Raw genomic sequence first — 114,606 nt, forward strand, 5'->3', positions numbered from 1 at the left:
GTCAGCCTTTGCGGGCCGGCCGCCTGTGCTGCCCCTGAGCCTGCTCAGCCTGGGCCTGGCCCTGCATTGCCCCCATGTGCTTGCCGAAGACAGCGTGCTACTGGCCCCGCTGCAGGTGTCCGATACCTACACCAACGACGGCTATCAGGCACGCCAGGCAGCAGTAGGCGGCTTCCAGCCCGCGCCCCTGCTCGACACCCCGGCCTCGATCAGCGTGTTCAGCCAGCAACTGCTGGAAGACCGCCAGGTACGCCAGCTCAGCGAAGTGCTGCAAAGCGACGCCTCGGTGGGTGAAAGCTACGCCCCCATCGGCTACTACGAAAACTTCAACGTGCGCGGCTTCGAGCTGAATGCCGCCAGCAGCTACCGCATCAATGGCCAGACCATCGCCGGCGAGCAGAACGTGGCCCTGGAGAACAAGCAGCAGGTGGAGCTGCTCAAGGGTTTGTCCGGGCTGCAGAGCGGTGTGTCGGAGCCGGGCGGCCTGGTCAACTACGTGACCAAGCGCGCCGAAGACGTGCGCAGCGTCACGGTGTCGACCAACGAACAAGGCGAACGCTACCTGGCCACCGACCTGGGCGGCTGGTTCGGCAGCGAGCGGCAGTTCGGCCTGCGGGCCAACCTGGCCCATGAAGACATCCGCTCCTACGTCGACCACGCCGACGGCAAGCGCGACTTCGCCTCGCTGGCCTTCGACTGGCAGATCAACCCGGATGCCACCCTGCAGCTGGATGCCGAATACCAGCACCGCGAACAGCGCTCGGTGCCGGGTTACCAGCTGCTCGGTGGCAGCGAAGTACCCCATGGCATCGACCCCGACGACCGCCTGGCCTACCAGCACTGGGCCAAGCCGGTGCAGAACGATTCGCTGAACCTGGGTGGGCGCTTCGAGTACCGTTTCAACGAAGCCTGGACCGGGACCTTGAGCGCCTCGCGCAGCAAGGTGGTGATCGATGACTACAGCTCGTTTGCCTGGGGCTCGAGCGAAGGCGCCTTCTTCGGCAGCAACGGCGACTACGACATCTACGACTTCCGCAGCCCCGACGACACCCGCCGTACCGACGAGGCGCAGGCGATGCTCAACGGGCGTTTCGATGCGCTGGGCGTGGGGCATGAGCTGACCGTGGGCACCAGTGCGCAGCGGCGCACGCTGGATCAGCGCCCCAGCTATATGGAATGGGTAGGTACAGGCAACATCTACACGGGTGCACCGGCCTTTGACCCATCCGACAAGCCCATCAGGTCTAGCGAACGTCGCCTGGACAGCCGCCAGTACGGGTTGTTCGTGAGCGACCGCATCAGCTTCAACGAGCACTGGCAGACCGTACTGGGTGCCCGTGAAGTACGCCTGGACGAGAAAACCTGGAATGAGGAAGGTGTTGCTGGTCGCCATACCCGGCAGTACGAGTTGCTGCCCAACGCCGCGCTCATCTACAAGCCGCAGCCGGATACCACGGTATATGCCAGTTATTCCAAAGGCCTGTCGGCAGGCGGCACCGCACCGTGGTTCGCCGAGAACAGATTCGAAATCCTGGCACCGACGACCTCGCACCAACTGGAACTGGGCCTCAAGCATGACTGGCAAGGCCTGAGCTTCAGCGCCGCACTGTTCCAGATACGCCAGGCATACCAGTACGCGCGCCCGGACGGCGCCGGCACTTTCACCTACGTGCAGCAAGGCCAGCAGAAGAACACCGGCCTGGAACTGGGCGCCAGCGGCTGGGTGACCTCGAACCTGCAGGTGCAGGCCAGCGCTGCGGCGATTCGGGCGCGGGTGCAGAACAGCGACACCGATGCCTATGAAGGCCACCAAGCGATCAACGTGCCCAGGTTCCGGGCGGCGCTGCAGGCGGAATACACCCTGCCGATACCGGGCTTGGCACTGCTGGGCGGGGCGCGCTACAGCGCCAGCAAGTATGCGAGCCAGGCGGGGAATGTGGAAGTTGGTGGGTATACGGTGTTCGATGTGGGTAGCCGCTACCGCACGCGCATTGGTGGGTATGACACGGTGCTGCGGCTGACTGTGGATAACGTATTCGACAAGCGTTATTGGCGTGATGTGGGGGATTACCTGGGGGATAACTACCTGTTCCAGGGAGCGCCGCGGACGGCTCGGCTGTCGGCTTCGGTCAGCTTCTAGATTTTTTGGGGCTGCTTTGCAGCCCTTTCGCGACACAAGGCCGCTCCTACAGGGGGCCGCGCACGCTTGTAGGAGCGGCCTTGTGTCGCGAAAGGGCCGCAAAGCGGCCCCCAAAGGCGCCAAAAACAAAAAGCCCCCGGCTTCTCAGCTCGGGGGCTCTTCGTAGAATGTGGCGGTGAAGAAGGGATTTGAACCCTTGATACGATTTCTCGTATACACACTTTCCAGGCGTGCTCCTTCGACCACTCGGACACTTCACCGTTTCTCTTCAAGCCTTGCAGCCTGTCGAGGTGCGCTAATTTAGTGAAAGACTTTCCCTTTGGCAAGCATTTTTTTCAATTTTTTCATGCATTTGCATTTGAGCCCCGGCGAACGCTGACCGACCAGTCAGCCTTACTGCTTTACCTCGCCCCTGTCGCTGGGTAACGTCGTCGCCACGCCAACAAAAGGACTCTGCCATGAGCGAGCTGATTACCTACCACGCCGAAGACGGCATCGTTACCCTGACCCTGAACAACGGCAAGGTCAACGCCATCTCGCCAGACGTCATCGCCGCCTTCAACGCCGCGCTAGACCGCGCCACGCAGGAGCGTGCGGTGGTGATCATCACCGGGCAGCCGGGCATCCTGTCTGGCGGCTACGACCTCAAGGTGATGACCAGCGGCCCCAAGGAAGCAGTCAGCCTGGTCACCGCCGGTTCCACCCTCGCCCGCCGCCTGCTTTCGCACCCGTTCCCGGTGGTAGTCGCCTGCCCGGGCAATGCCGTGGCCAAGGGTGCCTTCCTGCTGCTGTCGGGCGACTATCGCATTGGCGTCGAAGGGCCGTACAAGGTGTGCCTGAACGAAGTGCAGATCGGCATGACCATGCACCATGCCGGCATCGAACTGGCACGCGACCGCCTGCGCCGCTCGGCCTTCCACCGCTCGGTGATCAATGCCGAGGTGTTTGACCCGCAGGGCGCGGTGGACGCAGGCTTCCTCGACAAGGTCGTGCCGGCCGAGCAGTTGCAGGAAGCGGCACTGGCGGCGGCGCGAGAGCTGAAGAAGCTGAACATGCTGGCGCACAAGAACACCAAGCTGAAGGTGCGCAAAGGGCTGCTGGAGGCGCTGGACAAGGCGATCGAACTGGACCAGCAGCATATGGGTTAGCCGGGCCGGCCTCTTCGCGGGCGTGCCCGCTCCCACAGGGACAGCGCCAGAGCCGAGGGCAACGCTGTACCTGTGGGAGCGGGCAAGCCCGCGAAGAGGCCGCAACAGGCTTGCACCAGGGTTTGCCCCAACCAGTGCACATCCGTACACTGCCCGGCGACTGTCTGGTGTGAGTCGTACCATGCTTTATTCATTGCGCATGTTCCTGCTGGCGCTGCATTTCCTTGTGGTTGGTACCCTGGGCCTGGTCATTGGCCTGTGCCGTCCCTTCAACCCCGACAACAGCCGCCTTTTCGCCCGCCTCTACAGCCTGCCGGCCACCTGGCTGATGCGCATCAGGGTCAAGGCAGAAGTCGGTCCGCTGTGGGATCAGCCGCCAGGCTGCGTGATCGTCGCCAACCACCAGTCCAACTTCGACCTGTTCGTGCTAGGCCAGGTGGTACCGCAGCGCACCGTCGCCATCGGCAAGAAAAGCCTGGGCTGGATCCCGCTGTTCGGCCAGCTGTTCTGGCTGGGTGGCAACGTGCTGGTCGACCGCAAGAACGCCTACCAGGCACGCAAGGCCATGCAGAAGACCACCCGGGTGCTGCAGGACGATACCTCGATCTGGATTTTCCCCGAAGGCACGCGCAATCCCGGCGAGCATCTGCTGGCGTTCAAGAAAGGCGCGTTTCACATGGCCATCGAGGCCGGTGTGCCGATCGTGCCGGTATGCGTCAGCCGCTATGCCGGGCGCCTGAGCCTGAACAGCTGGCGCCAGCGCACGGTGATCGTGCGCTCGCTGCCACCGATCGCCACGGCGGGCATGACCCTGCAGGACATGCCGGCGCTGATCGAACAGTGCCGGGGGCAGATGCAGCAATGCATCGACCGCATGGAAGGGGAACTGGCCAAGCGCTAGGTTGCTCTTGAGCCCACTACAGCCCAAGCTGTAACCCGTGTCCAACCGGAATAAGCGAACAACCATGGGTCGAGTCGTGGCATCGGCGGTGTACAGCGCCGGCAGAAAGGTCACCAATATCAGCATCGATGAAGGCAGCGAGTGGGCGCGCAAGCCGGGGCACTTTGTATGGATCGGCCTGGAAGAGCCCAACGCAGAGGAGCTGGCCAACCTGCAGTGCCAGTTCAACCTGCACGAACTGGCTATCGAAGACGCCCTGGAAAAGCACAGCCGGCCCAAGCTGGAAACCTTTGGCGACGCCCTGTTCATCGTCACCTACTCGCCGGTGCGCCACGAAGGCAAGCTGGAGTTCATCGAAACCCACATCTTCGCCGGCAACGGCTACATCATCACCTGCCGCAACGGCCACTCGAAATCCTATGCCCTGGTGCGCCAGCGCTGCGAGGCGCGGCCGTTGCTGCTGGAGCACGGCGAAGACTTCGTGCTGTACGCCCTGCTCGACTTTGTCACCGAGAACTACCAGCCGGTCAGCGAGGCCATTCATGGCGAGATCGAAGAGCTGGAGCAGAGCGTTCTGGGCGGTTCGCTGCAAGAGGACGATATCCGCCGCTTGCACAGCCTGCGCCGCGACATCCTGCGCCTGCGCCGCTACGTGGCACCGATGGTGGAAGTGAGCGAGGAACTGCAGCGCCTGAGCTTCCCGTTCATCGACAAGAACATGCGCCCGTACTTCCGTGATGTGCAGATCCACGTGACGCGGCAGATGGAGGACCTGGCAGGCATCCGCGACATCGCCAGCCAGACCATCGAGATCGGCATGCTGCTGGAGTCGTCACGGCAGAGCATCGTGCAGCGCAAGTTTGCGGCCTGGGCGGCGATCCTGGCGTTCCCCACGGCAATTGCCGGGGTTTACGGGATGAACTTCCAGAACATGCCGGAGCTGGGGTGGCACTATGGGTACTTCGGGGTGCTGGGGGTGATCGGCCTGGGCTGTACCGCGTTGTATGCCAGCTTCAAGAAGTCTGGCTGGCTCTGAGATTGTCGGGGCCGCTTTGCGGCCCATCGCGACACAAGGCCGCTCCTACAGGGGGTCGCGCCTGTCAGGTTATTCGCGATCCCTGTAGGAGCGGCCTTGTGTCGCGATGGGCTGCACAGCAGCCCCCAGCCATCACGCTGCGGTATCTTTGCTCACCGGCTGCTGGATAAACCGCAACATCCACTCCCCCACCAGGTCGCCCTGGTGCTCGGTGGCCAGGCTGGCCACGGCCTTGTGATACACCTCATCACCCAGATACTGCTGGCGCGCATCGAGCAGTGCGCGGGAGTAGTCGTGCACGAACTCGGGGTGCCCCTGGAAGCACAGCACCTGGTCACGAATGTGGTACGCAGCGTTCGGGCAGAAATCGCTGGAGGCGATCACCGTGGCGCCTTCCGGCAGCTCGGTCACCTGGTCCTGGTGGCTGATCAGCAAGGTCAGCTCCGACACCTCCGGGTCCATCCACGGCGCATGGGCCGCCAGCGAATAGCGGTGGATACCCACGCCCCAGCCCTGCTCGGCACGCTCGGCCTTGCCACCCAGGGTCAACGCCAGCAACTGGTGGCCGAAACACACACCCAGCAGCTTCTCGCCACGCTCGTACAACTTCAGCAGGTAGACCTTGAGGGTCTGGATCCACGGGTCGGTACCAAACGAGTCGGCCTTGCTGCCCGTCACCAGGTAGGCATCGAACACTTCGTTGTCGGCGGGGTAATCGCCATTCATCACGTTGTACACACGAAACTCGGCGGCGATCGGCTGACGCGAGAAGAGCTGCTCGAACATCCTGCCGTAGCCCTGGTACTGCGCGGTCAACTCCGGTCGCAGGACATCGGTTTCAAGGATGCAGATGCGTAACGACATAGGGGTAGTCCTGAACGACATGGGTGGGAATCTGCTGTAGAGACTGACGCGAAAGGCACGTACAAGCAAGTAGGCCGCACTGACGAACGGTCACATTTCGTCGGTGCACTGCTGGCACTTGCGCCACCGTCTAGCCAGAGCATGCCAGCCGGCTGGCACTTGGCCTCATAGCCAGACGAAATCAACGAACTACAGTATTAGAACAAAGGGTTCTCAAACATGGATGACGCACACCCTACTGTTGGTTGTATATCCACTTTCAAGAGGCAGGCAGTTCAGGCGTAACGCAACGCCACTGCGATCGACCCGAAGCGCGACAGGGAAGCCAACGGGTATTCAGGAATAACAACAAGAAGGCGGTCCGCCATGTTCAGACAATCGAAAATTCGCCAAGCTGGGCTCATTCTCTTCGCCACGACTTTGCTGCTGATCCTGCCGAACCTCACACGTTTGTTCGGCTGACTGCCGCTGTGGCGCCAACAGGCAACGCACAGGTAACCTGCTGGCCTTGATGGTCGGAGATTATCCATGCGCCACTGCCTTGCACTGTTAGTGTTGCTTCTGAGCCTGCCGCTGTCGGCGGCGCAACTGCACCTTGAACTGGGCGCCACGACGCGCCAGTGGAGCAGTGCCGAACTGCTCGACCACCCGCAGGCCCGGGACATCAGCATCGACCAGGACGTTTCCTACAAGCAGCCCATGCATTATCGGGCGGTGCCGCTGGCCGCGCTGCTGGATGGCGTGAGCGCCAGCGACCACCTGCAGGCGGTGGCGCTGGACGGTTTTGCCGCCGAAATGCCGGCGGCGCCACTGTTGCAGCAAGGGCCGGCACAGGCCTGGCTGGCGGTGGAGGAGCCGGGCCGGCCGTGGCCACCACTGGGCCAGGGCAAGCCGAGTGCGGGGCCGTTCTACCTGGTGTGGACTGCACCGCAGGCAAGCGGCATCCGCCCGGAGCAGTGGCCGTTCCAGATTTCCACGATTCGCAAGCTGGCTTCTGTCGAGGCGCGTTTTCCGGCGCTGCTGCCCGATCCGAAGCTGTCGGCCGACAGCCCTGTGCGCCGGGGCTTTGCCTTGTTCCAGCAGAACTGCCTGGCGTGTCATAGGCTGAATGGCGCGGGGGATGCGCAGGTGGGGCCGGACCTGAATGTGCCGCATAACCCGACCGAGTATTTTCGGCCTGAATATCTACGCCAGCTGATTCGTGACCCGCAGAGCCTGCGGCAGTGGCCGCAGGCGAAGATGCCGGGGTTTGCAGAAAGTGTCTTGAGTGAACCGGAGCTGGATGAATTGCTGGCCTATTTGAGGCATATGGCTGGGCGCAGGCCTTGAGAACCTGGGGGCGCTTTGCGCCCCTTTCGCGACACAAGGCCGCTCCTACAAGGGTACGCGCACGCCTGTAGGAGCGGCCTTGTGTCGCGATGGGCCGCAAGGCGGCCCCAAATTCCCAAAGTCTCAGGCTATGGGCCGTTCCTGCTTGACCCCCCACCCTTCCACCTCACCGCCATAAGGTGTCACCAGCTGCTCGAAGGCCTCTTCGAAGTCGCCAATCCCGCCATGGGTGGCATACATGACCTTGCTCAGCTCCAGATGCCAGGCACCGTCGCCCAGCTCCTTGACCTGGGCATTCAGCGATTCACCGCGAAACTGCCCGGCCGCGCGGCGGGCACCTGCTTCGTCGGGGAATATGGCGTAGAACTCGATGGGGTGGATCTGGGTGAAGTCGAAACCGCCTGCCTTCATCTGGCGCAGGACGTTGCTGCTGATATCGTCGTTCTGGCTGCTCATGAAACGTCCTCCTGAATAATGCGATGGATAGACTTTCCGTGCACTACGCACCTGCCGGCAGCGGCCGGGCAGTTCGAGCTGATGCAAGACGCGAAGGGATGCGATGCCGACCCGCAGAATAGGCCGGCACCTTCTTGCAGCGTAGTGCCTGCCAGGGCACCACGCAAACGTGTGGTTCAGGGCGTTTCGTGGATGCTGGTGATGGTCACGCCACTCTGTTCCTTGAGCCAGCGTGCGGTAGGTGAAACAGTGCGGTCCTGGAAGTCGTTGAGGTCCAGCTCGTCCATCACCGGGAACAGGTGCGAACGGATGGCCCGCGCGGCGTCCTCCTCGCTGGGGCACTGGTCGCCGTGCAGCGTCAGGGTGGTGAGCACGCCCTTCTGGTCGGCAAAGATGACTTCCCACTCTTTCATTGAACGAACCCTCTAAGTCAACGAACACCGGGTGTGTGATGCCTGAAACAAGTGACCTTGAGGTGGGGAGAATGTTCAGTCAGATGACTTGGTAGCGGTGCGGCTTTTTGTGGGAGCGGCCTTGTGTCGCGAAAGGGCCGCAAAGCGGCCCCGGCGATTTATGCATGGATACTGGATCTGGGGCTGCTGCGCAGCCCTTTCGCGACACAAGGCCGCTCCCACACGGCCCAGGTCCGCCTGGCGATCCAGCTATTACTTCGGCGTGCCGTGCACTACACCGGCAGTGTTATCCAGCAAGCTCTTGGTCGCGGTCTGGATATACGCTTCCAGCTTCTTCAGCATTTCCGGCTGGTCCGGGCTTTCGATCAGCTCGGCCTTGAACTCGCTGCCCAACTGGTAGCGGTACATGCGCGGGGTCATGTCCTTGGACTCGATCAGGATGCGGTCGCCCTGCACCAGGCCGACGATCTGCTCGCTGCCCGATGGCTTGATCATGCCCACGCCCTGGTCGCCCTCAGGCAGGTTGAGCAGGTCGCGGCCCCAGCACTGGTGACGGGCCTGGCCACCCAGGCGGCCCATGATGGTCGGCACGATATCGACCTGGGTACCCACGGTGTGGTTGACCGCACCGAACTTCTCCTGGATGCCCGGGGCAATCAGCAGCAGCGGCACGTTGAAGCGGCCCAGGTCCAGCTCGGTGACCTGCTGGTGGTTGCCAAAGCCATGGTCGCCAACGATGACGAACAGGGTTTCCTTGAAGTACGGCTCCTTGCGCGCCTTCTCGAAGAACTGCCCCAGCGCCCAGTCCGAATAGCGCATGGCGGTCAGGTGCTCGTCCAGGCGGCCCTGGCCGGTTACCGGCTCTACCGGCAGGTCCTTGGGCAGCGCGTACGGGGTGTGGTTGGACAAGGTCTGCAGCAGCGCGTAGATCGGCTTCTTGCCATCGTGCTTGGCCAGCTCTTCGGCGCCGCGGTCGAACATGTCCTGGTCGGACACGCCCCAGGTCGGGTCGGAGAACACCGGGTTGACGAAGTCGTTACGGCCAATGAAGGTGGTCATGCCCTGGTTGCCGAAGAACCCGGACTGGTTGTCCCAGGCAAAGTCGCCGTTGTAGACGTACACGTCGTCGTAATCGCGGGCGCTGAGCAGGGCTGGCAGGCCGGACAGCTTGTGGCCGCCTTCCGGGGTCTGCATCAGGTATTCGAAGCCTGGCAGGTTGGGGAAGCAGGCCATGGTGGCGAACATGCCCTGGTGGGTATGGGTGCCGTTGGAGAAGAAGCGGTCGAACAGCAGGCCCTCTTTGGCCAGCTTGTCGAAGTACGGGGTGATGTTGTTGGGGCTGCCCAGCGCGCCCACCGAGTGGCCGGCGAAGCTTTCCATCAGGATCACCACCACGTTCTTGATCGGCAGGGTGCGCTCGGCCGGCGGCACGAAGTCGCGGCGGATTGCAGCCTCGTCGGCATCGACCAGGGTGTCATTGGCGGTCAGCAGCTGCTCGCGCACGCTCTGCGTGGCCACGTCCTGCTCCAGCACCGGCTTCCAGATGTTGGCGCGGTCTTCGCCGAAGCGGCTCTTGGCAGCATCGATCAGGGTCAGGGTGCCGTTCAGGCCCAGCTGGTTGACGAAGTTGGAATCGGTGGTGAAGGCATCACCCCAGCGCATCGGCGGGCCCTGGCGCAGGGTGCCACGGGCAGCGACCACGGCCACCAGCAGGATCACCATGAACACCGCCAGGCGGTTGTACCAAGGCGCCGCGCGGCGCTGCAGGGTGACCTCGCCTGCGCCATTGCCCCGGGTCATGCGGTCGATGCCCTTGAACAGCAGGCTCAGCAGCCAGGTGCCGAACAGCCAGGCCAGCAGGTAGCGCACCACCGGGAAGCCGTACCAGAGCATGCTCAGCACGGTTTTCGGGTCTTCCTTGATGTACTGGAACACGAGGCCGTTGAGGCGCTGGTGGAACTCGCGATAGAAGTCCATCTCCATCAGGCCGAGGAACATCACCACGCTCGAGGTGATGGTCAGCCAGAAACGGAACAGGCCACGCCGGGCCATGGCCCAGGGGCTGAGGATGGCCAGCAGCAGCGGAATGCTGATGTACACCACCACCCGCAGGTCGAAGCGCAAGCCGTTGAGGAAGCCTTCGGCGACGGTCGCATTGGGGGTATCGCCGATCATGTCGCTGTTGTAGACCAGCAGCGCCAGGCGCACGAGGCTGAGCATCAGCATGATCACCAGGCCGCTGAGCAGCGTGTAGGCCAGGTGGGATTTCAGGGTGGGCGAGAACGACGCTCGCGCGCCCCGTTGCTTCAAGGCGTCCGGGTTAGCCATGAATGGGAAGGTCCTAGGATTGCGGGTTTGCGGATATGGTGCAGGTGTATACCAACGCAGCATTGTGCGGGTGCGGATTCTGTTTAAACCAATGTGAAAATTTTGTCACGGGGGTGTTGCGGGTTTTGTCTGTTCCGGCCCTATCGCCGGCACAGCCATTCAGATCCGCACATTCCCCCGCGGCCCGGCAATCGCCCAGATCACCAGCCCCACTACCGGCAGCAAGGCGATCAGCAGGATCCACAACACCTTGATGCCCACTTCGCTGCCACTCTTGATCACATTGAGGATGGCCCAGATATCCAGCGCCAGAATGATCAGCCCGACTAGGCTGTTGAACGTCGACCCCATGCCTAAACTCCTGTCCAGAGGCTTTGCCACAGCATAGCCAGCTATCACGTCGATAGAAGGGAATCCTTGGCCGTTTGCGCGGGTCACTGCTTAAACTGCTGTATCCATTGATTTCGAGGTTGCCATGCCCCCCGCTCATACCCACCCCGTTGCCCTGCCCTCGCCCGTCAGCGCCTGGCGCCAACAGATGCACGACAACCCATGGATAGGTGCCGGCCTGGCCCTGAGCCTGCTGGTGGTACTGGTACTGCTGGGGGCAAGCCTGTGGAACGCAGTGAACGGCGACCACGCCGAAAACCTGCATCTGGCCGCACTGGGCGGGTTGTCCGGCTTTGGCGCCACGGCGCTGGGCGCGGTGCTGGCGGTGGTGCTGCGCGATGTCAGGGCGCGCACCCAGGATGTGATGCTAGGTTTTGCTGCCGGCATGATGCTGGCGGCCAGTTCGTTTTCGCTGATTCTGCCGGGCCTGGATGCCGCCCGCGAAATTACCGGCAACGGCCCGGCCGCGGCCTTTACCGTGGTGCTGGGCATGGGCCTGGGCGTGCTGCTGATGCTGGGCCTGGACCGCTTCACCCCGCATGAACACGAAAGCACCGGCCCGTGCGGCCCGGAGGCCGAGCGCATCAGCCGGGTTTGGTTGTTCGTGCTGGCGATTACCCTGCACAACCTGCCTGAGGGCATGGCCATTGGCGTGAGCTTTGCCAATGGCGACATGAACATCGGCCTGCCACTGACAAGCGCCATCGCCATCCAGGACATCCCCGAGGGGCTGGCCGTGGCGCTGGCCTTGCGCGCTACCGGGTTGTCGAACCTGAAGGCTGCGCTGGTGGCGATCGGGTCGGGGCTGATGGAGCCGCTGGGAGCGGTGATCGGCCTGGGGATTTCAACCGGCTTTGCCCTGGCCTACCCGGTGAGCATGGGGCTGGCGGCGGGGGCGATGATCTTTGTGGTTAGCCACGAGGTGATTCCCGAAACCCACCGCAATGGGCACCAGACAGCGGCGACCCTGGGGTTGATGGGTGGGTTTGCGGTGATGATGTTCCTGGATACCGCGCTGGGCTGACTATTCAGGTTGCCTGAACCGGCCTCTTCGCGGGCTTGCCCGCTCCCACAGGACTCCACTGCCCTCGGGCCCAGTGATTATCCTGTGGGAGCGGGCATGCCCGCGAAGAAGCAAACGCGGAAATCAGACGTGCACGGCGACCTTCAGGGCCTCCAGGGCCGGCTCGACCTTGATCCCCACCTCTGCCCCCAGCTCCAGCACCCGCGCCAGGTCTTTCTGCCCCACCATCACCATCTGCAGCTCGTCATCCAGCAACTGGCTAAAGTTGAGCAGCACATAACCACCCGCCTCTTTGTTCAGCGCGCCCATCTGCACCTGGATGCGGTTGAGTGCGGTCAGCGGCTCGGTGCGGGCCAGTTGCTTGGGCTTGAGGGTGAACGGCACGCTCTGGTCGAACGAATCGCTGATCTGCTGGAACAGGTCCTGGTAGCTGTCGGCCTGGAACACCACGGTGTCCGGCAGGCTGCCCAGCACCACCCATTCGCCCAGCGGGATGGGGAAGCTGTCGTCGTAGTTGATGTCGGGGTTGGCGGCCAGGAAGGCGGCGGGGTCGGCGTAGGCCTGGGCGGCCTCGTCGGCGATGCGCTCGATGTCTTCCTCGCGCATGCAGCCAGCGCCAATGAGGCTGATGAATTCGAGCAACTGAGTTTTCATGAAAGGGGGCCTGCGACGGGTGAAAAGTCGCCAAGGATAGCCGCAAATGCCCCCTTGCGGTTAGCCGGCCAGCACTTGCAGGCGCGCTGCGGCGTCCACGGCCCCCATGGTTTGCGCTGCCATCAGCGCGGTGGTACCACGGGCATCCTGACGGGCCGGGTCGGCCCCCTGGGCCAGCAGATAGTCGAGGATTTCGCTGCGGTTGAACATGGCCGCCAGCATCAGCGCGGTGCGGCCATCCTGCGCGGCGGCGTCCACCGGTACGCCGTGCTCCAGCAACAGGCGGATCATGGCCAGGTCGCCCTTGAATGCGGCACCGGCGATGGGTAGCTGGCCGTTATCGTTGGCAATCAGCGGGTCGGCGCCATGCGCCAGCAGCACGCGCACTGCGTCGTGGTGGCCGTGGTAGCTGGCCAGCATCAGCAGGGTGTCGCCCTTGTGGTTGCGCAGGTTGGCCGGCAGGCCGCTGGCAAGCAGGCGCCCGAGCATCTCGGCATCGCCTTGGCGAGCACGTTCGAACACCTGCTCGGCGAAGGCGGCGGTTTCGTCGTCGGTCATGGTGGCAGGCGTGGGTTGGCTGGACATTTGGAACCTCCTGGCAGAAATCGTTGCCCAAGTCTTTGTCAGGCAAGGCTGCCGGGTCAAAGGTTCAGATTCTATCGGGCCGATAGCTGGCGACGGGTCGTGCAATATGCACTGTGCAAAATGCACGACCGTGCAGCTTGCACGACAGCGCCTCGGAAAAAAATGCGTAAACAACTGAATTTAAAGGGATTTTTCAGAAAAAAATTCCTGGCACGGTCACTGCAACAATCAACTCACGTCTGCCACGCAACAGCCAGGAGTTGATATGGACCTCATCCAGGAAAAGTTTGTTTCGGTATTTTCGGCCTACCAGGTGAATACCCAGGCCCGACCCGACGGCGGTGTGCTGCTGACCCTGCGCGCTGCTGATGGCAAGGTCACCCGCCGGGTACTGACCTATACACAATTGCACAGTGCCGAACAGCTTTCGTGGGCGATCAGTGCGATTCGCCGGGATCTGGCCGAACAGGCCAGTGAACTGCCGGTGATTTCGATGCTGCAGAGCCAGCAGCGGTTTGCCTTGCCGACTTATCGCTGAGTTTTGTGTTGGATTATCTGGCCTCTTCGCGGGCTCGCCCGCTCCCACAGGCATAGCGCGGCCCTCAGGCTCGGCGATATACCTGTGGGAGCGGGCGAGCCCGCGAAGAGGCCGGCAAAGCCATCACAACTCATCAATGCCCAGAAACGCCCGCGCAGTCACATCCCCGGTAAACCTCGGCTGCATCCCCTGCTCGCTGCCATACAAACGCAACGCCAGGCAAAACGGCGCATCGCCCAGCTCGACCCAGCGCCGGGTCCCCGCTGGCACCACCAGCTGGTCACCCTTCTCGCACAGCACCGAATACACCCAATCCCCCAAACGCAGGCCAACCTGCGCCCGCCCGCTGATCACGGCAAACACCTCGTCGGCGTCATGCACATGCTCATCGCGCACATCCACCTGCGCCGGGGCCTCGCCGTCACGGTTGAGCACCACGAAGGCATTGCTGCCATGCGCTGTCATCAACTGGTCCAGGTGCTCGCGGCAGGCCTCCAGCACCTCGTCCTGGGCCGTACCCGGGCGCACCCGCAGGCCATGCTCGGCCTGGGTAAAGCGCACGCCCTGCTCGGCCAGGGTGGCTGCGATGTCGTCGTGGTGGGTCAGCACCTTGTTCGGCAGTTCCGGGCTGGAGGGGTGGAAAACGCTGAGAATGCTCATCAGGGGCGGGTCCTGGTCGGTTGCGAACAAAGGGCAATGATAACGGCTGCAGCCAAGGCTGCGGCACTGGCCATACCAAAGGTGAAGGTGGGCCCCAGCAGTTTCCAGCTGTAACCCGAATACAACGCCCCCAGCGCACCGCCAGTGCCCGACAGCGCCGCATACAGCGCCTGGCCCTGGCCCTGCTGGCGTGCGCCGAAGCTTGCCTGGACGAAAGCGATGCTGGCGGCATGGAAGCAGCCGAAGGTGGCAGCATGCAGCACCTGGGCGAACACCAGCACCGCCGGCTCACCGGCCAGGTTGCCCAGCAACAGCCAGCGCAGCGCCGCCAGCACGAAGCTGGCCAGCAGCACCTGTTGCACCGAAAAGCGCGCGAAGATGCGGCTCATGGCCATGAACACCAGTACTTCGGCCACCACCCCCAGTGCCCACAGCAAGCCAATGGCACCCCGGGCATAGCCCAGGTGTTCCAGGTGCAAGGTGAGGAAGGTGTAGTACGGCCCGTGGCTGAGTTGCATCAGTGCCACGCAGGCGTAGAACGCGATCACCCCGGGCGCGCGCAGCTGCTGCAGGAAGCCGCCCGCGCCGCTGCGCTCGCCCTGCTCCACCGGCTGGGCATTGGGTACCCACAGGCTGGCGGCGACGATGCCGGCCATGATCGTGACCAGCGCCACCGGGTAGATATCCAGGCTCAGCCACTCGAACAGCCGGCCCAGGCCGACCACGGTGAGGATGAAGCCGATCGAGCCCCACAGGCGCACCTGGCTGTAGCGCGCGGTTTGCCCGTGCAGGTGGGCCAGGGTGATGACCTCGAACTGCGGCAGCACCGCATGCCAGAAGAACGCGTGCAGGGCCATGACCAGCGCCAGCCAGGCGTAGCTTTTGCCAAGGAAGATCAGGGCGAAGGTGGCCAGGGTCGACAATGCGCCCAGGCGCACGATCAGCAGGCGCTGGCCGGTGCGGTCACCCAGCCAGCCCCACAGGTTGGGGGCGATGCAGCGCATGAGCATGGGGATGGCCACCAGCTCGCCGATGCGTGCTGGAGAGAAGCCCAGGTGGTCGAAGTACAGCGCCAGGAACGGGGCGGTGGAACCGAGCAGGGCGAAGTAGAACAGATAGAAGCTGGACAGGCGCCAGTAGGGGACTGGTTGCATGGGGTGGCCTATGGGGTTGCCGGTACTGGCCCTATCGCCGGCAAGCCAGCTCCCACAGGTACCCCACAATGTTCAGGCTTGTGGTAATCCTGTGGGAGCTGGCTTGCCGGCGATAGGGCCAGTGCAAGCGAATCAGAGCTGGCCCAGCACCGGGGTATTCACCTTCACATCGGCATTCTGCGCGCGGTGGCGCAGCAGGTGGTCCATCAGCGCGATGGCCATCATCGCCTCGGCGATCGGCGTGGCGCGGATGCCCACGCACGGGTCGTGGCGGCCTTTGGTGATGACGTCCACCGGGTTGCCGTCGATGTCGATGGAGCGGCCCGGGGTGGTGATGCTGGAGGTCGGCTTCAGCGCCAGGTGGGCAACGATCGGCTGGCCCGAGGAAATACCGCCGAGGATGCCGCCAGCATTGTTGCTGAGGAAGCCTTCCGGGGTCAGTTCGTCACGGTGCTCGGTGCCGCGCTGGGCCACGCTGGCGAAGCCGGCGCCGATTTCCACGCCCTTGACCGCGTTGATGCTCATCAGCGCGTGGGCCAGTTCGGCGTCGAGGCGATCGAAGATGGGCTCGCCCAGGCCCGGCATGACGCCTTCGGCGACCACGGTGATCTTGGCACCCACCGAGTCCTGGTCACGGCGCAGCTGGTCCATGTAGGCCTCCAGCTCCGGCACTTTGCTCGGGTCAGGGCTGAAGAAAGCATTCTGCTCCACCGACTCCCAGGTCTTGAACGGGATTTCGATCGGGCCCAGCTGGCTCATGTAGCCGCGCACGGTAATGCCCTGGGTGGCCAGGTATTTCTTGGCGATGGCACCGGCGGCCACGCGCATGGCGGTTTCGCGGGCCGAGCTGCGGCCACCGCCGCGGTAGTCGCGGATGCCGTACTTGTGGTGGTAGGTGTAGTCGGCGTGGGCCGGGCGGAACAGGTCCTTGATCGCCGAGTAGTCCTTGGACTTCTGGTCGGTGTTGCGGATCAGCAGGCCGATCGAGCAGCCGGTGGTGCGGCCTTCGAACACGCCGGAGAGGATCTCCACCTCATCGGCTTCCTGGCGCTGGGTGGTGTGCCGGCTGGTGCCGGGCTTGCGCCGGTCAAGGTCGTGCTGCAGGTCGGCGAGGGAAATTTCCAGGCCCGGTGGGCATCCATCGACAATGGCGACCAACGCCGGGCCATGGCTCTCGCCAGCGGTGGTGACAGTGAACAGCTTGCCGTAGGTATTGCCGGACATGGACGCTCCGCGAGATCTGCCTGAAGTGAACGAAAGCGGCAGTATACAGATGGATTGATCGCCTGTGCTGGCCTCTTCGCGGGTAAACCCGCTCCCACAGGGTAGTCACAAGATGCGAAAATCGTGCTGTACCTGTGGGAGCGGGTTTACCCGCGAAGAGGCCAGTACAGGCAACCTCCCCTTCGAACCTTCCCGCAAACACTGGGTCAAACCCTCATCTCCCCATGTAGTACCGCATGATGTCGCGCCTCGTCGCCCTCTTCTTCCTGCTGTGCACCGGTCTGGCCCAGGCCGCCGCCCCCACCGTGCTGCAACGCCCGATCGACCTCGACACCGGCCAGGGCGTGCTGCACGGCAGCCTGCTGCTGCCGCAACAGCCCACCCCGCCACCGGTGGTGCTGATCATCGCCGGCTCCGGCCCAACCGACCGAGACGGCAACAATCCGGCGTCAGGCCGGGTCGACAATCTCAAGCGCCTGGCCCTGCTGCTGGCCAACGAGCACATCGCCAGCGTGCGCTACGACAAGCGCGGGGTGGCCGCCAGCCAGCCGGCCACGCCCGACGAGCGTGACCTGAGCGTGGAGCGCTACGTGGCCGACGTGGTCGCCTGGAGCCACAAGCTCAAGGCAGACCCGCGCTTTGGCCCGTTGATCCTGATCGGGCACAGCGAAGGCGCGCTGATCGCCAGCCTGGCCGCCGAGCAGGCCGGCGCCAGCGCGGTGATTACCCTGGCCGGCAGCGGCCGGCCGCTGGCCGAGGTGCTGCGCGAACAGCTGGCCCAGCGCCTGCCGCCAGCACAACTGGCCGGTGGCAGCGCCCTGCTCGACCGCCTGCAGGCCGGTCAGACCAGCCTGGAGGTGCCGGCGCCGCTGCGCCAGGTGTTCCGCCCCAGCGTGCAGCCCTACCTGATTTCGCTGTTCCAGCAGAACCCGGCGGCGGCCTTTGCCCGCCTGCCCATGCCCGCGCTGATCGTGCAGGGGCGCAACGACGTGCAGGTGGGCGTGGTCGACGCCGAACGGCTGAAGGCTGCCAAGCCGGATGCCCAACTGGTGCTGATCGATGGCATGAACCACATGCTGCGCATCAGCCCCAAGGCGATGAGCCAGCAGCGCGACAGCTACCTCAACCCTGAACTGCCGCTGGCAAGGGAGCTTGGCGAGCAGATTGTGACGTTTATCCAGCATTTGCCTTCGGCGTAAGGGAAATAGGCTCAGGTCCTGGGCGCTTCTGCCGATAGGGTGGATAACGGCGAAAATTGGGGCCGCTGCGCGGCCCTTCGCGACACAAGGCCGCTCCTACAGCGTTACGCGTCGTCTCTGCGATGCGCGATCCTCTGTAGGAGCGGCCTTGCGTCGCGAAAGGGGCACGCAGTGCCCCCTCTTGCAGCCGGCACGCACTTGAGGACAAACCCTGATGACAACCGCCCCCGCCGCCGTAGAGCCGGCCGAAGAGCCCGAGGAAAGCACCGCCCTGCCCTGGGCCGAGCTGGCCGCCGAACATTTCCAGCTGTTGCGCCTGGCCGCCCTGCCCACCGACCGCAACACCGGCGCACGGCCGCTGCGCTTTGTGCAGTTCGGCTATGCCGAACGCCACGACAAGGCCCACAGCCTGTTGCGCATGGAAATCCAGCTGCCCGGGCAGAAGGTGCACAAGGAACAGAACCGCCTGGACATTCGCGTCGACCACACCGCGCGCCTGGTGCGCATCGGAAATGAACATGGCTTGCAACTGGAGCCGCTGAACCGTGGCATCGGCCGCTTCTTGCTGGCCCAGGCCGCGCAGTGGCTGCAGCGCAAGTGGTCGCACTACCAGATCGAGGGCATGGCGCTGCCGAGCAAGGATGCGCTGAACGAAGACTCGCGCCTGCGTCGTGACCACTGCCTGCGCGGCATGGGTATCGAGGTGGAGTACGAGGACAGCCAGCATCTGAAGGGCCGTACCGTGGAAATGACGGTGGGCCAGCTCAAGGGCGCGTGGAACAGCGAGCGCTTGCAGCGAGTGGGGATACTGGATGCTGCCGGCCTGCTGCAGCAGGCTGACCAGCAGTTGCAGGAGAAGGAAGGGCAACTGCGTGAGCGGGATGAACGGGTTGCCAAGTACCAGCGTGAGGACAGCGGGTTGCGCTTTACCATCACCTGCCTGGTGGCGTTTGCGGTGTTCCAGGCGGGGTTGCTGATCTGGATTGCCACGCGCTGACACAGCGTTGCCTAGCCGTTAGGAATTGGGGCCGCTTTGCGGCCCATCGCGACACAAGGCCGCTCCTACAGGAAATCGCGTAGCACAGGGATGACGCGTATCCCTGTAGGAGCGGCCTTGTGTCGCGATGGGCTGCAACGCAGCCCCAATGAATCAGACCCGGGCCTTGAACAGTTCCTGATGCTGGCGGCACTGCTCGGCAGTCAGCATGAACACCCCATGCCCGCCGCGCTCGAACTCCAGCCAGGCAAAGTCCACCTCGGGGTACAGCGCCTCGACATGCACCTGGCTGTTGCCCACCTCGACAATCAGCAAGCCCTTGTCGGTCAGGTGGTCCGCCGCTTCGGCCAGCATGCGCCGCACCAGGTCCAGGCCATCGTTGCCGCAGGCCAGGCCCAACTCGGGCTCGTGGTGATACTCGGCCGGCATGTCGTCGAAGTCCTCTGCATCGACATACGGCGGGTTGGACAGGATCAGGTCGAAACGCTGCCCCGGCAAACCGCCAAAACCGTCGCCCTGCACGGTATACACGCGCCCGTCCAGGCCGTGGCGTTCGATGTTCTGGTTGGCCACTTCGAGCGCCTCGAACGACAGGTCGGCCAGCACTACCTCGGCCTCGGGGAACACGTCGGCGGCAACGATGCCGATGCAGCCAGAACCGGTGCACAGGTCGAGAATGCGCGCCGGCTCGCTCGCCAGCCAAGGCTCGAAGCGTTTCTCGATCAGCTCGCCAATCGGCGAACGCGGCACCAGCACGCGCTCGTCGACGATGAACGACATGCCGCAGAACCAGGCCTCGCCCAGCAGGTAGGCGGCCGGCACGCGTTCTTCGATACGGCGCTTCAGCAGGTGCTGCAGGCGTACCCGCTCGTCGTCCTCGAGCATGCAGTCCAGGTAGCTGTCGGCCACCTCCCACGGCAGGTGAACCGCTCCCAGTACCAACAGGCGGGCCTCGTCCCAGGCGTTGTCGGCACCGTGGCCGAAGAACAGGTCGTGCTCGTGGAAGCGGCTGACCGCCCAGCGGATGTAGTCGCGCAGCGTGCGCAGGCGGGATGTGATCACGGGGTACTCCTAATTCAGACCGGACAAAAGTCTAACAGCCCCATCCGCACATTTGTTCCTTTGCCTTACCCAATGGCTAGCCACAAGCCAGTAACCATGCCGCTTGCGTTGTCAACCATTCCCATTGGCGCCAAGGCAGGGGAGAATAGGTATACAAAAGCCCTATCCAAGGAGCCCTTGATGTCCGTTCCAACCACGATGTTTCGCCTCACTGGCCGCGACTACCCGCCGGCCAAGCTGAGCCACGCCAGCCTGATCATCATCGATGCGCAAAAGGAGTACCTCAGCGGGCCCCTGGCGCTGTCGGGCATGGACGAGGCCGTGGCCAACATCGCCAGGTTGCTCGACGCCGCGCGCAAGAGCGGCCGTCCGATCATCCACGTTCGCCACCTGGGCACTGTCGGTGGCCGCTTCGACCCACAAGGGCCGGCCGGCCAGTTCATTCCGGGGCTGGAGCCGCTGGAAGGCGAAATCGTCATCGAAAAACGCATGCCCAATGCATTCAAGAACACCCAACTGCATGAGACCCTGCAGGCGCTGGGCCACCTGGACCTGATCGTCTGCGGCTTCATGAGCCACTCCAGCGTCAGCACCACGGTACGCCGCGCCAAGGACTATGGTTACCGCTGCACCCTGGTGGAAGACGCTTCGGCGACCCGCGACCTGGCATTCAAGGATGGGGTGATCCCGGCCGCGCAGATCCACCAGTGCGAAATGGCCGTGATGGCCGACAACTTCGCTTGCGTGGCCCCCACCGCCAGCCTGATCTGATCGGCTGGTATAACCGCCCGGCAGCCGGGTGGAACCCGATGGGCGGCTCCAGGTCGAATTCCGGATATCCACAGAGGAGAGCGGAATGAAGCTCAAAGGCAGTTTCGACGCCAAGCGCCTGCGCCCGCGCGAACCGCGTAACTGGGGCGCCCGCCTGGCGGCCGGCCTGTCGGCCATGCTGGCGACCCTTGGCGTGCTGCTGGCGATGGCCGGGGTCGCCGGCCTGCTGGGCAACTACCCTGCCCTGGCGGAGCTCAATGCCAACAAACCGCTGGCCGGCATCCTCACCGTGGCCGGCCTGCTGCTGCTGTGGCTGGGCGTGCGCTTCTGGCGGCGCAGCCGCATTCGCCTGCGCCGCGGGCGGGAACTGAACCTGTCGCCGCACCTGATGAAAAAACACGATTGAGGCGCTGCTGACGCGCTCCTTGTGGGAGCGGCCTTGTGTCGCGAAAGGGCCGCAAAGCGGCCCTGGCAATTTGTGCAGTGAAGCTGAATCCTGGGGGCGCTGCGCGCCCCTTTCGCGACACAAGGCCGCTCCCACCTCGATCACATCAGCCTCAAGCCATGCGCAATCCCTGTAGGAGCGGGTTTACCCGCGAAAGGGCCGGCACAGGCTGCACAAGGCCCCACAGTCGCGTAAACTACGCCGCCCACGTGGAGGCATCATGCAAGACGACGATTTTTCCCTGTTCAAGGCCGAAGTGCGCGGTGTCAAACCGATCACGCACGACCGCGCCGAAGTCGGCAAGCCCAAGGCCGACCGCCAGAAGCTGGCCGGCCTGCGCCAGGCGGCGACCGTGCGCAGCGATAAAGCACTGGTGATCGACGGCATGTCCGACCAGTTCGTCATCGACGTTGGCGCCGAAGACGAGCTGCTGTGGCGCCGCGATGGCGTGCAGGAAGGCCAGCTGCGCAAGCTGAAGCTGGGGCAGATCCCGTTCGAGGGCAGCCTCGACCTGCATGGCATGACCGTGGAAAAGGCCCGCGAAAACCTGTGGGACTTCATCGCCGAAGCCACCAAACTGGAAGTGCGCTGCGTGCGGGTTACCCACGGCAAGGCCGCGCGCCTGGACGGCAAGCGCCCGATGATCAAGAGCCACGTCAACACCTGGCTGCGCCAGCACCCGCAGGTGCTCGGTTTTGCCTCGTGCAACGCCCGCCACGGCGGCACCGGCGCGGTGTATGTGATGCTCAAGCGAACCATGCTCGAAGGCCGCGACGAGTAACGCCGCGCTTGCAGCGCCGCCCTCACCGCCGTACCCTTCGTTTTTGCGATTTTTTCCCACAGGTAGATCCATGTCCCTGGAACAGAACTACACCGAGATCCTCAGCCAGATTGGCGAGGACGTCTCCCGTGAGGGCCTGCTCGACACGCCCAAGCGGGCTGCAAAGGCGATGAAGTACCTTTGCCGCGGTTATGAGCAAACACTGGAAGAAGTCACCAACAACGCGCTGTTCAGCTCTGACAACAGCGAAATGGTGCTAGTCCGGGACATCGAGCTGTATTCGATGTGCGAACACCACATGCTGCCGTTCATCGGCAAGGCGCACGTGGCCTACCTGCCCAAGGGCAAGGTACTGGGCCTGTCGAAGGTGGCGCGCATCGTCGACATGTACGCTCGCCGCCTGCAGATCCAGGAAAACCTCAGCCGCCAGGTTGCCGAGGCCGTGCAGCAGGTAACCGGTGCCGCCGGCGTTGCCGTGGTCATCGAAGCCAAGCACATGTGCATGATGATGCGCGGTGTCGAGAAGCAGAACTCGACCATGATCACCTCGGTGATGCTGGGTGAATTCCGCGAAAACGCCGCCACCCGCAGCGAGTTCCTCAGCCTGATCAAGTGATTGGCTGCTGACCCCGAGCCGACCCTGCCGGGTCGGCTTTTTCATTTCAGGAGTTGCCCATGATCGTCAAAGCCCTGCGGGTTGGCCTCGGCCAGCTCATCGTGTTCGGTGACTGGATCAGCCGCCCGGCCAAGCGCAAGCGCGACGCCGCCGCCCAGGCCCGCGTCGAGCAAGCGGCCCAGGGCCTGGCGCTGTACCAGTTCCACGCCTGCCCGTTCTGCGTCAAGACCCGCCGTACCCTGCACCGTTTGAACGTGCCGGTGGCGCTGCGCGATGCCAAGAACGACCCGGTGCACCGCCAGGCCCTGCAGGAAGGTGGCGGCCGGGTGAAAGTGCCGTGCCTGCGTATTGAAGAGGCGGGCAAGGTGACCTGGATGTATGAGTCCAAGGCGATCATTGCCTACCTGGATGAGCGGTTCGCTTCGGCCTGACCGTTTGTAGACTTCCTGTACCAGCGCTTTCGCGGGCACGCCCGCGAAGAGGCCGGCACAGGCTAGAAACTAGCCCACCATCGGCACATGCCGTGGATGGCTGCTGACCCGCTCCAGCCAGGCCCTCACTGCCGGGTAGTCGGCCAGGTCGAACCCGCCCTGCTGCGCCACATGGGTGTAGGCATACAACGCCACATCGGCAATCGAATACTGCTCGCCGACCAGGTACGGCGTCATCTGCAGCTGCCGCTCCATCACCCTCAGGGCCTTGTAACCGCCCTTGTGCAGCTTGCGGTACTCCTCCAGGCGCTCGTCTGGCAACCCCAGGTAGAACTGGATGAAACGCGCCACGGCAATGTACGGCTCATGGCTGTACTGCTCGAAGAACTGCCACTGCAACACCTGGGTGCGCAGGCGTGGCTCGGTGGGCAGAAACTCGCTGCCATCGGCCAGGAAGTTGAGAATGGCATTGGACTCCCACAGGTAGCTGCCGTCTTCCAGCCCCAGCACCGGCACCTTGCCGTTGGGGTTCATCGCCAGGAACTCGGGCGTTTCGGTCTCGCCCTTGAGGATGTCAACCGGGTGCCATTCATATGGCCGGCCCAGCAGGCTCAACATCAGCTTGACCTTGTAACAGTTGCCCGACTGGTAGTCGCCATAGACCTTGTACATCGCCCCTCCACTTCCAAGCAGTTCTGCATTTGCGCCCAATAGTTGGCGACTGTACGGCTAAAAGCAATGGCCGCTGTATGGCAAGGATCAACCTTGCTCGCTGTAGTCTGAAAAAACTGCTTACACCTTTACAAGGATTTTGTTCATGACCGATGCCACTTCCGCACGCCTGCGGCCCCTGGCAGACAGCTCCCCGTCGGCGGTGGTCGCCGGCTTCATCGCCATGCTCACCGGCTATACCAGCTCGCTGGTGCTGATGTTCCAGGCCGGCCAGGCTGCCGGGCTGACCAGCGCGCAGATTTCGTCATGGATCTGGGCGTTGTCGATCGGCATGGCGGTGTGCAGCATCGGCCTGTCGCTGCGTTACCGCACGCCGATCACCGTGGCCTGGTCCACCCCCGGCGCCGCCCTGCTGATCACCAGCCTGGGCGGAGTCAGCTATGGCGAGGCGATCGGCGCCTACATCACCTGCGCCGTGCTGGTGCTGATCTGTGGCCTGACCGGCAGCTTCGAGCGCCTGGTCAAGCGCATCCCGGCCTCGCTGGCCTCGGCGCTGCTGGCGGGCATCCTGTTCAAGATCGGCAGCGAAATCTTCGTTGCCGCCCAGCACCGCACCTTGCTGGTACTGGGCATGTTCTTCAGCTACCTGCTGGTCAAGCGCCTGTCGCCGCGTTACTGCGTACTGGCCGCGTTGCTGGTGGGCACGGTGCTGTCCGGCGCCCTGGGCCTGCTGGACTTCAGCGGCTTCCGCCTGGAAGCGGCCACACCGGTGTGGACCACGCCAAGCTTCTCGCTGGCGGCGACCATCAGCATTGGCATCCCGCTGTTCGTGGTGGCGATGACCTCGCAGAACATGCCGGGTGTGGCCGTGCTGCGCGCGGACGGCTACCAGGTGCCGGCCTCGCCGCTGATCTCTGCCACCGGCTTTGCCTCGCTGCTGCTGGCACCGTTCGGCTCGCACGGGGTCAACCTGGCGGCGATCAGCGCGGCGATCTGCACCGGGCCACATGCCCATGAAGACCCGGCCAAGCGCTATACCGCGGCGGTGTGGTGCGGGATTTTCTATGGCATTGCCGGGGTGTTCGGCGCGACCTTGGCGGCGTTGTTTGCGGCGCTGCCGAAAGAGCTGGTGCTGTCGATTGCGGCGCTGGCGCTGTTTGGCTCGATCATGAACGGGCTGACCGTGGCCATGAGCGAAGCGCGGGAGCGGGAGGCGGCGGTGATCACCTTCATGGTGACCGCTTCGGGGCTGACCTTGTTCTCGATCGGCTCGGCGTTCTGGGGGATTGTGGTGGGGGTGCTGGCCTTGATGATCCTCAACCCGCGCAGGGCCTGAAGGTATTTGTTGCCTGTACCGGCCTCTTCGCGGGTAAACCCGCTCCCACAGGGATCACACAATATTCAGCATTGTGGTATTCCTGTGGGAGCGGGTTTACCCGCGAAGAGGCCGGTACAGGCAACACAAGCCCCGGACCCAGATCACAACCTGAAATGCCCCACCATCCCCTTCAGGTCGGTCCCCAACTGCGCCAGCTCGATACTCGAACGGGCATTGTCCTGCATTGCCAACGCCGCCTGATCGGCACTACCACGGATCTGCGTGACGCTGCGGCTGATCTCTTCCGCCACCGAGCTCTGCTGCTCGGCCGCCGCGGCAATCTGCTGGTTCATCTGCTGGATCAATGACACCGCCGCCGCAATGCTGCCCAGCGCGCTTTCGGTCTGCAGTGCATCAGCCACCGCCAAACGCACCAGCTCGGTACTGCCGCGAATCTGCGCCACCGACTGCTGGGCATTGCCGCGCAGGCTGGCGACCAGAGTCTCGATCTGCTCGGTAGACTGCCGGGTACGCCGCGCCAGCGCACGCACCTCATCAGCGACCACGGCAAAACCACGGCCCTGCTCACCCGCCCGAGCGGCTTCGATAGCAGCATTCAGCGCCAGCAGGTTGGTCTGCTCGGCCACGCTCTTGATCACTTCCAGCACGTCGCCAATGGTGTGGATCTCGGCACTGAGGCTGTCGATGCCGGCGCTGGCCGTCTCCGCCGCCGCCGCCAGCTGCTCGATGCGCTGCATGCTCTGGCGCACCACCTGCTGCCCGGAATCAACCTTCTCGTCCGCAGCCTGGGCCGCCTGCGCCGCCTCTTCGGCATTACGCGCCACATCGTGCACCGTGGCGGTCATCTGTTGCATGGCGGTGGCTACCTGCTCGGTCTCTTCCTTCTGGCTGCCCACCTCGCGGTTGGTCTGCTCGGTCACCGCCGATAGCGCCTGCGCATTGCCGGCCAGTTGCTCGATGCCCTGCTGCAAACCGCTGACAATGCCCGACAGGCCCGCCGCCATCTGCTGCATGGCCTGCATCAGCTGCCCTACTTCGTCACGCCGTGGTGCCTGGGCGTCAAAGCTCAGCTCGCCGGCAGCGATGCGCTGGGCGCGGGCAATCACATGCTTGAGCGGGCCGACCACGGCGCGGGTGATCAGCCAGGCGGCCAGCACACCTACCAGCAACGCCAATGCCGTAGCCAGGCCGATGGCCACGGCATTGCGTTGCAGTTCGCCCTGCAGGGCCTGCTCCTGCCCCAGGTAAGCCTGGTCGACCCGGCTGGTGACTTGTTCGGCACTGGCCTGCAACTGCGCCTTCAAGCCCTGCTCGCGGGCCAGCTGGTCAGTGTATTCGTTGAGTTTTTCCGAGAAGCTGCCGATGTGCCCCGCCACTTCGCCCAGCACACTCTGGTAGCCAGCATCGCTGACGGCGCCCTGCAACTGGCTGACCAGGCTGGCGGCCTCGACAGTCTGGGCGATGCGTTCCTGGCTGACGCCCTCTTCGCCCTTGCGGCTTTTTTCCAGGCGTACCCGCGCTTCGTCCATGGCCTGCAGCATCAGCCGCGACACCTGTGCCACCTGCCCGGCCTGCTCGAGGAACGCGCCGCCCTGCTGGCCCTGGGACTGCTTGAGGGTATACACGCCGTCGTCAGCCAGGCCGGCCTGCAGCACATCGAGGTTGTTGGCCACGCTGGACACCGACCAGCTGGCCATGTCCAGCGCCAGCTCCTTGGCCTGCACCGCTTCGACAAAGGCCTCGAATGCCTGGCCGTAGGCGGCCAGGTCGGTTTCCGCCGCCGCCAGCGCCGGCAGGCCACGGGCGCGTTCGGCCAGGCCCTGCAGGCCACTGCGCAAGGCCTCGGCCTGCTGCAGGTCGGAGCGTAGGGCAAAGGCCTGCTCGTGCTGGCGCAAGCGCAGCAGGTCGGTATTGAACTGGGCCAGTTGGCGCAAGCTGTCGAAGCGCTGGCCAACACTGTGCAGCGCGGCAATGCCAATGGCCGCCACCGCCAGGGTCAGCACCAGCACCAAGGCAAAGCCCAGGCCGAGTTTGCGGGCCATGCCCAGGTTGGCCAGCACACCGTGCTTGCTCGCGCCCATGCCGATTCCCCTTCTGCGTGCGAGGTTATCCCGAAGGCCAAGGGTGGCAACGTTGCCAGCCGATGAACAAGGGCCTGGCGTCAGAATAGTGTCAAATAGCTATGAGCGTGTCGCTATCAGCTTGGCAGAGGTCGCCCTGCGTGCTGAAGGAAGGCCTGGGCGCGAGAGTCCTGCCCGTAGGCGACATTGATGCGCAGCCAGGTGCTGGCCGTGCCCTGGTAATCGAAGGCGCTGCCGGGGGTGAGCAGCACATCGTGTTCCAGCGCCAGGCGCTCCAGGCTGGCGAAATCCCGACCCGGCACGCAGGCCCAGACGAACATGCCGCCGTAGGGCTCGCAGAACACCTGCCAGCCCGCCTGCTCCAGCTGGCCGAGCAGCCTGGCCATGTGTTGCCCCAGGCGCACACGCAGCCGCTGCACGCTCTTGCGGTAGCTGCCGTTGGCCAGCATCTGCCCCACCACCTGCTCGGCAAAGCGCGAGGTGCCGATGCCGCTGACCATCTTCAACTCGGCCAGGCGCGCCAGCAATGCCGGGTCGGCGACCAGGTAGCCGACCCGCAGCGAGCTGCTGAGAGTTTTCGAGAAGCTGGCCATGTAGATTACCCGCTGTTCGCTGTCGAGGGTGGCCAGGCGGGTGGCCGGGCCTTCCTGGAAGTCGGCGTAGATATCGTCCTCGATGATGCGCAAGTCGTGCTCGCGGGCCAGCTCCAGCAGGCGGTAGGCCACCTTGGGCGTCAGGCTGGTGCCGGTGGGGTTTTGGTACAGGCTGTTGATGAACAGGCAGCGCGGCTTATGCGCCGCCAGCAGAGCTTCGAGGGTGGCCAGGTCCGGGCCTTCGGCGGTGCGCGGCACCGGCAGCATGTGCACCTGGTGCTGGCGCAGCAGGTTGTACAGGTTGTAGTAGCCGGGGTTTTCCACCAGCACCGTGTCGCCCGGGCGCAGCAGGGTGCGCACCAGCAGGTCGAGGCCGTGGCTGGCGCCGTGGGTAGTGAGGATACGTTCGGGGCCGGCGGCGATGCCCAGCTGCGCCAGGCGCTTGTGCAACTGCTGGCGAAGGCTGGCCAGGCCCAAAGGTGGGCAATAGTCGAACAGGTCCTGTGGGTTGCCGCGGCTGACCTGGCGCACTGCCTGGGCCAGTTCGGTGGCGGCGCGCCAACTGCTGGGCAACCAGCCGCAGCCCAGCTTGAGCAACTCGTCATGGCCCTCGCGAAACTGCCGCCAGCTGCCGTCGCCGGCCTCGCCCCAGGGTTGGGCGTCTTCCACGGCCAGGCCGGGTTTGCGCTCGGCGACGAAAAAGCCAGTGCCGTGGCGGGCCTCCAGCCAGCCGCTGGCGACCAGGCGGTCGTAGGCTTCGATCACACACGACGCACTGACCGCCTGGCTGCGGGCCAAGGCCCGGATCGACGGCAGGCGCGCGCCGGGGCGCAGGCGTTGCTGGTCGATCCAGGTTTGCAGGTGGTCGGTGAGTTGCTGCACCAACGGGGTGGTGCTGGTGCGGTCGAGGGGCAAGTGCATGGGGCAAGTGTTCGCTGGTTTTGAGCGAACAGTTAAGCATAAAAGGGTTGGCGGTGTGTCTGGTGATGGGGATGGGCTGGCATCAGAGTGGGCAGGCCCGGCCCTTTCGCGGGTGAACCCGCTCCCACAGAGATCGCACCCAACCCGAGAGCGGTGCAGTACCTGTGGGAGCGGGTTCACCCGCGAAAGGGCCAGTACAGCCACTACAGAACCAGGATCCCTACCCATGCCCTCCGCCCCGGCCCGCCTGGCCTTCGCCCTCTGCCTGATCACCCTGGCCGTCAACCTGCAGGCCCCGCTATACATCACCTACGCCGACCTCTCCGGGCAAGGCGCCGCCGCCACCGCAGTGGCCTTCTCCGGCTATGTGCTGGGCGTGCTACCCGTGCTGCTGGCCCTGGGCGGGCTGGCCGACCGGGTTGGGCGCCGGCCATTGGTGCTCGCCGCACTGGCCCTGTCGATGGTCGCCACCATGCTGATGCTGCTGGCCCCCAGCCTGCAAACCCTGGGCCTGGCGCGGCTGTTCCTCGGCCTGGGTACCGGCCTGGCCTCGGCCACAGCCACCGCCTACATGGGTGAACTGATGGGCGGCGCGGACAACACCCGCGCCGCCAATTGGGTTACCGCCAGCACCTCGCTGGGCTTTGGCCTGGGCGCGGCGCTGACCAGCCTGTTCCTGCTGCGCGGCCCCAGCCTGACCCCAGGCAGCTTCCACCTGCAACTGCTGCTGGCGGCGCTGGCCATGCTGCTGGTGTGGCGCCTGCCGGACCCACGCCCGGCAGCACGCAACCCCATGCTGCGCCTGCCCTGCTACCCCCGTGGCAGCGTGGCCTATGGCCTGGCCATTTTGCTGGCATGGGCCTGCGTGGGGCTGGTGATCGCCCTGCTGCCGGGCATCCTGCGCCAGCATGGGCTTAGCGCCTGGTCGGGGTTCTCGACCTTTTGCGTGATCAGCTGCGGGTTGTTGTTCCAGCCCATGGCACGGCGCCTCAGCAGCCGTACGGCCACGTTGCTGGGGCTGGTGATATTGCCGTGCAGCTATGCCGTGCTGGCCTGGGGCGCGGACAGCGGCCAGCTGGGCGCGGTATTGCTGGGTGCGGTGGCGGCCAGTAGTGCGTGCTACGGGTTTATCTACCTGGGCGGGCTGGCGGCGGTGAACCAACTGGCCGGCAGCGAGAAGACACGGGCCAGTGCCGGGTTCTTCCTGCTGGCGTACCTGGGGTTCAGCCTGCCGGTGATTTTTACCGGGCTGCTGAGTGACCGGCTGGGGTCACAGTTGGCGTTGCTGGTGTTTGGTGGTGTGCTGGTGGTGGGATGTGTGGTGGTTGGGCTGGCATTAATGTGGTCTGCCAGGGCCTTTTCGCGGGCTTGCCCGCTCCCACAGGGACATCACAGGACCTGAGGGCAACGGGGTATCTGTGGGAGCGGGTTTACCCGCGAAGAAGGCCACACGGTTTCGGCTCAGATCGCCGTAGCCCCACCATCCACCGCCAGGCAATGCCCAGTAGTGAACGCTGCGCCATCACTGCACAGGTACAGCACGGCACTGGCAATTTCCTCGACCTTGCCAATGCGCCCCACCGGATGCATGGCAGCGGCAAACTCGGCCTTGCGTGGGTCGGCCTCATAGGCACGGCGGAACATGTCGGTGTCGATCACCGCCGGGCACACCGCATTCACCCGGATGCCCTTCTTGGCGTACTCGATGGCCGCCGACTTGGTCAGGCCGATCACCGCGTGCTTGGAGGCGCTGTAGATGCTCATCTTCGGCGCCGCGCCCAAGCCCGCCACCGAAGCGGTATTGACGATGGCCCCACCGCCCTGGGCCAACAGCAACGGCAGCTGGTACTTCATGCACAGCCACACACCCTTCACGTTGACGCCCATGATGGCATCGAACTCCGCCTCGCTGCCCTCGGCCAGGCGGCCCTGCTCTATCTCGATACCTGCGTTGTTGTAGGCATAGTCCAGCCGGCCGTAGGCAGCGATCAGGCGCTCGTGCAGTTGGCGCACCTCGGCGTCACGGGTAACGTCGCAGGCAATGAACAGCGCCTCCCCGCCCGCAGCGTGGATCAGGGCCACAGTGGCCTCGCCACCGGCCGAATCGAGGTCGGCCACCACCACCTTCAGGCCCTCCCGGGCGAAAGCCAGGGCGGTTGCCCGGCCGATACCGGCGGCGGCGCCAGTGACCAGGGCTACCTGGCCGGAAAAGGTCATGCTCATCGCGTGCTCCAAAGCGTGCTTGGTGGGGTTCAGAGCATAGTCAGCCACCAGCCGCCCGGGCAGCATCATCACCCCACCGGTTGGGCTACCATGCTTGTCAGTGATGTTAAGGACCTGCCTACATCAACAGGGTAGATTTGACGCCTCCCCCTTCCATTGCCCACAAGGACCCGCCATGACCAACACCAACCGCCGCTTCCTGCTCGCCAAACGCCCGGTCGGCGCCGTGCGCCGTGACGACTTCAGCTTCGAGACCGTGCCCGCCGAACAGCCCGCCGAAGGCCAGGTGCTGGTGCGCAACCTGTACCTGTCACTGGACCCGGCCATGCGCGGCTGGATGAACGAAGGCAAGTCCTACATCCCGCCCGTGGCCCTGGGCCAGGTGATGCGCGCGCTGGGCGTTGGCGAAGTAGTTGCCTCCAACCACCCTGCCTACAAGCCGGGCGACCATGTAAGCGGCGCCCTTGGCGTGCAGGACTACTTCACTGGCGAACCCCAGGGCCTGCACAAGATCGACCCCAGCCTGGCGCCCCTGCCCCGCTATCTGTCGGCGCTGGGCATGACCGGCATGACCGCCTATTTCGCCCTGCTGGACGTCGGCCAGCCCAAGGCCGGTGACACCGTGGTCATTTCCGGCGCGGCCGGCGCGGTGGGCAGCATTGTCGGGCAAATTGCCAAGATCAAAGGCTGCCGCGTGGTCGGCATTGCCGGCGGCGCCGAGAAGTGCCAGTACCTGAAGGACGAACTGGGCTTTGACGGGGTGATCGACTACAAGGCCGAAGACGTGCTGGCCGGCCTGAAGCGCGAATGCCCCAAAGGCGTGGACGTGTACTTCGACAACGTCGGCGGCGATATCCTCGACGCCGTGCTGACCCGCATCAACTTCAAGGCACGTATCGTGATTTGCGGCGCGATCAGCCAGTACAACAACAAGGAAGCGGTAAAAGGCCCGGCCAACTACCTGTCGCTGCTGGTAAACCGAGCGCGCATGGAAGGCTTCGTGGTGATGGATTACGCCAAGGATTACGGCAAGGCCGCGCTGGAGATTGCCGGGTGGCTGGCCACCGGGCAGGTGAAGAGCAAGGAAGATGTGGTGGAAGGGCTGGAGACCTTCCCCGAGACCTTGCTGAAGCTGTTCAGTGGGGAGAATTTTGGCAAGTTGGTGCTCAAGGTTTGAGATTGAGGTAGCCAACACTGGCCTCATCGCCGGCAAGCCAGCTCCCACAGGTACAGCGCCACCCTTGAGCCCGACGCTGTACCTGTGGGAGCTGGCTTGCCGGCGATTGGGCCGCACAGCGGCCCCCGCGATAACTGCCGCACCTCGCTCGCAGCGCGTCAGACTTTCCTGAACCTTGCCCCCACCGCTTCAGCTTGAAGCAGCAAGCGAACTATCCTACGCAGCGGTCGGAAGCAGCTGAATTGTCGGGGAAATCCCTCAGGGATAACTTCACCGGGTCGCCATGTTGGTGACCGGGTGTGAGAACCTGTTATGCACTGCTGCTCCACTGTTCAATGGCAGCCATTCGCGGGCAGGCTTCGGCTTGGCCGGCGTCAGTGCACCGGTTTCTCACCCCGCGCAATGGCTGCCACCCTTGTCCGTGAGAAAGATCCGGGTGGTTGCTCCTCGTCACGCACTGGATTTTCACCATGAAAAAGTACACCCCCTCCCCCATCCTTACCGCAGGCCTGGAAACCTTCCTCGAAGCCGGCAACCCCACCCTGGACCTGCTCCGCGTACAGCCCGGCGTGCCGATCGATGATGCCTACGAGCACGTGTCAGTCCTACTGGGCTACATCAAGCACCTTGTACGCGAAGGCGACATGGAAGATGACCACAAACTGCTGGGCTCCGCCGATTACCTGCTGGCCATGGCCAAGGCCCTGATGAACGACATCGAACTGGCCAAGAACAAGCTGCACTGACAGGCTTTGAGGGAACAACCCAAAATCCAAAAGCTGACTCACCCGCTCCCACAGGTCCAGCTCTGCCTGTGAGGCTGCGCTCTTCTGTGGGAGCCGTCTTGCCGGCGATCACCGCCAAAGGCGGTGCCATGTACCAAACAAAAAAGGCCAGCACTCTCATGCTGGCCTTTCTCTACAACGCGGGCTACTTACCCACGAATCTCCGCCACCACCGCAGCCAACGCCTGCGCCGGATCGGCAGCCTGGCTGATCGGCCGGCCGATCACCAGGTAATCCGAACCCGCATCCAGTGCCTGGCGCGGGGTGAGGATACGGCGCTGGTCATCCTGCGCACTGCCCGCCGGGCGAATGCCTGGGGTCACCAATTGCAGCGACGGGTGCGCCGCCTTCAGCGCCGGGGCTTCCAGCGCCGAGCACACCAAACCGTCCATGCCAGCCTTCTCGGCCAGCGCCGCCAGGCGCAGCACCTGCTCTTGCGGGTCGACATCCAGGCCGATGCCGGCCAGGTCTTCACGCTCCATGCTGGTCAGCACGGTCACACCAATCAGCAACGGCTGCGGGCCGCTGCGCTTGGCCAGCTCTTCACGGCAGGCCGCCATCATGCGCAGGCCACCGGAGCAATGCACGTTCACCATCCATACCCCCATCTCGGCGGCAGCCTTCACCGCCATCGCAGTGGTGTTGGGGATGTCGTGGAACTTGAGGTCCAGGAACACTTCGAAGCCCTTGTCGCACAGGGTTTCGACAATGCCCGAAGCGCTGCTGGTGAACAGCTCCTTGCCAACCTTCACCCGGCACAGCGCAGGGTCAAGCTGGTCAGCCAGCTTCAGGGCGGCCTCACGGGTAGGGAAATCCAGGGCGACGATCAGGGGCGTCTGGCAGGCGGACATGGGCAGGGTCTCTTGGCAAGTCGAAAACGGCGCGCATTGTAAACGAAGTGGCACAGGCTTTGGGGCCCGCGGGTCACGGAATTGGCCCGACAGTGGCTGGCTCCTATAATTGAACCAACGGAACGGGCAATTGCTCAACATTTGTACAAGCGCTGCCCATCACCAGCAGAGGAGAACGAAAATGCCCTGGTATGCCTGGCTGATACTCATCATAGCGCTCGGCTCGATCGTCGGCGGGCTGATGCTGCTGCGCGACACGGCAAAGAAACTGCCACTGACCGAAGAACAGCTGCGCAAGGTGCATGAGCGCAATGCCGAAGCGGATGCCAAGGATGCGCAGGACCGCTAGCGCACCCCGGTCGCTGGCGCTGCCACGATCTGACCGGCTGTTACGTTTGATGTAGGAGCGGCCTTGCGTCGCGAAAGGGCCGCAAAGCGGCCCCCGGGGTTCAGCGGCACTGCAGGAATAGCTGGGGCTGCTTTGCAGCCCTCTCGCGACGCAAGGCCGCTCCTACAGGGGGCGCGTCAACCAGCCAATTAGATCGCCTACTTCATGAAAGTCAGGGCCAGGACACAAACCCCAGCCCCTCCCCCCTATTCCACCATCACCTTGTCCCGGTTGCGCTCCAGCAACGCATTACCAATCCCTTTGATCTCCAGCAGCTCATCCACCGAGGCAAACGGCCCATTGGCCTCCCGGTACGCCACGATGGCCTCAGCCTTGGCCCTCCCTATCCCGTTCAGCTCCTTCTGCAAAGTAAGCGCGTCAGCGGTGTTCAGGTCCAGCCGCTGCGGCTGCTGGGCCTGCTGCTGGCTTACCACCGGCACCGGCTCGGGCACCGCCGTGGCGCTGGCCGGGGCAGCGCTAAGGGAAAAGGACAGGCTGGCGAACAGCGGCAGCAGCAGGTACGACAGAACGTTGTTACGCATGGTGAACACTCCTGGGTTGGTCATTTTCCAGCAGCCGTTTTCCTTCGGCTGCGCAATCAACCCTAGCGGCTCTGCCATTTTGCAAAAAGGCTCTTGACCTGGTTAATCGTTACCGAATCCGACATTAAAAAAAGCAACTTCGCCCACCCAAAAGCAATGGCGTTACGCCATATTTCAGGATAAGTTCATGAAACAAAGGCGATAGCAAATCGCCGCTAGGTAAATTCCCGTTTAACCTAGGTTTCATTCAGACCAAAAGCTGTTGTTTTTCCCACAAGCCTTGCCGGACAAGGCCCCATCCCATTCGTCGTATGCCTCGGTTGTATTGACTTTATTGGCATGATGCCTGAATAACATCAAACAATCGTTTTTCTTGATGTAACTTTCAAAAATAGGATCCAATCATCCGATAGATAGGGGCAAATTCGGACGATCAGGGGAAAAAAACGTGCCATACGGGATGTCATCTTGATGACGAAATGATAAATTTGCGGTCATTGGACAACCGCTATGCTTGAAGGATCCGAGCCACATGAATTTTTCTTCACCACCTTCAAAGCCCCCCGTTCGCGCTTGCGTGTGTGGAGCCCCCTAGGCCACTCCCCCCGGCCGATTTGCGTAATACCTGTGATCTGCACCCCGTAACACCAGATCCAATCGCCTTTACATCAATACACAGAAGACCGTCGCCGTGTCCCTCAAGACCCTCACCGTATTTGGCACCCGCCCAGAGGCCATCAAAATGGCCCCCCTGGCCCTCAACCTTGCCCAGGACGACCGTTTTGAGTCGCGTGTCTGCGTAACTGGCCAGCACCGCCAGATGCTCGACCAGGTATTGGAGCTGTTCGAGATCACGCCCGACTACGACTTGAACATCATGAAACCCGGCCAGGATCTGACCGATGTGACCACTGCCATCCTGCAGGGTCTGAAGCCTGTGCTGGCCGAGTTCAAGCCTGACGTGGTACTGGTGCACGGCGACACCGCAACTACCCTGGCCACCAGCCTGGCCGCGTATTACCAGCAGATTCCGATTGCCCACGTGGAAGCCGGCCTGCGCACAGGCAACCTGTATTCGCCATGGCCGGAAGAAGGCAACCGCCGCCTGACGGGCGCGCTGGCCGCCCTGCACTTCGCGCCCACCTCCACCTCGCAGGACAACCTGCTGCGTGAAGGTACGGACGCCGCGACCATCTACACCACAGGCAACACCGTGATCGACGCGCTGCTGGAAGTGGTCCGCAAGCTGGAAAGCCCCGAGCTGAAAAGCCAGTTCGAAAACCAGTTCAGCTTCCTGAACCCTGAGCGCCGCATGGTGCTGGTCACCGGCCACCGCCGCGAAAACTTTGGTGGCGGCTTCGAGCGCATCTGCCAGGCCCTGGTGCAAACCGCGCGTCAATTCCCTGATGTGGACATCGTCTACCCGGTACACCTCAACCCGAACGTGCGCGAACCGGTCAACCGCCTGCTGGCCGACGTCAACAACATTCACCTGATCGAGCCGCTGGACTACCTGCCGTTCGTCTACCTGATGACCCGTTCCTACCTGATCCTGACCGACTCCGGCGGTATCCAGGAAGAAGCCCCAGCCTTGGGCAAGCCGGTACTGGTCATGCGTGACACCACCGAGCGCCCGGAAGCCGTGGCTGCCGGTACCGTCAAGCTGGTGGGTACCGACGTGGAATCGATCACCGAAAACCTGGCGAAACTGCTGACCGACGATGCGACCTATCGCGAGATGAGCTTCGCCCACAACCCCTACGGCGATGGAAAAGCGTGCGCGCGAATCCTCGACGCACTTTCCAACTTCTCCCGTTCCAAGGAAGTAGCATGAGCTTCAACAAGATTTCCGTCGTAGGCCTGGGCTATATCGGCCTGCCAACCGCCGCCGTTTTCGCCGCCCGCAAGAAGCACGTGATCGGTATCGATGTAAACCAGCACGCAGTCGACACCATCAACCGTGGTGAAATCCACATCGTCGAGCCTGAGCTGGACATGGTGGTACACGCTGCCGTGACCGAGGGTTTCCTGCGCGCCTCCACCGTTCCGGAAGCTGCCGACGCCTTCCTGATCGCCGTGCCAACCCCGTTCATGGATGACCACCAGCCGGACCTGAGCTACATCGAGTCCGCCAGCAAGGCCATCGCACCCGTGCTGAAAAAGGGTGACCTGGTCATCCTGGAATCCACCTCCCCTGTCGGCGCCACCGAGCAGATGGCCTTCTGGCTGGCCCAGGCCCGCCCGGACCTGAGCTTCCCGCAAACCCACGGTGAAGACTCCGATATCCGCGTTGCCCACTGCCCTGAGCGCGTGCTGCCAGGCCACGTGTTGCGCGAGCTGGTGGAAAACGACCGCATCATCGGCGGCATGACCAGGAAGTGCTCTGAAGCTGCCGTACGCCTGTACCGCACCTTCGTTGAAGGCGAGTGCATCGTCACCAACGCCCGCACCGCAGAAATGTGCAAGCTGACCGAAAACAGCTTCCGCGACGTGAACATTGCCTTCGCCAACGAACTGTCGATCATCTGCGACAAGCTGGACATCGACGTGTGGGAGCTGATTCGCCTGGCCAACCACCACCCGCGCGTCAACATCCTGCAGCCAGGCCCAGGCGTGGGCGGCCACTGCATTGCCGTCGACCCATGGTTCATCGTCAGCCAGACCCCAGAGCAGGCGCGCCTGATCCGCACTGCCCGCGTGGTCAACGACAGCAAGCCTGAGTGGGTGATCGACAAGGTCAAGATGGCCCTGGCCAACTTCCTGATCAAGAACCCGGGCAAGTCGGCCCAGCAAGTGAAAATTGCCTGCTACGGCCTGGCCTTCAAGGCCGACATCGACGACCTGCGCGAAAGCCCTGCCCTGAGCATTGCCGAGCGTCTGGGCAACGAGCTGGAAGCCACCCTGCAACTGGTCGAGCCGAACATCGAAGCCCTGCCGCAGCGCCTGGCGCGCCACGAGCATGTGGACTTCGACTTTGCCCAGGACAGCGCCGACATCCACGTACTGCTGGTGAAGCACCGCGAATTCCGCGGCACCTTCAACGTGCGCGACGCGGCATTCGTGATCGACGCCGCCGGCGTTACCCAGGCTTGATGGAGCAAACCGCATGAACAACCCCACGCTTGAGAAACCTACCGTGACCACAGAGCTGCCTTCACCTTTGGCCGATATTCATGACCGTGTGATGGAAGCCTATTACGGCAAGCTGGGGGAGCAGTTCATGCGGGAAACGCAGTCCCGCATCCATTGGATCTGCGCCCAGGTCAAAGGGCGCCGGATCCTGGATGTCGGCTGCTCGCAGGGCATCGTGCCCCTGCTGCTGGCACGTGAAGGCTGCCAGGTCACCGGTGTGGATACCAGCCCGCAGGCCATCGCAGAGGCCAAGGGTTACCTGTCTGCCGAACCGGCCCACATCCAGCAGAACGTCACGTATATCAATTCAGACTTCCTCGCGCTGGACACGCTCGAGGTTGAACCGGAAACCATTGTCATCAGCGAAGTGCTCGAACACCTGGTGCGACCGGAACTGTTCGTCGAAAAGGCCCACGACCTGCTCAAGCAGGGTGGCCGCCTGGTGATTACCGTGCCGTTCGGGGTCAATGACTTCATTGACCACAAGCACACGTTCTACCTGATGGAACCGTTCCGGTTGCTGGCCGAGCACTTGCAGATTGTCGAAGTCAAGGTGCTCGGCAAGTGGCTGGGCATCGTTGCGGTGAAGAGCGAAACGCATAAGCCAGGTGTAATCGACTCGCTGACTGTTGATCGCGTTCGTGAACTGGAAAAGGCGTTCGAAGCCATCGAGCGCACTTTGCGGGGAAATCTCGGCGCAATTAGCAAGCGTCTGGATGAAGCGAACAAAAAGTATCGCAGTGCTACGGAACAGATTGGCCAGCTCAAGCCGGAGGCGCAAAAAGCTGACGCCCTTGCCAAACAGTTGCAAAACCGCGAGGCAGAGATTGCCACGTTGCAAAAAACCAACCAGGAATGCCTCGATACCAAGACTCAGATTGCCCATGAGCTTGAAGAGGTAAAGCAGCGGCTGGTGGAGGCCAACAAAAAGTATCGTTTAGCCACCGAACAGTATGGCCTACTGGAACAGAAATTCGTGGCGGTTGAGGAGGCTCGCGCAAAAAGCCTCGCAGACGCCGAACAGCAATACGAGGAGCTCCAGAATCAACACGCCGAAACACAAAGGCAATTGACGGAGGCCTCTGAGGAACTGCGAGGCGCCGCAGAGAAGCAACTGGCGCAGGAAAAGCAGTTCAAGGCTGTAAACGATCAGTTGGCTCAGGCGAGGGAAGTCATTGATAGCCATATCGCCACCATCACCGATCTGCGCGCTCATCAAGCTGCATTGGAAGCTCAACTGCAGTTGATGAGCGACGCTCAAGCGCAGAGCCAGCGTGAGCAAAGCGCCCAGGCAAGCTCCATCAATACCTTGGTTGAACAACGTTCCCAGTTGGAAGACCAGTTGCAGTTAATGTGCGACGCTCAAGCACAAAGCCAGCGTGAGCATAGCGCCCAGGCAAGCTCCATCAATGCCTTGGTTGAACAACGTTCCCAGTTGGAAGACCAGTTGCATAAGCTGTCACTCGCCAAAACTGAATCTGAAGAAGCGCGAGCGGCTCTGACAGAGACCGTTGAGTCGCTTGGCCAGGCCAAAGACATGCTTGAAGAGCAATTGATGCTTGAAAGCACCAGCCGCCAGGCAGCCGAAGCCAGCCTCGCTGCCACCAACAAAGAGTGGCAGAGTCTCCGCCAACAACTTGAAACCGAGATCAACTCGTCCAAGGCAGGCCTTGGCGCGGCAAACATGAAGTACCGCGCCCTGACAGGCGAACAGATCCCGCAATTGAAGGCCAGCATCAGTCAGTTGCTTGAACGCAGCGCCGCTCAGCAACGTAAGATCGATGAACTCAACGAAGACCTCGGTCGCGCTAACGCCCAGCGCAACCTGGCAGAGCAGCGCCTGGTGAAAACCCGCGCAAGCATGACCTATCAGCTCGGCTACCAGATAAAGAACAGCGCCACCTCGCTGGGCGGCCTGGTAAAGCTGCCCGTACGCCTGCTGCGCCTGTACCGCAAAGCCAGCCAGCAACGCCAGCAAAACGAGCAGAAGCTGCTGGCCAACGAACCACGCAAGGCACTGCTGCCGCCAGCACCTGTCGTACAGGACGAGAACTACCTGAAGCTGCCAGCGGCCCTGCCGACCAGCGAACAGAGCCGCACTACTCTGCTACGCCAGGTCGATCAGCCTGTCAGCCGTCTGAAAGTGGCGTGCGTGATGGATGAGTTCACTTTCGGATCCTACCGCTTTGAATGCGACCTGATGCCGCTGACGCCAGCCAACTGGAAAGCAGAAATCGAAGGATTTGGTCCAGAACTGCTGTTCATCGAGTCCGCCTGGCGCGGCAAGGATGACCTGTGGGGCAGCAAAGTAGGCCACAACGGCCAGGAACTGCAGGACATTCTGGCCTGGTGCCGTCAGAACAAGGTACCGACCGTGTTCTGGAACAAGGAAGACCCAGTTCACTTCGAGACCTTCCTGACCACTGCCAAGCAGTTCGATCATGTATTTACCACCGATATCGACTGCATTCACCGCTACAAAGGTGCGCTCGGTCACGACCGCGTCTACCTGCTGCCGTTCGCCTGCCAGCCAGCGCTGCATAACCCGATCGAATTGTACGAGCGCAAAGATGCCTTCTGCTTCGCTGGCGCCTACTACGCGCGTTACCCGGAGCGTACCCGCGATCTGGGCAACTTCGTCTGCGAGTTGCCGAAGTTCCGTCCGCTGGAAATCTTCGATCGCAACTTCGGCAAGAACGACGTCAACTACCAGTTCCCTGCAGAATACCAGCCGTACATCGTCGGTACCCTGCCCTTCGAGAAAATCGACACGGCTTACAAGGGCTATCGCTACGCGATCAACCTGAATTCGATCAAGCAATCTCAATCGATGTTTGCCCGTCGCGTCTTCGAATTGCTCGGCTGCAATACCCTCACCGTGAGCAACTTCTCTCGCGGCGTACGCCTGCTGTTCGGCGACCTGGTTGTTACCACCGACAACGGCGAAGAAATGCTCCGCCGCCTGCAACTGCTGGCGGAAGACCCGCTGAACACTGACAAGCTGCGGCTGGCTGCCCTGCGCAAAGTAATGCAAGAGCATACCTACACTCAGCGCCTGGAATACGTGATGAGTAAGGTCACCGGTACCGCAAAGGCCCAGCGCCTGCCGGAGATTGTGGTCATCGGCGAAGCGCACGACCGCCAGCAGTTCGATTTGTTGCGTGCGAACCTGGATCGCCAGACTTATAGCCAAGTACGAATGATCGTCATCAGCGATACCTACCAGAGCAGCATCGTCGGCGATGATCCACGCATCCAGGTGCTTAAGCCTGGCCAGCTGAAAAAAACCTTGCTGGGTGAACTGGTTGGTAATGCACCTTGGATCGCCGCTTTTGTGCCTGGCGATTACTACGGCCCGAACTACCTGCTGGATCTGGCGCTAGCAACCCGCTACAGCCGCGCCCAAGTTGTCGGTAAAGCGGCCCACTTTACCTGCACAGGCCAAAGTGCAGAACTGCTTTCGAATGAACAAGCCTACCGCCCAACCCAGACGCTGAGTGCCCGACGCGCGCTGGTTGCGACCGGGATCGTTGCCAACCAGCAACTGCGCAGCTGGCTGAAGAGTCTGCCGACGCTGCAGTACACCCATGCTCAAGGCTTGGCCATCGACCCGTTCAACTACTGTGAGAACGGAGCTGCACACCAGGAGAGCATCAGCGCCAAGGTTAATGACCTTGAGCTGAATCTCGGCATGACCATCGATCAACTGCAAGCGCGTGCACAATCCATTGCCCCGCTAGAAATCAACCATGATGCGCCGGAAATCACGGGGCGCGGTTTGGCTGAGATGTTTGGCATCATCCGCAACAAGTTCGTTGACCTGGTCGTTGATGGCGATACCTGGCGCGTGCACTCCAAGCTGGCCGACGGCAAGCATGAGTACATCTACGCCCAGCAGGAAGTCCGTGTGGATGAACTGGGCTGTGAAGATGGGCGCCTCAAGCTGTTTGTTGACTGCACGCCTGGCCTGAACCTGCAGTTGGTCGTGCTGTTCCTTGATGCCGACAAGCAGCGCATCAGCCACGTGATGCAACATGCCAACCGTAACCAAACTTCCGATATTCCACCGGAAGCGGCCTACATTCGCTTCGGTCTGCGTGCCTACTCTGCGGGTAGCACCGAACTGAAGGCACTGGTCCTGGGGCACCGCAACCTGCAGCCATCTGAAATGATGGGCCGCGGAGAGCACTTGCTATTGACCAACCACTATCCGGCCTACTCAGACCTGTACCGCAACAAGTTCGTGCACACCCGGGTCACGGCCTACCAAGAGCGTGGGGTCAACGTAGACGTATTCCGTCTGCGACCGAACGAAACGGTCAGCTACCACGAGTTCCAGAACGTCGATGTGGTTACCGGCTGCACTTCGACCTTGACAAAAATGCTCGAGAAGAATCGCTACAAGTCGATCCTCGTGCACTTCCTCGACGAGCAGATGTGGAACGCACTGCGTCCGTTCCTGAATAGCACGCGTATCACTGTCTGGGTACATGGTGCGGATATCCAGCCTTGGTGGCGTCGCGAGTACAACTTCACCACCGATGAGCAACTGCGTCTGGGTAAGCTCGCTAGCGAAAAACGCATGACGTTCTGGCGCGAACTGCTGCAACCGATGCACCCGAACCTGAAACTGGTATTTGTATCGCGCTACTTCGCGGAAGAAGTGATGGAAGACCTTGGCTTCCGCCTACCTGAAGGCCAGTTCGAAATCATTCACAACCCGATCAACACCGACCTGTTCGACCATCGCGAGAAGTTGGCCGAGCAGCGCAAGAAAGTGCTGTCCATCCGTCCATATACCTCGAAGACCTATGCCAACGACCTGACCGTGAAGGCGATCCAGAGCCTGGCGGGCAAATCCTGGTTCAACGACATGCAGTTCTGCCTGATCGGCGACGGCCCGCTGTTTGAAGAAACCTTGGCACCGCTGCGCAGTTACGGCAACGTCAAGATCCAACAGGGCTTCCTCAACCACTCGGAAATTGCCGATACACACAAGGACTACGGCATCTTCCTTTGCCCAAGCCGCATGGATACCCAAGGTGTATCCCGCGACGAAGCCATGTCATCAGGCCTCGTTCCGGTAACTACTGCCGTGGCTGCCGTTCCTGAGTTCGTCGACAACACATCCGGGTACGTAGTCGAACCGGAGAGCTATGAGCAACTGGCAAAGGCGATCGAGGATATGTACCTCAATGGCAACACGTTCATAGAGAAATCCAAGGCAGCAGCCAAACGTGTTCGCGGGCAGAGTTCCGCTGAAAAAATGGCAGAGCGGGAAATCGCCGTGATTCAGAACCTTTGAAGACGTGATCAGTCCCACTGGAAGCATTTTGTTTTCACAAATGCTAGGTATCTGCATCAGGCCCTCTGAAAGCATGAACGGCTTTGGCCCTAGCCTGTTCACTCGATTTGGACTGCAACACACACGACTTGACGACCTGGGTCAACCGCCCAGGCCTGTCACTGCTGGAAGTGACCACATCATGAAGCTGTATGTTTTAATTATTGCGATCCTGACAACAATATTGTCCGGCTGTGAACAACCACCAACAGGTGATGTTACGACAACAGATAAGTCCGCCAATGTCCTGCACCTGAGTGACTCTATCTATGTTCTACTCAGGGGCACGCTTCAGAAGTCCTACAAGAAGCCCAATAATTCCGGCTTCCTCAATGTGCATGAGTTCGTGTACTCCGGGGTTGACAAGGTAGCTGAAAATGATGTGTACGCCGTCCTGAAAGCCAACGGCTACAAGCGCAAAATCATCGTCAATGACGCCAACCAGTTCAAAGTCCAGTATTACAAAAGGTCCGTTCCTGTGATTGGCGCGGCTTTTACCACACGAAGCCAAGAAAACGGTTACCAAACGCTCGCCAGTATTTATTGGCAGGAAAAATAATGGACGCTCGCACGCTACTTGCGCGTACGGTTTCGGCTTGATATGAAACTCCAGCAACAGATCAAAGATACTATCGGTTGGTGCATTTCCTTGGGCGTAAAATTCGTCCGAGTCGTACCGATAATTACGGTCTTAGTGCAGATCAGCACACTGGCCAGCCAGATACTTCTTCTTCTGGCCTTTTTCCTGCCTCTCAAGGTCATCATCCTGCTGGGATCAGAAAAAACCCCTGCCTATTTTCCGTCCATATTGCATACGCTGGACAAGGATCATCTGATCTATGCGCTGTCAGCTGCTGCAGCACTTTGCTACATAGCCTACTTGATCTTAGAACTGGTTACAGCTCTGCTTTGTCGCAAAGGAACCCGAACGCTTCTAGCGCGAACCTCGAAACTGAATTTGTTTGAGAACCAGGACAAATTTGCTACCAACGCTTACTCACGCTTTAACCGCGCCATGGCCGGGGCAGGCTTTTTCAGCCTCAGCGCGCTGACGCTGCTTTATGTATATCCTAGTTTGTTGGTAGCTATATTCTCCTACTTATTCATCGCAGGTAGCATCTGCATTCTGACGTACAATCACGTTAAAAAAGTCCGAGAGCGCTTCCATCAGCACTACGGAGCGATTCTCAATGCCTTATCCGCGACCGGCTTTCTATTAAGCTTCTTTTTCCTCGTTACTGACTTCTTGTACTCCCAGCACACCAAGGTCTTCAATGCAGTTATTGCTGTGCTTATCATGCGACAAGGTCTGCAAAGACTGGCAAGCATGATTCTTGACATCATCGGACTACGCATTCAACACCGACAAGTGAATGCGTTGTTCTATCAGTCCCAACCACTCATTGAGGTTCGCGCACAGAGCAACGGCCTAGAATACATTCTGAATGTAGACAATAGAGAGAAGTGGGTAAAGTCACTTCTCGAAAAACTACACTTGGGCGCAGTCGAAAGCTACCAGATGCACTGGCATCAGATGGGGCTTGCCGATATTTATTCGTTTACACTACAGCTTGATGGACAGGACAATCCCAATACATTGCTGGTGAAGGTGTTTGGCAGTAATATTTCGTCCTCTGCATTGCAGGAGCGGACGCTACTTCTTACCCAATCCGGCCTACCCGGCCTGCCATTTATTGGCCACTATCGAGTCAGCGACATTGACTGCCATGTCTATGAATTCCAAGATGCTGAAAAACTAATCGGCGGCCGAAAAATTGGCGAGGGTGTCCTTGCGATTGCTCAGAGGCTCATATTACTCGAGCCTTCTGCAGACTTGATTGCGCAGTTTACGCGTACACGCTTGTACCTTGAGCAGCGCCTTGATGAAAGCACAATCAACTCGCTGCGTTTGGCATGCATCAGTGAGGATGACACGCGTAACGTCGACCGTATCATCGAAAACTTACCAACCATCACCAGCCATCTCGCCGCGCTTCCCCGACAGATCGTACCTTTGGACATGACCAACAGTACAATTCTATCTTCACCTTCATCTGGTTTTGTCATCAGCCATTGGAGCAACTGGCGAATAGAAGCGATTGGTTGTAGCTGGCCTGTTACCCAGAAAGAAGCACTTTTCGAGATATTGAACTCCACAGTTCAACGTCAGGTGCTCGCTTCCGCGGCCCCTCAAAAGGTCTGGCTGGCAGCCCTGATGTACATGCTTGAAAAAAATATCATCCGTAAAGAATATTCGGCAGCTCTTGCATTGACACCCGACATCGTCAACTGCATTGAAATTTTCGATTCACCCGCAGCTGTAGAGGGCGCGACGCAATGACAAAAGTATCCATGATTGTCTGGAACGAGTTCCTGAACGACGCGCGCGTGATGAAGGAGGCTCAGACGCTGCAACGCGCGGGATACAAGGTAAGGGTATTCGCACTGCACACCCCTGGCGTTACACAAGAGCACACGGTACTGCCAGACGGTATCGAAGTAGTGCGGGTAGCACGTTCCCCTCTATGGAAACTTCGCAATAAGAACGTACGGCTTGCCACCAAAGCCGCTGGTCAGGCATCAGCTCCCTCCCCTATCAAGCCCAGCCTGAAGCTGCTTTTACTCAGGGCCATCGCGCGCGGATGGACGCACTTTGCATTGCTCCTCAAGATGCTTGAGTACCGCGCCCCCATTGTTCATTCTCATGATGTGAATACTCTTCCCACTGCGTGGATGGCCGCAAAGCTGTCGCGTTCCAAGCTTGTATACGACGCACATGAAATCAGCACCAGTCGAGAAGGCTACAAAAGCCTGAGAAAGGTTGTGGGTTTCGTTGAGAAATGGTTGATGCCATCTGCCAACGGTACCATCACTACGACTGACGCACGCGCCAAATACTTCGCGAGGGCTTATGGGGTAGAACGGCCGTTGGTTTTGCAAAACCGTCCTAGACTTGTCGAGAGTCCTCGCTCCAATAAAATCAGAGATGAACTGGGGCTGGTTGAGTCGTGGCCAATCGTTGTTTATCAGGGCGGTTTGCAGCAAGGACGCGGCTTGGAAAAACTAGTCCGCTGTGCCCAGCATGTGCCTGATTGCTATTTTGTGTTAATTGGTGGAGGCCGATTGACTCAGCCCCTCATGGAACTAGCAGAGAAGTTGAATATACGGCATAAAGTCCACTTTATCCCGACTGTAGCCTTGGCTGAGCTTCCTGCCTATACGGCATCTGCAGACATTGGGTTACAGCCCATTGAGAACACCTGCCTCAACCATTACACGACCGACTCGAACAAACTCTTCGAGTATGTGATCGCTGGGTTGCCAGTGATCGCTACCGACTTCCCCGAAATACGCAAAATCGTCAGAAACAATGAAATCGGCATTCTGGTGCCTGCAAACGATGAGCAGGCACTGATCGACGCGATTGTGAAACTTCTGAATGATCGGGACCTTTGCGAACGTTTCTCGAACAACGCAAAGCGTACAGCACGGAATTTGAACTGGGAAACTCAGGAAAAGTGCCTGATCGATCTTTATGAGCGGGTACTACTTGCCCCTGCTCAGGCCAGGTGATCCGACCGTGAAAACTCGAATTCTCTTTTTGAGCTTTTACTATCCTCCGGATTTGTCGGCAGGGTCTTTCCGTGCAGAAGCATTGGTAAAAGCGCTCCTGGATAATGTTGGTGACCACGTAGAAATCGACGTCATCACCACACAACCTAATCGATACCACACCTTCAAAGCCAATGCCTCTAGCTATGAGCAATTACCTAGCCTGACTGTTCGGCGTCTTACTGTACCCACACATAAAAGCGGTTTCATAGACCAAGCATTTTCATTTGGCAGTTTTGCCATGCAAGTGTGCAAAGCAGTAAAACACAAGCGCTACGATCTGGTATTCGCGACATCGTCGCGGTTGATGACAGCCTCACTGGGCGCCTACATCTCCCGTAGAACAGGCACGAAACTGTACCTGGATATCAGGGATATTTTTGTTGACACCTTGCAAGGGGTGCTTCCGCCGACACTTGGGAAAATAGCCTCCTTTGTTTTTTCATCAGTAGAAGCTATCACTATCCGGCAAGCCGCCAAAGTGAATCTTATTTCACCTGGTTTTATCCCGTATTTTACCAAACGCTACCCAGAAAAAGCGTTTACGCTGTACACCAACGGAATCGATGAGCTTTTCCTGACACCTCCCCCTGCGGCAATTGCGACGCAAAGCGCCTCAGCACAACCACGCCGACTGAAAATTGTATATGCGGGGAATATTGGTGCCGGCCAAGGTTTGCACTTGATAGTGCCGCAACTGGCCAAACACCTAGAACACGAAGCAGACTTCCATATCATTGGCTCCGGCGGCGCAATTAGCCTACTCGAAAAGGCACTTGAGCGCGAAAAAGTCAGCAACGTCTATCTAGCTCCGCCGATGAAACGTGACTCTTTACTTCGACTTTATCGCGAAGCAGATGCTCTATTCCTGCATCTGAATTACATGAAAGCTTTCCGTCGCGTCCTGCCCTCAAAGCTATTCGAATATGCAGCTACGCAAAAGCCCATATTGGCGGGCCTGTCAGGCTACCCTGGTCGCTTTGCCAGTAGACACATTCAAAATACCGCTGTATTCAATCCATGCGATATCGAAGGCGCAATAAAGTCCTTCAGAAAACTTGAGTTTCGTCCGACTGCCAGAAGTGAATTCATACAAAAATATTCACGGACATCTATCAAAAAAGAGATGGCTTTCGATCTGCTCAGAACATCACCAAAGCATGCAGAGTTTGAGCAGACAGAATAGTAACCAACCGCTAAATTTGCCAGAATAAAAATTTACACTTACACACCAACAATCCTAGGCTTACAGTTTAATATGAAAAGAACCACCTGTATTGCAATCTTGTCCTGCCTGCTCGCTTTGGGCGGCTGCAATGAAGAAAAAGGCGTTGACATTCAGCTTCCTACGGGTGAAAAGTTGACCCTAGAAGGCAACATAAATAAGAACACTAGCAAACCTATTGAAAATGGCACGTTAAAAAGCTTTGAAGTTCAGTATACGCTCGCACAAGACGCCGCCAAAGCGAAAATAAACGAGCACTTCCGCGCGCTGGGCTATATTGCCTCCGAGCAGCAAAATCCTGCGTCGACAGCCCTGAAAACTCACTACATAAAAAAAGATGCTCCTACCATCGGCGTTGTAATCAACGACAAAACACCGGCCGTAGTCAGCATTTACTGGCAGGAAAAGCAGAAATAATCAGTATCTTTCTCAACGATCAGCTTTACGTTGGTTTTTTTAATACTCCCGCCATGAGCACCATCGTAGCGGGAGTATAACCTCCCAGATAACAGTTTTTTAAAAACACAGCCCCTTCAAATTCGGCCTATACCGCCAACACACAAAACCAAAACGCAGAATATTGGTGCACGGACCTGACTGCTAAAAATTGAAAGGACACAGGGCAAAAGAGCAATGAAGATTCATTACGAAGCATTGACAACCGATTGGTTTGACCGGGCAATGAGCACAGGCCCAAACAGAACCGATTGGCAACCGAAGCATCATCTAGATTTGTTCAGGCCGTGGCCAGAGAAGTATGTAACCGATTACCACCAGCCGTTTAACCCTTATGCCTTTGCAATTAATGCATGCGCACTAGATGCTTCATGCAAGAAACACGGCATATCAAAAGCCATGCTCGACCAGATAGACTATATTGACTTGGCGGCAAGTATATATACCGAAACAATAGACGACCACGACTACGTAAGAAACGACTTTGCGTTCCCAATGTACTGGGCGACAATGAAAAAGCCATTCTATGGCGCGTTCATGAATGCCTACACTGCATACGGATACATGCGTCTATACGAAGCAACCGAAAACGAGAAATACTTAGACAAGTCCGTCAGGCTTATCAGAACAATTATATCCAAAGATGCATCCATGAGGCTGTCCGAAAAGGACTCCAATGGTGACCTTTGGCTTTACGAGTATGTTTTCACCCCCCAAGAGAACGAAATCGAATACCTAAAGCAGTTGGGGACGGAAATACAAGAAAATGGCAATATGCGCTTTCGCGTCTACAATGGCCATATAGGTGCAATAATAGCTCTTCTGAAATTCCGAAAGCTTACTGGCATGAGTTTTGTCGATGAATCCATCGAGCAAGCAATACTGACAATGTCCAAAAACTTAAGTGGTCAAATTTTTGAGGCAAAATACTTTTCTTATTCAATTGAAGCCGCATTACTCCCCGATTATGGACAGGCAAGAGCCGTCCATCTTGCAAAACACATCGCCGAAGCAACCGACGATGTAAGCCTCAAAACAACCGCACAAACTTTTGAAGAGTTCTATTCGAAAACAATCAAGGAATGCGAAAAAGAAACCTATTTGGCAGGAAGAAAAGCGGCCCTCGATTTTTACACACCATTAAAAATGCAACTAACAACAAAAAAAGAGCCTCAACCTTCGCTTTAATCGATTGAAGAATTGAAATTGCTTTCATTATCTCATGGTGTTTTCTATTTTTGAGCAGGCTTTGGACCACAGAGCTCGCTCTCCCTTTAAAGGTAACAGGGTTCAAAGACCTTCTTGTCTTTGCTCGCATTTTCATCGATAGTCGTAATGCAATATCGCGAGATGCGACAACTTTAAGCCAAATTAGTTCAAAGAACCTTCACCAAAAATGTTGGATCCAATACTCGCTGATCCCTTCTTTCCACCCTAAAACCCGGTCGGGATGCTTCCTGATCGTGGAGCTCGCGTTGCATTCCTAATGCCGTCTATGGATAATGAAAGCTCAGTTACCGGTAAGCGACATCTTGGAGATCGCCAAGCTGCCTCCACATTATTGGGCGCGAAGCGAACTGTAACTAGGTGAGAGGCCTGACGGAACAGGACCCGCATCCATTTATGTGAAGCTAGAATAGAGAAGGCTGAAGAAGATAGTGATCAAGAACTTGATGATTTACGGTAGCTGTGTATCTAGAGATATATTCAACCTAGAAGACAGCCGAGTATTTAAGTTAACCGATTACTTCGCAAGGTCTTCCATGGCTTCGCTATGCAGTGCTGCATACGAAAATGAGGAGGCACTCAACCGTATACCGTCTGCATTCAGACGGCGCATGGTTGCGTACGATTTTTCCAAGCAAATCCTCACAAATACAGATGCGTTCCACAACGCCGATCTAATACTAATCGATCTAATCGATGAGAGATTCGACCTTGTCGCCCTACCATCCGGACAAATAATTACAAAATCTAGTGAGCTAGTTGAGAGCGGCCTGCTGACTGACGGCAGCGCCAATGGCTTTAGACTAATTAAGCCCGGCTCATCTGAGCGCCGAGCGCTATGGATTCAAGGAATGCACAAGTTCCTCGAAATCCTAGAACAGCATAAGAAACTCGACCGCGTCATCGTCAACAAGGTACATTGGGCCTCACACTTTGAGAACTCAAGCGAGACGACTTTCCCAGTTTCTTTAGATGCGATTGAAAAAGCCAATCGAGAGTTGGATTGGATGTATGGTGAACTGGAAAAAAAGTTACACAAAAATCAATTTCTGCACTTCCCACCTCAACTTTTCGCATCAGACGAACATCACCGCTGGGGAATATCCCCCTTTCACTATTGCGAGCGATACTACAAAGAAGCCCTCTCGCAACTGAATTCAATAACATCTGCAAACAACGCCATTAAATCTGTACCCGAAGAGCCTACCCAGAAGGATTCGCTGCTTATTTCTGAAGGAGCAACGATTACCGCTACTGCCAGGAAGTCGGAAGATGGGATTTTTGCGCACTGCTCATTGGTAATGAATGGAAGAATGTACGAGAGCGGGAGCTTCGCATTCTATTTGCTAGTAGATGGAAACAAACATGACGTTCGTTGGTACCAAGCGTCACAAAGTGCTCGTTTCTCTATTCCTGACACGCCAGGAGAGTTGAGCATTATGGCCTTCTATCAGGATTCTCTAGGCGAAAGAATTTCTTGTAAATGCACCGTAAGGTCTTTGGATCACTTAAGCGAGTAGTCGTTTCAGCCTTATGCATGGCTTGGCCATGCATAAGGCAATTACCATTGGCGACTACGAAGGCCAGAAGCCATGGAGATACACGTCCTGCTGAATTATTAAGCGCTCTGTCACTAGCTTGGAGCAATTAACGGAGGGTTTTTCCACTCAAGACATCTGCATATAATTCAATAAACCCTATCCCCCACCAACCTCTTCAAATACTGCCCATACCCATTCTTAGCCAACGGCTCCGCCAACTTCAGCAACTGTTCCGCCCCAATCCACCCCTGCCTGTACGCCACCTCTTCCGGACAAGCCACCTTCAACCCCTGCCGCCGCTCAATAGTCGCGATATACCCACTCGCCTCGAGCAACGAGTCATGCGTCCCGGTATCCAGCCAGGCATACCCGCGCCCCATGATCTCCACCGACAACCGGTTCTGCTCCAGGTATACCCGGTTCAAATCGGTAATCTCCAGCTCACCCCGCGCAGATGGCTTGATGCCTTTGGCAATCTCGACCACGTCCTTGTCGTAGAAGTACAACCCGGTCACGGCATAACTGGACTTCGGCTTGGTCGGCTTCTCCTCCAGGCTGATCGCCTTGCCCTTCTCATCGAACTCGACCACGCCGTAACGCTCGGGGTCGTGCACGTGGTAGGCGAACACGCTGGCGCCTTCGTCGCGATCCATGGCGTTGCGCAGCAGTTGCTGGAAGTCGTGGCCGTAATAGATGTTGTCGCCCAGCACCAGTGCCGACAGGTCGTTGCCAATGAAGTCTTCACCAATCAGAAAGGCCTGCGCCAGGCCGTCTGGCGAGGCCTGCACGGCGTAGCTGATGTTGATGCCCCACTGGTGGCCGTCGCCCAGCAGTTGCTCGAAACGCGGGGTGTCCTGCGGGGTGGAGATGATCAGGATGTCCTGGATACCCGCCAGCATCAGGGTGGTCAACGGGTAGTAGATCATCGGCTTGTCGTAAACCGGCAGCAGCTGCTTGGAAATAGCCAGGGTCGCGGGGTGCAGACGGGTACCCGACCCGCCCGCCAGAATGATGCCTTTACGCTTCATAGTGGTCATTTCTCGTGTATTTCCGTAAGCATGCGAGCCACACCCAGGCGCCAGTCTGGCAGGTTCAGGGCAAAGGCTTGCTGCAGTTTATGGGTGTCCAGACGCGAGTTGGCCGGCCGCTTGGCCGGGGTCGGGTAGGCGTCGGTGGTCAACGGGTTGACCTGTTCGGCGTGGGCTTTCAATGGCACACCCAAGGCCGCTGCCTGCTCCAGCACGTAACGGGCGTAGCCGTACCAGGTGGTTTCACCGGCCGCCGCCAGGTGATACAGGCCAGCCAGGGCCGGGTCGTGGCGGGTGGCGGTGATTGCGTGGGCGGTGATGTCGGCGATCAGTTCGGCGCCGGTCGGGGCGCCGTGCTGGTCGTAGATCACGCCCAGGCTGTCGCGTTCCGCAGCCAGGCGCAGCATGGTCTTGGCGAAGTTGTTGCCGCGTGCGGCATACACCCAGCAGGTTCGGAAGATCAGGTGCTGGCAACCGGCGGCCTGGATGGCCTGTTCGCCGGCCAGCTTGCTTTCGCCATAGGCATTCAGTGGGCCGACGCTGTCGTCTTCGCGCCAAGCTTGGGTACCCTGCCCTGGGAACACGTAATCGGTGGAGTAATGCACCAGCAATGCTCCGCAGTCGGCGGCGGCGCGGGCCAGCACGCCGACGGCTTCGGCGTTTACCTTGAAGGCTTGTTCACGGTCGCTTTCCGCCTTGTCCACGGCAGTGTAGGCGGCGGCGTTGACGATTACATCGGGGGCGTAGGCGCGCACTGTTTCGGCCAGGCCCGGCAGGTTGGCCAGGTCGCCGCAGTGTGCCTGGCTGCGGGAATTGAGCGCCAGCACCTGGCCCAGCGGGGCCAGGCTGCGTTGTAGCTCCCAACCTACCTGGCCGTCCTTGCCCAGTAGCAGAATCTTCATGCCGAGCGCCCTGCGTAATTTTTCTCGACCCAGTCGCGGTAGCTGCCGGACTGTACGTTCTGCACCCACTCCTGGTTGTCGAGGTACCAGGCCACGGTCTTGCGAATACCGGTTTCGAAGGTTTCGGCAGGCTTCCAGCCCAGTTCGCGCTCGAGCTTGCGGGCGTCGATGGCATAGCGGCGGTCATGGCCTGGGCGGTCGGTCACGTAAGTGATCTGCTCGGCGTAGGGCTTGCCGTCGGCGCGGGGGCGCAGTTCGTCCAGCAGGGCGCACACGCGGTTGACGATTTCCAGGTTGGGCTTTTCGTTCCAGCCGCCCACGTTGTACACCTCGCCGGTCTTGCCGGCTTCCAGCACGCGGCGGATGGCGCTGCAGTGGTCCTTGACGTACAGCCAGTCGCGAATCTGCTGGCCGTCGCCGTATACCGGCAGCGGTTTGCCGGCCAGGGCGTTGACGATCATCAGCGGGATGAGCTTTTCCGGGAAGTGGTAAGGGCCGTAGTTGTTCGAGCAGTTGGTGGTCAGCACCGGCAGGCCGTAGGTGTGGTGGTACGAGCGCACCAGGTGGTCGCTGGCAGCCTTGCTGGCCGAGTACGGGCTGTTGGGCTGGTACTGGTGGGTTTCGGTGAAGGCCGGTTCATCGGCGGCCAGCGAACCATACACTTCGTCGGTGGACACATGCAGGAAGCGGAAGGCCTGACGCGATTGCTCATCCAGGCCGCCCCAGTAGGCGCGTACGGCTTCCAGCAGGCGGAAGGTGCCGACGATGTTGGTTTCGATGAAGTCTTCCGGGCCGTGGATCGAGCGGTCGACGTGGGACTCGGCGGCAAAGTTGACGATGGCGCGTGGCTGGTGGGTTTTCAGCAGCTGTTCCACCAGCGCGGAATCACCAATGTCGCCATGCACGAAAATGTGCCGCGCGTCGTTCTGCAGGCTGCTCAAGGTCTGCAGGTTGCCTGCGTAGGTGAGTTTGTCGAGGTTGACCACGGGCTCGTCATTGCCGGCCAGCCAGTCCAGCACGAAGTTCGCGCCAATGAAGCCCGCACCACCAGTTACCAGAATAGTCATCGTTCAGTTCTTCCCAATTCCCGCGTTCAAACTTCACAGCGTTTGAAGTTCATGTAGGCGTTCCTGTATCGGCACCGCCGTTCATTTTGTAAGTGCAGCGTTCAGGGCTCCATGCGCCGGCGCTGGTACAGCCAATCCACAATGTCACCGCCAGGCACGTAGCCGCTTACGGTGTCACGCAGCAGCTGTCGCACGGTGGCAAAGTCATCTTCCGCAGTCGCCGCGCGCAGGGCGTCAAGGCGCTGCTTCAGCGCATCCCAAGGCAGGTAGTCCTCGTGTGCGCTCATGATCATGGGGTGGCGGGTGGCAATCACGTTGTCGCCGATCAGCAGCTCTTCGTACAACTTCTCGCCCGGGCGCAGGCCGGTGAAGTTGATGGCGATGTCGCCCAGCGGGTTGCGCTCGGAGCGGATGCTGAAGCCGGACAGGTGAATCATCTTTTCCGCCAGCTCCACGATCTTCACTGGTTCGCCCATGTCCAGCACGAACACATCGCCGCCCTGCCCCATGGAACCGGCCTGGATCACCAGCTGCGCGGCCTCGGGGATGGTCATGAAGTAGCGGGTGATTTTCGGGTGGGTCACGGTCAGCGGCCCACCGGCCTTGATCTGCTTGTGGAACAGCGGAATGACCGAGCCCGACGAGCCCAGCACGTTGCCGAAACGCACCATGGTGAAGCGGGTCTTGTTCACCTGTGAGACATTGCCGGTTTCGCCCATCAGTACCGGCGCCAGCTCACGGCTAAGGGCCTGCAGCACCATTTCGGCCAGGCGCTTGGTACTGCCCATCACGTTGGTGGGGCGCACGGCCTTGTCGGTGGAAATCAGCACGAAGTTGGCAACGCCGGCCTGCAGCGCCGCCTGGGCGGTGTACAGGGTGCCGAACACGTTGTTCGTCAGGCCTTCGGCAATGTTGTGCTCGACAATCGGCACATGCTTGTAGGCAGCGGCGTGGTACACGGTGTCCACCTGCCAGGCGCGCATCACGTCGAGCATCTTGGCCTGGTCGCGGACCGAGCCGAGGATGGGGATCAGCTGCACCGCCAGGCCTTCGCGAATGATGCGCTGCTCCAGTTCGCCGGCAATGGTGTACAGGTTGAATTCGCTGTGATCGAACAACAGCAGGGTGCGCGGTGTCTGCCCGAGGATCTGGCGGCACAGCTCGGAGCCGATAGAGCCGCCGGCACCGGTCACCATGACCGTCTGGTCGATGATGCAGTGCTGTAGCAGGTCGCCTTGCGCCGGTACCGCGTCGCGGCCCAGCAGGTCGGCAATGTCCACCTCCTGGATGTCGTCCACCTTGACCCGGCCGCTGGCCAGGTCCATGAAGCCGGGCACACTGCGCACGTGCAGCGGGTAGCCTTCCAGCAGGTTGAGGATTTCGCGACGACGGCTGCGGCTCACCGAGGGCAGCGCCAGCAGGATTTCTTCGGCGCCGGTATCGTCGATCATGCGTTGCAGTTGTTCCGGCTGGTACACCTGCAGGCCGGCGATCACTCGGTCAGTGATGCTGGCATCGTCGTCGATGAACGCTACCGGGCGCATGGCCTTGCCCATGCGCAGCGCCGCCACCAGCTGGTTACCGGCCGAGCCGGCGCCGTAGATGGCCACCCGTGGCAGGCCGTCGTCGCGGTTGGCAAAGGGCACGTGCTGCACGGCAGTGGCAAACCAGTCGCCGAGGAAGTACTGGCGCATGGCCAGACGCAGGCCTCCGACCATGATCAGGCTCAGCCACCAGTAGTTGAAGGTGATCGAGCGCGGCACCACGTTCTGGTGGTTGCTGGCCCAGTAGATGATGAAACCGAGGATCAGCGCCGACAGGGTCACCGCCTTGATGATCGCGATCAGTGCGTCATTGCCGAAATAGCGCATCACCGCCCGGTAAAGACCAAAGCGGATGAACAACGGGATCGAGATGATCGGCGCCGTGATGAACAGCCAGGTGTGATCACGGACAGGGTTGGCCAGGTCATCGATGCCCAGGCGCACGACAAACGCCAGCCACAGCGCGAACCAGACCAGAATTACATCGGTCGCTACCTGGATCAGCCGTTTGTGGCGTCGAGGTAGTCCAAGCAGTCTTGAGCGCAGCTTATCCATAGAACCTCTGAGAGTGTTGCAAAGTGACATGTCTAGCGTCTTCTTTCTATCACTCTAGCTAGTGTTCGAGTTCACCGGCGCGCCAGCGCACGGCCAGAAACGCCAATGGCAGGTAGGCGATGATCACGCCCAACACGCCGTCCAGGCCCAGCAACAGCACACACAAGGCCACCGGCAGCAGCCAGAACAGGTTGAGCCCGGCCACAGCCAGGGTCACCGGCAGGTGCTTGCCATAGTGGCGCGAGGCGAACTGGTAGGCGTGGCTGCGGTGCGCTTCGTACACCTTGTCGCCGCGCAGCAGGCGGCGGATCAGGGTGAAGGTAGCGTCGACCACGAACACGCCCAACAGGATCAGCCAGCACCAGAACAGCTGCGGCGCGGCCCAGGCCGCCTGCAGCGACAGGCCTGCCAGCACGATACCAAGGAAGCCACTGCCAGCGTCACCCATGAAGATCCTGGCCGGCGGGAAGTTCCAGAACAGGAAGCCCAGCGTGGCCGCGGCCAGCAACAGTGGCAACGCCATCAACTGTGGCACACCGGCCAGGGCCGAGAGCAGCACCATGCCCAGGCAGGCGGTCACCGCTTCGACGCTGGCGATGCCGTCGATACCGTCCATGAAGTTATACAGGTTGAGCATCCACACGCTGTAGAACGCGGCCAGGATGTAGCCGAACCACTGCAGGTCCAGGGTAAAGCCGAACACTTGCAGCGGCGCCAGGCCACCCAGCCAGTACAGCATCCAGGCGGCCGCGGCGAAGTGGCCAAGCAGGCGCCAGCGGGCAGCGATGTGGCCGTGGTCGTCCATGAAGCCGATTACCGCGATCAGTGCCCCTGCCCCGCCGATGGCAACCAGTGCCGGCAGCGGCACAGCGCCCGCCAGGCCCAGCAGCGGCAGGCAGCCAAGAAAGCTCAGCACAATGGCCACACCGCCACCCCGTGGGGTGGGCACGGTGTGCGAACTGCGCGCGTTGGGCACGTCGATGATCTGCTTGTTCAGGGCGTAGCGCCGCAGCACTGCGGTCAAAAGCAGGGATGCCCCTGCGACCAGGGGGATAAGCCACCATGCCATCATTTGTCTTGCTCTTTCAGAAAGTTGAGTGCCGTAGCCCGCAGTGCCTGGTCGACATCCAGCGGGGGCTGCCAGCCCAGCAGTTCACGGGTTTTGCCAATGTCTACCTGCAGCGAGCCGCACAGGCGCTGGGCCAGCCCGGCCTTGCCGGCCAAGGTGGCCGCGCCCTTCAACCAGGCGGCGGGCACGGGCAACAACCTGGCTGGCTTGCCCAGCGCCTTGCCCAACCGTTGCAGCAGTTCGGTGGTGGACAGGTCGTGGCCATCGCTAGCCAGAAAAGTCTGGTTGGCGGCGGCCGGGTGGTCGATGCAGGTCAGCAACAGGTCCACCAGGTTGTCCAGCGCCACCAGGCTGCGTTTGTTGTGGATGGCGCCAAATGGCAGCGGCACACCTTTGCTCAGCCAGTTCATCATGCTGCGGAAGTTGGCTTTCACGCCTGGACCATACACCAGCACCGGGCGCACGATCACCACTTCCAGCCCGGTTTCAGCCGCCAATTGGCGCAGGCCGTCTTCGGCTTCGCGCTTGGAGATGCCGTACGGGTCCGAAGGCGCGGGGGTTTCATCGGCGGTGAACGGCTGGCGGCCGTTGGTGGTTTCGCCGTTCACCTTCACCGAGCTTACAAAAATGAAGCGCCGCACACCGGCCTGGGCGGCGGCCCGGGCCAGGCTCAGGGTACCTTCCACGTTTACCCGGCGGAACTCGGCCAGCGGATCGGCGGCGGTTTCCTGCATAACGTGCACGCGGGAGGCCAGGTGGATTACGGTGTCGACATGCTCGAAATGCCCGGACGCAACATCCACCGCCGCCAGTTCGCTGAATGGCCGGTAGTCGACGCCCGCCAGCCGCTGGCCGGGCGCTTGCCGTACCAGCGCGCGCGGCGCCCAGCGTGTGTCTGCAGCAAGCCGTTGCAGCAACACCTTGCCGACAAAACCGCTACCGCCGGTGGCCAGGATACCTGGCCGTTGCCCGTTGCCTTGCTCGGCCATCAGCCTCTCCCCGCCCGGCCCAGCAGGCGGGTGAACACGCTACGGTACTGGTCTGCCACCACCGACCATCGGTAACGGCGGTTGGCAATTTCATGCAGGCGCGCCGAAAGCTGCGCACGGGCGCCTTCATCGGCAAACAGGGCTTGGGCGTGGTTGCGCAGCGAGGTGCTGTCGGCAAAGTACAGCGCCTGGTCTTCGGTGGTGGCGCGGTTGAACGACACATCGAAGGCCACCACCGGCAGGCCCAGCCACATGGCTTCGACAAGCGACGGGTTGGTGCCGCCGGCGCTGTGGCCATGCAGGTACACCGTGGCATTGCTGCGCAGCGGGCTCAGTTGCTCCACGTCGTAGATCGGGTCCAGCAGGTGAATGTTGCTTACCCCTTCGTATTGCTTGCGCAGTTGCACGCCGTATTCGCTGTGGTTCCAGTTGCCGATGATCGCCAGCGGCATGCCAGAGCCGGCGAAGGCTTCGAGAATGACATGGATGTTGTTCTCCGGCTCGATGCGGCACACCGTAAAGGCATAGGGCGCACCCAGGAAGGGGTAAGCCTGGCGGGCTTGCTCGCTTGGCTCGCCGGCCCGGGCCTGGTCGCCACCGTAGGCAATCAGTTCGCTGGGTTTGTTGTATTCGGCGGTCACGTATTCCTGCAACACCTTGTTGTCGGTGATGACCGCGTGGGCAAAACGCACGGCCACCGCTTCGGACAACTTCAGGAACCAGCGGGCGAAGTTGGACCACTTGGCGCGCTTCCATTCATAGCCGTCGATGTTCACCACGATCGGCTTGCGGGTCAGCAGGCGCATGAAAGGCAGGGCAATGCAGCCGGAAACACCCAGAATCAGCATCAGGTCATGCTTGCGGTAGGCGTGCAGCATGCTCAGCACATCGTACGGAATGCTTTGCACGCCATTGGCCTTGAGGTTCAGGTAGACCAGGCGGGCACGCTCGAAAAACTTCGGGCGCTGGGGGTAATGGGGCGCACTGCAATATACGGTGAGTTCGCAGTCACCCGGCAGGTTGCGCACCAATTGCTCGGTCAGTGTTTCCCAACCACCGTATTGAGCGGGTAAACCGACCGTACCAATCACTGCAATCTTATAGGTCATCAAACACCATCACGATTTTTTTCTGGAAGTTGGCAGTGGAAAACTCACTCGCTTTCCTGCGTGCGCACTCGGACAGTGCCTGGCACACCTGTGGGTCCTGCGACAGGCGCGCAACGGTGCGCACCAGTTGTTCATGGTTTTTCGAATCGATCTGGTAGCCCTCAACCCCGTCACTGACCAGTTCGACCGGGCCGCCTACCGGGGGCACTATGGTCGGGATGCCGAAAGCCATCGCCTCGAGAATGGTCAGGCCAAAGGTTTCAACCCAGCCGTCCACATGGGACAGGTTCAGCACCAGGCTGGCATTGCGGTAGAACTTCGCCACCTCGGCACTGGCCGGGCTGAGCATGAGGTTTTGCGGCAGAACCTTGCCGGCAAAGTAGGCGTCCACTTCCTGCGGGCTGGCATTGAGCACCAGGGTGAACTTCAGCACAGGGTTCGCGGCCAGTGCGGTGGCCAGGGCGACAAATTCGTCCACCCCTTTGTAGCCCTTCAACGACGCCAGCATCAGCACGTTGAAGCTGCCGTCGTGCAAGTGCTGGTACGGCGTGGCCATTGCCTGCTGCTGGAAGCCCTCGGCCAGCCCGTTGTACACGGTCACCGCTGGCACGCCGGCCACGCCCTCTTGTACCTGCAGGTACTTCGACACGTAGACCACCTTGCTGGCACAGCCGGCAATCACCCGGCGCAGGAACGCCTTGAGCAGCGCAGGCCGGATGGAGGTTTCGTGCACGTGGTAGACCACCTTGGCACCGCGCAAACGGGCGGCCAGGGCGGCACCAAAGGGCAGCATGGTGTTAACCAGCACGATCGACCCCGGCCGCACCTGGCGCAACAGGCTGAAGAACAGCGCCACCTGCGAGCCGGCATACGCCAGCAAGGTCAGCCAGCGGTTGTCGAAGCGCTTGTAGGCAAACCTGCAGGTGCGTACCTGCAGCTCGTCGAGCACACCGTGGCCGCTGCTGCCCACATGCAGGGTGCAGTCGGCGCCGTGTCGCTGTAGCGCGGTGATGGTCTGGTTCAACACCCGGGGGCTGCCGCTGTAGTCATTCAGCAGATGGACAAAGTGCAACGTTTTCATGCCACCCCTTCTTCCGCTACGCGCGCCTTGATGAACTTGGCCGGCACACCGCCATAAATCGAATTCTTGCGGTACACGCCCGCGGCCACCACCGCCCCTGCGGCGAACACGCAGCCGTCTTCGATCACCGCGCCATCGAGTACGGTCACCTTGGCGCCGATCCAGCAGTTGCGGCCCACCTTGATGCCCTGGCGGGTCACGCCCTGCAGGCGGATGGGTTGCAGCGGGTCTTCGAAGTTGTGGTTTTCCGAATGGAAGCTGACGAAGTTGCCGATGATGGTGTCGCTGCCGATCTCGATGCCGCCGGCGCAGCCCAGGAAGCAGCCGGCACCCAGGCCGACGTTGTCGCCAATCACCAGGCCCTTGCCGATGTTGGCCAGGCTGCCGGTGCACTCGATGATGATGTGCTTGTTCAGCGACACGGCGGTGCCGAAGCGGATGCCGTCATTGGACAAGGCATCGACGAAGCAGCCCTGGTCAATGACCAGCCCCGGGCCGTACTCGATCTTGCCCACTTCCTTCAGGGTTACCCCCGAGCCGATGAACGCCAGGCGCCGCCGGCGCAGGCGGATCACGCCGCGGCAGGCCATCAGCAGCTTGGTCACGAACAGCCCCAGCAGATAGCCCGACGAGATGCGCCGGTCGACAACCAATGGGCGCTTTTTAACCAGCAGCACCAGCTTTTCGAGCAAGGCATGCATCATTTCACGGCCCTCACCTGGGTAAACAAGGCCTTGACGAAGGCCGGACGGCGGTAGGCCACCGCTTTGCGAATGGCCGCATAGACCAGGTACAGGTCAAGCAGGCCTCGCTCCAGCAGGCCGTGGGAATGGAAGCTGATACGCAGCCCGTGGATCATTTCCTCGAAGCGGAACAAGGCACGCTCGGGGGTATCGGCACTGTGCTCGGACAGGTCGTGGGCAATCTCCACATCCAGCACGCAGGCCTTGGGGAAATAACCCTCGTAGCGGATGAAAAAGTCGGTATCGGTGGCATAGAAGCGCAACCGCTCGTCATAGAAAGGCGTCATGCGCTGGAAGCACTCGCGAGTGAAGATCAGGCCACTGTTGATGCCCAGCAGGTTTTTCGAGTCCACCAGCCCCGCGGCCACGTTGGGGGTAAGGCGGCCCATGAACAACCAGCGCTTGCCGGGGCTGACCAGTTGCCCATGGCTGACCAGCCGGGGCATGAACACGCCCACCTGCTCGCCGCCTGGCGCACGGCGTACCTGGCCGATCTGCGCCAGGCAGCTGGACAGGCGGATGTTCGAGTAGTTGGTGTCGTCGTCCGAGATCATGAACAGGTCGACCCCGGCGGCAAACGCCTGTTCGGCCACCTGGTTGTAGACCACCGACAACCGCTGGTTGTCCGCCTCGTACCAGCGTACGCCCGGGCACGGCTGTGCCACGCCGGGGGAGTTGTTCCAGACGTACAGCTGCAGGTCGATACCCTCGTCACGCAGTAACGCCTGCTGCGCGAGCAACGACTGCAGGGCAATCGAGTCCTGGCTAGCTTTCCGATACAGAACGATCAGGACTGCCAGGCTCAACTTTTGTTCTTCTGTTTTCACCAATGATCACCATCACCACGATCGCGAAAATGTAGAGGACAACACTGTTCGTATAGGACTGGAAAAAGAACGAGCTCAGGAAGAACGGATAGCTGGCAATCACGAAGTTGCCCAGGCCGTTTTTCCAGGAGCTGCCGTGAGGCCTGTCCCGGACGATGATCGTCACCAGCTTGTGATACCAGAGGATCAACCCGGCCATGATCAGCAGGCCGACCAGACCGCAGGTGGCCAGCAGGTTGAGCCAGAACGAATCGAACCAGTGCGGCTGGCCCGGGCCTACCGCGCCAAAGCCATAGCCCATGGGGTGCGCGCCAAGCACCTCAAACATGTGCAGCCACTGCCGCTCACGGTCCAGTGCCGACAAGTCCTCGGTGTAGCCCATCGACAGGTAGGCGAAAATCGCCACGGTCAGGCCCACGAACTGCAGGTAGCCCAGCAGGGAGATCAGCCAGGCCGTACGCAGTACCCGGGCCGCCACCAGCATCGAGCAGATGCACACCAGGCCGATCATGGCCGTACGCACCGAACCGATCACAATCAGCCCGCACAGCAGCAGGAAGGCAACACTCAGCAGCAGGCGCCGGGTCAAAGACCAGTTGCGCCCGCTGAGCAACACGGCCAGGGTCATGGCGGCGGTATTGAGGATTACCGCAGAAAACTCCAGCGTGCCGGTAAAGAAACCGGAAACCCGCGGCAGCCCGTCACGCATCGAGTTGTAGGGTTGCAGCTCATAGCCTTTGGCGGTAAGCAGCGGCCAGTACCAGAACTGCTCGGCCGAGACGATGGTCAGGTACTGGTAAAACGCATACGCGCCGGTAAGTACGCTCATCGCCAGCACCGACCAGTACACATGGCGCAGCTTCTTCTCGGTCGACACCGCGTGGGCCCAGATGGCCACCGCCATGCCGACGAACACCGGCACGGCCAGTGCGCGGAACATGCGCACCGACGACGCTCTAAGGTCGCCGAACAGCAGATACAGGAAGACGAAGAACAGCACGACCAGCAACCACCGCCCGACTTCGAGGTTGACCATGCCACGTGCCGTGACACTGGCCAGCACCCGCAGCAGCAGCCACATGATCATCAGCAGGCTGATCATTTCTCGCCAACCGGCAAACACACTGCCCAGCTCCAGCGTCAACACGACGAAGTCGCTGAAGAACAGCAGGCAGAACAGCACGCCGATAAATATCCTGATCACACTCACCCTCGCGCTCTGGTCAGCCTGGCCAGCCGGAACAGCACGACCTTGATCAAGAGTTTGATTCTCGGCACCCAGGCGTAGGCAAACAGGGTTCGCAACGCCAGGTTCGTGTCTATGCGGCACAGGGCGTCGAAGGCATCCGCAGGGATCATGCTAGTGACCTTACCTGTCGGTTTCATGAAATCGAGGTTGCCCGTCCACGGCAACATGGCTGCCAGTTCGTTCTCGCTGAATTCGCCCCGCTCGATGCACGCCAGGTAACGCGCTTTCACCGACTCCAGCGAGTTGACCCGCTGCACCGCTTCCACCACCGAGGCACTGGGCCGGGGTTGTTCGATGCTGGCCAGCAGCTGGTCGATGCTGGCCACCTTCAGGCCGTCTGCCGGGGAATAGCCCTGAATCGGCGCCACCAGCCCCACGCAACGCCGGCCCTTGAGCAATTGCTCGGCGAACGCCGTGCCACCGGGTATAGGGTAGCTGTCCAGGTAGAAGTCGGCTTTTTCCGCAAAGGCCAGGTAGTCCTTGTACGGCAGGTGGCGGCGGATGAAGAAGCGCTTTGGGTAGCGCAGCTTCACTGTCCACCACCAGGTGTTGGTCAGGGGGTTGGCACCGATGATCCAGCACTCGGCATTGGGGAAACGCTGAAGAATCGCCGTGATCGACGGACGCATGTCCAGGCCGCCGTGGGGCTTGTACTTGGCCGCCGAGGCAGCGCTGAACACCTTGATCCGCTCATGGGTTGGCACGGCACCCGGCACTTTGGCGCCGCTGGTCTCGATCGGTATCGCCAGGAAGCTCTTCTGGCAGGAGAGGTGCTTTTTCTTGTCCAGGTGGTGCCCGTAGGCGCTGATCTCGAAATACACGTCGGCCACCGACGCGCCAAAGCTGAACACGTGGTCGGCATGGTTGACGAAATACACTGTCAGCGCGGCGCCACGTTGTTGCTTCAGCAGGCCGCAGGCGACGGTGGTGATGATGTCGTCCGGGTGAATGTGCAACACCACCTTGTCGTACTGGGCCAGGATGTCGACGATGGACTGCAGGCGGGCACACGGGTCATCGCCGCGCGCCACCTCGATATGGGCGAAATAGCCTGCCAGGCGTTCGAGCACCTGGGGCTTGGCGCTGCGCGCGACCAGCAGGTCCACAGGCCCCTCGTGCATGTGCGCCAGGCGCTCCATCAGCCGGGTGTGCCCGCCTTGCATATAGGGTTCGCTGACCACATGCAGGCAGCCGCGCGATACGCTGCTGACAGCCGGCAGCGTGACCTGGCTGGCGCATCGGGCCACCAGGTGGCGCTCCAGCGCGGTGGCATCATAAATACCCAGGTCCACCGCCCAGAGCAGTGCCCCATAGACCTGCGCCTGCACCAATGCCTGGGCAGGTTCAGCGCCAAGGATGCGCCCATGTAACTGTTCGATGACGTCCTTCATCTCTACTCAGCTCCGCGTCGTATCGCCAACAATAATGTGCAAACGACGGAATACCGAGAAATACATCACGACTCCGTACAACAGGTAGTTTGCCGCGTATGCAAGGGTAACTTTTTCATACCCCCACAACTGGGTGAAATAGACCGTCAGAGCATAAAGCGAAAGCGTCGAGAGGACTTCGGTAATCAGATACAACCGGGTGAGTGCCTTGCCGAGCATCAGGTAGGCCATCAACCAACTGATGACCTTCAAGCTGTCCCCTACCATCTGCCATGCGAACAGCTCACGCATGGGCAGGAATGACGCCGAGAAAAGGACATGGATGATGAAGTCCCTGAGCAGGTAGATAACCAGGCCGGCAGCAATGGTCAGGGGCAGGATGAGCTTGTATCCCTGAATGATTTCCCGACGAAGTTCACCTGCATCTGAAAGCTCCGAGAGCCTCGGCAGGTAATAGACCGCAAGCGTCGTGGTGATCAACATGAGATAGGCCGTGCTCAACCGCCACATGGCCTCCCAGTAACCAGCGTGATCCCAGCCGAACTCCGCCCCCAGGTAATCCCGGATGAACACATGGCAAACGGGCAGAGAACATGCTGTCACAACGGCCATGAGGGCAAACTTTGCCAGCCGGGACAAGGACTGCTTGTCCAGCGCCCCGATGAAATCTGAGAGGCGGAACCATGATGTGCGCATGCAGATGACCAAGGTGGCCACGAAGCTCAACGACTGGTACACAGCCAGCGAAACCAGCGCACCGTACAACCCCAGCCTGATGGTCAGGGCACAGGTCACCACCAGCGATATCAGGCTGCCAGAAATATTGGCAAGCACGTAGCGCTGAACGTCTTTCTTGCCGTTCAGAATGCCCAGCAGCAAAGAGTTGAAAGCAAAAAATACCAAGGTAGCGGCAAACCACACCAGCACTGGGGCGAGTTTTTCGTCGTTGAAAAACCAACCTGCCAATGGTGCCCGCATGGCCACGATCAGCACTGCCAATACACACGAAACCAGCAGTGACAGCGTCCCGGCAGTTCGCCAGATCCTGTGTTGTTCGTCCGGCCGATCAGCAAACTCCGCCGTGTACTTGGTTACCCCTGTGCTGACAGCGCCGCTGGCCAGTGTCGTGAACATGGTAACGGCATTCTGCAATTGCCCGATCGCCGCGTAACCCGCTGGCCCTACATAAAGGGCCAGCACCTTGTTGAGCCCCAGCAATGTCGCCATCTTTACAAAAACAGCAATAGCATTCAGCAGACTGGTCTTGATCAACGTCATGTATTATTGCCCGGACACAGTAAAACTGTTGCAGGCATCGATGACCGTCTGAATATCCGCGTCGCTCATGGTGGGGTCGACAGGCAGGCTGAGCACTTCATCATGAATTTTTTCAGTCAGCGGCAGGCTCAAACCGTTGTACTGACTGTAAGCCTGCTGCCTGTGAGGCGGGATTGGGTAGTGAACCAGCGTCTGTATCCCTTGCTCGCGAAGATGTTGCTGCAAATCGTTTCTGTGCGGCGTGCGTACTACATACAGATGCCAGACATGCTCCTCGACAACACTATTTTGCGGCTGGACGATTTGAGCATTTTGAATGCCCGCGCGGTAGCACTTGGTGATGTGCCGGCGCCGGCTGATTTCTTCACCCAGATACTTGAGCTTCACGTCCAGCATAGCCGCCTGGATCTCGTCCAAACGACTGTTCACTCCGACGTACAAGTTCTTGTACTTCTCATGGGAGCCGTAGTTTCTGAGGGCGCGCAGCACTTCCGCCAACTCGGCATCCGAGGTGGTTATCGCCCCGGCATCACCGAGCGCACCCAGATTCTTGCCCGGATAGAAGCTGAAGCCCGAGGCATTCCCCCAGCTCCCCGCCCGCTTGCCATCGATTGAGGCACCGTGAGCCTGGGCCGAGTCTTCGAGTACCAGCAAACCGTATTCGGCGGCAATCTCGGTGATCGCCTTCATGTCTGCAATTTGCCCATACAGGTGTACCGGCAGGATGACGCGCGTCTTGTCGGTAATAGCCTGGCGTATGAGGGAGGTATCAATATTGAAGGTTGCGGGGTCAGGTTCGACGAGCACAGGCTCAAGCCCACTGGCGGTGATTGCCAGGATGCTCGCAATGTAGGTATTGGCCGGGACGATGACTTCATCACCCTGCTTCACCCGCCCCAGCTGTTTCCAGGCAGTCAAGGTCAACGTCAGCGCATCGAGGCCGTTTGCCACGCCAATGCAATGAGCGGTACCGCAATAAGCGGCAAAGTTGCTTTCAAAGCGGGCCAGAGCGCTACCGCCGATGTACCAGCCGGAATCGATGACATCGGCACACGCTTGCAACAATTCTTCGCGGTACTGTTTATTGACGGCCTTGAGATTCAGGAAATCAACCATGCTCTAGCTCCCTTGTTATTTTTGCCGGATTACCCACTACCACGCAGTAATCAGGTACATCCTTTGTCACGACGGCACCGGCACCTACCATGGCATGTCGACCAATCGTGACGCCCGGGAGCAATGTTGCGTTGGCACCGATGCTGCAGCCTTCCTTCAGCACCGTGACTTCGTATGCCTCGGGGTAACACTTGGAGCGCGGTACTCTGTCGTTGGTGAATGTAGCATTGGGGCCAATGAAGACATTGTCCTCGATCACGAGCCCCTCCCACAGAAACACACCACTTTTCACGGTGACGTTGTCCCCGACTACAACCCCTCCTTCGATCAGGGTGTGGGCGCATATGTTGCAGTTGCTGCCAATTCGCGCACCTTTGAGGATGACCGCGTATTGCCAGACTCTGGTTTTTTCACCGATGGCATCGGTTTGTACATCGGCCAAGGCATGAATGCTAGGCATGGGCGATCAGCCTCTTGAAGTCATCGTAACTGCGAATGTAATCACGCTCGTCGTAGGTTTCACTGGCGATGACCATGAGTACGCAGTCTTCACTGAAATCATGCATTTCACGCCAGACCATATTCTTGATCAGCAAGGCTTTCTGTGGCGCGTCAAGCATATGGTCGACTCGGCCGGTACCGTCATCCAGGGTCATGCGGCAACTGCCGGCCAGGCAGATTATCAGTTGCTGGAGATCCCGGTGGGCATGGAAGCCGCGGCTGACGCCGGCCTTGGTACCGAAGATGTAGTAGACGCGACGGATGGCAAACGGGATATTCAACGCCTTTTCAATACTGATCAGGCTCCCGCGATCATCACCAATGATCGGTAGTACCAAGTCTTCCGCCTGCCCTTTCAGGATCAGCGGTGGCAAGTCAGCCTCGGCAAGGGTTGGCGCAATCGCATCCTTGTCACTGATCAGCAGCCCCTCCAGCTGTGGCCATTCGATGGCAAGGTCCGGGTCATTCCAGGCAATGCTGCGTTCATGCTCTTTGGAATAGACATTGGTCGTGCGGTACTGAAACACCGTATCTTCTTCCAGCGCGATAAAACCATGGGCGAAGCCTTCAGGCACCCACATCATCTTGCGGTTGGCCGCCGACAGCTCCATGCCTACCCACTGCCCGAAGGTAGGGGAGCCTTTTCGAATATCCACTGCCACGTCGAACACTGCGCCCTTGACCACGCTTACCAACTTGCCTTGGGCAAATGGATAAAGCTGATAGTGCAAGCCGCGCATGACGCCCTTTTTGGATAAAGAGCAATTTTCCTGAACAAAAGAAGGCGGAAGGGTAATACCTTGCGCACTGAGCAAGGCATGAAACTTAGGCTCGCTATAAGACTCATAGAACCAGCCCCTGTCGTCCTCGAAAACGGTAGGTTCAAAAACGACTACGTCCGAGATATTTGTTTCTATGAGCTTCACGCAACCAGCCTCTTGTTGAAATTTATTACTATCAGTTCGACTCTTCCCGCAGCATACAGGCTCGGGGGGGGCGGGGTAGCTCAAACGCGCCCCAGACGACGCTCTCTTTCAGTAGATACCAGGTGGGTAAATGCGGCCAGGAGCACACCGAGTACCAGCCCTGCGAACACACCCCCTACGACAATAAGCAATTTGCGCAGCCGGACCGGGGTATCAGGCACCTCGATGGCACCATCCTGCTGAAACACCTCGATCACGGCCGGGTTCAGCTGCAGGTTGCGGTAGAAGTCGAGTTTCTCCTGGATCTCCCGCAAACCGGCGACGAATGGGTCATCGGACTCCCGCGTGCGAAGGTTTGCAAGCTCTGCCTCAAGGGCCTGGCTACCGCGCATGTAGGTCAGTGCGCCCTGCATGCCGCCAGACACCTCAGTATCCATGCCACTGGCAATGATGGGGGGCTTGCTCAGGTTCACTGCCTTGGCAACTTTCAGCGCCTCTTCAAGGCGGGCGATTTGATCTTCCCGCTGCTTGTGCGCCGCATCTCGTGCGCTGCGGATCTGTTGCTCCAGGTTCTTGACCAGCACCTTCACTTCAGTATCGGCATCTTCAACCAGCGTCTTTTTAGCAAGGTCGCTGGCCATTTCCGAAAAACGCGTTACCCACTTCACACTCATCTTGGGGTCGTCGCTTAACGCCCTGATCAAAAAGCGCTCGGCACTATCTCCCGCCACAGCCCCCACAGTCAATACCTTGCCAAACTGGTCATAAAGTGCATCTTGAGAGCCTTGGCGGGCGACCTCTGGCAAATTAGGCAAATAGACCGCGCGAAAAAACTGGCGCCGCAGTGACTCGGATTGCAGGGAACGCAGGTAAATCTGATAAACATCTTTGGGTGTAAACGCTTTGAGGCCGCTGGCTTCAGTGCGGCCATAGTTCAACTGGGCAATATCATTCTTGGTAGGTGGCAATATAAAAGACTTGGCCTCATACATCGGCGTCTTTAGCCAAACATAAACAAGAGTAGCTGCAGTAACTAAAACAACGCACGAAAGGATGAGCAGCTTACGACTCCACAAGACATGCCAGAGTTCGAGAACATCAACTTCGTCATTTTCGACTCCGGGACTACGTTCATTTCGCATTTGTTCTCGTTTTCCTTAGATCCGGCCATTTGCATGATTCCTATGTCAGCCAGGCTTAGCCTTGGCTGCAGCTGACCTGACGAAAGACCAGCTGAAGCTAAGCGTAGCGGCATTTTGCTCATCCACCGCAGACCGCTCGAAACGACCTACAGCTTTAGCACTTATCCGATCTAAGAGAAAGATACCGTCAACAAAGTTCCACCGCCGCCCCACGAGCCGACGGCCTGCGGCTCGCTACTGGGCAACCATGACGTCGACCTCCCTACCGCCGCGCTTGCTTAATGCTTCGGCCAAAGCTGATTTCGCCCGAGCTTCTCCATGTACCAGCACAACCTTCCTTGCGGCTTTCGCACCATCCAGCGCGAAGCTAACCAACCCCTGCTGATCCGCATGACCAGAGTAGCCCGGCAAGGTTACGACTTTTGCGCGCACCTCATACATCCGCCCATCCAGATCAATCTGCACAAACCCTTCCGCCCCTTCACTCGCCTGTATCACCGCGCCCGGCGTGCCCTTGGCCTGATAACCGATAAACATCACCTCGTGCCGCGGATCCCCGAGCATGGCCTTGAGGTAATTGACGATGCGCCCACCCGAACACATGCCATTGCCAGCAATCACGATCGCCGGCCGCCCGGTGCTCTTCAGGTAATTGACCACCTGCTGGTGGCGGGCATGGGTGTCCACGCTGATCAACTGGCTGAAGCCAAGCGGGTCGCGCCCTTCTGCCAGGCGCGCCCTGGCTTCGGCATCCCAGTAGTCGTGCAACTCCCGGTACACACCGGTAATGCGCTGGGCCAATGGTGAGTCAAGGATGATGGGCAGCTGTGACCAGTCGAGCGGGTCGCCCTCGGAGGCCGGGCCGGCCTTGTTCAGCAAGGCCTTGCGATGAAGAATGCCTTCGAGCTCGTACAGCAGCTCCTGGGTGCGGCCGAGACTGAAGGCCGGAATGAGCAGCGTGCCCTGGTCGGCAAGGGCGCGGTCGATGGCCGCTTCCAGCCGCTGCTGCCGGTCGCCTGCAGGCGGGTGCAGGCGGTCGCCGTAGGTGCTTTCCAGTACCAGCACATCGGCCCGTTCCGGGGGCAGCACAGGGCGCAGCAAAGGGTTGCCACCGGCGCCAAGGTCACCGGAGAACACATATCGGGTATTGGCTTGTTCACGCTGCACATCGCATTCGACATAGGCCGAACCCAGCAGATGACCAGCGCGCTGCAGGCGAATGCGGCAACCGAGGCCGGGGCGCTCGACCAGGGTGTGCCACTGCTCGAAAGGCACCGGCACGATCAGGTCGCGGATGAACTCCAGGTACCTCGCCACTTGGGCGGGCTCACTGCTGATACTCAGTTTGTAGGCATCTTCCAGCACCAGAGGCAGCAGCCGGGCGGACGGCTCGCTGCACAGGATCGGGCCACGGTAGCCGGCAGCCAGCAATGCCGGAATGCGACCTACATGGTCGAGATGCACATGGGTGATGACCAGGGCCTGAATACCCTGCACGTCGAAGCCCAACGGTGCCGATGCTGCGCCTGGCGCGGCCTCGGCGCCCTGCTCCAGGCCGCAGTCGATCAGCAGGCTGGTGGACGGGGCGAGGTGCAGTTGATGGCATGAGCCGGTGACGCCACGGGCACCACCGTGATGGGAAAGGACAGGATATTCCATGCTGCGCACACTCGCCTGGGCCGAAAATGAAGTGCGTTATTACTCCATGACGGCCGGTACAGGCATAGGTGAGACTTTCCCAAACAGTTGTAGGAAATATCCTTAGTTACCGTTCAGTGCTGCCTGGCGGGCAGAAGCCCTGATCTTGCGCTTGCTGCGCTGCACGCCGTAGGCACCCAGCAGCGGCCCGACTGCCAGGCCAATGACCAGGGCGGCCAGGACCAGCACGGCGACTGGCACGGCCGGGGCTGCCCAACCGAACAGGACCAACGAGACGGTTTGCTGGTTCTCCAGCACGAAGAACAGCACCACAGCCGCCAACAGCAGCACGAACACCGCCGCCAGGGCGCGCTTGAGGTTACGCATCAGATTGCTCCTTGTGGAATCAGGTGTGGGCCTCATGTTCTTCTTCATTGACCCGATCGCGCAACTCCTTGCCAGGCTTGAAGTGCGGCACGAACTTGCCTTCGAGGCTGACCGACTGGCCGGTCTTCGGGTTACGGCCTACGCGAGGGGCGCGATAGTGCAGCGAGAAGCTGCCAAAACCGCGGATCTCGATGCGATCGCCAGTGGCAAGGCATTGTGACATCTGCTCAAGCATGGTCTTGATGGCCAGCTCCACGTCCTTGGACGAGAGCAGCCCCTGATGGGTGACAATACGTTCGATCAGCTCCGACTTCGTCATATTTTTCCCTTCGTTATCAAGCAGCTAGATCATTGCTTAACCAGTTTGTAGCACGCTGGGAGGGATTTGAACAGGGTGGTTCTTGACTTAATAAAAAAATTCAAGATTGAAGTTTTACAGGGATGGTCTAGCTGGCGGCGCCTGGCAGGCCCGTCCTCATCGCCGGCAAGCCAGCTCCCACAGGGGATCGCGCCAGCTTCCGGAAAGGTGGGGCACACCGATATACCACTGAGGCAGCACATGCCTTGAAGGCCACACCACCCTCTGTGGGAGCGGGTTCACCCGCGAACACCGGCGTAGCCGGTGCCATCCATCGCGTCGCCTGCTTCGCGGGCATGTCCGCTACCACAGGGGATCGCGCCAGTTTCTGGAGAGTTGGGCACACCGTAATACCACTGAGGCAGCACATGCCTTGAAGGCTACACCACCTTCTGTAAGAGCGGGCGATGCCATGGATGGCACCGGCTACGCCGGTGTTCGCGGGTGAACCCGCTTCCACAGAGGGATCGCGCCAGTTTCCGGAGAGGTGGACACACCATTATCCCACTGAGGGGGGGGGCGGACACGCCAGCTGCTGGAACCCGGACGCCTATGCCAATTGCTGCCGGGAACCCGCTCGGGAAAAGCGTTTGCGCATCGCCAAGGCAGGCTTCTCTACCAGCTCCCACGAAACATAGCCCGCAAACCACGACGCCGGCACCGCAGCCAACATCAACCAGTAGGGACCGGCCCATGGCATGGCCCCCGCCAACACTTGCTGGATCGGAAATGCATACAGGTAGATACCGTACGAGTAATCCTGCACCAACGAAGGCAGCTTCACCTGCGGGCAGTAAGCAAAGTACAACGTGCCGTAAAGCGTCAGGATGGCGCAGGTAAACACCTCGAAGCGCCCACCCTTGCTCAGCAAGAACAATCCGGCGCAGGCAAGCAGCAGCCACCACCCATGCGGGATCACCGCCCGGCACGAATAGAACGCCGAACCCGCCAGGAAACACACCACCAACTTGAATGGGTACTCCCCATAAGCCGGATGCAGGGTATGCAGCCCCAGCGCAATCACCAGCGCCGCCAGCGTCAGCCCTGCCATCGGCCATCGACAAACCCTGGCCACCAGCACCAATACCCCCAGCACCAGGTACATGCGCATTTCCAGCGGAATGGTCCACAAACTGCCATTGACCGAAACCCCATGAAACCTCGGAGTAAAACTCACGCCGGGCAGCACGAACTGGGCATCCTTGAATATCAACAGCGGGCTGTAGACGTACTTGTAAACCTGGCCTTTCGAGAAATACTCGGCAAGCGGCAACGAGGTAACCACTGGCCCCAGCACAAAGGCCATGAGCAGCAGACACACCAGCAAACCAGGCAAGATCCTCAGTGCGCGCGCCAGGTAGAAATCCCGTGCACCATTGCGCTCACCACTGGCAGCGATCAAGAACCCGCTGACCATGAAGAACACTTCAACGCCCAGGCTGTGAACCGGCACCGGCATACCCAGCAGCAACGCCGGGTCGGCACAACTCAGGCACTCCAGGTAGGACAACGCAAAGGAATGCCCAACTACCACAGCGGTTGCCGCCAGCAACCTGATGACCAGGAAATTGTTATCACGCCCGCGACCTTTCATGACGTCGCCAAACATCAACATCATCCACCTCCGATATGGACCATTTCCGACATAAAAAAAGGGCGACCCGAGGGTCGCCCTTTTTTACCGATCAAACAGAACTCAGTTCTGCTTGGCCATTGCTTCGCGCAGCAGCGCAGCCATGGTGGTGTCGGCAGCCGCTTCCGGAGCGTTTTTCAGGCTCTGGATGGCTTCGCGCTCTTCAGCATCGTCCTTCGACTTGATGGACAGGCTGATAACGCGGGACTTGCGGTCAACGCTGATGATCTTGGCTTCGATCTCTTCGCCTTCCTTCAGGACGTTACGCGCGTCTTCAACGCGGTCACGGCTGATTTCGGAAGCTTTCAGAGTAGCTTCGATGTCGTCGGCCAGAGTGACGATGGCGCCTTTGGCGTCAACTTCTTTCACGATGCCCTTGACGATAGCGCCCTTGTCATTGACAGCAACGAAGTTGGAGAATGGATCGTCTTCCAGCTGCTTGATGCCCAGGGAGATGCGCTCGCGCTCTGGGTCGACCGACAGGATGACGGTTTCCAGCTCGTCGCCCTTCTTGAAACGACGCACGGCTTCTTCGCCGGTTTCGTTCCAGGAGATGTCGGACAGGTGAACCAGACCGTCGATGCCGCCGTCCAGGCCGATGAAGATACCGAAGTCGGTGATCGACTTGATGGTACCGGTGATCTTGTCACCCTTGTTGAACTGGCCGGAGAAGTCTTCCCATGGGTTGGACTTGCACTGCTTGATGCCCAGGGAGATACGACGACGCTCTTCGTCGATGTCCAGAACCATGACTTCCACTTCGTCGCCAACCTGAACGACTTTCGACGGGTGGATGTTCTTGTTGGTCCAGTCCATTTCGGAAACGTGTACCAGACCTTCAACGCCTTCTTCCAGCTCAGCGAAGCAGCCGTAGTCGGTCAGGTTGGTAACGCGAGCCTGTACGCGAGTACCTTCTGGGTAACGGGCAGTGATAGCTACCCACGGATCTTCGCCCATCTGCTTCAGACCCAGCGAAACGCGGTTGCGCTCACGGTCGAACTTCAGAACGCGTACGTCGACTTCGTCGCCAACGTTAACGATTTCCGATGGGTGCTTGATGCGCTTCCAAGCCATGTCGGTGATGTGCAGCAGGCCGTCGATACCGCCCAGGTCCACGAAGGCGCCGTAGTCGGTGAGGTTCTTGACGATACCCTTGACCTGTTGGCCTTCCTGCAGGGTTTCCAGCAGGGCTTCGCGCTCGGCGCTGTTCTCGGCTTCCAGCACGCTGCGACGGGAAACGACAACGTTGTTGCGCTTCTGGTCCAGCTTGATGACCTTGAATTCCAGCTCTTTGCCTTCCAGGTGGGTGGTGTCGCGCACAGGGCGGACATCAACCAGGGAGCCCGGCAGGAACGCACGGATGCCGTTAACGTCGACAGTGAAGCCGCCCTTAACCTTACCGTTGATAACGCCCTTGACCACTTCTTCGGCGGCGAAAGCTGCTTCCAGAACAATCCAGCACTCGGCGCGCTTGGCTTTTTCACGGGACAGTTTGGTTTCGCCAAAGCCGTCTTCGACCGCGTCCAGCGCAACGTGAACTTCGTCACCGACCTTGATGGTCAGCTCGCCAGCTTCGTTGTAGAACTGCTCGAGCGGGATGACGCCCTCGGACTTCAGGCCAGCGTGTACGGTAACCCAGTCGCCGTCGATGTCGACAACGATACCGGTGATGATGGCACCCGGCTGAAGATTGAGGGTTTTCAGGCTTTCTTCAAAGAGTTCTGCAAAGCTTTCGCTCATTTTAATTCCTGTAGATTCGGGCGAAACAGACGCCCATAGCCACATTCCAGACAATGTGGGTTTGTTTTAAGTAAAGGAAAGCCGGCAGGACGTTGACTGGTGCCCCTGCCTGCTTTCCTGGCTATCAGAGAAGGTCGCGCAGTGCGATCTCGCTCCTGATACGTTGCAACACCTGCTCGATGGACAACTCGGTAGAGTCCAACTGAATGGCATCGACCGCTGGCTTCAGCGGGGCCACTGCACGTTGGGTGTCGCGCTCATCACGCGCACGAATCTCATCCAGCAGACTCGACAGACTAACATCTTCACCCTTGCCCTTCAACTGCAGGTAGCGGCGACGCGCCCGCTCCTCCGCGCTGGCGGTGAGGAAGACTTTCAACGGCGCGTCCGGGAACACCACGGTGCCCATGTCGCGACCGTCGGCGATCAGGCCCGGCGCCTCGCGGAATTCGCGCTGGCGCACCAGCAGCGCATCACGCACGGCCGGCAGCGAAGCAACCATCGAGGCACCGGCGCCGACGGTTTCGGTGCGGATGACGTTGCTGACGTCCTCGCCCTCGAGGATGATCTGTTGCAGCTTACCGGGCTCGGCGGCGATGAACTGCACATCCAGATGGGCGGCAAGCTTGGTCAGCAACTCTTCGTTGGTCAGGTCGACGCCGTGGTTGCTGGCGTTGAACGCCAGCAGACGGTACAGCGCGCCAGAGTCCAGCAACTTCCAGCCCAGCTCGCGGGCCAGCAGCCCGGCGACCGTACCCTTGCCCGAACCGCTTGGCCCGTCGATGGTGATGACTGGCGCCAGGGCACTCACGACTTGCCCTCTTCCGCCACGCGGATGCCCACTTCGGCGCACAGCGCCAGGAAGTTGGGGAACGAGGTGGCGACGTTGGCGCAATCGTGGATGCGGATCGGTGCGCTGGCGCGCAGCGAGGCAACGCTGAAGGCCATGGCGATACGGTGGTCACCGTGGCCATGCACTTCGCCGCCACCCAACTGGCCGCCGTCGATGATGATGCCGTCCGGGGTCGGCTCGCACTTGATGCCCAGGGTGATCAGGCCGTCGGCCATGACCTGGATACGGTCGGATTCCTTCACACGCAGCTCTTCGGCACCACGCAGCACGGTACGCCCTTCGGCACAGGCAGCGGCGACGAACAACACCGGGAACTCGTCGATGGCCAGTGGCACCAGCTCTTCAGGGATGTCGATACCCTTCAGCTTGGCACCACGCACACGCAGGTCGGCCACCGGCTCGCCGCCGACTTCACGCTGGTTTTCCAGGGTGATGTCGCCGCCCATCAGGCGCAGGATGTCGATCACGCCGGTACGGGTCGGGTTGATGCCAACGTGCTCCAGCACCAGTTCGGAGCCTTCGGCGATGGACGCCGCCACCAGGAAGAACGCCGCCGAGGAAATGTCGGCCGGCACTTCGATACGGGTGGCAGTGAGCTTGCCGCCGGACTGCAGCGAGGCCACCGGGCCGTTGCTGTCGACGCTGTAGCCGAAGCCGCGCAGCATGCGCTCGGTGTGGTCACGGGTTGGCGCAGGCTCGGTGACGGTGGTCTTGCCTTCGGCGTACAGGCCGGCCAGCAGCAGGCAGGATTTGACCTGGGCACTGGCCATCGGCAGCGTGTAGGTCAGCGCCTTGAGCTTGTGGCCACCGCGGATGGTCAGCGGCGGGCGGCCCTCAGGGCCGGTCTCGACCACGGCACCCATTTCGCGCAGCGGGTTGGCCACACGGTTCATAGGGCGCTTGGACAGCGAAGCGTCGCCGGTCATGGTCACGTCGAACGGCTGGCCGGCCAGCAGGCCCGAAAGCAGGCGCATCGAGGTACCCGAGTTGCCCACATACAGCGGCCCGGGTGGTGGCTTGAGGCCGTGCAGGCCGACACCGTGAATGGTCACGCGACCGTGGTTCGGGCCTTCGATGACCACACCCATGTCACGGAATGCCTGCAGGGTCGCCAGCGCGTCCTCACCCTCGAGGAAGCCTTCGACCTCGGTGGTGCCTTCGGCCAGCGAGCCGAGCATGATCGAGCGGTGGGAAATCGACTTGTCGCCCGGTACGCGGATTCGCCCTGACAGGCGGCCACCCGGTTGGGCCAGGAAAATCAGATCGTTGGCGTTCATAGCGTCCACATAGGCCCGGCGGGCCAGGATTTTACTGAAATGCTCGCGGGCAACGCGTGCGCGGGTGAATACACCCAGCAGCTGGTGCCCGTCCCCTTCAGCGATCGCGTCGCGCAAGGCGTCGAGATCGCTGCGATATGTATCAAGCGTGCGCAGGACAGCGTCGCGGTTGGCGAGAAAGATGTCGTGCCACATGGTCGGGTCGCTGCCGGCGATTCTCGTGAAATCGCGGAAGCCTCCCGCAGCGTACCGGAAGATTTCGAGGTTTTCATTGCGCTTGGCCAGTGAATCGACCAGGCCGAAGGCCAGCAGATGCGGCAGGTGGCTGGTGGCGGCAAGCACTTCGTCGTGGCGTTCGACCGACATGTGCTCCACATCGGCGCCCAGCTCGCGCCACAGGCGGTCGACCAGGGCCAGGGCGGCCGGGTCGGTTTCGGCCAGCGGCGTGAGGATGACCTTGTGCCGACGGAACAGGGTGGCGTTGGAGGCCTCTACCCCGCTCTGCTCGGAGCCGGCGATGGGGTGGCCGGGGACGAAGCGCGGCAGGCGCCCCCCAAACACTTCCCGCGCGGCGCGCACTACGTTGCCCTTGGCGCTGCCGACGTCGGTGATGACAGCATCGCCAAGGTCGAGCTGGGCCAGGCGGGCCAGCAGTTTTTCCATGGCCAGGATCGGCACGGCCAGCTGGATGACATCGGCACCGACACAGGCTGCAGCGAGGTCTTCTTCGCAGCGGTCGACCACGCCCAGGGCCACGGCCTGCTTGCGCGAGGGCGCGTCCAGGTCGACACCGACCACTTCGCGGCACAGGCCGCTTTCACGCAGGCCCTTGGCGAACGAGCCACCGATCAGGCCGAGGCCGACCACGACCAGGCGGTTGATGATTGGTGCGGGTTTGGTTTTTGCTGCATTTACCACTGGTGCGAACCCTGTTCAGAAATCTAGACAGCCTGTGAGGGCCATTGGGGCTGCCTTGCAGCCCATCGCGACACAAGGCCGCTCCTACAGGGGCCAGTACAGTTTCGAGGCCTGCACAATACCTGTAGGAGCGGCCTTGTGTCGCGACGGGGCGCGAAGCGGCCCCAACCATCTCAAATCAAAGCACCGCCTTCGGATACGAACCCAGCACCTTCAGCGCCACAGCCTCCTGGCTGATCTGCTCGAGCACCGCCTTGATCAGCGGGTCGCGGTGGTGGCCGACGAAGTCGATGAAGAACACGTAGGTCCACTTGCCGCTGCGCGATGGGCGGGTCTCGATGCGAGTCAGGTCGATGCCGTTCTGGTGGAACGGTACCAGCAGCTCGTGCAAGGCACCCGGCTTGTTGCTCATCGAAACGATGATCGAGGTCTTGTCGTCGCCGGTCGGCGGCACTTCCTGGCTGCCGATCATCAGGAAGCGCGTGGAGTTGTCCGGGCGGTCTTCGATCTTTTCGGCCAGGCGGGTCAAACCGTACAGGTTGGCCGCCATGTCGCCGGCGATCGCCGCCGAGTTCCACTCGCCCTTGACCCGCTTGGCCGCCTCGGCATTGCTCGACACGGCCACGCGCTCCACGTTCGGGTAGTGCGCGTCCAGCCACTTGCGGCACTGGGCCAGCGACTGGGCGTGGGAGTAGATGCGGGTGATGCTGTCGGTCTTGGTGTTCTCGCCCACCAGCAGGTGGTGGTGGATGCGCAGCTCGACCTCGCCGCAAATCACCATGTCGTGCTCGAGGAAGCTGTCCAGGGTGTGGCTGACCGCGCCTTCGGTGGAGTTTTCCACCGGTACCACGCCGAAGTTGACGGCACCGGCCGCCACTTCGCGGAACACTTCGTCGATGGCCGCCATCGGCCGGCTGATCACCGCGTGGCCGAAGTGCTTCATGGCCGCGGCCTGGGTGAAGGTGCCTTCAGGGCCGAGGTAGGCGATTTTCAGCGGCTCTTCCAGGGCCAGGCACGACGACATGATTTCGCGGAACAGCCGCGCCATCTCTTCGTTGTCCAGCGGGCCCTTGTTGCGCTCCATCACGCGCTTGAGCACGGCTGCTTCACGCTCGGGGCGGTAGAACACCGGCTTTTCGCCTTCCGCCAACGAGGCGGTCTTGACCTTGGCCACTTCCTGGGCGCAACGGGCGCGCTCGCTGATCAGCTCGAGGATCTTCTCGTCGAGGCTGTCGATGCGAACGCGCAGCGCCTTCAGTTCGTGCTCGGACATCAGCCGTGCTCCTTCTCGAATTCGGTCATGTAGGCCACCAGGGCTTCGACTGCTTCAAGACCCAGGGCGTTGTAGATGGAGGCGCGCATGCCGCCTACCGAACGGTGGCCCTTGAGGTTGAGCAGGCCACGGGCATCGGCGCCGGCGAGGAAGGCCTTGTCCAGGCGCTCGTCAGCCAGGCGGAACGGCACGTTCATCCACGAACGGGCATTGTGGCTGATCGGGTTGGTGTAGAACTCGCTGCTGTCGATGAAACCGTACAGGCGGTCTTTCTTGGCACGGTTGCGCTGCTCCATGGCATCGACGCCACCCTGCTCTTTCAGCCATTCGAACACCAGGCCCGAGAGGTACCAGGAGTAGGTGGCCGGGGTGTTGTACATCGAGCCGTTGTCGGCCGAGACCTTGTAGTCGAGCATGGTCGGGCAGCTGCTGCGGGCGCGGCCCAGCAGGTCTTCGCGCACGATCACCACTACCAGGCCGCTCGGGCCGATGTTCTTCTGCGCGCCGGCGTAGATCAGGCCGTACTGCGACACGTCGATCGGGCGCGAGAGAATGTCGGACGACATGTCGACCACCAGCGGTACGTCACCGGTTTCCGGCACCCAGTCGAACTGCAGGCCACCGATGGTCTCGTTGGACGCATAGTGCACGTAGGCAGCGTTCTTGGTCAGCTTCCACTCGTTCTGGCCCGGGATGGCCAGGTAATCGTAGGGCTTGGCGCTGGCGGCGACGTTGACGTTGCCGAAGCGGCGCCCTTCCTCGATGGCCTTTTTCGACCAGATGCCGGTTTCGATGTAGTCGGCGGTGCCGTTTTCCGGCAGCAGGTTCAGCGGGATTTCGGCGAACTGCTGGCTGGCGCCGCCCTGCAGGAACAGCACCTTGTAGTTGGAGGGGACGGACAGCAGGTCACGCAGGTCCTGCTCGGCCTTTTCGGCGATGGCCACGTAATCGTCGCTGCGATGGCTCATTTCCATCACCGACAAGCCCTTGCCACGCCAATCCAGCATCTCGGCCTGGGCGCGCTGCAGAACAGCGTCAGGAAGCGCGGCAGGGCCTGCGCAGAAGTTAAAGGCTCGTTTGCTCACATCCACTCTCGCTCTGCCAAATGGTACAAAATCGTTTCTTGCAGGCCACTCACTGCTCTTTGTAGGAGCGGCCTTGTGTCGCGATAGGGCCGCAAAGCGGCCCCCAGCTTTTTGCAGCGCCGCTGAAATCCTGGGGCTGCTGTGCAGCCCTTTCGCGACACAAGGCCGCTCCTACAAAAAGCTCGCCCCACCAAAGGGAGGTTCAGTATTGCCTGCTGTAATCAGTCAAACGGGGCGACCTTGGTCGCCCCGTTCGGGTTTTACGCTTGCTTACTCCTGCGGGGCCTCTTCGGCACCAGCAGCTTCTTCGTTGTCTGGCGCTTCAGCCTCGACGCCCTCTTCGTCCGTCTCGATCACATCATCGAGTTCGTCCTCGGAAGGCTCCTGGATGCGCTCCAGGCCCACCAGTGTCTCGTCGGTAGCCAGCTTGATCAAGGTCACGCCCTGGGTGTTACGACCCAGGCTGGACACTTCGCCAACGCGGGTACGCACCAGCGTGCCCTGGTCGGAGATCAGCATGATCTCTTCGCCTTCCTGCACCTGGATGGCGCCGATCAGCAGGCCGTTGCGCCCCTTGGTGCCCATGGCGATCACGCCCTGGCCACCACGGCCGCGACGCGGGAACTTGGACAGCGGTGTGCGCTTGCCGAAGCCACGCTCGGAGGCGGTGAGGATCTGCGCGCCGGATTCCGGGATCAGCATGGAGATGATCTGCTGGCCCTTGCCCAGCTTCATGCCGCGCACGCCACGGGCGTTACGACCCATCTCGCGCACCACGCTTTCAGCGAAGCGGATCACCTTGCCGGCGTCGGAGAACATCATGACTTCCTTGGCACCGTCGGTGATGGCCGCGGCGATCAGGGTGTCACCTTCCTTCAGCTTCAGGGCGATCAGGCCGTTGGAGCGCGGACGGGCGAACTGCACCAGCGGGGTCTTCTTCACGGTACCCGAAGCGGTGGCCATGAAGATGTAGGCGCCGGTCGGCTCGGCCACCCACTCAGGGGTGTCGCCGTCTTCCTCGTCCACTTCCTCGGCCTCGACCACTTCGCCTTCGAGCACGGTGTCTTCCGCGTCCTCCAGATCTTCGTCGGCGTCAGCGTTCTGCTGCAGGGCCTCGAGGTCGATCTGCAGCATGGCGGTGATGCGCTCACCTTCCTCCAGCGGCAACAGGTTGACCAGCGGGCGGCCGCGGGCGGCGCGGGACGCTTCAGGGATGTCGTAGGTCTTCAGCCAGTACACCTTGCCCTTGCTGGAGAACAGCAGCAGGGTGGCATGGCTGTTGGCAACCAGCAGGTGCTCGACGTAGTCCTCGTCCTTCACCCCGGTAGCCGACTTGCCTTTGCCGCCACGGCGCTGGGCCTGGTAGGCGGACAGCGGCTGGGTCTTGGCGTAGCCGCCGTGGGAGATGGTCACCACGCGCTCTTCTTCCGGGATCATGTCGCCGTAGTTGAGGTCGTGGCGCGCATCGAGGATTTCGGTACGGCGGGCATCGCCATATTCGGCGCGGATGGCTTCCAGCTCTTCGCGGATCACTTCCATCAGGCGCTCGGCGCTGCTGAGGATGCGGATCAGCTCGCCGATCTGCTCGAGGATTTCCTGGTACTCGGCCAGCAGCTTCTCGTGCTCCAGGCCGGTCAGGCGGTGCAGGCGCAGGTCGAGAATGGCCTGGGCCTGTTCCGGCGACAGGTAGTACTTGCCTTCACGCAGGCCGTACTGCTCCGGCAGGTCCTCGGGGCGGCAGGAGTCGGCGCCGGCGCGCTCGACCATGACCTGCACGGCACTGGATTCCCAGGCAGTGGAGATCAGGGCTTCCTTGGCTTCGGACGGGGTCGGCGAGGCCTTGATCAGGGCGATGACCGGATCGATGTTGGACAGCGCGACCGCCTGGCCTTCGAGGATATGGCCGCGTTCGCGGGCCTTGCGCAGCTCGAACACGGTACGGCGGGTCACCACTTCACGGCGGTGACGCACGAACGCTTCGAGCAGGTCCTTGAGGTTGAGCAGGCGCGGACGGCCGTCGACCAGGGCCACCACGTTGATGCCGAATACGCTCTGCAGCTGGGTTTGCTGGTAGAGGTTGTTGAGCACCACCTCCGGCACCTCGCCGCGACGCAGCTCGATGACGATGCGCATGCCGTCCTTGTCGGATTCGTCGCGCAGCTCGGTGATGCCTTCGATCTTCTTCTCTTTGACCAGCTCGGCGATCTTCTCGATCAGGCGAGCCTTGTTCAGCTGGTACGGCAGCTCGGTAACCACGATCTGCTGGCGGCCACCGACCTTGTCGATGTCTTCGATCTCGGAGCGGGCACGCATGTAGATGCGACCACGACCGGTACGATAGGCCTCGATGATGCCCTGGCGGCCGTTGATCAGGCCGGCAGTCGGGAAGTCCGGGCCAGGGATGTGCTGCATCAGCTCATCGATGGTGACGTCGGGGTTGTCGATGAGTGCCAGGCAGCCATCGATGACCTCGCCGAGGTTGTGCGGCGGGATGTTGGTCGCCATGCCCACGGCGATACCGCTGGAGCCGTTGACCAGCAGGTTGGGAATACGGGTCGGCATGACTGCCGGGATCTGCTCGGTGCCGTCGTAGTTGGGCACCCAGTCGACGGTCTCCTTGTGCAGGTCGGCCAGCAGCTCGTGGGCCAGCTTGGCCATGCGCACTTCGGTGTATCGCATGGCTGCGGCGTTGTCGCCGTCCACCGAACCGAAGTTGCCCTGGCCGTCGACCAGCAGGTAGCGCAGCGAGAACGGCTGGGCCATACGCACGATGGTGTCGTAGACCGCAGTGTCGCCGTGCGGGTGGTACTTACCGATCACGTCACCGACCACACGGGCGGATTTCTTGTACGGCTTGTTCCAGTCGTTGCCCAGTTCGCTCATCGCATAGAGAACGCGACGATGCACGGGCTTCAAGCCGTCACGCGCATCGGGCAGCGCTCGCCCGACAATCACGCTCATCGCGTAGTCGAGGTAAGACTGTCTCAGTTCGTCTTCGATATTGACCGGGAGGATTTCTTTGGCCAGTTCGCCCATGAGAAGCCTGATTCCTTTTTCTGGTGAAACTTCGCAGCTCCATCAAGGGCCGAACGAAGCTCGCCGCCGCAGCGCATAAGGGTGCGACGACTTACGACAAATCAATGAGTTGTGCCATGGATCTGCGCAATGAAGGCCGCCGTGGTGGGCGGTCTTGGAAACTGCCGGATGTTATCACAAAGGCAGGGGCGGTGGGGAGATGTGGCAGGTGGCCTCACACGAGGTTGAATCTGGATTTTTTATAGCCTGTGCCGGCCTCTTCGCGGGTAAACCCGCTCCCACAGGTACACCACCGCCCTCAGGCCTTGTGCTATCCCTGTGGGAGCGGGTTTACCCGCGAAGAGGCCGGCATAGGCGCCACGAATATCAATGCAGGCGCTTGCGGCAGATCAATTGTGCCAGTTTGGCGGCATCCGGCCGCTCGACGATGCCGCGCTCGGTCACGATCACGTCGATCAAGTCGGCCGGGGTCACGTCGAACACCGGGTTGAACACCTCGACATCCGGCGCCACGCGGGTGCCGCCAATGTCCAGCAACTCGTCGGCAGCGCGCTCTTCCAGCGGGATGTCCTCGCCCGTGGCCAGGTTCAGGTCGATGCTGGTGCTCGGCGCCACCACCATGAAACGTACGCCGTGGTGCATGGCGCTGACCGCCAGCTGGTAGGTGCCGATCTTGCTGGCCACGTCGCCGTTGGCGGCGATGCAGTCCGCACCCACCACCACCCAGGTGATGCCCTTGCTCTTCATCAGGTGGGCCAGCGCCGAGTCGGCGCACAGGGTCACTGGAATGCCCTCGTTGGCCAGCTCCCAGGCAGTCAGGCGCGAACCATGCAGCCAGGGGCGGGTCTCGCCGGCATACACCCGCTCGACCATGCCCTCCAGGTAACCAGCGCGGATCACCCCCAGCGCGGTGCCGAAACCTCCACAGGCCAGGGCGCCGGCATTGCCGTAGGTGAGCAGGGCCTGGGCGTTGCCCTGGTGGCGGCGGATCAGCTCGATACCGTGCTGGGCCATGGTCAGGTTGGCTTCGCGGTCGCTTTCGTGGATGGCCACCGCTTCGGCCTCCAGCGCCGCCAGCACGCCTTCGTCCGGACGCAGGCGCTGCAGGCGCTCACGCATGCGGTTCAGCGCCCAGAACAGGTTGGCGGCGGTAGGGCGCGCTTCAGCCAGGACAAGGAAGTCTTCTTCCAGGTCCATTTCCCAGTCGCCACCCTCGGCCAGTCGCTCTTCCAGGGCCAGCACCAGGCCATAGGCTGCGGCAATGCCGATGGCCGAGGCGCCGCGCACGGCCATGTCGCGGATCGCCGCCGCCACCTGCGCGACATTGTCGCAGGCCAGCCAGCGCTCTTCCGACGGCAGCAGGCGCTGGTCGAGCAGGTGCAAGACGCCGCCCTGCCAGCGGATCCCGGTCACCTTCTCCGCCGCCAAAAGTCGCTCGCGCATCGCCTCTCCCCGTCGTTCGGATATCAAAAGCCGGCGATTATAGCGACCCTCGGGGCCGAGCGCTCGGGTATACTCCGGCGCAATTTTGCGAAGTTTCAGAGGACTGTTCTAATGAGCAACGTCGACCGCGCCGAAATCGCCAAGTTCGAAGCGCTGGCCCACCGCTGGTGGGACCGCGAAAGCGAGTTCAAGCCGCTGCACGAAATCAACCCGCTGCGCGTCAACTGGATCGACGAGCGCGCCAGCCTCGCCGGCAAGAAAGTGCTGGACGTGGGTTGCGGCGGCGGCATCCTCAGCGAGGCGATGGCCCTGCGCGGCGCCACGGTCACCGGCATCGACATGGGCGAAGCGCCACTGGCCGTGGCCCAGCTGCACCAGCTGGAGTCGGGCGTGCAGGTGGAATACCGGCAGATCACCGCCGAAGCCCTGGCCGAGGAGATGCCTGAACAGTTCGACGTGGTCACCTGCCTGGAAATGCTCGAGCACGTGCCCGACCCGTCTTCGGTCATCCGCGCCTGCTACCGCATGGTCAAGCCTGGCGGCCAGGTGTTCTTCTCCACCATCAACCGCAACCCCAAGGCCTACCTGCTGGCCATCGTCGGCGCCGAGTACATCCTGAAGATGCTGCCGCGCGGCACCCACGACTTCAAGAAGTTCATCCGCCCGTCCGAGCTGGGCGCCTGGAGCCGCGTTGCCGGCCTGCAGGTGAAGGACATCATCGGCCTGACCTACAACCCGCTGACCAAGCACTACAAGCTCAGTAGCGACGTCGACGTCAACTACATGATCCAGACCCTGCGCGAGGAATAAGCATGCGTTTGCAAGCAGTACTCTTCGACATGGACGGCACCTTGCTCGACACGGCGCCGGACTTCATCGCCATCTGCCAGGCCATGCTCGCCGAGCGCGGCCTGCCGGCCGTCGATGACAAGCTGATCCGCGACGTGATCTCGGGCGGCGCCCGGGCGATGGTCGCCGCGACCTTCGCCATGAGCCCGGATGCCGAAGGCTTCGAGGCCCTGCGCCTGGAGTTCCTCGAGCGCTACCAGCGCGACTGCGCGGTGCACAGCAAGCTGTTCGACGGCATGGCCGAGCTGCTGGCCGACATCGAGAAAGGCAACCTGCTGTGGGGCGTGGTCACCAACAAGCCGGTGCGCTTCGCCGAGCCGATCATGCAGCAACTGGGCCTGGCCGAGCGTTCGGCGCTGCTGATCTGCCCGGACCATGTCAAGAACAGCAAGCCCGACCCCGAGCCGCTGATCCTCGCCTGCAAGACCCTCGGCCTGGACCCGGCCAGCGTGCTGTTCGTCGGCGACGACCTGCGCGACATCGAGTCTGGCCGCGACGCCGGCACCCGCACGGCGGCGGTGCGCTACGGCTATATTCATCCAGAGGACAACCCCAACAACTGGGGCGCCGATGTGGTGGTGGACCACCCGCTGGAACTGCGCAAAGTGATCGACAGCGCGCTGTGCGGCTGCTGAACCCCGTCTAGACCGCAGCACAGCCCCTGTGGGAGCGGGTTCACCCGCGAATGCGCCAGCCCAGGCGACACCGGCGTCTGATAGTACGCATTCGCGGGTAAACCCGCTCCCACAGGGGACGGTGCCGCGCCAACGAACTCGAAGGACCTACCATGTTCGACTACACCGCCCGCCCCGACCTGCTGCAAGGCCGGGTCATCCTGGTTACCGGTGCCGGCCGCGGCATCGGCGCCGCTGCCGCCAAGGCCTACGCTGCGCTGGGCGCCACCGTGCTGCTGCTGGGCAAGACCGAGGCCAACCTGAACGAGGTCTACGACCAGATCGAAGCCGCCGGGCACCCGCAACCGGTGGTGATCCCGTTCAACCTGGAAACCGCCCTGCCCCACCAGTACGACGAACTGGCGGTGATGATCGAAGACCAGTTCGGTCGCCTCGACGGCCTGCTGAACAACGCTTCGATCATCGGCCCGCGCACGCCGCTGGAGCAGCTGTCGGGTGACAACTTCATGCGCGTGATGCACATCAACGTCGATGCAACCTTCATGCTCACCAGCACCCTGCTGCCGCTGCTGAAGCTGTCGGAAGACGCTTCGGTGGTGTTCACCAGCAGCAGCGTCGGGCGCAAGGGCCGGGCCTACTGGGGCGCCTATGGCGTGTCCAAGTTCGCCACCGAGGGCCTGATGCAAACCCTGGCCGATGAACTGGAAGGGGTGGCACCGGTGCGCTCCAACAGCATCAACCCGGGTGCCACGCGCACGGCGATGCGGGCACAGGCCTACCCCAGCGAGAACCCGCAGAACAACCCGCTGCCGGAAGAGATCATGCCGGTGTACCTGTACCTGATGGGGCCGGACAGCAAAGGGGTGAATGGGCAGGCGTTCAACGCCCAGTAAGGCTTTTGCCTGTACCGGCCCTTTCGCGGGTGAACCCGCTCCCACAGGGTTATTCACCGCCCATGAGGGCAGCGCAGTACTTGTGGGAGCGGGTTTACCCGCGAAGAGGCCGGGACAGGAGAGCGATCAGCCCGCTGCCAACACCGGGCGCATGCGCCCCTGCTGGCGCCCTTCCAGCTGCATGCACCGCTCCAGGAACAGGTACATGCAGTCATAACTCTTGCAAATCGCCTTGCGCAGTTCATTGCGCAGCCCCTGGGTCGGGTTCTCGCCGGCCAGGGTGCAGATGATCTCCAGCGCCTCCCACGGGTGCGCGTCGTCATACTGGGCATGCATCTTCAGCCACTTCATCGCCCGCTTGCGCTGATCCTCCGGGAAGCCCAGCGCATAGGTGTCGGTGGAGCACACCACCGCCGACCATTCACCGGTCGCACCTTCGATGGCGTAGTTGGTCGCCGCCATGGAAATGGCCAGGTTCTCGGTGGCGCACACGCGCCAGCACCAGTCATTCAGGCCGTTCAGCTCTGGCGGCACATCCTGGGCCTGCAGCTCGTGCAGGTGCACGCCATGCGCCTGGCACCAGTTCACCCAGTAGTCGGCGTGGTTGAGCTCGACACGGATGTTGCGCATCAGCCAGCGCCGCGCCATGTCTTCGCCCTGGTGACGGCCATAGCGGGTCTTGGTCAGGTTGTGAGCCATGTAGAGCGAAAACTGCTCCACCACCGGCCAGCCACCGATCAGGTACTGGCGAATGGTCGATTGCTTCAACTGGCCATCGCGCAGGCGCGCGTAGAACTCATGCTCGACTACCCGGCGCTTGCTCTCGCGGCAGTCTTCAATCAGTTGCTGGGCCCATTGGGGGTAGCTGGCGGGATCCATCAAAGGCCCGATACGAACGAATGCGTCAATCACTTTCAGCTCCTTGATCCTTGTGATTTCTAGCTAGCGAAACGTGCCAGGTGCCCGCTGCAACAGAGGCCGGGCGGCGATCCGTTGGCGCTGCAGACTGTCACAGGTGAACACCTGGGGGCGTTCGATGAGGTAGCCCTGGGCGTAATCCACGCCAATTTCCTGCAAGGCCTGCTCGATCAAGGGTGTTTCGACGAATTCGGCAATGGTGCGCTTGCCCATTACGTGACCGATGTGGTTGATGACCTCGACCATGGCCCGGTTGACCGGGTCGTCGAGCATGTCCTTGACGAAACTCCCGTCGATCTTCAGGTAATCCACGGGCAAATGCTTGAGATAGGCGAACGACGACATGCCAGCGCAGAAATCATCGAGCGAGAAGCGACAACCCAGCCCTTTCAACTCGTTGATGAAGCGGATGGCGCTGCCAAGGTTGGCTATGGCGCTGGTTTCGGTGATTTCGAAACAGATCATCCGCGGCGGAATGGCGTATTCGACGAACAGGCGTTGCAGGTATTCGAGGAACTTGTCATCGCCAATGCTCGACCCCGACAGGTTGATCGCACAGATCGACAGCGGCCCCTCGCGCCCTTCGTCCAGGCACTGGCGGATGACCAGGAACACATTGCGCACCACCCAGCGGTCCAGCGCGGTCATCAGGCCGTAGCGCTCGGCCGCCGGGATGAAGCTGCTGGGCAGGATGGTACGGCCGCTTTCGTCGTGCAGGCGTAGCAGGATCTCGATATGGCCGGGGCCTTCGAAGGTTTTCAGCGGGGCGATTTCCTGGGCGTACAGGCAGAAGCGGTTTTCTTCCAGGGCCACGTGCAAGCGCTGGATCCAGGCCATTTCGCCAAAGCGCATGGACAGCTCGCTGTCGTCGGCATGGTACACCTGCACACGGTTGCGGCCCTTTTCCTTGGCCATGTAGCAGGCCATGTCGGCGGCACGCAGCGAGGTTTCGAGGGTGCCGGGGGACTGGGCCATGTGCACCAGGCCGACACTGACGGTGGTGACGAACGGCCGCCCTTTCCACACGAAATGCAGGCTCTGCACCAGCTGGCGCAGCTGCTCGGCAATGCGCTCGGCCTGATCGGGCGGGCAGTTTTCCAGCAGCACGCCGAATTCGTCACCCCCCAGCCGGGCCAGGGTGTCGCCTTCGCGCAGGCCGGACTGCAGCACGGCGCAGATGTGCCGCAGCAGCTCGTCGCCAGCGGCATGCCCGCAGGTATCGTTGACCAGCTTGAACTGGTCGAGGTCGAGGAACATCAGCGAATGCCGCCCGGCCTGGCGCGCCAGGTCATTGAGCGCCTGCTCCAGGCGGTATTCGAACTCGCGGCGGTTGGCCAGGCCGGTCAGGGCATCGTGGGTCGCCTGCCAGGACAGGTTGGCGATGTACTGGCGCTCCTGGGTCATGTCGTGCAGCACCAGCACGATGCCGCTGACCTGGCCGTCATTGACGATCGGCGAACCGACCAGGTTGACCGACACGGTGCTACCGTCCAGGCGCTGGATCAGCCGGGCATGCTCGGCGCCACCCTTGAGGCTGCCGCTGAGCACCTGTTCGACCAGGCTGCGGCCGTCTTCCTCGGCCTGCTCGTCCACCAGGCTGAACAGCGCCGACAGCGGCAGGCCCTGGGCATGACCGGCCTGCCAGTGGGTCAGTTGCTCGGCGGCCGGGTTCATGTAGCCGATACTGCCCTCCACGTCAGCGGTAATCACCGCATCACCAATGGCCTGCAGGGTGATCTGCGCCCGCTCCTTTTCTTCCTGCAGGGCACTGGCAAAGGCCTGGCGCTGGGCCAACAGCTTGCTGGAGCGGCGCCAGGCAATGGCAATCAGGAACATCGCGGTCAGCAGGTTGGTGATCAGCAGCACCCGCAGCAGCATGCGCGAGCCCTCGCCCAAGGCATCGCTGAACGCCTTGGCGGCCGGGGTTACCCCTTCGTTTATGGTGACGATGCGCGCCTTCCAGTCGCTGACCGTGCGGGCATCCACCGGGCCAGCGGCGAAGCTGCTGCGCATTTCCATGGCCAGCATATCCAGCTTGCCCAGGTAGTCGTCGCCGATGTCCCAGTAGTCGATGGCCGTCTGCATGTAACTGACGTTGCGGAAGTTGCGGTAGAACCAGATGATCCGCTCGACATCGTCGGGGTGGTTGCCGCCTTGCAGCACGGCCTGGCGCGCGGCGTCCAGGTCGGGGCTGGGCTGGTCCAGCACTTCGCGCAGCTGGTGGTCGCCCTGGGGCACGGTGATAGCTTGGCGATAGCGATGGTAGGTGCTGTCGTCGCGGGTTTCGGCGTACAGGTTGAGGTAGTAGATGGCGTCTTTCTGCGCCTTGGACCAAAGGCTTTCGCCCGCGACATAGGCACGCACGGCCGAGAGCGTATAAAGGCTGAGGCTGCCCAAGGCTACCTGGAAGACCACAACGGCGATGAAGGGCCAGGTGATGCCGAGCAACTTTGGCGCTTCTAGAGTGCGATGTCCCTTCATGGAGTCCCTGTCACAGAGCAGATAAGGCGCAAATCAACCCAGACAAAGCACAGCGTAGGCCATTTGCCATCCCGGCGGTTGGGTTTTTTATGCCAGGCTCAACGCCATTTTCGATTATGTCGACGCGCTTTTTGTAGGAGCGCACAGCGCACTTGCTTGTGGGGATCAGCTCTGCTGCAGGTGCCCATACAACTTGGCATACAACCCACCCTCGGCAATCAGCTGCTGATGGTCGCCATCCTCGGCCACATGCCCGCCGTCGAACACCAGCACCCGGTCGGCCTGTTTCACCGCCGACAGGCGGTGGGCAATGATCAGCGTGGTGCGGCCGCTGAGGAAGCGCGCCAGGGCCTGGTGCAGGTTGTATTCGGTGGCGGCATCCAGGGCCGATGTGGCTTCGTCGAGGATCACCACCTTGGGTTCGGCCAGCACCATGCGGGCAATGGCCAGGCGCTGGCGCTGGCCACCGGACAAGCGCACTCCGGAGCGCCCCACCACACTGTCCAGGCCCTGCGGCAACGCGGCGATGGTGGCATCCAGCTGGGCAATACGCAGCGCCTGCCAGCAGGCCTCGTCGCTGCAGTCACGGCCCATGGTCAGGTTGGCGCGCACGGTGTCGTTGAACAACGACGGGTGCTGCAATACCACCGCGACGTTTTCACGCAGGGTTTCCAGGCCGATCTCCTGCAGGCTGGCACCGCCAAAGCGGATGGTGCCGGCCTGGGCGCTGTAGAGGCCCAGCAATAGCTGGACCAGGGTGCTCTTGCCACCACCGCTGGCGCCGACGATCGCCACCTTCTCGCCCGGGGCGATAGACAGGTCGAGGTGCTCGAGCACCGGCTCGTCGGCATAGGCAAAGCGCAGGTCGCGCACTTCGATGCCCACCGTCTCGCGGCCGGCGAACGGGTCGCTGGCAGCCGGGTACTGCGGCTCGTCGTCGCGGGCCAGCAGTTCGTTGAGGCGGCTCAGCGCACCACCGGCGGCGTAGTAGGCGTATTGCAGGTTGAGCAGCTGCTCCACCGGGCCGATCATGAACCACAGGTAGCTGAACACCGCCAGCATCTGGCCGATCGACAGGTCGGAGAACAGCACGGTGAGCATGGCCGCGGCGCGGAAGATATCGATACCGAACTGGAACAGCAGGCCACTGGCGCGGCCGCTGGCATCGCTCTTCCACTGCGAGTCCACTGCATAGTCCCGCACTTCGCGGGCGCGCAGGCCAAGGCGACCGAGGAAGTAGCCCTGGCGGTTGCCAGCGCGGATCTCCTGAATGGCGTCGAGGGTTTCCGCCAGCGCCTGGGTAAAGCGTGCGGTGCTGTCGTTCTCGAGCTTTTTCAGGTGCTTGACGCGCTTGCCCAGCTGCACGGTGAAGTAGATCACCAGCGGGTTGAACAGCAAGATCAGCAAGGCCAGCTGCCAGTGCATCCAGATCAGGATGGCCGCCGTGCCGGTCAGGGTCAGCATGGCCACCAGGAAGCGGCTCAGGGTTTCGCCGACGAACTTGTCGAGGGTGTCCAGGTCGGTTACCAGGTGGGTGGTCACCGTGCCGCTGCCCAGGCTTTCGTATTCCTTCAGCGAAATGCGCTTGAGCCGGTCGATCAGCCGAATGCGCAGGCGGTAGACGATGTCCTTGGCCAGGCCGGCGAACAGCTTGGCCTGGATCACGTTGAACGCCAGGGCGGCCAGGCGCAGGCACAGGGTCAGCAGCAACATCAGGCCGATGTAGCCCGCGGCCACCTGCCAGCTGGACGGCAGCAGGTGGTTCATCCACTTCAGCGCGGCATCGCCATGGCCCAGCAGCACTTCGTCCACCAGCAGCGGCAGCAGCAGCGGGATAGGCACGCTGCAGCAGGCCGCCAATACGGCGATGAGGTTGGCGGACCAGAGGTTTTTCTTGTGATGCAGGGCCAGGCGACGGATTTCCGCCCAGCTCAATCGATCGGCCACAGTGTGAGGTTTGCCCGGTACCGGGTCGGGTGACCCAGGCACATCAAGCACAGGCGGCCTGCTGCAGCCAGCGGCCGAGCAAGGGTTGCAGGCGCTCCAGCGGCTGGTAGCCGTTGGTCAGCAGGGCCAGTTGGCCATTGCGTTCGGCAAGCAAGGTCGGGAAACCGGCGATGCCCAGGTCCTGGGCCCAGCTGAAATCGGCTGCAGTGGCGGCGCGGGTGTCGGCACGGGCGAAGGCCTCGGCGAATACGGCACGGTCGAAGCCTGCCTGTTCGGCCAGGTCGACCAGATGCGGCGCAACGGTCACGTCCACGCCTTGCTCGTAGAACGAACGCTGGATCAGCGCCAGCAGCGGCCAGACGCGCTCTGCGTCCAGTTCGCGGGCGGTGACCAGGGCACGGCACGCCGGCTCGGTGTCGTAGACGAAGCCGTCGGGCATGGCCCCCTCGAAGCGGAACGGCTGGCCGGTGGCATCGGCCACCGCCTGCCAGTGTTCGAGGATGTACTTGCGGGTAGAGCTGTCCAGGGCACTGCCGCCGGTACGCAGCCCGCCCGGCACCAGGCGGGTGGGCACGCCTGCCTCACGCGCCTGGGCGATCAGGGCCGCGGCCACGGGTGCGAAACCCCAGCACCAGGAGCACATCGGGTCCATCACATAGATCAGGCGTGCAGACATGCATCAAGCCTCGGCTTTGTAGTTGTAACCGATCGGGTGCGGCAGGTTGCGGGCCTTGGCCAGCTCGATCTGCTTCTGCCGGTCGATGGCGCTACGCCGGGTCTTCTCGCTCAGGGTGTCCCAGCAATGCGGGCAGCTGACCCCTGGCGAATAGTGCTCGGACGCGCGCTCCTCTGCATTGATCGGGTGGCGGCAGGCGTGGCACTGGTCGTACTCGCCTTCGCTCAGGTCATGGCGCACCGTGACGCGGTTGTCGAAGACGAAGCAGTCGCCGTCCCACAGGCTTTCTTCCTGAGGCACTTCCTCGAAGTATTTCAGGATGCCGCCCTTAAGATGATAGACCGCCTCGAAGCCTTCACCGAGCATGTAGCTGGAGGCTTTTTCGCAACGGATACCGCCGGTGCAGAACATGGCAACCTTCTTGTGCTTGCTGGGGTCGAAGTTGGCCTTGATGTAGTCGGGGAACTCGCGGAAGGTTTCGGTCTTCGGGTCGATGGCGCCCTTGAAGGTACCGATGGCCACTTCGTAGTCGTTGCGGGTGTCGATCAGCAGCACTTCCGGGTCGCTGATCAGCGCGTTCCAGTCCTTGGGCTCGACGTAGGTGCCGACCGCCTGGTTCGGGTCCACGCCCGGCACGCCGAGGGTGACGATCTCTTTCTTGAGCTTGACCTTGGTGCGGTAGAACGGCTGTTCGTCGCAGTACGATTCCTTGTGGTCGACATCGACCAGGCGCGGGTCGTTGCGCAGCCAGGCCAGCAGGCCGTCGATGCCTTCGCGGGTGGCCGACACGGTGCCGTTGATGCCCTCGTGGGCCAGCAGCAGGGTGCCCTTGACGTTGTTGTCGAGCATGGTCTTGAGCAGCGGCTCGCGCAGCTCGACGTAGTCTTCCAGGGTGACGAACTTGTACAGCGCCGCGACGACGATGGGTTGGGACATGAAGCAGAATCTCCAGGTGGTTGCCCTCGTAAGGGGCGGACCGGGTTTGACAGGTGTAGAAAAAGCTTGGGGGCGCTTTGCGCCCCTTTCGCGACACAAGGCCGCTCCTACAAGGGAATGCACAACCCGATGGCTGTTGCGATCCCCTGTAGGAGCGGCCTTGTGTCGCGAAAGGGCCGCAAAGCGGCCCCCGGATTTTGCAGGATTCTACCAGAACAACAGCAAGGTTTCAGTGCCCGCCGCCCGCGCACACCGGCGAGGCCGGTGCAACGCCGACCTTGGCCCATTCTTCGGCGGTGTAGGTGTGGATGGCCAGGGCATGGATCTCGCCCATCAGCTCACCCATGGTGGCGTACACCTTCTGGTGGCGCTTGACGCTGTTCAACCCGGCAAACTGCTCGCTGACGATCACTGCCTTGTAGTGGGTCTCCTGACCACGACTGTGCATGTGGCTTTCGTTGAGCACTTGCAGGTGTTGCGGCGCCAGGGCGGCCAGCTGCTGTTCGATACGCTGTTGCATGGTCATCGCGGCGTACTCACTTCTTCGCCGGGGCGGCGGCCTTGCCAGCGTTCGGGTCCAGCTCCTTGGTCATGTCGTCCAGCAGCTTGTTCACCACCGGTACCGCTGGCTCCAGGCTCTGCTGGGTCAGCTGGGCCGACTGCTGGGTGACCTTGGGCATTTCGCGCAGCACTTTCTTGCCCAGCGGCGATTCGTAGAACTTGACCAGGTCCTTGAGCTCCTGCTCGGTGAAGGTCTGGGTGTACAGGTCGACCATCTTCGGCTTCAGCTTGTTCCAGCCGATGGCGTTGTCCAGCGCGGCGTTGGCCTTGGCCTGGTAGCTTTCCAGCACCGCCTGCTTGGTGGTCGGGGCCTTGGTCTGGGCGAAACGCTGGGCGAACATCTGCTGGACCTGCATGTACACCGGGGTGCCCAGCTTGTCGGCGTTGGCCAGGGTCAGGAATTTCTCGGCAGCAGCGTTGTGGCTGGCGGTGGCAGCGAGTACCTGGCCGCTGGCGCAAGCCAGGGCAACGGCGGCACAAAGGACACGGAGACGGGTCATTGCATTTCCTTCAGAAGAGAGGGAGGCGGGTACCTCAGAGTAGAGCATTCTGCGCCGTGGTGGCGATGTGCTCAAGTGGCACGACGAGCGACGGAACCGCTCGGTCGAATCAGGGCCTAAACTGCGATTTCGAACTACACAGGAGTGAGTACAGAATGAGCCGTATCGAGACAGACAGCCTGGGCCCGGTCGAAGTTCCTGAGGACGCCTACTGGGGTGCGCAGACCCAGCGTTCGCTGATCAACTTCGCCATTGGCAAGGAACGCATGCCCATCGCGGTGCTGCACGCCCTGGCGCTGATCAAGAAGGCCGCGGCCCGCGTCAACGACCGTAACGGCGACTTGCCAGCCGACATCGCCCGGCTGATTGAGCAGGCCGCCGACGAAGTGCTGGGCGGCCAGCATGACGACCAGTTCCCGCTGGTGGTCTGGCAGACCGGCAGCGGCACCCAGAGCAACATGAACGTCAACGAAGTGATCGCCGGGCGGGCCAACGAACTGGCCGGCAAGGGCCGTGGCGGCAAGGCACCCGTGCACCCCAACGACCACGTCAACCGCTCGCAGAGTTCCAACGACTGCTTCCCCACCGCCATGCACATCGCTGCGGCGCACGCGGTGCACGACAAGCTGCTGCCGGCCATCGCAGAGCTGTCCTCGGGGCTGGCCGAGCTGTCGGCACGCCACCACAAGCTGGTGAAGACCGGCCGCACGCACATGATGGACGCCACGCCGATCACCTTCGGCCAGGAAGTGTCGGCCTTCGTCGCCCAGCTCGACTACGCCCAGCGCGCCATCCGCGCCACCCTGCCGGCGGTGTGCGAACTGGCCCAGGGCGGCACTGCCGTGGGTACCGGGCTCAACGCCCCGCATGGTTTTGCCGAGGCCATCGCCGCCGAGCTGGCGGCGCTGTCCGGCCTGCCGTTCGTCACTGCGCCGAACAAGTTCGCTGCCCTCGCCGGCCACGAGCCGCTGACCAGCCTGGCCGGCGCCCTGAAGACCCTGGCCGTGGCCCTGATGAAGATCGCCAACGACCTGCGCCTGCTGGGTTCCGGCCCGCGCGCCGGGCTGGCCGAGGTACGCCTGCCGGCCAACGAGCCGGGCAGCTCGATCATGCCAGGCAAGGTCAACCCGACCCAGTGCGAAGCGCTGTCGATGCTGGCCTGCCAGGTGCTGGGCAACGACGCGGCGATCGGCTTTGCCGCCAGCCAGGGGCATTTGCAGCTGAACGTGTTCAAGCCGGTGATCATCCACAACCTGCTGCAGTCGATCGAATTGCTGGCTGACGGCTGCCGCAACTTCCAGCAGCACTGCGTGGCGGGCATCGAGCCGGATGCCGAGCAGATGGCGGCGCACCTGGAACGGGGGTTGATGCTGGTGACGGCACTGAACCCGCATATTGGCTATGACAAGGCGGCGGAAATTGCCAAGAAGGCCTATGGCGAAGGCAAGACCTTGCGCGAGGCGGCACTGGAGTTGAAGTACCTGACCAATGAGCAGTTCGACCAGTGGGTGAGGCCGGAGAACATGCTGGCTCCGGGGGGCAAGGGCTGACAGCTCAGAGACCGCGCTCCCCTGTAGGAGTGGCCTTGTGTCGCGATGGGCTGCGCAGCAGCCCCCAAAAATCTATGTCGCTGCCGAGATTTCTGGGGCTGCTGCGCAGCCCATCGCGACACAAGGCCGCTCCTACACAGAGCGCGCAACCCTCTTGAACTTGCGGGCGCGCCACCCGGCCACCAGCGAAGGCCCCAGCGCCACCAGCGCAGAGCCCAGCACCACCGTCACTGCCCCCACATAGCCCAGGGCATTGATGTCCTCGGCGTGCACATACTCAGGCCACACCAACGCCGCCAACGCCACCGCGACAAAGGTCACCAGCGGGGTCAGCGCCAGCGTGGCACTCACCCGCGACGCCTCCCAGTGCGCCAGCGCCTCGGCGAACGCGCCATAGGCCACCAGGGTATTCAGGCAACAGGCCAGCAACAGCCAGCCTTGCACCGGGGTCAGCTGCAACGCCTCCAACGGGTGGACCCAGGGCGTCAGCAGCGCGGCGCAGCTGAGGTAGATCACCATCATTACCTGCTGCGAATGCCACACAGTCAGCAGCTGCTTCTGGCTAAGCGCATAGAACACCCAGATGCTGGTGGCCAGCAGGATGGTCAGCACGCCGGTGGTATAGGTGCCGAGCGAGGTCAGCAGCTCTTCCAAACGCTGGTTGAAAAACAGCCCGAACCCCGCCAGCAGGATCAGCAGGCCCACGCCCTGCCCCAGGCTGAAACGCTCGCGGAACACGAACACGCTTGCCACCAGCAACAGCACCGGGCCGATCTGCACAACCAGTTGCGCGGTGCCCGGGCTGAGCAGGTTGAGGCCGATCAGGTACAACACGTAGTTGCCCATCAGGCCAAGCACGGCCACTACCACAAGGCCTTTGCCCTTGGGCGCCAGTTTGCGCAAGGAGGGCAACCTGCGCTTGGCGGCCAGCCAGGCGAACAGCAGGCCACCGGAGACCAGCAGGCGGTACCAGGTGACGGTGACCGGGTCGACCACTTGCAGCACCTGCTTGAGCTTGATCGGCAGGATGCCCCAGAGCAATGCGGTCAGAAGTGCCAGGAACAGGCCATAGCCCCAGCGGCCGGTAATGGTGTGCATAAAATCCTCGATCAAGCCCGTGGTGGGGGTAGTTGAATTCTACGGGCTTGGAGGGCGGGGACGGTGGCGGATGCCGGGAAAAGAATTCATCAGGTCATTCTTCTGCGGCATGGCTTGGCAGTTGTGCTGCCTGTTCTGGCCTCTTCGCGGGTAAACCCGCTCCCACAAGGATCCCACAAGATTCAGCCCTGTGGTATTCCTGTGGGAGCGGGTTCACCCGCGAAGAGGCCGGCACAGGCAAACAGGAACTTCGATTATTTCTTGTCCCTGGCAAACGCCGCCTCAAGCGCCTGGTTGATGGTGCGCAACACCTTCACCCGCGCCCAGCGCTTGTCGTTGGCCTCCACCAGCGTCCACGGCGCGATCTCGGTGCTGGTGCGGTCGACCATGTCTCCCACCGCCTGAACATAGTCGTCCCACTTGTCGCGATTGCGCCAGTCATCCTCGGTGATCTTGTAGCGCTTGAACGGGATCTGCTCGCGCTCTTCGAAGCGCTCCAGCTGGGTCTGCTGGTCGATCGCCAGCCAGAACTTGACCACCACCGTGCCGGCATTCACCAGCTGTTCCTCGAAATCGTTGATCTCGCTGTAGGCACGCATCCAGTCGGCCGGGCTGCAGAAGCCTTCCACCCGCTCCACCAGCACCCGGCCATACCAGGAACGGTCGAAGATGGTGAACTTGCCACGCGCCGGAATGTGCCGCCAGAACCGCCACAGGTAAGGCTGCGCGCGTTCTTCTTCAGTGGGCGCGGCAATCGGCACGATGCGGTACTGGCGCGGGTCCAGCGCGGCGGCCACGCGGCGGATGGCGCCGCCCTTGCCGGCAGCGTCGTTGCCTTCGAACACCGCCACCAAGGCATGCCGGCGCATGTGCTTGTGGCGCAGCAGGCCGGCCAGGCGGGCCTGCTCGGTGACCAGTTGCTCCTGGTAGTCGGACTTGTCCAGGCGCAGGGTCATGTCCAGCGCGCCAAGCAGGCTGCGCTGGTCGATACTGCGGCCCAGCGGAGCAACGTTGCCCCGGTGCTTGCCTTTGGGGTTGTTGTCCAGTGCCGCCTGCAGGCTTTCCAGCAGGATGCGCCCTACCGCCAGGCTGCGGTAGTTCGGGTCGACGCCCTCGATGACATGCCACGGCGCGTAATCGCGGCTGGTGCGGCGCAGCACGCGCTCACCAAAGCGCACGAAACGGTCGTAGGTCTCCGACTGCTGCCAGTCCAGCGGGCTGATCTTCCAGCTGTGCAGCGGGTCGTCCTTGAGCGATTTCAGCCGCGCCTTCATCTGTTTCTTGGACAGGTGGAACCAGAACTTGATGATCAGCGCACCTTCGTCGCACAGCATTTCCTCCAGCCGTTCGGCGCCGGTGATGGCCTGGTCGAGCACGGCGTCCTTGAACACCCCGTGCACCCGCCCCTGCAGCATCTGGCTGTACCAGTTGCCGAAGAACACGCCCATCCGCCCCTTCGGTGGCAGGGCCCGCCAGTAGCGCCAGGCCGGCGGGCGCGCCAGCTCTTCGTCGGTCTGCTGGTCGAAGGTGAGCACATCGATCATGCGCGGGTCCATCCACTCGTTGAGCAGTTTGACCGTCTCGCCCTTGCCGGCGCCTTCGATACCGTTGATAAGCACGATTACCGGGAAACGCGCCTGCTGCTTGAGTTCGTACTGGGCTTCGAGCAGGGCCTCGCGCAAAGCGGGTACCTCGGCGTCGTAAGCCTCCTTGTCGATGCTGTGGCCGATTTCGGCGGATTCGAACATGCACTGGCTCCTTCAATGGATAAGCAAGACTAGCGGATTTGAAGGCTTGTGCAGTACCTGTGGGAGCGGGCGTGCCCGCGAAGAGGCCGGCACAGCCTGCGCAAACCTCCCGGATGGCATAAAATCCGCCCATCCGCTGCAACCGAGCCAACCATGTCCACCCTCCTCCAGCACGCCCAGATCGACTGGGACGACCAGGGCCGCCCCCATTCGCGGCAATACGACGACGTCTATTTCGCAGTCAACGAAGGCATCGAAGAAACCAAGCACGTGTTTCTTGGGCAAACCCGCCTGGCCGAGCGCTTTGCCAACCTCGCCCCGCACGCCTGCCTGGTGATCGGCGAAACCGGGTTCGGCACCGGCATGAACTTCTACTGCGCCTGGCAACTGTTCGAGCAGCACGCCCATGCCGAGGCCCGCCTGCATTTCGTCAGCGTCGAAAAATACCCCCTCGGTCGCGACGACCTGGCCCGCGCCATACGCCTGTGGCCGGAACTGGCGGCCTACAGCCAGCCCCTGCTGGAGCAGTACGTGGCAGTGCACCCTGGTTTCCAGCAGTTCACCTTCGACAACGGCCGGGTCACCCTCACCTTGTTGATAGGCGACGTACTGGAACAGCTGCCGCAACTCGATGCGCAGATCGATGTGTGGTTCCTCGACGGCTTCGCCCCGGCCAAGAACCCCGACATGTGGACCCCGGAGCTGTTCGCGCAACTGGCACGGCTGTCACACCCAGGCACGGTGCTAGGCACCTTCACCACCACCGGTTGGGTACGCCGCAGCCTGGTTGACGCCGGCTTCGCCATGAAGAAGGTGCCGGGCATCGGCAAGAAATGGGAAGTGATGAGCGGCGCCTACGTCGGCCCTGTGCCCAGCCCCGGCGCGCCATGGTACGCGCGCCCGGCTGCCGCAGCGGGGCCGCGTGAAGCGCTGGTGATAGGCGCCGGGCTCGCCGGTAGCACAACCGCCGCCAGCCTGGCCCGGCGTGGCTGGCAGGTTACCGTGCTGGAACGCCACGACACCCCGGCACGGGAGGCTTCGGGTAACCCGCAAGGGGTGCTGTACCTCAAGCTGTCCGCCCACGGCACGGCGTTGTCGCAGATGATCCTGGCCGGTTTCGGTTACACCCGGCGCCAGCTGCAGCGCCTGCAACGTGGCCGCGACTGGGATGCCTGCGGCGTGCTGCAACTGGCCTTCGACAGCAAGGAAGCCGAACGCCAGGGCAAGCTGGCTGGCGCCTTCGAACATGGCCTGTTGCGCTCGCTGGAACGTGCAGAGGCCGAAGCCATCGCCGGGGTGGCCTTGCCGGCTGGTGGGCTGTTCTATCCCGAAGGTGGCTGGGTGCACCCGCCGGCGCTGTGCCAGCAGCAGTTGCAGCACCCGGGTATTCGCCTGCTGACGCACCAGGAGGTGCTCGAACTGCGCAAGGTCGACGGGCAGTGGCAAGCCTGGGCTGGCGAACGTTTGCTGGCCAGCGCGCCGGTGGTGGTCCTGGCCGGTGCCGCCGACGTACTGCGCTTCGAGCCATGCGCGCAGCTGCCGCTCAAGCGCATCCGCGGGCAGATCACCCGCCTGCCGGCCACCGCCAGCAGCCGCGCGCTGCGCACCGTGGTGTGTGCGGAAGGCTATGTGGCGCCGCCGCGCGGGGATGAACACACCTTGGGCGCGAGCTTCGACTTCCACAGCACAGACCTGGCACCGACGGTGGCCGAGCACCAGGGCAACCTGACGTTGCTCGACGAGATTTCGGTCGACCTGGCCCAGCGCCTGGGTACGGCCGAGCTGGACCCCGGGCAATTGCAGGGGCGTGCGGCGTTCCGTTGCACCAGCCCGGATTACCTGCCGATCGTCGGGCCGGTGGCGGATGCGCAGGCGTTCGCCCAGGCCTATGCAGTGCTGGGTCGGGATGCACGGCAGGTGCCGGATGTGGCCTGCCCCTGGCTGGATGGGTTGTATGTGAACAGCGGGCATGGCTCGCGCGGATTGATCACGGCGCCGTTGAGCGGCGAACTGGTGGCGGCGTGGGTATGCGGGGAACCGCTGCCGTTGCCACGGGCGGTGGCGGAGGCGTGCCACCCGAACCGGTTTGCCTTGCGCAGGTTGATTCGCGGGAAATAGGGAAATGGGGCTGCTGCGCAGCCCATCGCGACACAAGGCCGCTCCTACAGGAGATCGTATTCACTTGTAGGAGCGGCCTTGTGTCGCGAAAGGGGCGCAACGCGCCCCCATAGCTTTGCGCCATATAACAGATCGATCTAAAACTCTCACAAACCACATGGGTCAGTTCCTTAAGGTGCCCTAATCCGGGGCACCCCCTCCCCAACGGAAAAACCGGTAAGGACCTATGTGCGGATTAGCAGGAGAGTTGCGTTTCACCCCCATCGACCAAGCCCCTCGCCCAGCCGACCTGGCTGCGGTAGAGCGCATAACCCACCACCTGGCGCCCCGCGGCCCGGATGCCTGGGGCTTCCATAGCCAAGGCCCGATCGCCCTCGGCCACCGGCGCCTGAAAATCATGGACCTGTCCGACGGCTCTGCCCAGCCGATGGTCGACAACACCCTGGGCCTTTCGTTGGCCTTCAACGGCGCCATCTACAACTTCCCCGAACTGCGCCAGGAGCTGCAGGCCCTGGGCTACAGCTTCTGGTCCGACGGCGACACCGAGGTGCTGCTCAAGGGCTACCACGCCTGGGGCGCGGCTTTGCTGCCCAAGCTCAATGGCATGTTCGCCCTGGCCATCTGGGAGCGCGACAACCAGCGCCTGTTCCTCGCCCGCGACCGCCTGGGCGTCAAACCCTTGTACCTGTCGCGCAACGGCGAGCGCCTGCGCTTCGCCTCGACCCTGCCGGCGCTGCTCAAGGGTGGTGACATCGACCCGATGCTCGACCCGGTGGCACTCAACCACTACCTGAATTTCCACGCCGTGGTGCCGGCGCCGCGAACCCTGCTGGCCAACGTGCAAAAGCTGGAACCCGGTACCTGGATGCGCATCGACCGCCATGGCGAAGTGGAACGCCAGACCTGGTGGCAGCTGCACTATGGCGCCAACCCCGATGAACGTGAGCTGGACCTGGAAGGCTGGACCACCCGCGTGCTCGACGCCACCCGCGACGCCGTGGCCATTCGCCAACGGGCAGCGGTGGACGTGGGTGTGCTGCTGTCCGGTGGGGTCGATTCCAGCCTGCTGGTCGGCCTGCTGCGCGAAGTGGGCGTGGACGACCTGTCGACCTTCTCCATCGGTTTCGAGGATGCCGGCGGCGAACGCGGCGACGAGTTCCAGTATTCCGACCTGATCGCCAAGCACTACGGCACCCGTCACCACCAGCTGCGCATCGCCGAGCACGAGATCATCGAGCAGTTGCCAGCCGCCTTCCGCGCCATGAGCGAGCCGATGGTCAGCCACGACTGCATCGCCTTTTACCTGCTGTCGCGGGAAGTGGCCCGGCACTGCAAGGGCGTGCAAAGCGGCCAGGGCGCCGACGAGCTGTTCGCCGGCTACCACTGGTACCCGCAGGTGGACGGCGCCGAAGATGCCTTTACCGCCTACCGCGAGGCCTTCTTCGATCGCAGCCACGCCGAGTACCGCGACACCGTGCAGGCACCCTGGCTGCTGGAAACCGACGCGGCCGGCGACTTCGTCCGTGAACACTTCGCCCGCCCCGGCGCCCCCGATGCGGTAGACAAGGCGCTGCGCCTGGACAGCACGGTGATGCTGGTCGACGACCCGGTCAAACGGGTCGACAACATGACCATGGCCTGGGGCCTGGAGGCGCGCACACCGTTCCTCGACTACCGCCTGGTGGAGCTTTCGGCACGCATTCCGGCACGCTTCAAGCTGCCCGACGGCGGCAAGCAGGTGCTCAAGCAGGCGGCGCGGCGGGTGATCCCGCACGAGGTGATCGACCGCAAGAAGGGCTACTTCCCGGTGCCGGGCCTGAAGCATCTGGAAGGCGCCACCCTCGGCTGGGTACGTGAACTGCTGACCGACCCCAGCCAGAACCGCGGGCTGTTCAACCCGGCCATGCTCGACCGCCTGCTGAGCAACCCGCACGGCCAGCTGACGCCGCTACGTGGCTCCAAGCTGTGGCAGCTGGCGGCGCTGAACCTGTGGCTGAGCGAACAAGGAATCTGACCGATGAAAGCCCACGAAATCGCTTACGGTCAGCGCCTGCTGCGCGGCCAGGCGCCGTCCTACGAGCGCCTGCAGGCGCGCCTGGCCGGCGATGGCAGCCAGCCCCACGACCAGCCGCGCGCCGTGCATTGCGGCTGGGGCCGGCTGCTGATCGGCCACACCTACCCCAACCCGGCCGACCTGGCCGCCGACCTGCTGGAAGAACGCCCCGGCGAGCGCGACATCGCCCTGTACGTGGCCGCGCCCCAGCAGCTGCTGGCCCAGGCCCCGCAGCAACTGTTCCTCGACCCGTCCGACACCCTGCGCCTGTGGTTCACCGACTACCGCCCGGCGCAGCGGGTGTTCCGCGGCTTCCGCGTGCGCCGGGCGCAGAACCCGGGCGACTGGCAGGCGATCAACACCCTGTACCAGGCGCGCGGCATGTTGCCGGTCGACGCCGAGCTGCTCACCCCTCTGCACCTGGGCGGCCCGGTGTACTGGCTGGCCGAGGACGAAGACAGTGGCGCGGTGATCGGCAGCGTCATGGGCCTGAACCACGCCAAGGCATTCGACGACCCCGAGCACGGCAGCAGCTTGTGGTGCCTGGCGGTAGACCCGCACTGCACCCGCCCCGGCGTGGGTGAAGTGCTGGTGCGCCACCTGATCGAACACTTCATGAGCCGTGGGCTGGCCTACCTGGACCTGTCGGTGCTGCACGACAACCGCCAGGCCAAGCGCCTGTACCAGAAACTGGGTTTTCGCAACCTGCCGACCTTCGCGGTCAAGCGCAAGAACGGCATCAACGAGCAACTGTTTCTGGGGCCGGGGCCTCAAGCCGACCTCAACCCGTACGCACGTATCATCGTCGACGAGGCGCTGCGCCGGGGCATCGAGGTACAAGTGGACGATGCCGCTGGCGGCCTGTTCACCCTCAGCCTGGGCGGGCGCCGCATTCGCTGCCGTGAGTCGCTCAGCGACCTGACCAGCGCCGTGACCATGACCCTGTGCCAGGACAAGCGCCTGACCCAGCATGCCCTGCACAATGCCGGGCTGCAGGTGCCGGCGCAGCAACTGGCCGGCAATGCCGACGACAACCTGGCGTTTCTCGACGAGCATGGCGCGGTGGTGGTCAAGCCGGTCGATGGCGAGCAAGGCCAGGGCGTGGCGGTGAACCTCACCTGCATCGACGACATCACCCACGCCGTGGCGCAGGCTCGCCAGTTCGACAGCCGCGTGTTGCTGGAAAGCTTCCATGCCGGGCATGACCTGCGCATCGTGGTGATCGGCTACGAAGTGGTCGCCGCAGCCATCCGTCACCCGGCGCAGGTGTTGGGCGATGGCAAACACAGCATCCGCCAGCTGATCGATGCCCAGAGCCGCCGGCGCCAGGCTACAACCGGTGGCGAAAGCCGCATTCCGCTGGACGACGAAACCGAGCGCACCCTGCGCGCGGCGGGCTTTGGCTACGACGATGTGTTGCCCGCCGGCCAGCGCCTGGCCGTGCGACGCACCGCCAACCTGCACACCGGCGGCACCCTGGAAGACGTGACCGAACGCCTGCACCCGGTGCTGGCCGACGCCGCAGTGCGCGCTGCACGGGCGCTGGAGATCCCGGTGGTGGGGCTGGACTTCATGGTGCGTGATGCCGGGCAACCGGAGTACGTGATCATCGAGGCAAACGAGCGTGCCGGGTTGGCCAACCATGAACCGCAACCGACCGCCGAGCGCTTTATCGACCTGCTGTTTCCGCATAGCCGGCCTTTGGCGTAACCGCTGCTGGCCTCTTCGCGGGTAAACCCGCTCCCACAGGGACCCCACAAGTATCGAGGGGTGTGGTGGACCTGTGGGAGCGGGCGTGCCCGCGAAGAGGCCGGCACAGGAGTAAAGGAGTCCCCAACCATGTCCGACCGACATCCCGAACCCGATCTCGACTACCTCAAGCGCGTGCTGCTGGAAATGCTCGCCATCCCCAGCCCCACCGGTTTCACCGACACCATCGTGCGCTATGTGGCCGAGCGCCTGGACGAGCTGGGCATCCCATTCGAGCTGACCCGCCGCGGCACCATCCGCGCCACCCTCAAGGGCCGCCAGACCTCACCTGACCGCGCCGTGTCCGCTCACCTGGACACCATCGGCGCCAGCGTGCGCCAGTTGCAGGACAACGGCCGCCTGGCCCTGGCGCCGGTCGGTTGCTGGTCCAGCCGCTTCGCCGAAGGCAGCCGGGTCAGCGTGTTCACCGACACTGGCGTATACAGGGGCAGCGTGCTGCCGCTGATGGCCAGCGGGCATGCCTTCAACACCGCCATCGACCAGATGCCGATCAGCTGGGAGCACGTTGAGGTGCGCCTGGACGCCTACTGCGCCACCCGCGCCGACTGCGAGGCGCTGGGTGTAAGCATCGGTGATTTCGTTGCCTTCGACCCGCTGCCCGAATTCACCGAAAGCGGCCACATCAGCGCCCGCCACCTGGACGACAAGGCCGGTGTGGCAGCACTACTGGCGGCGCTGAAAGCCGTGGTGGAAAGCGGCCGCCAACCGTTGATCGACTGCCACCCGCTGTTCACCATCACCGAAGAGACCGGCTCGGGAGCGGCTGGCGCCCTGCCCTGGGATGTCAGCGAGTTCGTCGGCATCGACATTGCCCCGGTGGCGCCCGGGCAGGCCTCCAGCGAGCATGCGGTGAGCGTGGCCATGCAGGACTCGTCGGGGCCTTACGACTACCACCTGTCCCGGCACCTGCTGAAACTGGCCGGCGACTACGACCTGCCGGTGCGGCGCGATCTGTTCCGCTATTACTTCAGTGATGCACATTCGGCAGTGACGGCGGGGCACGATATTCGTACCGCGCTGGTGGCCTTTGGTTGCGATGCCACCCATGGCTACGAGCGAACACACATCGACAGCCTGGCGGCGTTGAGCCGCTTGTTGTCGGCGTACCTGCTGAGCCCGCCGGTGTTTGCCAGTGATTCGCAGCCGGCCAATGCGTCGTTGGAGCGCTTCAGCCATCAGCTGGAACATGATGCGCAGATGGAAAGCGATACGCGGGTGCCGGCGGTGGATAGCCTGGTTGGCAACAAAGGCTGAGGGCCCTGGGGGCTGCTTTGCAGCCCATCGCGACACAAGGCCGCTCCTACAGACGATACGCGTTCCCCTGTAGGAGCGGCCTTGTGTCGCGATGGGCCGCAACGCGGCCCCAAAATCCCGAATGTTTCGCGTAGCATGCCCCTACCAACAGCTAGGCAACGCCCACCATGCTGATCCCCTACGACCAACTGCAAGCCGAAACCCTGACCCGCCTGATCGAGGACTTCGTCACCCGTGACGGTACCGACAACGGCGACGACACCCCGCTGGAAACCCGCGTGCTGCGGGTGCGCCAGGCATTGGCCAAGGGCCAGGCGTTCATCCTGTTCGACCTGGAAAGCCAGCAGTGCCAGTTGCTGGCCAAGCATGATGTGCCCCGCGAGCTGCTCGACTAGCAGGCCTGGCCTCTTCGCGGGCTCGCCCGCTCCCACAGGAACTTCACAAGTCTTGAGAGCGGTGCAGTACCTGTGGGAGCGGGCGTGCCCGCGAAGAGGCCGGCACAGGCAACATCAGATTCCCCGGGCTTTATCTTTCTGCCCTTCCTTGATGCGCTTGTACACCTCGGCCCGATGCACCGGCACCTGCCGTGGTGCATCCACGCCAAAGCGCACCACCCCGTCCCGCGTCTCCACGACCATGATCCGAATGTCATCACCAATCACGATGATCTCTCCCACTTCGCGCCCTATTACCAGCATGCTCCGATCCTCCAGCGAAAGGGAAAACCGGAGCCTGCCTTGACGGCATAGGGCTACTCAATAGTTCTACCGTGTTTCAGAAGCGCCCTACATTCCCAGGTAATTTTCCTTACAGACGAATCATCGCGACTGAGCCCTGGCCCGCATTTTCACCGCCATTTCGGCCATCTCGTCGTACAGCCGCTCAGGGGCCTGGCGCTTCAGTTGCCAGGCCTGGCGCCCGGCCTCATGGGGCAGGATCAGGAACTCGCCAGCGGCAACCTGCCGGTGGATGTACTCGGCGATGTCCGCCGCATTGATCGGCGAGCCTTCCAGCAGCTTGCCAACCTGGGCTTTCATCGCCGGGTTCGGCCCGCGGAACGAGTCCAGCAGGTTGGTCTGGAAGAACGACGGGCACACCACATGCACCGCCACCTCCAATTGGCGTAGCTCGACCAGCAGGCTTTCCGACAGGGCCAGCACGCCGGCCTTGGCCACGTTGTAGTTGCTCATGCCCGGGCCCTGCATCAGCGCGGCCATCGAGGCGATGTTGATGATCCGCCCCTTGCTGCGCTCCAGCAGCGGCAGGAAGGCCTTGCAGCCCTTGACCACTCCCATCAGGTTGACCGCGATCTGCCAGTCCCAGTCCTCCAGCGACAGTTCGGCGAAGAACCCGCCCGAAGCGACGCCGGCGTTGTTGACGATCACGTCGATACCACCGAACTGTTCGGTGCAAGCCTGGGCCAGGGCGGTGAGCTGGCTGTAGTCGCGCACATCGCAACGCTGGACAAAGCCTTCGCCGCCAGCTGCGCGGGCCAGCTCCAGGGTTTCGCGCAGGCCGGCTTCGTTGACATCGGCCAGCGCCAGGCGCCAGCCCTCACGCGCCCAGCGCAGGGCGATCTCGCGACCGAGGCCGGATCCGGCGCCGGTGATCATGATGCGGTTTTGCATGGTGGCTGGCCTTGTTCTGATGGGTTGTGCAACCAGTCTAATCAAGGCCTGGGGGGCAGGCAGGGTTCATCAAGGTAGTGAATGGAGGGGCATGACTGTGTGGTCAGTACCCGCGAAGAGGCCGGCACTGGCAACCATTCAAATGGAATCTTTAACACTCACCACCAGTCCTTATTTACAAGAGGCCAGCAGTCCGAGGCCCTTGACCCTCAACCACGCAAGGACTCCGTCATGACCACGATTCTCATCATCATCCTGATCCTTCTGCTGATTGGTGGCTTACCGGTCTTCCCGCACTCGCGCAGCTGGGGCTATGGCCCGTCCGGCATCATCGGCGTGGTGCTGGTAGTTCTGCTGGTTTTGTTGCTACTAGGCATGATCTAGCGGCGAAAACACAAAAAAACCGCGCCGAAGCGCGGTTTTTTTATTGCCGGAAGGGATCAGTGCGAAACAGCACCCGAAGCGCCCAGGCCAGTCTGCGAACGCACGAACTGCGGGAAGAACAGCGCACGTTCGTCTTCGGCAGCCTTGGACTTGTCGGTGACCGAGAAGAACCAGATACCGACGAAGGCGATCAGCATCGAGAACAGCGCCGGGTACTCGTACGGGTAGATCGGCTTCTCGTGGCCGAGGATCTGCACCCAGATGGTCGGGCCGAGGATCATCAGTGTCACCGCACTCACCAGGCCCAGCCAGCCGCCAATCATGGCACCGCGGGTGGTCAGCTTCTTCCAGTACATCGAGAGCAGCAGTACCGGGAAGTTGCAGCTGGCCGCGATGGAGAACGCCAGGCCGACCATGAAGGCGATGTTCTGCTTCTCGAACAGGATGCCCAGGCCGATCGCCAGTACGCCCAGGGCGACGGTGGTGATCTTCGACACGCGGATCTCGTCCTTGTCGTTGGCCTTGCCCTTGCGCCATACACTGGCGTACAGGTCGTGGGACACCGCCGAGGCACCGGCCAGGGTCAGGCCGGCGACCACCGCCAGGATGGTGGCGAAGGCAACAGCCGAGATGAAGCCGAGGAACACGCTGCCACCCACGGCATTGGCCAGGTGCACCGCTGCCATGTTGTTGCCACCCAGCAGGGCGCCAGCGGCGTCCTTGAAGTCCGGGTTGGTGCTGACCAGCAGGATGGCGCCAAAGCCGATGATGAAGGTGAGGATGTAGAAGTAGCCGATGAAGCCGGTGGCGTACAGCACGCTCTTGCGCGCTTCCTTGGCGTCACTGACGGTGAAGAAGCGCATCAGGATGTGCGGCAGGCCGGCGGTACCGAACATCAGCGCCAGGCCCAGCGAGAACGCCGAGATCGGGTCCTTGACCAGGCCGCCCGGGCTCATGATCGCCTCGCCCTTGGCGTGCACCTTGATCGCTTCGGAGAACAGGGTGTTGAAGTCGAAGCCCACGTGCTTCATCACCATCAGCGCCATGAAGCTGGCACCGGACAGCAGCAACACGGCCTTGATGATCTGTACCCAGGTGGTGGCCAGCATGCCGCCGAACAGGACGTACAGGCACATCAGGATACCCACCAGGATCACCGCCACGTGGTAGTCCAGGCCGAACAGCAGCTCGATCAGCTTGCCGGCACCGACCATCTGCGCGATCAGGTAGAACGCCACCACCACCAGCGAACCGGAGGCCGACAGGGTGCGGATCTCCTTCTGCCCGAGGCGGTACGAGGCCACGTCGGCGAAGGTGTACTTGCCCAGGTTGCGCAGGCGTTCGGCGATCAGGAAGAGGATGATCGGCCAGCCGACCAGGAAGCCGATCGAGTAGATCAGGCCGTCGTAGCCAGAGGTGAACACGAGTGCGGAAATACCCAGGAACGAGGCGGCCGACATGTAGTCGCCGGCAATCGCCAGGCCGTTCTGGAAGCCGGTGATCTTGCCACCGGCGGCGTAGTAGTCCGACGCCGACTTGTTGCGCTTGGAGGCCCAGTAGGTGATGCCGAGGGTGAAGGCGACGAAGGCCACGAACATGGCGATCGCGGAGACGTTCAGCGGTTGCTTCTGCACCTCGCCGGTCAGGGCATCGGCGGCCCACACGGCGGGTGCGAAGGCTCCGCAGGCCAGTACGGCCAGGGCTTTGGCGTGGCGAATCATTGTTGCGCCTCCTTCAGGATGGCCTTGTTCAGCTCATCGAATTCGCCGTTGGCGCGGCGTACGTAGATGGCGGTCAGGACGAATGCCGAGACGATCAGGCCGACGCCCAGGGGAATACCCCAGGTAATCGACGACTCAGGGCTGAGCTTGGTGCCCAGAATCTGAGGACCGTAGGCGATCAGGAGGATGAAGGCGCAGTACAGGCCGAGCATGATCGCCGAGAGAATCCAGGCGAACCGTTCGCGTTTGGTGACCAGCTCCTTGAAGCGGGGGCTGTTTTGTATCGAGAGGTAAATGCTGTCGTTCATTGTTTTTGTCCTAGCAGCACAGATAGGGGTGGAACCCACGACCCTTACTTTATGCGGCTATCGGACGCCAACCAGACGACCTTAGTCTTAGATGCAACGGTGTTTTACCGGTTGCGTAACAAAGTGATGGCCCATTCGCGGCGGTTCGACGCCTCGATGAACCCGCTCCCACAGGGGTATCACCAGCCCGGAAGGCAGTGATATCCCTGTAGGAGCGGGTTCACCCGCGAAGCAGCAAAACTGGCCCTGACGGGTTGTTACTTGCCAGTCCACTCCTTCACGCGCTCAGGGTGCTTGGCCACCCAGTCCTTGGCCGCCGCTTCAGGCTTGGCGCCTTCCTGGATAGCCAGCATCACTTCGCCAATCTCGTCCTTCGACTGCCAGTTGAACTTCTTCAGGAACTCTGCCACTTCCGGGGCCTTGGTGGCCAGTTCCTTGCTGCCGATGCTGTTCACGGTTTCCGAGGCGCCATACACGCCTTTCGGGTCTTCGAGGAACTTCAGTTTCCACTTGGCGAACATCCAGTGCGGTACCCAGCCGGTCACCGCAATCGACTGCTGCTTGGCATAGGCACGGCCCAGTTCCGCAGTCATCGCCGCGCCAGAGCTGGCCTGCAGCTTGTAACCGGTCAGGTCGTAGTCCTTGATGGCCTGGTCGGTCTTGAGCATTACGCCGGAGCCGGCGTCGATGCCGACGATCTTCTGCTTGAAGGTGTCGTCGGTCTTGAGGTCGGCAATGCTCACCGCCTTGACGTACTCAGGGACGATCAGGCCGATCTTGGCGTCCTTGAAGTTCGGGCCGTAGTCGACCACGTTGTCCTTGTTCTTGGCCCAGTACTCGCCATGGGTCACCGGCAACCAGGCCGACAACATGGCATCGAGCTTGCCGGTTGCCACGCCCTGCCACATGATCCCGGTGGCCACGGCCTGCAACTTCACGTCGTAGCCGAGTTTCTGCTTGATCACTTCGGCGGCCACGTTGGTGGTCGCCACGCTGTCAGCCCAACCATCCACGTAACCAATGCTGACTTCTTTGGCCATTGCCTGTGCCGCACTCATGGCCAGTACCATGGCGGTGCCCACACCCAGGAAACGTCGCATTCTTGTAATAGCAGCCATCAAAGCATCCCCTCGTCAGGTCTCGGAATTTGCATCATCGTCCTGCAACAATAGTCGACCTGCTCCAGCTACGACCTGTAGCCGCCCCATATGCGACAGCACTATGCCATTAGCGCCATCGGCCTGCGCCGACCTGCGCGATCCTTGCATGCCAAAGGTTTGGCGCCGGGCTACTATCTACCCTTTTGCGCCTGACGATGGACCGCCCGATGCCCAGTTCTACCCGCCTGCTGCTGCCGTTGTACCTGCTTGCCTGCCTGCTCGCCCTACTCGGGCTCGGAGGCCTCTGGTACGGGCTTGGCAAGCCGGTGCAACTGCCCGACGCGGCCAGCCCGACGCACAAGCTGCAATGCGCCTCGTACACCCCGTTCGACAAGGACCAGTCACCCTACGACCGGCCGTTGCGCCTGCGCCCGGCGCGCATGGATGCCGACCTGGCGTTGCTGGCCGAGCGTTTTCAGTGCATCCGTACCTATTCCCAGACCGGTCTTGAGGCAATCCCGGCGCTGGCACGCAAGCATGGCCTGAAGGTGATGCTGGGTGCCTGGGTCAACGCCCACCCGGCCGACACCGAGAAAGAAATCGAGCTGCTGATCGCCGCCGCCAATGCCAACCCCGACGTGGTCAGCGCGGTGATCGTCGGCAACGAGACGCTGCTGCGCAAGGAAGTGACCGGCGCGCACCTGGCCACGCTGATCGCCCGTGTGAAAAGCCAGGTCAAGGTGCCGGTGACCTACGCCGATGTGTGGGAGTTCTGGTTGCAGCACCCGCAGGTGGCGCCTGCGGTGGACTTCCTGACTATCCACCTGCTGCCTTACTGGGAAGACGACCCGCGTGGCATCGACGAAGCCCTGGCCCACGTTGCCGAAGTACGCCGGGTGTTCGGCACGCGCTTCGCGCCGAAGGACGTCCTGATCGGCGAAACCGGCTGGCCCAGCGAAGGCCGCCAGCGCGAAACCGCGGAGCCCAGCCGTGTCAACGAGGCGCGCTTCATTCGCGGGTTCGTGGCCATGGCCGAAAGCAACGGCTGGCACTACAACCTGATCGAGGCGTTCGACCAGCCATGGAAGCGCGCCAATGAGGGGGCGGTCGGCGGCTACTGGGGGCTTTACGATGCGGACCGGCAGGACAAAGGCGTACTCGAAGGGCCGGTGAGCAACCTGCCTTACTGGCCGCAGTGGTTGCTGGCCAGTGCCGTATTGATGGTACTGATGCTGATGCTTGCCGGGCGCCCGGCCACCCCGGCGGCGGCCATGCTGCTGCCGTTGCTGGCAGCTTTTGGGGCAGGCTGCCTGGGGCTTTGGGGCGAGCTGATGCGTACCCATGCGCGCTTTGCCGGGGAGTGGCTGTGGGCGGTGCTGCTGGCAGGGCTGAACCTGCTGGTGCTGGCCCATGCCGTGCTGGCCCTGGCGCGGCGCACGGGCTGGCGCGAGCGCCTGTACGCCTGGCTGCAGGCGCGGGCCGGCTGGCTGTTGCTGGCAGCGGGTTTTGCCGCGGCGGTGAGCATGCTGGCGATGGTGTTCGACCCACGCTATCGCAGCTTCCCCAGCGCAGCGTTGGCATTGCCGGCGCTGGTGTTTGCACTGTGGCCGGTGCCGGCGCGGCGGGCGGAGGTGGCGTTGCTGGCGTTCATCGTCGGTGCCGGTGTGGCGCCGCAGTTGTTTGTGGAAGGGTTGGAGAACCAACAGGCCTGGGGGTGGGCCGGGGTGAGTGTGCTGATGACGGCGGCTTTGTGGCGGAGCTTGCGCCTTGCTCGCACGGCCTGAAAATACACATCCCTGTAGGAGCGGCCTTGTGTCGCGATGGGCCGCAAAGCGGCCCCAGTATTAGCGCAATGGCATAGATTGCCGGGGCCGCTCTGCGGCCCATCGCGACACAAGGCCGCTCCTACAAAATCCGCGTAGCACCAGCGTCCCGCACCAGCCGCAACCCCGCCAGCACCAGCGCGAACACGGCAATGCTGGCGGTATACAGCACCAGTGCCGGCACCGCGAACACCAACGCCACCACTGCCAGCCACCAGCCGCCACGCCCTGCAACCAACTGA

General features: G+C 61.8%; 100 protein-coding genes, 1 tRNA gene and 2 pseudogenes (1 of these 103 only partly in view). 40 read left to right on the forward strand and 63 right to left on the reverse strand.

From position 1 onward, the window contains the following. Positions 1–25 precede the first annotated feature (25 nt). Entirely contained in the window at positions 26–2,140 is a 2,115-nt protein-coding gene (locus tag CAG00_RS21540) for a TonB-dependent siderophore receptor (RefSeq protein ID WP_085665357.1), read from the forward strand. Between the two features lie 170 nt (positions 2,141–2,310). On the opposite strand, the gene CAG00_RS21545 is transcribed toward CAG00_RS21540, so the two are convergent. Next, a tRNA-Ser gene (locus tag CAG00_RS21545) sits at positions 2,311–2,400 on the reverse strand. A 198-nt stretch (positions 2,401–2,598) separates the two neighbouring features. Here CAG00_RS21545 and CAG00_RS21550 point away from each other — a divergent pair. The 3 genes from CAG00_RS21550 (at position 2,599) to CAG00_RS21560 (ending at position 5,225) form a co-directional block, all read left to right on the forward strand. Further along, positions 2,599–3,288, forward strand: coding sequence for a crotonase/enoyl-CoA hydratase family protein (locus CAG00_RS21550; protein ID WP_085590072.1), 690 nt, complete (start codon positions 2,599–2,601; stop codon positions 3,286–3,288). Between the two features lie 181 nt (positions 3,289–3,469). Beyond that, positions 3,470–4,189 carry a 1-acyl-sn-glycerol-3-phosphate acyltransferase gene (locus CAG00_RS21555; RefSeq protein ID WP_085665300.1) on the forward strand — a complete coding sequence of 240 codons (720 nt, stop codon included), beginning with the start codon at positions 3,470–3,472 and terminating at the stop codon, positions 4,187–4,189. A 64-nt stretch (positions 4,190–4,253) separates the two neighbouring features. Continuing rightward, positions 4,254–5,225, forward strand: a complete 972-nt coding sequence (locus tag CAG00_RS21560; protein WP_015269363.1) for a magnesium and cobalt transport protein CorA — start codon at positions 4,254–4,256, stop codon at positions 5,223–5,225. 132 nt (positions 5,226–5,357) lie between these two features. Here CAG00_RS21560 and CAG00_RS21565 read toward each other — a convergent pair whose 3' ends face one another. After that, positions 5,358–6,089, reverse strand: a complete 732-nt coding sequence (locus CAG00_RS21565; protein WP_075044094.1) for an amidotransferase — start codon at positions 6,087–6,089, stop codon at positions 5,358–5,360. Between the two features lie 528 nt (positions 6,090–6,617). On the opposite strand from CAG00_RS21565, the gene CAG00_RS21570 reads away from it, so the two are divergent. Continuing rightward, positions 6,618–7,418: a cytochrome c gene (locus tag CAG00_RS21570; protein ID WP_085665301.1), complete on the forward strand. Its 801-nt coding sequence runs from the start codon at positions 6,618–6,620 to the stop codon at positions 7,416–7,418. Positions 7,419–7,541: 123 nt separating this feature from the next. Here CAG00_RS21570 and CAG00_RS21575 read toward each other — a convergent pair whose 3' ends face one another. From CAG00_RS21575 to CAG00_RS21590, 4 genes are all read right to left on the reverse strand, one after another. Continuing rightward, on the reverse strand, positions 7,542–7,874 hold the full coding sequence (locus CAG00_RS21575; protein WP_003260395.1) for a ribonuclease E inhibitor RraB: 333 nt from the start codon (positions 7,872–7,874) through the stop codon (positions 7,542–7,544). Positions 7,875–8,050: 176 nt separating this feature from the next. Beyond that, positions 8,051–8,287 (reverse strand): hypothetical protein, encoded by a 237-nt coding sequence (locus CAG00_RS21580; protein ID WP_025338164.1) that lies wholly within the window; start codon positions 8,285–8,287, stop codon positions 8,051–8,053. Positions 8,288–8,539: 252 nt separating this feature from the next. Next, entirely contained in the window at positions 8,540–10,615 is a 2,076-nt protein-coding gene (locus CAG00_RS21585; RefSeq protein ID WP_085590064.1) for an LTA synthase family protein, read from the reverse strand. 159 nt (positions 10,616–10,774) lie between these two features. Beyond that, entirely contained in the window at positions 10,775–10,966 is a 192-nt protein-coding gene (locus CAG00_RS21590; RefSeq protein WP_012271091.1) for a PLDc N-terminal domain-containing protein, read from the reverse strand. A 124-nt stretch (positions 10,967–11,090) separates the two neighbouring features. Between CAG00_RS21590 and CAG00_RS21595 the strand changes: the two genes are divergently transcribed. Next, positions 11,091–12,029: a ZIP family metal transporter gene (locus CAG00_RS21595; RefSeq protein WP_085590062.1), complete on the forward strand. Its 939-nt coding sequence runs from the start codon at positions 11,091–11,093 to the stop codon at positions 12,027–12,029. Positions 12,030–12,152: 123 nt separating this feature from the next. On the opposite strand, the gene CAG00_RS21600 is transcribed toward CAG00_RS21595, so the two are convergent. Together CAG00_RS21600 and CAG00_RS21605 are read right to left on the reverse strand one after the other, a co-directional pair. Then, complete coding sequence (locus CAG00_RS21600; RefSeq protein WP_085665302.1) at positions 12,153–12,683, reverse strand: hypothetical protein; 531 nt, start codon at positions 12,681–12,683, stop codon at positions 12,153–12,155. Positions 12,684–12,743: 60 nt separating this feature from the next. Next, entirely contained in the window at positions 12,744–13,268 is a 525-nt protein-coding gene (locus tag CAG00_RS21605; protein ID WP_025338159.1) for an ankyrin repeat domain-containing protein, read from the reverse strand. A 265-nt stretch (positions 13,269–13,533) separates the two neighbouring features. Between CAG00_RS21605 and CAG00_RS21610 the strand changes: the two genes are divergently transcribed. Further along, complete coding sequence (locus tag CAG00_RS21610; RefSeq protein ID WP_025338158.1) at positions 13,534–13,806, forward strand: DUF3509 domain-containing protein; 273 nt, start codon at positions 13,534–13,536, stop codon at positions 13,804–13,806. 123 nt (positions 13,807–13,929) lie between these two features. On the opposite strand, the gene CAG00_RS21620 is transcribed toward CAG00_RS21610, so the two are convergent. The 3 genes from CAG00_RS21620 to aroC all read right to left on the reverse strand — a co-directional run bounded on the left by CAG00_RS21620 (position 13,930) and on the right by aroC (position 16,844). Beyond that, complete coding sequence (locus CAG00_RS21620; protein WP_085665303.1) at positions 13,930–14,466, reverse strand: oxidase; 537 nt, start codon at positions 14,464–14,466, stop codon at positions 13,930–13,932. Further along, complete coding sequence (locus tag CAG00_RS21625) at positions 14,466–15,620, reverse strand: MFS transporter (RefSeq protein ID WP_085665304.1); 1,155 nt, start codon at positions 15,618–15,620, stop codon at positions 14,466–14,468. The genes CAG00_RS21620 and CAG00_RS21625 overlap by 1 nt, the downstream gene beginning before the upstream one ends. Positions 15,621–15,752: 132 nt before the next feature. After that, entirely contained in the window at positions 15,753–16,844 is a 1,092-nt protein-coding gene (aroC, locus tag CAG00_RS21630) for a chorismate synthase (RefSeq protein ID WP_025338155.1), read from the reverse strand. A gap of 236 nt (positions 16,845–17,080) precedes the next feature. On the opposite strand from aroC, the gene CAG00_RS21635 reads away from it, so the two are divergent. Then, complete coding sequence (locus tag CAG00_RS21635; RefSeq protein WP_084785076.1) at positions 17,081–18,043, forward strand: alpha/beta hydrolase; 963 nt, start codon at positions 17,081–17,083, stop codon at positions 18,041–18,043. A gap of 214 nt (positions 18,044–18,257) precedes the next feature. Further along, a complete protein-coding gene (locus CAG00_RS21640) occupies positions 18,258–19,040 on the forward strand; it encodes a hypothetical protein (protein WP_085665305.1) in 783 nt (260 codons plus the stop codon). A gap of 153 nt (positions 19,041–19,193) precedes the next feature. Here CAG00_RS21640 and prmB read toward each other — a convergent pair whose 3' ends face one another. Continuing rightward, positions 19,194–20,102, reverse strand: coding sequence for a 50S ribosomal protein L3 N(5)-glutamine methyltransferase (gene prmB, locus CAG00_RS21645; RefSeq protein WP_015269350.1), 909 nt, complete (start codon positions 20,100–20,102; stop codon positions 19,194–19,196). Between the two features lie 180 nt (positions 20,103–20,282). On the opposite strand from prmB, the gene CAG00_RS21650 reads away from it, so the two are divergent. The 5 genes from CAG00_RS21650 to CAG00_RS21670 all read left to right on the forward strand — a co-directional run bounded on the left by CAG00_RS21650 (position 20,283) and on the right by CAG00_RS21670 (position 23,146). Continuing rightward, positions 20,283–20,873, forward strand: a complete 591-nt coding sequence (locus tag CAG00_RS21650) for a cysteine hydrolase family protein (protein WP_025338152.1) — start codon at positions 20,283–20,285, stop codon at positions 20,871–20,873. A gap of 85 nt (positions 20,874–20,958) precedes the next feature. After that, positions 20,959–21,279 carry a hypothetical protein gene (locus CAG00_RS21655; RefSeq protein WP_024086500.1) on the forward strand — a complete coding sequence of 107 codons (321 nt, stop codon included), beginning with the start codon at positions 20,959–20,961 and terminating at the stop codon, positions 21,277–21,279. 259 nt (positions 21,280–21,538) lie between these two features. After that, entirely contained in the window at positions 21,539–22,099 is a 561-nt protein-coding gene (locus CAG00_RS21660; protein ID WP_085665306.1) for a Smr/MutS family protein, read from the forward strand. A gap of 70 nt (positions 22,100–22,169) precedes the next feature. Beyond that, entirely contained in the window at positions 22,170–22,715 is a 546-nt protein-coding gene (gene folE / locus CAG00_RS21665; RefSeq protein ID WP_013971502.1) for a GTP cyclohydrolase I FolE, read from the forward strand. A 59-nt stretch (positions 22,716–22,774) separates the two neighbouring features. Continuing rightward, positions 22,775–23,146: a glutaredoxin gene (locus CAG00_RS21670; protein ID WP_003260822.1), complete on the forward strand. Its 372-nt coding sequence runs from the start codon at positions 22,775–22,777 to the stop codon at positions 23,144–23,146. 69 nt (positions 23,147–23,215) lie between these two features. On the opposite strand, the gene CAG00_RS21675 is transcribed toward CAG00_RS21670, so the two are convergent. Then, on the reverse strand, positions 23,216–23,818 hold the full coding sequence (locus tag CAG00_RS21675) for a glutathione S-transferase family protein (RefSeq protein ID WP_061302973.1): 603 nt from the start codon (positions 23,816–23,818) through the stop codon (positions 23,216–23,218). Positions 23,819–23,963: 145 nt separating this feature from the next. On the opposite strand from CAG00_RS21675, the gene CAG00_RS21680 reads away from it, so the two are divergent. Further along, positions 23,964–25,154: a benzoate/H(+) symporter BenE family transporter gene (locus CAG00_RS21680; protein WP_085665307.1), complete on the forward strand. Its 1,191-nt coding sequence runs from the start codon at positions 23,964–23,966 to the stop codon at positions 25,152–25,154. Between the two features lie 143 nt (positions 25,155–25,297). Here CAG00_RS21680 and CAG00_RS29345 read toward each other — a convergent pair whose 3' ends face one another. The 3 genes and pseudogenes from CAG00_RS29345 to CAG00_RS21695 all read right to left on the reverse strand — a co-directional run bounded on the left by CAG00_RS29345 (position 25,298) and on the right by CAG00_RS21695 (position 28,752). Further along, positions 25,298–26,179 carry a methyl-accepting chemotaxis protein gene (locus CAG00_RS29345; RefSeq protein WP_371034086.1) on the reverse strand — a complete coding sequence of 294 codons (882 nt, stop codon included), beginning with the start codon at positions 26,177–26,179 and terminating at the stop codon, positions 25,298–25,300. After that, positions 26,159–27,238, reverse strand: a pseudogene (locus CAG00_RS29350) (HAMP domain-containing protein); the annotation flags it as partial. The pseudogene CAG00_RS29350 and the gene CAG00_RS29345, both read right to left, overlap by 21 nt. A 116-nt stretch (positions 27,239–27,354) precedes the next feature. After that, on the reverse strand, positions 27,355–28,752 hold the full coding sequence (locus CAG00_RS21695; protein WP_085590048.1) for a PLP-dependent aminotransferase family protein: 1,398 nt from the start codon (positions 28,750–28,752) through the stop codon (positions 27,355–27,357). A gap of 226 nt (positions 28,753–28,978) precedes the next feature. Between CAG00_RS21695 and CAG00_RS21700 the strand changes: the two genes are divergently transcribed. After that, entirely contained in the window at positions 28,979–30,154 is a 1,176-nt protein-coding gene (locus CAG00_RS21700; RefSeq protein ID WP_085665308.1) for an MFS transporter, read from the forward strand. Between the two features lie 59 nt (positions 30,155–30,213). Here the strand turns inward: CAG00_RS21700 and CAG00_RS21705 are convergent, their stop codons facing one another. After that, complete coding sequence (locus CAG00_RS21705; protein WP_061302981.1) at positions 30,214–30,975, reverse strand: SDR family oxidoreductase; 762 nt, start codon at positions 30,973–30,975, stop codon at positions 30,214–30,216. A 175-nt stretch (positions 30,976–31,150) separates the two neighbouring features. On the opposite strand from CAG00_RS21705, the gene CAG00_RS21710 reads away from it, so the two are divergent. Continuing rightward, positions 31,151–32,152: an NADP-dependent oxidoreductase gene (locus tag CAG00_RS21710; RefSeq protein WP_085665309.1), complete on the forward strand. Its 1,002-nt coding sequence runs from the start codon at positions 31,151–31,153 to the stop codon at positions 32,150–32,152. A 470-nt stretch (positions 32,153–32,622) separates the two neighbouring features. Beyond that, positions 32,623–32,898, forward strand: coding sequence for a DUF3077 domain-containing protein (locus tag CAG00_RS21715; protein ID WP_015269340.1), 276 nt, complete (start codon positions 32,623–32,625; stop codon positions 32,896–32,898). Between the two features lie 188 nt (positions 32,899–33,086). Here CAG00_RS21715 and pyrF read toward each other — a convergent pair whose 3' ends face one another. Further along, positions 33,087–33,788, reverse strand: a complete 702-nt coding sequence (gene pyrF / locus CAG00_RS21720; protein WP_010952851.1) for an orotidine-5'-phosphate decarboxylase — start codon at positions 33,786–33,788, stop codon at positions 33,087–33,089. A gap of 181 nt (positions 33,789–33,969) precedes the next feature. Here pyrF and CAG00_RS21725 point away from each other — a divergent pair, with 181 nt between their 5' ends. Next, positions 33,970–34,137: a DUF2897 family protein gene (locus tag CAG00_RS21725; protein ID WP_010952850.1), complete on the forward strand. Its 168-nt coding sequence runs from the start codon at positions 33,970–33,972 to the stop codon at positions 34,135–34,137. A 245-nt stretch (positions 34,138–34,382) separates the two neighbouring features. Here the strand turns inward: CAG00_RS21725 and CAG00_RS21730 are convergent, their stop codons facing one another. Next, positions 34,383–34,718: a ComEA family DNA-binding protein gene (locus tag CAG00_RS21730; RefSeq protein WP_085665358.1), complete on the reverse strand. Its 336-nt coding sequence runs from the start codon at positions 34,716–34,718 to the stop codon at positions 34,383–34,385. A gap of 691 nt (positions 34,719–35,409) precedes the next feature. Here CAG00_RS21730 and wecB point away from each other — a divergent pair. From wecB to CAG00_RS21780, 10 genes are all read left to right on the forward strand, one after another. Then, entirely contained in the window at positions 35,410–36,552 is a 1,143-nt protein-coding gene (gene wecB / locus CAG00_RS21735) for a non-hydrolyzing UDP-N-acetylglucosamine 2-epimerase (protein WP_085617718.1), read from the forward strand. Continuing rightward, entirely contained in the window at positions 36,549–37,811 is a 1,263-nt protein-coding gene (gene wecC, locus CAG00_RS21740) for a UDP-N-acetyl-D-mannosamine dehydrogenase (RefSeq protein WP_085590040.1), read from the forward strand. Before wecB ends, wecC begins: the two co-directional genes overlap by 4 nt. 13 nt (positions 37,812–37,824) lie before the next feature. Further along, positions 37,825–43,155 carry a glycosyltransferase gene (locus CAG00_RS21745; protein WP_085665310.1) on the forward strand — a complete coding sequence of 1,777 codons (5,331 nt, stop codon included), beginning with the start codon at positions 37,825–37,827 and terminating at the stop codon, positions 43,153–43,155. Positions 43,156–43,336: 181 nt separating this feature from the next. After that, on the forward strand, positions 43,337–43,753 hold the full coding sequence (locus CAG00_RS21750; protein ID WP_085665311.1) for a hypothetical protein: 417 nt from the start codon (positions 43,337–43,339) through the stop codon (positions 43,751–43,753). 42 nt (positions 43,754–43,795) lie between these two features. Then, positions 43,796–45,535 carry a hypothetical protein gene (locus CAG00_RS21755; protein WP_085665312.1) on the forward strand — a complete coding sequence of 580 codons (1,740 nt, stop codon included), beginning with the start codon at positions 43,796–43,798 and terminating at the stop codon, positions 45,533–45,535. Then, positions 45,532–46,767 carry a glycosyltransferase family 4 protein gene (locus CAG00_RS21760; protein WP_085665313.1) on the forward strand — a complete coding sequence of 412 codons (1,236 nt, stop codon included), beginning with the start codon at positions 45,532–45,534 and terminating at the stop codon, positions 46,765–46,767. Before CAG00_RS21755 ends, CAG00_RS21760 begins: the two co-directional genes overlap by 4 nt. 7 nt (positions 46,768–46,774) lie before the next feature. Further along, positions 46,775–47,992 carry a glycosyltransferase family 4 protein gene (locus tag CAG00_RS21765; RefSeq protein ID WP_085665359.1) on the forward strand — a complete coding sequence of 406 codons (1,218 nt, stop codon included), beginning with the start codon at positions 46,775–46,777 and terminating at the stop codon, positions 47,990–47,992. 72 nt (positions 47,993–48,064) lie between these two features. Continuing rightward, positions 48,065–48,448 (forward strand): hypothetical protein, encoded by a 384-nt coding sequence (locus CAG00_RS21770; protein ID WP_085665314.1) that lies wholly within the window; start codon positions 48,065–48,067, stop codon positions 48,446–48,448. 216 nt (positions 48,449–48,664) lie between these two features. Next, positions 48,665–49,675 carry a D-glucuronyl C5-epimerase family protein gene (locus CAG00_RS21775; RefSeq protein ID WP_139832821.1) on the forward strand — a complete coding sequence of 337 codons (1,011 nt, stop codon included), beginning with the start codon at positions 48,665–48,667 and terminating at the stop codon, positions 49,673–49,675. Between the two features lie 470 nt (positions 49,676–50,145). After that, positions 50,146–51,234: a DUF6270 domain-containing protein gene (locus CAG00_RS21780; protein WP_085590028.1), complete on the forward strand. Its 1,089-nt coding sequence runs from the start codon at positions 50,146–50,148 to the stop codon at positions 51,232–51,234. Between the two features lie 167 nt (positions 51,235–51,401). Here the strand turns inward: CAG00_RS21780 and rfbA are convergent, their stop codons facing one another. The 29 genes and pseudogenes from rfbA to mtnA all read right to left on the reverse strand — a co-directional run bounded on the left by rfbA (position 51,402) and on the right by mtnA (position 85,413). Then, positions 51,402–52,283, reverse strand: a complete 882-nt coding sequence (gene rfbA / locus CAG00_RS21785; protein WP_085590156.1) for a glucose-1-phosphate thymidylyltransferase RfbA — start codon at positions 52,281–52,283, stop codon at positions 51,402–51,404. A 5-nt stretch (positions 52,284–52,288) separates the two neighbouring features. After that, entirely contained in the window at positions 52,289–53,185 is an 897-nt protein-coding gene (gene rfbD, locus CAG00_RS21790; protein ID WP_085665316.1) for a dTDP-4-dehydrorhamnose reductase, read from the reverse strand. Next, positions 53,182–54,252, reverse strand: a complete 1,071-nt coding sequence (gene rfbB / locus CAG00_RS21795; RefSeq protein ID WP_085590025.1) for a dTDP-glucose 4,6-dehydratase — start codon at positions 54,250–54,252, stop codon at positions 53,182–53,184. The genes rfbD and rfbB overlap by 4 nt, the downstream gene beginning before the upstream one ends. A gap of 101 nt (positions 54,253–54,353) precedes the next feature. Next, a complete protein-coding gene (locus CAG00_RS21800; RefSeq protein WP_085665317.1) occupies positions 54,354–56,351 on the reverse strand; it encodes a nucleoside-diphosphate sugar epimerase/dehydratase in 1,998 nt (665 codons plus the stop codon). A gap of 58 nt (positions 56,352–56,409) precedes the next feature. Next, complete coding sequence (locus tag CAG00_RS21805) at positions 56,410–57,423, reverse strand: glycosyltransferase family 4 protein (RefSeq protein ID WP_085617693.1); 1,014 nt, start codon at positions 57,421–57,423, stop codon at positions 56,410–56,412. Continuing rightward, positions 57,420–58,409, reverse strand: a complete 990-nt coding sequence (locus CAG00_RS21810; protein WP_085665318.1) for an SDR family oxidoreductase — start codon at positions 58,407–58,409, stop codon at positions 57,420–57,422. The genes CAG00_RS21805 and CAG00_RS21810 overlap by 4 nt, the downstream gene beginning before the upstream one ends. Beyond that, complete coding sequence (locus CAG00_RS21815) at positions 58,409–59,518, reverse strand: DUF1972 domain-containing protein (RefSeq protein WP_085590016.1); 1,110 nt, start codon at positions 59,516–59,518, stop codon at positions 58,409–58,411. Before CAG00_RS21815 ends, CAG00_RS21810 begins: the two co-directional genes overlap by 1 nt. After that, positions 59,508–60,599 (reverse strand): glycosyltransferase family 4 protein, encoded by a 1,092-nt coding sequence (locus CAG00_RS21820; RefSeq protein WP_085590014.1) that lies wholly within the window; start codon positions 60,597–60,599, stop codon positions 59,508–59,510. The genes CAG00_RS21815 and CAG00_RS21820 overlap by 11 nt, the downstream gene beginning before the upstream one ends. Then, positions 60,596–61,303 carry an acyltransferase gene (locus CAG00_RS21825; RefSeq protein WP_046615532.1) on the reverse strand — a complete coding sequence of 236 codons (708 nt, stop codon included), beginning with the start codon at positions 61,301–61,303 and terminating at the stop codon, positions 60,596–60,598. The genes CAG00_RS21820 and CAG00_RS21825 overlap by 4 nt, the downstream gene beginning before the upstream one ends. Beyond that, positions 61,300–62,148 carry a hypothetical protein gene (locus tag CAG00_RS21830; protein WP_085590012.1) on the reverse strand — a complete coding sequence of 283 codons (849 nt, stop codon included), beginning with the start codon at positions 62,146–62,148 and terminating at the stop codon, positions 61,300–61,302. Before CAG00_RS21830 ends, CAG00_RS21825 begins: the two co-directional genes overlap by 4 nt. After that, complete coding sequence (locus tag CAG00_RS21835; RefSeq protein WP_176240909.1) at positions 62,108–63,373, reverse strand: hypothetical protein; 1,266 nt, start codon at positions 63,371–63,373, stop codon at positions 62,108–62,110. Before CAG00_RS21835 ends, CAG00_RS21830 begins: the two co-directional genes overlap by 41 nt. 2 nt (positions 63,374–63,375) lie before the next feature. Continuing rightward, positions 63,376–64,809 carry a hypothetical protein gene (locus CAG00_RS21840; protein ID WP_085665320.1) on the reverse strand — a complete coding sequence of 478 codons (1,434 nt, stop codon included), beginning with the start codon at positions 64,807–64,809 and terminating at the stop codon, positions 63,376–63,378. Positions 64,810–64,815: 6 nt separating this feature from the next. Then, positions 64,816–66,087, reverse strand: coding sequence for an O-antigen translocase (locus CAG00_RS21845; protein ID WP_085665321.1), 1,272 nt, complete (start codon positions 66,085–66,087; stop codon positions 64,816–64,818). A 3-nt stretch (positions 66,088–66,090) separates the two neighbouring features. Next, on the reverse strand, positions 66,091–67,203 hold the full coding sequence (locus CAG00_RS21850) for a DegT/DnrJ/EryC1/StrS aminotransferase family protein (RefSeq protein WP_085665322.1): 1,113 nt from the start codon (positions 67,201–67,203) through the stop codon (positions 66,091–66,093). Next, positions 67,196–67,663: an acyltransferase gene (locus CAG00_RS21855; protein WP_085590002.1), complete on the reverse strand. Its 468-nt coding sequence runs from the start codon at positions 67,661–67,663 to the stop codon at positions 67,196–67,198. Before CAG00_RS21855 ends, CAG00_RS21850 begins: the two co-directional genes overlap by 8 nt. After that, positions 67,656–68,078, reverse strand: a complete 423-nt coding sequence (locus CAG00_RS29155) for an FdtA/QdtA family cupin domain-containing protein (RefSeq protein WP_236222652.1) — start codon at positions 68,076–68,078, stop codon at positions 67,656–67,658. The genes CAG00_RS21855 and CAG00_RS29155 overlap by 8 nt, the downstream gene beginning before the upstream one ends. Then, positions 68,070–68,630, reverse strand: a pseudogene (gene rfbC, locus CAG00_RS29160) (dTDP-4-dehydrorhamnose 3,5-epimerase); the annotation flags it as partial. The pseudogene rfbC and the gene CAG00_RS29155, both read right to left, overlap by 9 nt. Positions 68,631–68,710: 80 nt before the next feature. Continuing rightward, on the reverse strand, positions 68,711–69,772 hold the full coding sequence (locus CAG00_RS21865; protein ID WP_085665323.1) for an LPS O-antigen chain length determinant protein WzzB: 1,062 nt from the start codon (positions 69,770–69,772) through the stop codon (positions 68,711–68,713). A 234-nt stretch (positions 69,773–70,006) separates the two neighbouring features. Next, on the reverse strand, positions 70,007–71,431 hold the full coding sequence (locus tag CAG00_RS21870) for an MBL fold metallo-hydrolase RNA specificity domain-containing protein (RefSeq protein ID WP_085665324.1): 1,425 nt from the start codon (positions 71,429–71,431) through the stop codon (positions 70,007–70,009). Positions 71,432–71,533: 102 nt separating this feature from the next. After that, a complete protein-coding gene (locus CAG00_RS21875) occupies positions 71,534–71,797 on the reverse strand; it encodes a lipopolysaccharide assembly protein LapA domain-containing protein (protein ID WP_085617676.1) in 264 nt (87 codons plus the stop codon). A gap of 19 nt (positions 71,798–71,816) precedes the next feature. Further along, positions 71,817–72,116: an integration host factor subunit beta gene (gene ihfB, locus CAG00_RS21880; protein ID WP_013971456.1), complete on the reverse strand. Its 300-nt coding sequence runs from the start codon at positions 72,114–72,116 to the stop codon at positions 71,817–71,819. Between the two features lie 589 nt (positions 72,117–72,705). Then, positions 72,706–73,764 (reverse strand): acyltransferase, encoded by a 1,059-nt coding sequence (locus CAG00_RS21890; RefSeq protein ID WP_176240910.1) that lies wholly within the window; start codon positions 73,762–73,764, stop codon positions 72,706–72,708. Positions 73,765–73,851: 87 nt separating this feature from the next. Continuing rightward, on the reverse strand, positions 73,852–75,528 hold the full coding sequence (gene rpsA / locus CAG00_RS21895) for a 30S ribosomal protein S1 (protein WP_003252673.1): 1,677 nt from the start codon (positions 75,526–75,528) through the stop codon (positions 73,852–73,854). A 124-nt stretch (positions 75,529–75,652) separates the two neighbouring features. After that, positions 75,653–76,339, reverse strand: coding sequence for a (d)CMP kinase (cmk, locus tag CAG00_RS21900; RefSeq protein ID WP_085589994.1), 687 nt, complete (start codon positions 76,337–76,339; stop codon positions 75,653–75,655). Then, positions 76,336–78,543: a bifunctional prephenate dehydrogenase/3-phosphoshikimate 1-carboxyvinyltransferase gene (locus CAG00_RS21905; protein ID WP_238067670.1), complete on the reverse strand. Its 2,208-nt coding sequence runs from the start codon at positions 78,541–78,543 to the stop codon at positions 76,336–76,338. The genes cmk and CAG00_RS21905 overlap by 4 nt, the downstream gene beginning before the upstream one ends. Before the next feature lie 211 nt (positions 78,544–78,754). Beyond that, entirely contained in the window at positions 78,755–79,849 is a 1,095-nt protein-coding gene (gene pheA, locus CAG00_RS21910; protein ID WP_025338102.1) for a prephenate dehydratase, read from the reverse strand. Continuing rightward, positions 79,849–80,934, reverse strand: coding sequence for a 3-phosphoserine/phosphohydroxythreonine transaminase (serC, locus tag CAG00_RS21915; protein WP_025338101.1), 1,086 nt, complete (start codon positions 80,932–80,934; stop codon positions 79,849–79,851). The genes pheA and serC overlap by 1 nt, the downstream gene beginning before the upstream one ends. 270 nt (positions 80,935–81,204) lie before the next feature. After that, positions 81,205–83,970: a DNA gyrase subunit A gene (gyrA, locus tag CAG00_RS21920; RefSeq protein WP_085665328.1), complete on the reverse strand. Its 2,766-nt coding sequence runs from the start codon at positions 83,968–83,970 to the stop codon at positions 81,205–81,207. Between the two features lie 366 nt (positions 83,971–84,336). Next, entirely contained in the window at positions 84,337–85,413 is a 1,077-nt protein-coding gene (mtnA, locus tag CAG00_RS21925) for an S-methyl-5-thioribose-1-phosphate isomerase (protein WP_085665329.1), read from the reverse strand. A 111-nt stretch (positions 85,414–85,524) separates the two neighbouring features. Between mtnA and ubiG the strand changes: the two genes are divergently transcribed. The 3 genes from ubiG to CAG00_RS21940 all read left to right on the forward strand — a co-directional run bounded on the left by ubiG (position 85,525) and on the right by CAG00_RS21940 (position 87,790). Further along, positions 85,525–86,223, forward strand: coding sequence for a bifunctional 2-polyprenyl-6-hydroxyphenol methylase/3-demethylubiquinol 3-O-methyltransferase UbiG (ubiG, locus tag CAG00_RS21930; RefSeq protein ID WP_025338098.1), 699 nt, complete (start codon positions 85,525–85,527; stop codon positions 86,221–86,223). Between the two features lie 2 nt (positions 86,224–86,225). After that, positions 86,226–86,897 (forward strand): N-acetylmuramic acid 6-phosphate phosphatase MupP, encoded by a 672-nt coding sequence (gene mupP, locus CAG00_RS21935; protein WP_085617670.1) that lies wholly within the window; start codon positions 86,226–86,228, stop codon positions 86,895–86,897. Positions 86,898–87,049: 152 nt separating this feature from the next. Then, positions 87,050–87,790 carry a YciK family oxidoreductase gene (locus CAG00_RS21940; protein WP_025338096.1) on the forward strand — a complete coding sequence of 247 codons (741 nt, stop codon included), beginning with the start codon at positions 87,050–87,052 and terminating at the stop codon, positions 87,788–87,790. Between the two features lie 126 nt (positions 87,791–87,916). Here CAG00_RS21940 and CAG00_RS21945 read toward each other — a convergent pair whose 3' ends face one another. The 7 genes from CAG00_RS21945 to CAG00_RS21975 form a co-directional block, all read right to left on the reverse strand. Further along, the gene (locus CAG00_RS21945; protein ID WP_075044056.1) at positions 87,917–88,702 is read right to left on the reverse strand and encodes a TenA family transcriptional regulator; all 786 of its coding nucleotides are present in this window, start codon (positions 88,700–88,702) and stop codon (positions 87,917–87,919) included. Positions 88,703–88,732: 30 nt separating this feature from the next. Next, on the reverse strand, positions 88,733–91,189 hold the full coding sequence (locus tag CAG00_RS21950) for an EAL domain-containing protein (RefSeq protein WP_085617668.1): 2,457 nt from the start codon (positions 91,187–91,189) through the stop codon (positions 88,733–88,735). A gap of 165 nt (positions 91,190–91,354) precedes the next feature. Next, complete coding sequence (locus CAG00_RS21955) at positions 91,355–93,187, reverse strand: ABC transporter ATP-binding protein (protein WP_085665330.1); 1,833 nt, start codon at positions 93,185–93,187, stop codon at positions 91,355–91,357. Further along, positions 93,180–93,812 (reverse strand): DsbA family protein, encoded by a 633-nt coding sequence (locus CAG00_RS21960; protein WP_085665331.1) that lies wholly within the window; start codon positions 93,810–93,812, stop codon positions 93,180–93,182. Before CAG00_RS21960 ends, CAG00_RS21955 begins: the two co-directional genes overlap by 8 nt. A 3-nt stretch (positions 93,813–93,815) precedes the next feature. Further along, entirely contained in the window at positions 93,816–94,748 is a 933-nt protein-coding gene (locus tag CAG00_RS21965) for a rhodanese-related sulfurtransferase (RefSeq protein ID WP_025338092.1), read from the reverse strand. 229 nt (positions 94,749–94,977) lie between these two features. Then, the gene (locus CAG00_RS21970; RefSeq protein WP_003252644.1) at positions 94,978–95,274 is read right to left on the reverse strand and encodes a BolA family transcriptional regulator; all 297 of its coding nucleotides are present in this window, start codon (positions 95,272–95,274) and stop codon (positions 94,978–94,980) included. A gap of 10 nt (positions 95,275–95,284) precedes the next feature. Beyond that, the gene (locus CAG00_RS21975) at positions 95,285–95,809 is read right to left on the reverse strand and encodes a DUF2059 domain-containing protein (RefSeq protein ID WP_025338091.1); all 525 of its coding nucleotides are present in this window, start codon (positions 95,807–95,809) and stop codon (positions 95,285–95,287) included. A gap of 155 nt (positions 95,810–95,964) precedes the next feature. On the opposite strand from CAG00_RS21975, the gene CAG00_RS21980 reads away from it, so the two are divergent. Next, positions 95,965–97,359: a class II fumarate hydratase gene (locus tag CAG00_RS21980; RefSeq protein WP_025338090.1), complete on the forward strand. Its 1,395-nt coding sequence runs from the start codon at positions 95,965–95,967 to the stop codon at positions 97,357–97,359. 132 nt (positions 97,360–97,491) lie between these two features. Here CAG00_RS21980 and CAG00_RS21985 read toward each other — a convergent pair whose 3' ends face one another. Further along, the gene (locus CAG00_RS21985; RefSeq protein WP_025338089.1) at positions 97,492–98,457 is read right to left on the reverse strand and encodes a DMT family transporter; all 966 of its coding nucleotides are present in this window, start codon (positions 98,455–98,457) and stop codon (positions 97,492–97,494) included. 254 nt (positions 98,458–98,711) lie between these two features. Then, a complete protein-coding gene (pap, locus tag CAG00_RS21990) occupies positions 98,712–100,205 on the reverse strand; it encodes a polyphosphate:AMP phosphotransferase (RefSeq protein ID WP_025338088.1) in 1,494 nt (497 codons plus the stop codon). A gap of 153 nt (positions 100,206–100,358) precedes the next feature. On the opposite strand from pap, the gene mnmC reads away from it, so the two are divergent. The 5 genes from mnmC to CAG00_RS22015 all read left to right on the forward strand — a co-directional run bounded on the left by mnmC (position 100,359) and on the right by CAG00_RS22015 (position 107,795). Continuing rightward, positions 100,359–102,323, forward strand: coding sequence for a bifunctional tRNA (5-methylaminomethyl-2-thiouridine)(34)-methyltransferase MnmD/FAD-dependent 5-carboxymethylaminomethyl-2-thiouridine(34) oxidoreductase MnmC (gene mnmC / locus CAG00_RS21995; protein ID WP_085665332.1), 1,965 nt, complete (start codon positions 100,359–100,361; stop codon positions 102,321–102,323). 226 nt (positions 102,324–102,549) lie between these two features. Continuing rightward, the gene (locus tag CAG00_RS22000) at positions 102,550–104,337 is read left to right on the forward strand and encodes an N-acetylglutaminylglutamine amidotransferase (RefSeq protein WP_085665333.1); all 1,788 of its coding nucleotides are present in this window, start codon (positions 102,550–102,552) and stop codon (positions 104,335–104,337) included. A gap of 3 nt (positions 104,338–104,340) precedes the next feature. After that, positions 104,341–106,086 carry an N-acetylglutaminylglutamine synthetase gene (gene ngg, locus CAG00_RS22005; protein ID WP_085665334.1) on the forward strand — a complete coding sequence of 582 codons (1,746 nt, stop codon included), beginning with the start codon at positions 104,341–104,343 and terminating at the stop codon, positions 106,084–106,086. A 129-nt stretch (positions 106,087–106,215) separates the two neighbouring features. Continuing rightward, entirely contained in the window at positions 106,216–107,400 is a 1,185-nt protein-coding gene (locus tag CAG00_RS22010) for an osmoprotectant NAGGN system M42 family peptidase (protein WP_085665335.1), read from the forward strand. Between the two features lie 167 nt (positions 107,401–107,567). Next, the gene (locus tag CAG00_RS22015) at positions 107,568–107,795 is read left to right on the forward strand and encodes a YheU family protein (protein ID WP_003252629.1); all 228 of its coding nucleotides are present in this window, start codon (positions 107,568–107,570) and stop codon (positions 107,793–107,795) included. 114 nt (positions 107,796–107,909) lie between these two features. Here CAG00_RS22015 and csrA read toward each other — a convergent pair whose 3' ends face one another. After that, the gene (gene csrA, locus CAG00_RS22020) at positions 107,910–108,098 is read right to left on the reverse strand and encodes a carbon storage regulator CsrA (RefSeq protein ID WP_085589970.1); all 189 of its coding nucleotides are present in this window, start codon (positions 108,096–108,098) and stop codon (positions 107,910–107,912) included. Positions 108,099–108,218: 120 nt separating this feature from the next. Beyond that, positions 108,219–109,028, reverse strand: a complete 810-nt coding sequence (locus tag CAG00_RS22025; protein ID WP_085665336.1) for an SDR family oxidoreductase — start codon at positions 109,026–109,028, stop codon at positions 108,219–108,221. A 231-nt stretch (positions 109,029–109,259) separates the two neighbouring features. On the opposite strand from CAG00_RS22025, the gene CAG00_RS22030 reads away from it, so the two are divergent. Continuing rightward, positions 109,260–109,412: a DUF3309 family protein gene (locus tag CAG00_RS22030; RefSeq protein WP_013971433.1), complete on the forward strand. Its 153-nt coding sequence runs from the start codon at positions 109,260–109,262 to the stop codon at positions 109,410–109,412. Between the two features lie 56 nt (positions 109,413–109,468). Here the strand turns inward: CAG00_RS22030 and CAG00_RS22035 are convergent, their stop codons facing one another. From CAG00_RS22035 to CAG00_RS22045, 3 genes are all read right to left on the reverse strand, one after another. After that, positions 109,469–111,133, reverse strand: coding sequence for a cation acetate symporter (locus CAG00_RS22035; RefSeq protein WP_013971432.1), 1,665 nt, complete (start codon positions 111,131–111,133; stop codon positions 109,469–109,471). Then, the gene (locus CAG00_RS22040; protein WP_003260090.1) at positions 111,130–111,441 is read right to left on the reverse strand and encodes a DUF485 domain-containing protein; all 312 of its coding nucleotides are present in this window, start codon (positions 111,439–111,441) and stop codon (positions 111,130–111,132) included. The genes CAG00_RS22035 and CAG00_RS22040 overlap by 4 nt, the downstream gene beginning before the upstream one ends. Before the next feature lie 257 nt (positions 111,442–111,698). Next, complete coding sequence (locus CAG00_RS22045) at positions 111,699–112,559, reverse strand: glycine betaine ABC transporter substrate-binding protein (protein ID WP_085665337.1); 861 nt, start codon at positions 112,557–112,559, stop codon at positions 111,699–111,701. A gap of 197 nt (positions 112,560–112,756) precedes the next feature. On the opposite strand from CAG00_RS22045, the gene CAG00_RS22050 reads away from it, so the two are divergent. Next, positions 112,757–114,325: a beta (1-6) glucans synthase gene (locus tag CAG00_RS22050; protein ID WP_085665360.1), complete on the forward strand. Its 1,569-nt coding sequence runs from the start codon at positions 112,757–112,759 to the stop codon at positions 114,323–114,325. Positions 114,326–114,446: 121 nt separating this feature from the next. Here CAG00_RS22050 and CAG00_RS22055 read toward each other — a convergent pair whose 3' ends face one another. Beyond that, positions 114,447–114,606: the 3' portion of a hypothetical protein gene (locus CAG00_RS22055; protein WP_085665338.1), read on the reverse strand. The gene runs 218 nt beyond the window's last position; 160 of the gene's 378 nt are visible here — the last part of the coding sequence; its start codon lies off the right edge, out of view — the gene reads right to left on this strand; it ends in the stop codon at positions 114,447–114,449.

The organism is Pseudomonas sp. B5(2017) (assembly GCF_002112825.1).
Lineage (GTDB): Bacteria > Pseudomonadota > Gammaproteobacteria > Pseudomonadales > Pseudomonadaceae > Aquipseudomonas > Aquipseudomonas putida_Z.

What these genes read in the sequence shown, in the direction of transcription:
- CAG00_RS21550 (WP_085590072.1), top strand. Translation starts at nt 2,599, where the DNA reads ATGAGCGAGCTGATTACCTACCACGCCGAAGACGGCATCGTTACCCTG.
- CAG00_RS21555 (WP_085665300.1), top strand. Translation starts at nt 3,470, where the DNA reads ATGCTTTATTCATTGCGCATGTTCCTGCTGGCGCTGCATTTCCTTGTG.
- CAG00_RS21560 (WP_015269363.1), top strand. Translation starts at nt 4,254, where the DNA reads ATGGGTCGAGTCGTGGCATCGGCGGTGTACAGCGCCGGCAGAAAGGTC.
- CAG00_RS21565 (WP_075044094.1), bottom strand. Translation starts at nt 6,089, where the DNA reads ATGTCGTTACGCATCTGCATCCTTGAAACCGATGTCCTGCGACCGGAG.
- CAG00_RS21570 (WP_085665301.1), top strand. Translation starts at nt 6,618, where the DNA reads ATGCGCCACTGCCTTGCACTGTTAGTGTTGCTTCTGAGCCTGCCGCTG.
- CAG00_RS21575 (WP_003260395.1), bottom strand. Translation starts at nt 7,874, where the DNA reads ATGAGCAGCCAGAACGACGATATCAGCAGCAACGTCCTGCGCCAGATG.
- CAG00_RS21580 (WP_025338164.1), bottom strand. Translation starts at nt 8,287, where the DNA reads ATGAAAGAGTGGGAAGTCATCTTTGCCGACCAGAAGGGCGTGCTCACC.
- CAG00_RS21585 (WP_085590064.1), bottom strand. Translation starts at nt 10,615, where the DNA reads ATGGCTAACCCGGACGCCTTGAAGCAACGGGGCGCGCGAGCGTCGTTC.
- CAG00_RS21590 (WP_012271091.1), bottom strand. Translation starts at nt 10,966, where the DNA reads ATGGGGTCGACGTTCAACAGCCTAGTCGGGCTGATCATTCTGGCGCTG.
- CAG00_RS21595 (WP_085590062.1), top strand. Translation starts at nt 11,091, where the DNA reads ATGCCCCCCGCTCATACCCACCCCGTTGCCCTGCCCTCGCCCGTCAGC.
- CAG00_RS21600 (WP_085665302.1), bottom strand. Translation starts at nt 12,683, where the DNA reads ATGAAAACTCAGTTGCTCGAATTCATCAGCCTCATTGGCGCTGGCTGC.
- CAG00_RS21605 (WP_025338159.1), bottom strand. Translation starts at nt 13,268, where the DNA reads ATGTCCAGCCAACCCACGCCTGCCACCATGACCGACGACGAAACCGCC.
- CAG00_RS21610 (WP_025338158.1), top strand. Translation starts at nt 13,534, where the DNA reads ATGGACCTCATCCAGGAAAAGTTTGTTTCGGTATTTTCGGCCTACCAG.
- CAG00_RS21620 (WP_085665303.1), bottom strand. Translation starts at nt 14,466, where the DNA reads ATGAGCATTCTCAGCGTTTTCCACCCCTCCAGCCCGGAACTGCCGAAC.
- CAG00_RS21625 (WP_085665304.1), bottom strand. Translation starts at nt 15,620, where the DNA reads ATGCAACCAGTCCCCTACTGGCGCCTGTCCAGCTTCTATCTGTTCTAC.
- aroC (WP_025338155.1), bottom strand. Translation starts at nt 16,844, where the DNA reads ATGTCCGGCAATACCTACGGCAAGCTGTTCACTGTCACCACCGCTGGC.
- CAG00_RS21635 (WP_084785076.1), top strand. Translation starts at nt 17,081, where the DNA reads ATGATGTCGCGCCTCGTCGCCCTCTTCTTCCTGCTGTGCACCGGTCTG.
- CAG00_RS21640 (WP_085665305.1), top strand. Translation starts at nt 18,258, where the DNA reads ATGACAACCGCCCCCGCCGCCGTAGAGCCGGCCGAAGAGCCCGAGGAA.
- CAG00_RS21650 (WP_025338152.1), top strand. Translation starts at nt 20,283, where the DNA reads ATGTCCGTTCCAACCACGATGTTTCGCCTCACTGGCCGCGACTACCCG.
- CAG00_RS21655 (WP_024086500.1), top strand. Translation starts at nt 20,959, where the DNA reads ATGAAGCTCAAAGGCAGTTTCGACGCCAAGCGCCTGCGCCCGCGCGAA.
- CAG00_RS21660 (WP_085665306.1), top strand. Translation starts at nt 21,539, where the DNA reads ATGCAAGACGACGATTTTTCCCTGTTCAAGGCCGAAGTGCGCGGTGTC.
- folE (WP_013971502.1), top strand. Translation starts at nt 22,170, where the DNA reads ATGTCCCTGGAACAGAACTACACCGAGATCCTCAGCCAGATTGGCGAG.
- CAG00_RS21670 (WP_003260822.1), top strand. Translation starts at nt 22,775, where the DNA reads ATGATCGTCAAAGCCCTGCGGGTTGGCCTCGGCCAGCTCATCGTGTTC.
- CAG00_RS21675 (WP_061302973.1), bottom strand. Translation starts at nt 23,818, where the DNA reads ATGTACAAGGTCTATGGCGACTACCAGTCGGGCAACTGTTACAAGGTC.
- CAG00_RS21680 (WP_085665307.1), top strand. Translation starts at nt 23,964, where the DNA reads ATGACCGATGCCACTTCCGCACGCCTGCGGCCCCTGGCAGACAGCTCC.
- CAG00_RS29345 (WP_371034086.1), bottom strand. Translation starts at nt 26,179, where the DNA reads ATGCAGGCCATGCAGCAGATGGCGGCGGGCCTGTCGGGCATTGTCAGC.
- CAG00_RS21695 (WP_085590048.1), bottom strand. Translation starts at nt 28,752, where the DNA reads ATGCACTTGCCCCTCGACCGCACCAGCACCACCCCGTTGGTGCAGCAA.
- CAG00_RS21700 (WP_085665308.1), top strand. Translation starts at nt 28,979, where the DNA reads ATGCCCTCCGCCCCGGCCCGCCTGGCCTTCGCCCTCTGCCTGATCACC.
- CAG00_RS21705 (WP_061302981.1), bottom strand. Translation starts at nt 30,975, where the DNA reads ATGAGCATGACCTTTTCCGGCCAGGTAGCCCTGGTCACTGGCGCCGCC.
- CAG00_RS21710 (WP_085665309.1), top strand. Translation starts at nt 31,151, where the DNA reads ATGACCAACACCAACCGCCGCTTCCTGCTCGCCAAACGCCCGGTCGGC.
- CAG00_RS21715 (WP_015269340.1), top strand. Translation starts at nt 32,623, where the DNA reads ATGAAAAAGTACACCCCCTCCCCCATCCTTACCGCAGGCCTGGAAACC.
- pyrF (WP_010952851.1), bottom strand. Translation starts at nt 33,788, where the DNA reads ATGTCCGCCTGCCAGACGCCCCTGATCGTCGCCCTGGATTTCCCTACC.
- CAG00_RS21725 (WP_010952850.1), top strand. Translation starts at nt 33,970, where the DNA reads ATGCCCTGGTATGCCTGGCTGATACTCATCATAGCGCTCGGCTCGATC.
- CAG00_RS21730 (WP_085665358.1), bottom strand. Translation starts at nt 34,718, where the DNA reads ATGCGTAACAACGTTCTGTCGTACCTGCTGCTGCCGCTGTTCGCCAGC.
- wecC (WP_085590040.1), top strand. Translation starts at nt 36,549, where the DNA reads ATGAGCTTCAACAAGATTTCCGTCGTAGGCCTGGGCTATATCGGCCTG.
- CAG00_RS21745 (WP_085665310.1), top strand. Translation starts at nt 37,825, where the DNA reads ATGAACAACCCCACGCTTGAGAAACCTACCGTGACCACAGAGCTGCCT.
- CAG00_RS21750 (WP_085665311.1), top strand. Translation starts at nt 43,337, where the DNA reads ATGAAGCTGTATGTTTTAATTATTGCGATCCTGACAACAATATTGTCC.
- CAG00_RS21755 (WP_085665312.1), top strand. Translation starts at nt 43,796, where the DNA reads ATGAAACTCCAGCAACAGATCAAAGATACTATCGGTTGGTGCATTTCC.
- CAG00_RS21760 (WP_085665313.1), top strand. Translation starts at nt 45,532, where the DNA reads ATGACAAAAGTATCCATGATTGTCTGGAACGAGTTCCTGAACGACGCG.
- CAG00_RS21770 (WP_085665314.1), top strand. Translation starts at nt 48,065, where the DNA reads ATGAAAAGAACCACCTGTATTGCAATCTTGTCCTGCCTGCTCGCTTTG.
- CAG00_RS21775 (WP_139832821.1), top strand. Translation starts at nt 48,665, where the DNA reads ATGAAGATTCATTACGAAGCATTGACAACCGATTGGTTTGACCGGGCA.
- rfbA (WP_085590156.1), bottom strand. Translation starts at nt 52,283, where the DNA reads ATGAAGCGTAAAGGCATCATTCTGGCGGGCGGGTCGGGTACCCGTCTG.
- rfbD (WP_085665316.1), bottom strand. Translation starts at nt 53,185, where the DNA reads ATGAAGATTCTGCTACTGGGCAAGGACGGCCAGGTAGGTTGGGAGCTA.
- rfbB (WP_085590025.1), bottom strand. Translation starts at nt 54,252, where the DNA reads ATGACTATTCTGGTAACTGGTGGTGCGGGCTTCATTGGCGCGAACTTC.
- CAG00_RS21800 (WP_085665317.1), bottom strand. Translation starts at nt 56,351, where the DNA reads ATGGATAAGCTGCGCTCAAGACTGCTTGGACTACCTCGACGCCACAAA.
- CAG00_RS21805 (WP_085617693.1), bottom strand. Translation starts at nt 57,423, where the DNA reads ATGATGGCATGGTGGCTTATCCCCCTGGTCGCAGGGGCATCCCTGCTT.
- CAG00_RS21810 (WP_085665318.1), bottom strand. Translation starts at nt 58,409, where the DNA reads ATGGCCGAGCAAGGCAACGGGCAACGGCCAGGTATCCTGGCCACCGGC.
- CAG00_RS21815 (WP_085590016.1), bottom strand. Translation starts at nt 59,518, where the DNA reads ATGACCTATAAGATTGCAGTGATTGGTACGGTCGGTTTACCCGCTCAA.
- CAG00_RS21820 (WP_085590014.1), bottom strand. Translation starts at nt 60,599, where the DNA reads ATGAAAACGTTGCACTTTGTCCATCTGCTGAATGACTACAGCGGCAGC.
- CAG00_RS21825 (WP_046615532.1), bottom strand. Translation starts at nt 61,303, where the DNA reads ATGATGCATGCCTTGCTCGAAAAGCTGGTGCTGCTGGTTAAAAAGCGC.
- CAG00_RS21840 (WP_085665320.1), bottom strand. Translation starts at nt 64,809, where the DNA reads ATGAAGGACGTCATCGAACAGTTACATGGGCGCATCCTTGGCGCTGAA.
- CAG00_RS21845 (WP_085665321.1), bottom strand. Translation starts at nt 66,087, where the DNA reads ATGACGTTGATCAAGACCAGTCTGCTGAATGCTATTGCTGTTTTTGTA.
- CAG00_RS21850 (WP_085665322.1), bottom strand. Translation starts at nt 67,203, where the DNA reads ATGGTTGATTTCCTGAATCTCAAGGCCGTCAATAAACAGTACCGCGAA.
- CAG00_RS21855 (WP_085590002.1), bottom strand. Translation starts at nt 67,663, where the DNA reads ATGCCTAGCATTCATGCCTTGGCCGATGTACAAACCGATGCCATCGGT.
- CAG00_RS21865 (WP_085665323.1), bottom strand. Translation starts at nt 69,772, where the DNA reads ATGCGAAATGAACGTAGTCCCGGAGTCGAAAATGACGAAGTTGATGTT.
- CAG00_RS21870 (WP_085665324.1), bottom strand. Translation starts at nt 71,431, where the DNA reads ATGGAATATCCTGTCCTTTCCCATCACGGTGGTGCCCGTGGCGTCACC.
- CAG00_RS21875 (WP_085617676.1), bottom strand. Translation starts at nt 71,797, where the DNA reads ATGCGTAACCTCAAGCGCGCCCTGGCGGCGGTGTTCGTGCTGCTGTTG.
- ihfB (WP_013971456.1), bottom strand. Translation starts at nt 72,116, where the DNA reads ATGACGAAGTCGGAGCTGATCGAACGTATTGTCACCCATCAGGGGCTG.
- CAG00_RS21890 (WP_176240910.1), bottom strand. Translation starts at nt 73,764, where the DNA reads ATGTTTGGCGACGTCATGAAAGGTCGCGGGCGTGATAACAATTTCCTG.
- rpsA (WP_003252673.1), bottom strand. Translation starts at nt 75,528, where the DNA reads ATGAGCGAAAGCTTTGCAGAACTCTTTGAAGAAAGCCTGAAAACCCTC.
- pheA (WP_025338102.1), bottom strand. Translation starts at nt 79,849, where the DNA reads ATGTCCGAGCACGAACTGAAGGCGCTGCGCGTTCGCATCGACAGCCTC.
- gyrA (WP_085665328.1), bottom strand. Translation starts at nt 83,970, where the DNA reads ATGGGCGAACTGGCCAAAGAAATCCTCCCGGTCAATATCGAAGACGAA.
- mtnA (WP_085665329.1), bottom strand. Translation starts at nt 85,413, where the DNA reads ATGCGCGAGCGACTTTTGGCGGCGGAGAAGGTGACCGGGATCCGCTGG.
- ubiG (WP_025338098.1), top strand. Translation starts at nt 85,525, where the DNA reads ATGAGCAACGTCGACCGCGCCGAAATCGCCAAGTTCGAAGCGCTGGCC.
- mupP (WP_085617670.1), top strand. Translation starts at nt 86,226, where the DNA reads ATGCGTTTGCAAGCAGTACTCTTCGACATGGACGGCACCTTGCTCGAC.
- CAG00_RS21940 (WP_025338096.1), top strand. Translation starts at nt 87,050, where the DNA reads ATGTTCGACTACACCGCCCGCCCCGACCTGCTGCAAGGCCGGGTCATC.
- CAG00_RS21950 (WP_085617668.1), bottom strand. Translation starts at nt 91,189, where the DNA reads ATGAAGGGACATCGCACTCTAGAAGCGCCAAAGTTGCTCGGCATCACC.
- CAG00_RS21960 (WP_085665331.1), bottom strand. Translation starts at nt 93,812, where the DNA reads ATGTCTGCACGCCTGATCTATGTGATGGACCCGATGTGCTCCTGGTGC.
- CAG00_RS21965 (WP_025338092.1), bottom strand. Translation starts at nt 94,748, where the DNA reads ATGTCCCAACCCATCGTCGTCGCGGCGCTGTACAAGTTCGTCACCCTG.
- CAG00_RS21970 (WP_003252644.1), bottom strand. Translation starts at nt 95,274, where the DNA reads ATGACCATGCAACAGCGTATCGAACAGCAGCTGGCCGCCCTGGCGCCG.
- CAG00_RS21975 (WP_025338091.1), bottom strand. Translation starts at nt 95,809, where the DNA reads ATGACCCGTCTCCGTGTCCTTTGTGCCGCCGTTGCCCTGGCTTGCGCC.
- CAG00_RS21980 (WP_025338090.1), top strand. Translation starts at nt 95,965, where the DNA reads ATGAGCCGTATCGAGACAGACAGCCTGGGCCCGGTCGAAGTTCCTGAG.
- CAG00_RS21985 (WP_025338089.1), bottom strand. Translation starts at nt 98,457, where the DNA reads ATGCACACCATTACCGGCCGCTGGGGCTATGGCCTGTTCCTGGCACTT.
- pap (WP_025338088.1), bottom strand. Translation starts at nt 100,205, where the DNA reads ATGTTCGAATCCGCCGAAATCGGCCACAGCATCGACAAGGAGGCTTAC.
- mnmC (WP_085665332.1), top strand. Translation starts at nt 100,359, where the DNA reads ATGTCCACCCTCCTCCAGCACGCCCAGATCGACTGGGACGACCAGGGC.
- CAG00_RS22000 (WP_085665333.1), top strand. Translation starts at nt 102,550, where the DNA reads ATGTGCGGATTAGCAGGAGAGTTGCGTTTCACCCCCATCGACCAAGCC.
- ngg (WP_085665334.1), top strand. Translation starts at nt 104,341, where the DNA reads ATGAAAGCCCACGAAATCGCTTACGGTCAGCGCCTGCTGCGCGGCCAG.
- CAG00_RS22010 (WP_085665335.1), top strand. Translation starts at nt 106,216, where the DNA reads ATGTCCGACCGACATCCCGAACCCGATCTCGACTACCTCAAGCGCGTG.
- CAG00_RS22015 (WP_003252629.1), top strand. Translation starts at nt 107,568, where the DNA reads ATGCTGATCCCCTACGACCAACTGCAAGCCGAAACCCTGACCCGCCTG.
- csrA (WP_085589970.1), bottom strand. Translation starts at nt 108,098, where the DNA reads ATGCTGGTAATAGGGCGCGAAGTGGGAGAGATCATCGTGATTGGTGAT.
- CAG00_RS22025 (WP_085665336.1), bottom strand. Translation starts at nt 109,028, where the DNA reads ATGCAAAACCGCATCATGATCACCGGCGCCGGATCCGGCCTCGGTCGC.
- CAG00_RS22030 (WP_013971433.1), top strand. Translation starts at nt 109,260, where the DNA reads ATGACCACGATTCTCATCATCATCCTGATCCTTCTGCTGATTGGTGGC.
- CAG00_RS22035 (WP_013971432.1), bottom strand. Translation starts at nt 111,133, where the DNA reads ATGATTCGCCACGCCAAAGCCCTGGCCGTACTGGCCTGCGGAGCCTTC.
- CAG00_RS22040 (WP_003260090.1), bottom strand. Translation starts at nt 111,441, where the DNA reads ATGAACGACAGCATTTACCTCTCGATACAAAACAGCCCCCGCTTCAAG.
- CAG00_RS22045 (WP_085665337.1), bottom strand. Translation starts at nt 112,559, where the DNA reads ATGGCTGCTATTACAAGAATGCGACGTTTCCTGGGTGTGGGCACCGCC.
- CAG00_RS22050 (WP_085665360.1), top strand. Translation starts at nt 112,757, where the DNA reads ATGGACCGCCCGATGCCCAGTTCTACCCGCCTGCTGCTGCCGTTGTAC.